This is a genomic window from Nocardiopsis sp. NPDC049922 (assembly GCF_040660275.1).
In the GTDB taxonomy this organism is placed as follows: domain Bacteria; phylum Actinomycetota; class Actinomycetes; order Streptosporangiales; family Streptosporangiaceae; genus Nocardiopsis.
Genome location: NZ_JBFAME010000013.1, coordinates 57,467 through 158,613, shown reverse-complemented (window position 1 = coordinate 158,613; position 101,147 = coordinate 57,467). Strand labels below are relative to the sequence as shown.

The 101,147-nt window shown below is 70.1% G+C and carries 71 protein-coding genes (1 of these 71 cut by a window edge); 17 read left to right on the top strand and 54 right to left on the bottom strand.

The genetic code is table 11. From position 1 onward, the window contains the following. Positions 1-7,955, bottom strand: a 7,955-nt coding sequence (locus tag AB0I72_RS22275; protein WP_358571759.1) for a DNRLRE domain-containing protein, incomplete at its 3' end; no start/stop codon positions are given. 255 nt (positions 7,956-8,210) lie between these two features. On the opposite strand from AB0I72_RS22275, the gene AB0I72_RS22270 reads away from it, so the two are divergent. Together AB0I72_RS22270 and AB0I72_RS22265 are read left to right on the top strand one after the other, a co-directional pair. After that, positions 8,211-9,767 (top strand): hypothetical protein, encoded by a 1,557-nt coding sequence (locus AB0I72_RS22270; protein ID WP_358571757.1) that lies wholly within the window; start codon positions 8,211-8,213, stop codon positions 9,765-9,767. 768 nt (positions 9,768-10,535) lie between these two features. Continuing rightward, positions 10,536-11,105 carry a hypothetical protein gene (locus AB0I72_RS22265; protein ID WP_358571755.1) on the top strand — a complete coding sequence of 190 codons (570 nt, stop codon included), beginning with the start codon at positions 10,536-10,538 and terminating at the stop codon, positions 11,103-11,105. A 91-nt stretch (positions 11,106-11,196) separates the two neighbouring features. Here AB0I72_RS22265 and AB0I72_RS22260 read toward each other — a convergent pair whose 3' ends face one another. Beyond that, a complete protein-coding gene (locus tag AB0I72_RS22260) occupies positions 11,197-11,697 on the bottom strand; it encodes a hypothetical protein (RefSeq protein ID WP_358571753.1) in 501 nt (166 codons plus the stop codon). A gap of 572 nt (positions 11,698-12,269) precedes the next feature. On the opposite strand from AB0I72_RS22260, the gene AB0I72_RS22255 reads away from it, so the two are divergent. After that, complete coding sequence (locus tag AB0I72_RS22255; protein ID WP_358571751.1) at positions 12,270-17,381, top strand: glycosyltransferase family 4 protein; 5,112 nt, start codon at positions 12,270-12,272, stop codon at positions 17,379-17,381. A gap of 186 nt (positions 17,382-17,567) precedes the next feature. Here the strand turns inward: AB0I72_RS22255 and AB0I72_RS22250 are convergent, their stop codons facing one another. The 20 genes from AB0I72_RS22250 to AB0I72_RS22155 form a co-directional block, all read right to left on the bottom strand. Continuing rightward, a complete protein-coding gene (locus tag AB0I72_RS22250) occupies positions 17,568-17,882 on the bottom strand; it encodes an HU family DNA-binding protein (RefSeq protein ID WP_358571749.1) in 315 nt (104 codons plus the stop codon). Between the two features lie 110 nt (positions 17,883-17,992). Next, positions 17,993-18,289: a hypothetical protein gene (locus AB0I72_RS22245; protein ID WP_358571747.1), complete on the bottom strand. Its 297-nt coding sequence runs from the start codon at positions 18,287-18,289 to the stop codon at positions 17,993-17,995. Positions 18,290-18,336: 47 nt separating this feature from the next. Continuing rightward, complete coding sequence (locus AB0I72_RS22240; RefSeq protein ID WP_358571745.1) at positions 18,337-20,016, bottom strand: hypothetical protein; 1,680 nt, start codon at positions 20,014-20,016, stop codon at positions 18,337-18,339. 155 nt (positions 20,017-20,171) lie between these two features. After that, complete coding sequence (locus AB0I72_RS22235; RefSeq protein ID WP_358571743.1) at positions 20,172-24,173, bottom strand: type IV secretory system conjugative DNA transfer family protein; 4,002 nt, start codon at positions 24,171-24,173, stop codon at positions 20,172-20,174. A gap of 140 nt (positions 24,174-24,313) precedes the next feature. Continuing rightward, positions 24,314-26,581, bottom strand: coding sequence for a hypothetical protein (locus AB0I72_RS22230; RefSeq protein ID WP_358571741.1), 2,268 nt, complete (start codon positions 26,579-26,581; stop codon positions 24,314-24,316). A 104-nt stretch (positions 26,582-26,685) separates the two neighbouring features. Further along, positions 26,686-28,467, bottom strand: a complete 1,782-nt coding sequence (locus tag AB0I72_RS22225; protein ID WP_358571739.1) for an AAA family ATPase — start codon at positions 28,465-28,467, stop codon at positions 26,686-26,688. Between the two features lie 222 nt (positions 28,468-28,689). After that, a complete protein-coding gene (locus AB0I72_RS22220; RefSeq protein ID WP_358571737.1) occupies positions 28,690-29,733 on the bottom strand; it encodes an AAA family ATPase in 1,044 nt (347 codons plus the stop codon). Positions 29,734-29,771: 38 nt separating this feature from the next. Continuing rightward, positions 29,772-30,266, bottom strand: a complete 495-nt coding sequence (locus AB0I72_RS22215; protein WP_358571735.1) for a hypothetical protein — start codon at positions 30,264-30,266, stop codon at positions 29,772-29,774. Between the two features lie 39 nt (positions 30,267-30,305). Continuing rightward, positions 30,306-30,959: a hypothetical protein gene (locus AB0I72_RS22210; protein WP_358571734.1), complete on the bottom strand. Its 654-nt coding sequence runs from the start codon at positions 30,957-30,959 to the stop codon at positions 30,306-30,308. Beyond that, positions 30,952-31,962: a hypothetical protein gene (locus tag AB0I72_RS22205; RefSeq protein WP_358571732.1), complete on the bottom strand. Its 1,011-nt coding sequence runs from the start codon at positions 31,960-31,962 to the stop codon at positions 30,952-30,954. Before AB0I72_RS22205 ends, AB0I72_RS22210 begins: the two co-directional genes overlap by 8 nt. Positions 31,963-32,092: 130 nt before the next feature. Next, entirely contained in the window at positions 32,093-32,743 is a 651-nt protein-coding gene (locus tag AB0I72_RS22200) for a hypothetical protein (protein WP_358571730.1), read from the bottom strand. Beyond that, entirely contained in the window at positions 32,743-33,753 is a 1,011-nt protein-coding gene (locus AB0I72_RS22195) for a hypothetical protein (protein ID WP_358571728.1), read from the bottom strand. Before AB0I72_RS22195 ends, AB0I72_RS22200 begins: the two co-directional genes overlap by 1 nt. Positions 33,754-33,854: 101 nt before the next feature. Beyond that, on the bottom strand, positions 33,855-35,723 hold the full coding sequence (locus AB0I72_RS22190; protein ID WP_358571726.1) for a phage tail tip lysozyme: 1,869 nt from the start codon (positions 35,721-35,723) through the stop codon (positions 33,855-33,857). A gap of 105 nt (positions 35,724-35,828) precedes the next feature. Beyond that, positions 35,829-37,121, bottom strand: coding sequence for a hypothetical protein (locus tag AB0I72_RS22185; RefSeq protein WP_358571724.1), 1,293 nt, complete (start codon positions 37,119-37,121; stop codon positions 35,829-35,831). A gap of 165 nt (positions 37,122-37,286) precedes the next feature. Continuing rightward, positions 37,287-37,622 carry a hypothetical protein gene (locus tag AB0I72_RS22180; RefSeq protein WP_358571722.1) on the bottom strand — a complete coding sequence of 112 codons (336 nt, stop codon included), beginning with the start codon at positions 37,620-37,622 and terminating at the stop codon, positions 37,287-37,289. Positions 37,623-37,846: 224 nt separating this feature from the next. After that, complete coding sequence (locus tag AB0I72_RS22175; protein WP_358571720.1) at positions 37,847-40,834, bottom strand: hypothetical protein; 2,988 nt, start codon at positions 40,832-40,834, stop codon at positions 37,847-37,849. Between the two features lie 116 nt (positions 40,835-40,950). After that, on the bottom strand, positions 40,951-43,326 hold the full coding sequence (locus AB0I72_RS22170) for a hypothetical protein (RefSeq protein WP_358571718.1): 2,376 nt from the start codon (positions 43,324-43,326) through the stop codon (positions 40,951-40,953). Between the two features lie 113 nt (positions 43,327-43,439). Then, the gene (locus AB0I72_RS22165; protein ID WP_358571716.1) at positions 43,440-44,306 is read right to left on the bottom strand and encodes a hypothetical protein; all 867 of its coding nucleotides are present in this window, start codon (positions 44,304-44,306) and stop codon (positions 43,440-43,442) included. Positions 44,307-44,426: 120 nt separating this feature from the next. Beyond that, the gene (locus AB0I72_RS22160; protein ID WP_358571714.1) at positions 44,427-44,705 is read right to left on the bottom strand and encodes a hypothetical protein; all 279 of its coding nucleotides are present in this window, start codon (positions 44,703-44,705) and stop codon (positions 44,427-44,429) included. A gap of 303 nt (positions 44,706-45,008) precedes the next feature. Continuing rightward, complete coding sequence (locus AB0I72_RS22155; protein WP_358571712.1) at positions 45,009-45,614, bottom strand: hypothetical protein; 606 nt, start codon at positions 45,612-45,614, stop codon at positions 45,009-45,011. Positions 45,615-45,891: 277 nt separating this feature from the next. On the opposite strand from AB0I72_RS22155, the gene AB0I72_RS22150 reads away from it, so the two are divergent. Further along, positions 45,892-46,986, top strand: a complete 1,095-nt coding sequence (locus tag AB0I72_RS22150; RefSeq protein ID WP_358571710.1) for a DUF418 domain-containing protein — start codon at positions 45,892-45,894, stop codon at positions 46,984-46,986. A 30-nt stretch (positions 46,987-47,016) separates the two neighbouring features. On the opposite strand, the gene AB0I72_RS22145 is transcribed toward AB0I72_RS22150, so the two are convergent. Next, a complete protein-coding gene (locus AB0I72_RS22145) occupies positions 47,017-47,802 on the bottom strand; it encodes a type II CAAX endopeptidase family protein (RefSeq protein WP_358571708.1) in 786 nt (261 codons plus the stop codon). 265 nt (positions 47,803-48,067) lie between these two features. Between AB0I72_RS22145 and AB0I72_RS22140 the strand changes: the two genes are divergently transcribed. Further along, the gene (locus AB0I72_RS22140) at positions 48,068-48,781 is read left to right on the top strand and encodes a hypothetical protein (RefSeq protein WP_358571706.1); all 714 of its coding nucleotides are present in this window, start codon (positions 48,068-48,070) and stop codon (positions 48,779-48,781) included. 159 nt (positions 48,782-48,940) lie between these two features. On the opposite strand, the gene AB0I72_RS22135 is transcribed toward AB0I72_RS22140, so the two are convergent. Beyond that, positions 48,941-49,228, bottom strand: a complete 288-nt coding sequence (locus AB0I72_RS22135; RefSeq protein ID WP_358571704.1) for a hypothetical protein — start codon at positions 49,226-49,228, stop codon at positions 48,941-48,943. 535 nt (positions 49,229-49,763) lie between these two features. Between AB0I72_RS22135 and AB0I72_RS22130 the strand changes: the two genes are divergently transcribed. Continuing rightward, positions 49,764-49,967: a hypothetical protein gene (locus AB0I72_RS22130; RefSeq protein ID WP_358571702.1), complete on the top strand. Its 204-nt coding sequence runs from the start codon at positions 49,764-49,766 to the stop codon at positions 49,965-49,967. Between the two features lie 22 nt (positions 49,968-49,989). Here AB0I72_RS22130 and AB0I72_RS22125 read toward each other — a convergent pair whose 3' ends face one another. From AB0I72_RS22125 to AB0I72_RS22110, 4 genes are all read right to left on the bottom strand, one after another. Next, a complete protein-coding gene (locus tag AB0I72_RS22125; protein ID WP_358571700.1) occupies positions 49,990-50,475 on the bottom strand; it encodes a zeta toxin family protein in 486 nt (161 codons plus the stop codon). Next, positions 50,399-50,842, bottom strand: a complete 444-nt coding sequence (locus AB0I72_RS22120) for a zeta toxin family protein (RefSeq protein WP_358571698.1) — start codon at positions 50,840-50,842, stop codon at positions 50,399-50,401. The genes AB0I72_RS22125 and AB0I72_RS22120 overlap by 77 nt, the downstream gene beginning before the upstream one ends. Continuing rightward, complete coding sequence (locus tag AB0I72_RS22115) at positions 50,839-51,168, bottom strand: hypothetical protein (protein ID WP_358571696.1); 330 nt, start codon at positions 51,166-51,168, stop codon at positions 50,839-50,841. The genes AB0I72_RS22120 and AB0I72_RS22115 overlap by 4 nt, the downstream gene beginning before the upstream one ends. 302 nt (positions 51,169-51,470) lie before the next feature. Then, positions 51,471-52,106, bottom strand: coding sequence for an NAD(P)H oxidoreductase (locus AB0I72_RS22110; protein WP_358571694.1), 636 nt, complete (start codon positions 52,104-52,106; stop codon positions 51,471-51,473). Positions 52,107-52,186: 80 nt separating this feature from the next. Between AB0I72_RS22110 and AB0I72_RS22105 the strand changes: the two genes are divergently transcribed. The 4 genes from AB0I72_RS22105 (at position 52,187) to AB0I72_RS22090 (ending at position 56,361) form a co-directional block, all read left to right on the top strand. Next, positions 52,187-53,038 carry an AraC family transcriptional regulator gene (locus AB0I72_RS22105; RefSeq protein WP_358571692.1) on the top strand — a complete coding sequence of 284 codons (852 nt, stop codon included), beginning with the start codon at positions 52,187-52,189 and terminating at the stop codon, positions 53,036-53,038. Between the two features lie 28 nt (positions 53,039-53,066). Continuing rightward, positions 53,067-53,639 carry a TetR/AcrR family transcriptional regulator gene (locus AB0I72_RS22100; protein WP_358571690.1) on the top strand — a complete coding sequence of 191 codons (573 nt, stop codon included), beginning with the start codon at positions 53,067-53,069 and terminating at the stop codon, positions 53,637-53,639. Positions 53,640-53,709: 70 nt separating this feature from the next. Next, entirely contained in the window at positions 53,710-55,512 is a 1,803-nt protein-coding gene (locus AB0I72_RS22095) for an alpha/beta fold hydrolase (protein WP_358571688.1), read from the top strand. A gap of 90 nt (positions 55,513-55,602) precedes the next feature. Beyond that, entirely contained in the window at positions 55,603-56,361 is a 759-nt protein-coding gene (locus AB0I72_RS22090) for a hypothetical protein (protein WP_358571686.1), read from the top strand. Here the strand turns inward: AB0I72_RS22090 and AB0I72_RS22085 are convergent. From AB0I72_RS22085 to AB0I72_RS22055, 7 genes are all read right to left on the bottom strand, one after another. Beyond that, the gene (locus tag AB0I72_RS22085; RefSeq protein WP_358571685.1) at positions 56,327-57,097 is read right to left on the bottom strand and encodes a spermidine synthase; all 771 of its coding nucleotides are present in this window, start codon (positions 57,095-57,097) and stop codon (positions 56,327-56,329) included. The genes AB0I72_RS22090 and AB0I72_RS22085 overlap by 35 nt on opposite strands. A 225-nt stretch (positions 57,098-57,322) precedes the next feature. Continuing rightward, complete coding sequence (locus AB0I72_RS22080) at positions 57,323-58,711, bottom strand: MFS transporter (protein ID WP_358571773.1); 1,389 nt, start codon at positions 58,709-58,711, stop codon at positions 57,323-57,325. 558 nt (positions 58,712-59,269) lie between these two features. Then, positions 59,270-60,427, bottom strand: a complete 1,158-nt coding sequence (locus tag AB0I72_RS22075; protein WP_358571683.1) for a VWA domain-containing protein — start codon at positions 60,425-60,427, stop codon at positions 59,270-59,272. Further along, positions 60,424-62,751: a DUF5682 family protein gene (locus tag AB0I72_RS22070; protein ID WP_358571681.1), complete on the bottom strand. Its 2,328-nt coding sequence runs from the start codon at positions 62,749-62,751 to the stop codon at positions 60,424-60,426. Before AB0I72_RS22070 ends, AB0I72_RS22075 begins: the two co-directional genes overlap by 4 nt. After that, positions 62,751-63,866 carry an AAA family ATPase gene (locus tag AB0I72_RS22065; RefSeq protein WP_358571679.1) on the bottom strand — a complete coding sequence of 372 codons (1,116 nt, stop codon included), beginning with the start codon at positions 63,864-63,866 and terminating at the stop codon, positions 62,751-62,753. The genes AB0I72_RS22070 and AB0I72_RS22065 overlap by 1 nt, the downstream gene beginning before the upstream one ends. Then, positions 63,867-65,435 carry a DUF5691 domain-containing protein gene (locus AB0I72_RS22060; RefSeq protein ID WP_358571677.1) on the bottom strand — a complete coding sequence of 523 codons (1,569 nt, stop codon included), beginning with the start codon at positions 65,433-65,435 and terminating at the stop codon, positions 63,867-63,869. It abuts the gene before it with no gap. Then, positions 65,432-66,661 (bottom strand): SWIM zinc finger family protein, encoded by a 1,230-nt coding sequence (locus AB0I72_RS22055; RefSeq protein ID WP_358571771.1) that lies wholly within the window; start codon positions 66,659-66,661, stop codon positions 65,432-65,434. Before AB0I72_RS22055 ends, AB0I72_RS22060 begins: the two co-directional genes overlap by 4 nt. A gap of 552 nt (positions 66,662-67,213) precedes the next feature. On the opposite strand from AB0I72_RS22055, the gene AB0I72_RS22050 reads away from it, so the two are divergent. Then, positions 67,214-68,608 (top strand): cytochrome P450, encoded by a 1,395-nt coding sequence (locus tag AB0I72_RS22050; RefSeq protein WP_358571675.1) that lies wholly within the window; start codon positions 67,214-67,216, stop codon positions 68,606-68,608. Between the two features lie 182 nt (positions 68,609-68,790). Here the strand turns inward: AB0I72_RS22050 and AB0I72_RS22045 are convergent, their stop codons facing one another. Then, complete coding sequence (locus AB0I72_RS22045) at positions 68,791-68,973, bottom strand: DUF397 domain-containing protein (protein WP_358571673.1); 183 nt, start codon at positions 68,971-68,973, stop codon at positions 68,791-68,793. After that, the gene (locus AB0I72_RS22040; protein ID WP_358571671.1) at positions 68,970-69,779 is read right to left on the bottom strand and encodes a helix-turn-helix transcriptional regulator; all 810 of its coding nucleotides are present in this window, start codon (positions 69,777-69,779) and stop codon (positions 68,970-68,972) included. Before AB0I72_RS22040 ends, AB0I72_RS22045 begins: the two co-directional genes overlap by 4 nt. A 143-nt stretch (positions 69,780-69,922) precedes the next feature. Here AB0I72_RS22040 and AB0I72_RS22035 point away from each other — a divergent pair, with 143 nt between their 5' ends. Next, positions 69,923-70,198, top strand: coding sequence for a hypothetical protein (locus AB0I72_RS22035; protein WP_358571669.1), 276 nt, complete (start codon positions 69,923-69,925; stop codon positions 70,196-70,198). Positions 70,199-70,250: 52 nt separating this feature from the next. Here the strand turns inward: AB0I72_RS22035 and AB0I72_RS22030 are convergent, their stop codons facing one another. The 6 genes from AB0I72_RS22030 to AB0I72_RS22005 form a co-directional block, all read right to left on the bottom strand. Further along, positions 70,251-71,576, bottom strand: coding sequence for an ABC transporter substrate-binding protein (locus tag AB0I72_RS22030; protein WP_358571667.1), 1,326 nt, complete (start codon positions 71,574-71,576; stop codon positions 70,251-70,253). A gap of 13 nt (positions 71,577-71,589) precedes the next feature. Further along, positions 71,590-72,591, bottom strand: a complete 1,002-nt coding sequence (locus AB0I72_RS22025; protein ID WP_358571769.1) for a branched-chain amino acid ABC transporter permease — start codon at positions 72,589-72,591, stop codon at positions 71,590-71,592. Positions 72,592-72,599: 8 nt separating this feature from the next. Continuing rightward, on the bottom strand, positions 72,600-73,451 hold the full coding sequence (locus AB0I72_RS22020) for a branched-chain amino acid ABC transporter permease (RefSeq protein WP_358571665.1): 852 nt from the start codon (positions 73,449-73,451) through the stop codon (positions 72,600-72,602). 10 nt (positions 73,452-73,461) lie between these two features. Then, positions 73,462-74,181: an ABC transporter ATP-binding protein gene (locus AB0I72_RS22015; RefSeq protein WP_358571663.1), complete on the bottom strand. Its 720-nt coding sequence runs from the start codon at positions 74,179-74,181 to the stop codon at positions 73,462-73,464. Continuing rightward, a complete protein-coding gene (locus AB0I72_RS22010; RefSeq protein ID WP_358571661.1) occupies positions 74,178-75,041 on the bottom strand; it encodes an ABC transporter ATP-binding protein in 864 nt (287 codons plus the stop codon). The genes AB0I72_RS22015 and AB0I72_RS22010 overlap by 4 nt, the downstream gene beginning before the upstream one ends. Positions 75,042-75,168: 127 nt before the next feature. Beyond that, positions 75,169-77,964, bottom strand: coding sequence for an AAA family ATPase (locus AB0I72_RS22005; protein ID WP_358571659.1), 2,796 nt, complete (start codon positions 77,962-77,964; stop codon positions 75,169-75,171). Positions 77,965-78,398: 434 nt separating this feature from the next. On the opposite strand from AB0I72_RS22005, the gene AB0I72_RS22000 reads away from it, so the two are divergent. Continuing rightward, positions 78,399-79,571, top strand: a complete 1,173-nt coding sequence (locus tag AB0I72_RS22000) for a glutamate--cysteine ligase (protein WP_358571657.1) — start codon at positions 78,399-78,401, stop codon at positions 79,569-79,571. Between the two features lie 398 nt (positions 79,572-79,969). Here AB0I72_RS22000 and AB0I72_RS21995 read toward each other — a convergent pair whose 3' ends face one another. Beyond that, on the bottom strand, positions 79,970-80,965 hold the full coding sequence (locus tag AB0I72_RS21995) for a carbohydrate kinase (protein ID WP_358571655.1): 996 nt from the start codon (positions 80,963-80,965) through the stop codon (positions 79,970-79,972). After that, a complete protein-coding gene (locus AB0I72_RS21990) occupies positions 80,962-82,359 on the bottom strand; it encodes an AGE family epimerase/isomerase (RefSeq protein WP_358571653.1) in 1,398 nt (465 codons plus the stop codon). Before AB0I72_RS21990 ends, AB0I72_RS21995 begins: the two co-directional genes overlap by 4 nt. A gap of 275 nt (positions 82,360-82,634) precedes the next feature. On the opposite strand from AB0I72_RS21990, the gene AB0I72_RS21985 reads away from it, so the two are divergent. Further along, positions 82,635-84,626, top strand: coding sequence for a cation:proton antiporter (locus AB0I72_RS21985; RefSeq protein WP_358571651.1), 1,992 nt, complete (start codon positions 82,635-82,637; stop codon positions 84,624-84,626). Between the two features lie 30 nt (positions 84,627-84,656). On the opposite strand, the gene AB0I72_RS21980 is transcribed toward AB0I72_RS21985, so the two are convergent. From AB0I72_RS21980 to putP, 5 genes are all read right to left on the bottom strand, one after another. Further along, positions 84,657-85,472: an alpha/beta hydrolase gene (locus AB0I72_RS21980; RefSeq protein WP_358571649.1), complete on the bottom strand. Its 816-nt coding sequence runs from the start codon at positions 85,470-85,472 to the stop codon at positions 84,657-84,659. Positions 85,473-85,559: 87 nt separating this feature from the next. Further along, complete coding sequence (locus AB0I72_RS21975) at positions 85,560-86,906, bottom strand: acyltransferase family protein (RefSeq protein ID WP_358571647.1); 1,347 nt, start codon at positions 86,904-86,906, stop codon at positions 85,560-85,562. A gap of 336 nt (positions 86,907-87,242) precedes the next feature. Beyond that, a complete protein-coding gene (gene nadE, locus AB0I72_RS21970; RefSeq protein WP_358571645.1) occupies positions 87,243-88,082 on the bottom strand; it encodes an ammonia-dependent NAD(+) synthetase in 840 nt (279 codons plus the stop codon). 106 nt (positions 88,083-88,188) lie between these two features. After that, positions 88,189-88,773, bottom strand: coding sequence for a putative glycolipid-binding domain-containing protein (locus AB0I72_RS21965; protein WP_358571643.1), 585 nt, complete (start codon positions 88,771-88,773; stop codon positions 88,189-88,191). A gap of 124 nt (positions 88,774-88,897) precedes the next feature. Further along, positions 88,898-90,478 (bottom strand): sodium/proline symporter PutP, encoded by a 1,581-nt coding sequence (putP, locus tag AB0I72_RS21960; protein ID WP_358571641.1) that lies wholly within the window; start codon positions 90,476-90,478, stop codon positions 88,898-88,900. Between the two features lie 400 nt (positions 90,479-90,878). Between putP and AB0I72_RS21955 the strand changes: the two genes are divergently transcribed. Next, entirely contained in the window at positions 90,879-92,732 is a 1,854-nt protein-coding gene (locus AB0I72_RS21955; protein ID WP_358571639.1) for a serine protease, read from the top strand. Positions 92,733-92,936: 204 nt separating this feature from the next. After that, positions 92,937-96,725: an FxSxx-COOH system tetratricopeptide repeat protein gene (fxsT, locus tag AB0I72_RS21950; protein WP_358571637.1), complete on the top strand. Its 3,789-nt coding sequence runs from the start codon at positions 92,937-92,939 to the stop codon at positions 96,723-96,725. A 37-nt stretch (positions 96,726-96,762) separates the two neighbouring features. On the opposite strand, the gene AB0I72_RS21945 is transcribed toward fxsT, so the two are convergent. Beyond that, positions 96,763-97,041, bottom strand: coding sequence for a DUF397 domain-containing protein (locus AB0I72_RS21945; protein ID WP_358571635.1), 279 nt, complete (start codon positions 97,039-97,041; stop codon positions 96,763-96,765). Positions 97,042-97,122: 81 nt separating this feature from the next. On the opposite strand from AB0I72_RS21945, the gene AB0I72_RS21940 reads away from it, so the two are divergent. Continuing rightward, positions 97,123-97,443, top strand: a complete 321-nt coding sequence (locus AB0I72_RS21940; RefSeq protein ID WP_358571767.1) for a CU044_2847 family protein — start codon at positions 97,123-97,125, stop codon at positions 97,441-97,443. Positions 97,444-97,602: 159 nt separating this feature from the next. Here AB0I72_RS21940 and AB0I72_RS21935 read toward each other — a convergent pair whose 3' ends face one another. The 3 genes from AB0I72_RS21935 to AB0I72_RS21925 form a co-directional block, all read right to left on the bottom strand. Continuing rightward, on the bottom strand, positions 97,603-97,812 hold the full coding sequence (locus tag AB0I72_RS21935) for a hypothetical protein (RefSeq protein WP_358571633.1): 210 nt from the start codon (positions 97,810-97,812) through the stop codon (positions 97,603-97,605). Positions 97,813-98,004: 192 nt separating this feature from the next. Next, positions 98,005-99,087, bottom strand: coding sequence for a ribonucleotide-diphosphate reductase subunit beta (locus AB0I72_RS21930; protein WP_358571631.1), 1,083 nt, complete (start codon positions 99,085-99,087; stop codon positions 98,005-98,007). A gap of 133 nt (positions 99,088-99,220) precedes the next feature. Continuing rightward, positions 99,221-101,147, bottom strand: partial view of a ribonucleoside-diphosphate reductase subunit alpha gene (locus AB0I72_RS21925; RefSeq protein WP_358571629.1) — the 3' portion only. It continues 635 nt past the right edge of the window; the window shows 1,927 of its 2,562 coding nt (coding positions 636-2,562); its start codon lies off the right edge, out of view — the gene reads right to left on this strand; it ends in the stop codon at positions 99,221-99,223.

The following is a 101,147-nucleotide window of genomic DNA, read 5'->3' as shown; positions in this document are numbered from 1 at the left end:
GTTTTCGCGTGTCCGGGTTCGGTCATCCCTGCCCGACCTGCTCGAATCCGGCGTTCGTGTCTTCTCCGGCGTAGCGCGAGAACTCCGGGGCCCTGCTGGATGGACGGGGTCGGGTTCAGGGTCCAGCTGTCCCTGGAGGAGAACCCACCGGTCGTCGGGTCGTACCAGCGGGCGTGCATGTTCACCCGACCGGTGTCCGGATCGGTGTACTCCCCCTGGTAACCCAGCGAACCCGTGGACCCCACCTGATCGGTGACCTCGCCATACGGCGTGTAGGTCCGCGATCCCGTGACCGTCCCGGTGGTCGGGTCCACGGCCGCGATCACGTCACCGTGCGCGTCACTGATGGTGATCGTGGCCCCGGTCCCGTCAGAGGTGGTGGTGGCCAGTGGTCCGCCGCCGAGATCGCGGGCGATGAGCTCACCAGCGATGTAGACCGCGTTGTTGCTCTGGTCGGCGTAGCGCACGCTCTGGCCACCGCGTTGGATGAGCCGGTTCAGGGCGTCGTAGGTGTAGCCGACCTCCCCGTCGCTGATCATGCGGCCACGGGCGTCGTAGGTGAACGCCGTGGTGGTGCCGCCGGACTCCGTGGTCTGGGCCAGGGTCCCTCGGGCGGTCCAGGTGTAGTCGATCCCCGCAGCCGTGATCAGGCGGTTGCGCTCGTCGTAGGTCGCGCTGTCCCCACCTTCCGAGATGCGGTTACCTGACGCGTCCCAGGTGTAGTCGGTGACCGTGTCGTCCGGAGCGGTCCAGCTGGTCAGACGACCCGCCTGGTCGTAGGTGTAGGTGTTCTCTCCCGCTCCGGCCACACCCACGGTGGTCTTGCCGGTGAGCCTGCTGGCGTCGTCGTAGGCGTAGGCGACCGAGACGACCGGCACAGGCCCGGGAGCGACGGTGGAGTCACTGGTCAGGCGACCCTCGGCGTCGTAGCCGAACGAACGCTCCACGGCGCTCTCGCCGTAGACGATGCTGTCCAAACGGCTGGCACTGTCATAGGAGTACTGGTGATTGGTGCCGGTGAGTGGATCGACGGCACTGGCCAGACGCCCCGCAGTGTCATAGCCGAAGGTGGTGGTGCCCGCCGCGTCGTCGCGGCGGGTGAGTCGCCCGTCCGTGTCGTAGGCGAACGAGGCGGTACCGGACACGCCGTCGGCGGTGAGGATCTGGCCCCGGTCGTTGTAGGTGTAGGTGTTACCGCCCACCGTCGTGGGCCGTCCGGCCAGGTCGTAGCCGAAGCCGTCGGTCTGGGTGGTCGCCTCGGCGCCGCTGCCGCTGACCTCGGTGATCCGCCCCAGCGCGTCGTACGTGGTGCTCTGGACGACACCGCCGGGCTTGCGCTCCTCGACCGGCTGTCCGGCCGCATCGTAGACGGTGGTCCAGGTGCGGTCGGCCATGTCCGGGTGGGCGCCGATGGACGGTTCGACCACCGATTCCGGCAGACCGTGCGTGGTGAAGGTGTACCAGGTGGTGTTGCCCCGTCCGTCGGTGAGCCGGGTGCGGTTGCCCGCGGCGTCGTAGCCGAAGGTCGTGGTGATGGAGGTGGTGTCGTCGACCGGTTCGGTGAGGGTGGTGACCCGGCCGATCGGGTCGTACGCGCTGGTGGTGGTGTGGCCCAGGGCATCGGTGACCGTGACGGGTCGCGAGTCGGCGTCGTAGCCGGTGCTCGTGGTCGCCAGGGCAGCCCCGGAGGCGTCCTCGACGGTGGTGTCGGTGGGCCGGCCAGCCAGGTCGTAGGTGGTGCGGACGGTGGTGCCCGCCGGGTCGGTGACGGCGGTGGTCAGGCCGGTGGGTCCGTAGTCGTAGGTGGTGCTCTGTCCGGCCGCGTTGGTTTGCGCGACGGGTTGGCCGACGGTGTTGTGGGCGGTGGAGGTCGTGACTCCGGAGGGGGTGGTGGTCGAGGTGCGGTTTCCGGCGTCGTCGTAGGTGTAGGTGGTGGTGTGGGCGGCGGGTGTGGGCTGGCGTTCGATCTCGGTCAGGGTGATCTGACGGCCGAGGTCGTCGTAGGTGGCCTCGGTGCGCGCCCCGGTCGGACCGGTCACGGACAGCTGCTCGCCCAGGAGGTCGTGGGTGAGGGTGGTGACCGGTGCGGTCGCACCTGCCTCGGCCGAGGGTTCGGTGATGCGGGCAGGGTTGCCGAGCTGGTCGTAGGTGTAGGTGGTGGTGCCGCCCAGCGGATCGGTCTCGGAGGCGATCCGTCCCGCGCTGTCATAGGTGGTGGAGACGGTGGGCGTCAGTGCTGTGCTGGAACCGGCGGGGGTGTAGTCGGGCAGGGTCGTGCTGACCGGGCGGCCCACCCGGTCGTAGGCGGTGCTGGTGGTGTTTCCGCGCTCGTCCTGCTCATGGGTGAGCTCGCCGAAGGCGTTGTGGCCGAAGGTCGTGGCGGGTCGTGCGGTGACCGCGTCGGTGTTCCACTCCTCGACGGTGACGGCCGGGCTGCGGCTGGTGGTGAGGTTGCCGAGGACGTCGTAGGTGTGGTCGGTGGTGGCTCCGCCCGGTGTGGTTTCGGAGAGCACCAGCCCGCGCTGGTCCACCACGCGGGTGGTGGTGAGGTCCTCGGCGCCGTTCTCGACGGTGCGGCTGGTCCAGGCTCCGGTGGCGTCGCGCTGGTAGGTGACCTTCTCGGTGCGGGTGCCCCCGGCCCCGGTGAGGGTCTCGGTGAGGACAGCGCCCGTGGCGTCGTAGGTGTAGGCGGTGCGGCGGGCCAATCCGCCCGGGTCGAGGACGGTGGCGGTGGTCAGACCGGCGGCGTTGATCTCGTAGGCCGTGGTGACCGTGCCGTTGCCGGTGGTTTCGCGGATGAGGTTGCCCGCCGCGTCGTAGGCGTAGGAGGCCAGGACGACGTCGCGGGTGGAGCCGTCCTGTTCTCGGAAGCCGACGCGTGTCTCCTGGGCGAGCAGGCCGTCGTCGTAGTAGGTGTACCGGGTGGTCCGGCCCATCGCGTCGGTGTGTTCGGCCAGGCGGCCCACGGGGTCGTAGGCGTAGGAGTCCAGGACGACGTCGGTGGCGGTCTGCGGGTCGTCGGGGTGGCCGGTGTAGTCGGTCAGAACGACCCCGGCCAGGTCACCGCTGGGGTTGTAGGAGTAGCGGAAGGTCTCCACGTCCGCCGTCGTGCGGCTGGCCTGGTTGCCGTAGGCGTCGTAGGTGTAGGTCTCCTTCTGGTTCTCGGCGTCGGTGGTCGAGGCGAGTCGGCCGTGGTCGTCGTAGGTGTGGGTGGTGGTGCGGGGGTCGTCGACGCCTTCGAGGTCGGTGACGGTTTCGGTCAGGACCCGGCCGTCGGCGTCGTAGGTGTAAGTGGTCGAGACCTGGTGGGCGGCTCCGGTGACGGCGTTGGCGGTGGCCGGTCCGGTGGCGGAGACCAGGCGGGAGGCACCGTCGTAGGTGTAGGTGGTGGTGATGCCGCTCGGGTGGTCGTCCGTGACGACGGTGCTGGAGGTCTCCCGGCCGAGAGCGTCGTAGGTGTGGGTGGTGACCAGGCCGTTCGGTGCCGTCACCTGCGCCAGGTCGCCGGTGGCGTAGTAGGTGTAGGAGGTGGTGCCGCCCTTGGCGTCGGTGGCGGTGAGCAGGAGTCCGGCTGGGACGGTGCCGCCGTCGACCGCGGCCTCGGTGCCGTCGGTGAAGGTCTGGGTGGTCGACCGGCCCTCGGGGAAACCACTGGTGGCCGGGGTGGTGGTGGCGACCCGGTCGCCGAAGGAGTTGTAGCCGTAGGCGGTCAGGTACGTGTCGTCGGTCGACCCGCTGGAGCGGGCGTCGCGTTCGGCGATCAGCTGGTCGTTGCGCGGGTCCAGCGGATCGTCGGCGTTGAGGAAGTAGTCGTAGTAGCTGGTGGAGCAGGACTGCGCGTCGGCCGCGTCACGGCAGGTGGTCTGGGAGACCTTGTTGCCGCGCTCGTCGTGACCGGTCCGGGTCACGGTGCCGTCCGGGGCGGTGGTGGCGGCGAGGAAGCCGCCGGTGTCGTAGGCGAAGGCGGCGGTGTTGCCGGACACGTCCGTCTGTGAGAGCAGGCGGTGGCCGTTGAGAGGATCGTAGGTGTAGCCGGAGTCGCGGCCGTCGGGGTCGGTGACGGTCACCGTGACCGTCGGGTCCTCGGCAGCCGCCTCCTGCTCCTCGCTCTCCTCCGCGACACCGGTCAGGGCGTGGTCGGAGACCTGGTAGGTCGCGCCGCCCGAGTCGGTGTACTCGCTGACGCGGTCGTGCACGGCGTCGTGGGCCAGCTGCACCTGTGTGCGTCCGCTCGGGAGGGTGATCGCCGTCAGCTTCTGGGAGAGCGTGCCCGCCGCGTGGTGCTCGGCTACGGTCTGGGCGCCCAGGGGGCGGCCGTAGACGGCGATCTCGTCGATGTCGCCGGAGAAGTAGGAGATGTCACCGCTGGCGGTGGGCCAGTCGGTCCAGTAACCGGCGCCGGCGTAGACGTAGCGCTGGTCGTCCTGGGAGATCTGCCCTTCGGCGGTGCCGACCCGGGCACCGTCCAGGTACAGCGACTGGGTGCTCCCCGCCGCGGTGAGGGCGGCGTGGTGCCACTGTCCGTCGTTGACGGCACCGGCCGAGGTGATGGGTGCGGTGGTGCCGTTGGCGAACTGCCCTCGCAGCTTGCCGTCGGCACCGACGTAGAGGGCGGGTGTGTGCGAACCGGGCGTCGCCTCGTCCAGGGTGTGGTCCTGGTAGCTGAACAGCACCCCGTCTCCGGTGGTACGGAACCACAGTTCGACCGTCAGGTAGGGGGTCTGGGTGACCAGCCAGTCCGACAGCCGCACGTGGGAGGAGGTGCCGTTGAACGTCGCCGCGGTCTCGGGGCTGCCCTGCAACGCTCCCGCGGCGCCGAGTTGGACGTCCTGGTAGGTACCGGTGTGCTGGTCGTCGGCCAGGAGCAGGTCGCTGGTGGCGTCACCGGAGCCCTCGTCCTCGCCGAGTCGCCAGTAGGCGACCGGCCCGGCGTCGTGGACGACGGTCCGGTAGTGGGAGCCGTCGGTGTAGGTGTAGCTGGTGCAGGCGCCGTCGACGTCCTCGGGCCCGCAGACCTGGGTGAGCCGGTCGCCGTCGTAGGTGTAGGTCCACGTCAGCGGTTCGGTCCCGCTCTCGGGGGCGTCCGTGGCAACGCTGCTGACCCGACCGCCGTCCCAGGTGAAGTGCAGGCTGCGGCCGCCGGGGTTGCTGACGCTGGCCAACGTGCCGTCAGCGGCGTAGTCGAAGGACTGGGCTCTCCCGCGAAAGTCGGTGACCTCGGTGATCCGACCGTTGGAGTCGAAGACGTAGGAGGTCTGGTTCCTGTCGCTCAGGCGCCATCCGCCCTCGGCCGTGGCGGTGAGGGTCGCGAAGCTGCCGAACGGGGGCGCGTAGGTGCCGTCGGGGTTCTGTCCGAACCGGACCTGCTGGCCGTGCGGGTAGGTGACGACGACGTTTCCGGTGCCGTCGCCGTCGGGCTCCACCCGCATGTCGAACCGGGTGCTCCAGCCGGAGCCGAAGATGTTGTCGGTGCGCGGGTCACGGCTGTTGTAGGTGCGGTTGATGGACAGCGCGGGTCCGACGGCGGAGATCTCGGCGTCGGTGGCGGCGGTGGTGTAGTTGCCGATCAGCGGGTCGACGTCGCGTCCCGCGCCGCTGAGGCCGACGCCGCCCAGGTGGCGGGTGATCGCGGGCTGTTCGACGGCGGTGACGACGGGGTAGTACGGGCTGGCCGGGCTCGTCTGGGTTCCCTCTCGGGTCTGCACCCGCCAGTGGAACTGCTCGCCCCAGGTCAGGGTGTCCGCGGGAACACCCCACGTGCGGGCGTCCTGCCACCCCGAGTCAACGCAGTCGGTGGGCTCGCCGTCGGTGTCGGCGCAGACCTCGAACCAGTACTCCAATGTGGCGTTGGCGGGCCAGTCGTCGATGCTCTCGGCGTCCGCGAAGAGGGTCGGGGTGAGACTGCCGACCTGGCCGCCCGGGCGGGGGTAGACGTCGTTGATCCGGGGGCCGACGTCCTGTGAGGTGACGCTGGCGGCGGACACGGGCACGCTCTGGTCGGAGAGCCAGGTCTGGTCGCGCAGCCTCTGCATGTCGAAGTTGATGATGTACTCGCCCGGAGGCAGCGAGGGGACGCGGGCGTCGAGGGTGGCCGAATCGCCGGGGGTGAGCCGTTCGTTCAGTCGGGTGAAGGCGACCGCCTCCAGGAGCTCCCCGGTGTCCTTGTCCCGCACACGGGTACCCAGACGAAGCTCGTTCCAGCCCTGGGGTTCCCAGTCGAAGGCACCGAGATTCGTGACGGTCACGTCGACCTCGCCGCCCTGACCGCCGGTCACCGGTTCGGTCAGGGACCCGACGTCGTAGGAGGCGCCCCACGCGCTGTGGGTGATGGCCAGGTAGGGCGGGTTGGCGGACTGTCGGCTCCCGAAGCGCTTCCAGGTGTAGCTGGAGTCGAAGTCGGCCTGGATCGACAGACCGTGGTTGGCCTCGGACCCGTCGACCCAGCCCTGGACCAGGTCGACGCCGTTCTTGCCGAGGTCGATGGTCTCCCATTCCGACCCGCCGCAGGTCTCGCCGTGGGCGAAGGACTCGGCCGCGACGGCCGAGCTGTCGGCGGAGGGCCGGTTGTTCCAGGTGACCGTGGTCGCCGACCACGACTCGGTGACCTGGTGGACGCGGACCTCGCGCGGGTCGCACTTGGACGACCAGTGGTTGAACAGCACGAGGTCGGCGTTGAGGATGTAGCGGTTGTCCAGCTGACTGGTGACATCGCTGAACTTCATGTAGCTGATGGCCCTGCTGGCGCCACCGTTGTAGCTGCCGACCTTGAGTTCGTCGTCGCCGCTGTAGTTGGTGGTGGGCCAGTCGTCCTGGACGTAGGAGTCCCCGTTGGTGTCGATGTCGGCGACACTCGGGTCCACCTGGACGGGGTAGACGCGGTCGGGGTCGTCGAGCCAGGCGTCATCGAGGACGACGATGAGGGACCACTGGCCGCTGTTCTCCTCCAACCGGTAACCGACGTCACCGGAGACGGCGGGTCCACCCGTTTCGGGGTCCCGGGAGGAGTCCTCCATCCAACCGGTGGGGATGACCGCCTGCGCCTGGTCCTCCCCGTCACGGAAGACGACGGCTCCCTGATCGTCCAGCTCCGGGGCCAGGCCGTTGAGTTCGAGGGGGAAGACCCACTCCCGGGGAGCGTCGGGAGAGTTCAGGATGATCGTCTCCTTGACCATCCCGGGCCCGGCCTGGAGTGTCAGGTCGGCGTCGGGCCGAACGTCCTCGTAGTGAACGGTGTCGCCCTGGACGCTCCCGGCCACGTCGGAGGCGCCGTCCACACCGAACGTGACACTGTGCTCGCCGTTCTCGCTCACGCCGAGCGCGACCAGGTCCGGGGAGTCCCCCTCGGAGGAGAGGGTGAGGTCGGTCTCCTCCGCGGCCATGGCGAGACGCGTCCCGTCGCCGCTGCTCAGGCTCTGCGCGCCATTGGCCTCAGCGTCCGAGACCAGTGTCGTGTCGATCTCCTGCCAGGTACCGTCCTCGCCTCGAAAGTGCACCGGTTCGGGGTAGACCTGCGTGGTGGTGGTGCCGTCGGGGTTCTCGAACTCCTTGCTCCAGCGCGTCCTCTGCTCCGGCAGTTCCACGCTGCGTTCGGGGTCGAAACCCAAACCCTCGGTCGCGGCGGAGGTGTCGGACTGCTGTGTGAACTCCTGAGGAGCGATCTCCGGCTCGATCGGAGCGAACGGCGCCGCGTCCCCCTGCAGTGGCAGGGCGTCCCCGTCGACAGCGAGGTCTCCCGCGTCGACGCTGTTGGTACCGGTGGCATCGGTCTGGTCGGCGGACACCTCGTGCTCACGCCCTTCGGCGCTACCGCTGAGCTGCTCGGGGCCCTCCGGAGTCTCGGCGGGAACGGGCGCCACGGCCGCGTTCTGAGCCAGAGCTGGCTGTGGCAGCAGGCTGAGCACCAAGGAAAGAGCCACGGCACTGGCCAGCCACGGCGTCCAGGTCCGCTTGTCCAAGATTCCGCCACGGCGCGACGCGTGCACGAGGCTCCCTCGCTCGAAAACCAACAGCAACGAGTCGGCCTCATGAAGCGAAGAGGCCGACTCGACAGAACCCGGACACTGTAGAACAAAATTAATGAATATGGAGTAACCATTAAATAACGAGAGGAAAGTAACAAATAGGTATAAATATCAACAAACCTCGTGATCAACGCGAGACGCAAGGTGGTTATGGTTCCGCCGTTCACCCGATTCGGCTGAAGGGGACCGATGAAGCGCAAGGGCTCTCAGCTGCCCACCTCGACGAAGTGGCTCGCAGCCGCGGCAGGGCTACTGCTGCTCGGTGGCGTGGGCACCTACGCCCTCGTCGCGGGCACGAGCGATCCCCGCGCGGAATCCTTCGACTTCAACGGCGACGGATTTCCCGACCTGGCTGTCGGGCTTCCCGGAGACACCCTGAACGGCGACCCGAACGCCGGATCGGTCGCCGTCGCGACGGGCAGTATCTCCCGGCTCATCGGAACCAGCTACCTCCTCAACCAGGACTCAGCGGACGTCGCGGGTGCGCCAGAGGAGGGCGACAGCTTCGGACAGGCCTTGACCAGTGGCGACTTCGACGCCGACGGGTACGCGGACCTCGTGATCGGCGCCCCTTTCGAGGCCGTCGGGGAGACCGAGGGCGCCGGTTACGTCACCATCCAGTACGGCAGCGGCTCGGGGCTCATCAACGACCGCAGCCAGTCCATCCACGAGGACAGCGCGGGCATACCCGGAACTGTGGTCAAGGACGAGGTCTTCGGTTACTCCCTCGCCACGGGCGACCTCAACAGCGACGGATACGACGACCTCGCCATCGGACAACCGCTCGACTCCGCGAACGGGAAACCGAACGCGGGCACTGCCCGTGTCATCTTCGGGTCGGCCTCCGGACTCGACATGAGCACGACGATCTCGATCGACCAGCTGACCGCGAACGTTCCCGGCGTCCCGGAGTCCGGCGACCGGTTCGGTGAGCAGATCGCCATCGGCGACATCGACGGAGACGGCAAGGACGACCTGGTGTCCGGCACCATCGGCGAGCAGATCTCCCGGAGTTCGGACCGTGGATCCATCCACGTGCTGCTGGGACCCTTCACGGATGCTCCGGCCGGCTGGGACACCATCAACTCCGCCGATGTCGACGGCATCGGGGAGTTCTCCGGAAGTGCCCTGGCCCTCGGCCACTTCAACGACGACCCCTACCTCGACGTCGCGGTCGGTGTCTCCGACCAGAAGGTCGGCGAGGACGGCGCGGCCGGAAGGTTGGCGGTCTTCCACGCGAGCGCGGACGGCCTCTCCCCTGACAACGTCGAGCTCATCGACCAGGACACGCCCGGGGTTCCCGGTGGTCCGGAGCCGGAGGACTACTTCGCCGCGGACCTGGCGGCGGGTGATGTCGACGGTGACGGCGTCGACGACCTGGTGGTGGGCATGCGCAGTGAGGCCATCGGCAGCGCGACCGGCTCAGGAGCGGCCTTGGTTCTGTTCGGCAATGCCACCGGTGGTCTCGCGGCCGCTGACTCGGTGTGGATCGATCAGGATGTCGCCGGAGTCCCCGGTGTCATCGCTGAGGACGACCACTTCGGTTGGACCGTCGGTGTGCTGGACATGAACGGGGACGGGCTCGCGGAGCCTCTCATCGGGGCGCCTGGCAACAGCCATGGCACGGTCACCCTGCTGGAGATGGAACGGGGCTCCATGGTCTCCGCGACGGCTTACTCCCAAGCCGATCTCGAACTCGAAGCGGGCTCCGGGGCAGACGCCTTCGGCATCGCCCTGCCCAAATAGGAGCAAGGACGGCTGCGCTCGCTCCTCTACGGCACACGCTTCCCCGCCGGGGAGTGTCGGGTGTCAGCCGTCGTGGTCGCGACTCCGTAGTCAGGACACCACGTTCTGGCTCCGGTGTTCCGGAACCCCGTGCTTCCTTGTGGTTTTCCACGGTCCTCCGATGGCACAACACCCCTCGCCAGGCCAAAGCGATCCGGGGCGCGCCACGGCGAACCGCGCCTGTTCCCACCGAGGCAGTGACGGGCCGGTGGTGCACCCGGAGGGTGGACGGGGTCCGGCGGAACACAGGGCAACCGGGGACAACTAGGGGACATACAACGCCTCTACCTGCGAATTCTCGTGTTTTCGCAGGTCAGGGAACTCCCCCCACTACAGCTCGATTCCCGTCATCCGCTCCGAACAGTGTTAGGCCAGGTCATTCGGGGTTCTCCGAACACCTGGCCTCACGCGTTTCCAGGGCTCCGGACAGCCCGTGTGAACACATCCGTCCCAGACGTGAAGCTTGTCCCACGCGGCGGTGTTCAGTACGGCTCGCACGAGCCGTTACACCTCGGGTCCGCCCTCTGGCCCTAGCCGTCCTGCGCTTGGCGCTTCCTCCCAGCGCCCCCGCCCTGGTCGACCGTACGCTGAGGACCCGTGCCCAGCCCTTCAGTGACAGGTCTCGAGCGGCTAACGTGACAGGTGATCGGCCGCGCTTCCAGGACACGTGTCCGGACCGTCTGACCCTCGCGGCCCGCGCGGCCCGAACCGAAGAAGGGACCCATCACCATGCTCCTGCCCGCGCTCTTGGCGTTCTCCTACGGGGGTCTGACCTCCGACCAGGTGCGGTGGCTACACGACACGCTTCAGCTCGAAGAAGGGACGCCCCGCACCGAGGGCTACGGGGCAGCAGCGAGCATCGCACACCGCACCTTCACCGATGGCACGTCGGATCACCTCGTCCTGGAGCTTGGACGAGTTGGCGAGGACACGTGGGCGTTCTCCCTGTACTTCGAGGGGGAACGGCCCTCGGACGAGACCGTCGAAAGCCACCGGCGACTGTTCCGCGAACTCATCGAACAACTCGGGCTCACGCTCCTCGAGATCACCCCGGCCGCGACCGCAGACGAAGTCTTCGCCGCTCGCCCGCAGCCCGGCAACGTGGAGGGGGGAGTCGGTGTCTCCTGGGACCTCCCCTACAAGGAACTGGACCAGGCCTGGTTCCATCTCGGCCTGCGCAAGGACGCTCCTCGGGAAGTGAAGGCGGTCAAGCTGCGCGAGTTGATGAGCTTCCCGATCTGGTCCGTCGCTCCCGAGCCGCTCCGCAGCCAGGCCGAGGAGTTCCTCCGCGACACCTGATCCGACCGGGGTGGGGGTAGGCCGACCGCACCCCCACACCGATCGGGACTGGTATGGAGGTACGGCCGGTCACGAGGACCGGAATCCGCCTCTACTCCCCGACGAACGTCTGGGCCAACAGTTCCTTCGCCAGATCCGTGGCGAGCCGCGCCAGTGCCTCGCCGTCGTGGCCGGGACCGAAGGCGGCTCCCGGGGAGATTCGTGCAGCGAGCTCTTCCAGCAGTCCGGCGACGATCATCGCGCGTAGCTCCGTGATGATCACGTCGCGGACCGGCTCGTCGGAAGGCCGCGCCTGCGGACTACGGTCTCCGTCGAGCCGCCGTCGGAGATCAGCCGCCCGCTGAGGCAGGGAGATCGGCTCCGCCCGCTGACCCACGTACCGCTTCGCGGCGAGCGAGTGCTCGAACGGATCAGGCGTTTCACGCTGTGTGTCGAACGGCGCCGGCGTGCCGCCCGCCAGGACCGAACGCAGATTCCGCAGCGCGGCATCGACTTGTGCCGACGGGCCGTCCACCTCCGGCATCGCGTCGAGGACCCCGATCGCGGCGTTCCGTAGGCGCATGTACTCAGCTTGAATCCTGTCGTCGGTCATCTTTTGTTCCCCATCCTCCCCGGCTTGCGTTCGGCACATCAATCAAGGCCCGGACACCCTCTGTCGTCCTGTCTCCCCGAGCGACGACGGCAGGCCTGAACACCGGCCACTGCACAGTTTCAGGTCATTCTTCTATGTATGATGCCGTATCACACATTTCGGCGTGATGCCCGTTATCTATCGTGACGCCCCTTCACCACTCCTTGGCCAGTCGGGAGGATGCCTGTGCCTTCGCGGTCGCGCGAAGCCAAGGAGGAGTTCCACGTCACCCCGTACTCTCACGACGAATGTGACCCCATCGTCGTGCTCTGTCACTACGATCCCGTGGTCGAGGACGGGGTTTCGGGCAACTGTGGCACGGACCGCCGCGTCACCGTTCGCGCTCGGCGGCGGTCCTGGCCGGTGGACGGCGCGGTGTAGCCGGTGAAGACGCATGTGTTCGGACCGCGGCATGCCGGTCCCACAGGGGAGCCGTCCGCAGCCGACCTCGCCACAATGCAGGAACCCACGACTGTCCGCGAGCATCCAATCTCGGATCGGTCTCCGAAGAACGTCCCGAGGAGCAGCCAGTGATGGACGAGTACGCGCGGTCGTCGCACGAGCGGGAGGCGGCGCGCAGCGAGGGCGCGCGCTCCCGGCTGGAAGCGGACCCGATGAACGCCGCGGTCCAGGAGTCGCAGGCCGCGCCCGTCCTGGAGCGTGAGCGGTTGCTCCAGGACTACCAGCGGCGTCTGTCTGAGACACACCCTGCCGACGGGGAGGCGGTCTGGCAGGAGTTCTCCGAGGAGTGGGCGCGGCTGGCCCGACAAGGCGGCGCAGACCGGACCGGCCTGCGCATCCTCGCCTACTGCACAGAGTGGGACCCTCACAAGGGCGGCATCGTGGCCGTCAACCGCAACCTCGTCGAGGGCCTCGCGGCCGCCGGACACGAGGTCTTCGTACGCGTCGGGCACGAGGTGCCGCCCAACGTGCCCGGCAGCCGTATCCATCTCATCGGGCCTCGGCAGTACGACCCCGGCCGCGGCGAGCAGGAACAGCTCGTCTACGACGGCGAGGAGCTGCCGTCGAACGTGGACGCCATCATCGGACACAGCCGCTACTCCGGTCCCGAAGCGTTGCAGGTGCGCGACGAGCGGTACCCGGACACACCGTTCGTGCAGGTGGTCCACATGGTGACCGGTGCGCTGGCCCGAGTGGCGAAGCGGCCGGACCTGGAGGTGGAGTTCGAAGGCATCGAACGCCGCATGGTCGCCGCTGCCGACATGGTCGCGGCGGTCGGCCCGACGCTGGAGAAGGAGGCCCACCGGCTCGCCGCCACCAACCCGGGCGATCATGTTCCCGCCATCCACCAGATCATCCCCGGCGTCCCTTTCGAGGAGCAACGGCTCCCGCCCTGGGATGGGGAACGGACACGCCACGTATTGCTGGTCGGCCGTGGTGACGCCCCACAGAAAGGCGCCCACCACGCCGCGCTCATGGTCCGCCGGTTGTTGGACGAGGGTACTGACGTCCAGCTGACCGTACGCGGTGCCGCCCCGGAGACGGTAGAGGACGTGCAGGAACGGCTGTCCGCCATCGCCGGCCGGGAGGTCGTGGTCAAGCCGTTCTCGATCGATCGAGACGAGCTCCTGGCCGACATGCGGCAGGCCGACGTGATGGTCATGCCCTCGCGGGCGGAGGGCTTCGGGCTGGTCGGGTTGGAGGCCGCTGGCGCAGGGCTGCCCGTCATGTTGCCCACCACGAGCGGAGTCGGGACCCTCTTCGGAGACCCGAGTCGCTTCCCGCCCGAGCTCACTCGCCTCATGCTGGTCGAGCAGGGCTTCGAGGACGACGTGGACGTCGAGCGCTGGACCGAGAATCTGCGGGAGATCCTGCTCGACATTCCCGCGGCCAGGAAGAACGCGCTTGCCCTGCAACGCCTCCTGAGCGAGGCCGACACGACGTGGGTGGGCGCGGCCGAATCCCTGGTCGTCGGGATCCAAGCGATACCGGATCGTGGCGCGCCGCGCCCCCAAGCGCCAGAGATGCCCGCGATGACGGGCGACGGTTGGGTGAACTGTGCCGAAGGCCACCCGCACTGGGGCCGCTTCGGTGCCGCCGGGCTGCTGCCCACCCACCGTGCCGCGAACGGCGAGACGTTCGTGCTCATGCATCACCGAGGCGCGGACACCGACCAGGGAGGAACCTGGGCACTGCTTGGCGGCGCACGCGACAACGGCGAGTCCCCGGCCGAGGCCGCCATCCGCGAGGCCGCCGAGGAGAGCACTCTCGGCCGCGCCGACGTCCACGTCGAGCGGGTCGTTCGGAACGACCACGGCGGCTGGTCGTACGACACCGTGATCGCCACGGTCGACCGACGGATGCCGGTCGAGCCGGTCGACGGCGAGACCGTGGCCCTGGAGTGGGTCCCGGTCTCCGAAGTCCAGAACCTGAACCTTCACCCCGACTTCGCCGAGAGCTGGCCGAGGCTCCAGGCCGACCTCGAAGCGGTGCTGAACGGCGAACAGCCCGCCGTCGGCGTCGTGGCCGACGCCATGCCCCGCACCAGTGCGCTCCCGCTGCCCGCGCACCCGGTCACCGGCTCGCGTGTGGTCGCCAGGCAGGCGCTCGAACACGGCGACGGTATCTCGATCAGGGAACTGGCCACGTTCGAGGACGGCGCCCGGGCCGTCTACGAGAAGTACGTCCAGACCGAGGACGCCAGAACCAAGGTGCTCGACTCGCACGTCGGCCGGGCGGTGGGCTCCCGCATCCCGCTGTCACACCCGGTGGGACTCCGCGAGGTTTATACCGACCACATGCATGGTGAACCGGCGTCCGCTCGCCATCGGAATCTGTCCGACCTGGCGGACCAAGGGCTGACCGCGACCCGCGACGGCGTGTTCCTCGGCCTGTACCACTCGCTGACCGCCGTCCACGGCGTGACCACCGACCAGCTCGTCCTCGGGGGACGGGAGAGTCTGATCGCGGCCGACGCCGGCACCACCTCGCAGGCTCCCTTCCCGGACGCGGCGAATCCGTTCGTCCGAACCTTCTTCCGGGATGTCGAGCCGAACAGGTTCTCTTGGGTGGACAATCCGATCTCCCCTGGCGACATCGAGATCATGCGGCGACAGCTCGAGGGCCTTCGTCCCCTGTTCGACCAGCTCGGTCGGCCCGATCTGTTCCATGCGCGCATGGAGCGGTTCGATCAGGTGGCGGAGCACGCGACCGGAACCGATCTGCTGCTGGCCAGAGCTCCTGGCCACCAGGTCACGCTGCCGAACCAGGCTTCCGAGAAGCACCACCGTCTGCCCCCGTCCCTGGGCTCGCAGGAACGAATCGACCATCAGCGGATCGGTGAGGCGCTGATGAGCGACGATGACCGCATCACCGACACCAGCCAGGCGAAGACCATCGCGATCGAGACCCTCGCCCAGCGGATGCGGACCCCAACCAGAGAGCTCGTCCTCGCGGCGTTCGGCCTGAAGGTCGGAACCGACATGCCACAGAGGCTGGGCGATCACCGATACGTTCTCGTACCGTTCAACGAGCAGTACCCCTCCATGGGCGCCGACGTCCTCCACGTCGACGAACTCGACCCGGCTGAGCCCAGACACGCTCCGGACAAGATCGTGCGCATGGACCGACCAGAGGCTGACACTCTGGTCCGCCAGATCGCAGTCAGCGAAGTGATGGGCGCCTGGGCCTACGGCTCCAACAACAATGCGCGCGCACTGGCGCTCCAAGAGGCCGCCAAAGAGGAGTTCGACCTCCCCCGAGTCCTGGATTGGAACCCGGACGCGGAGACGCGCAAGAAGGTGGACATCGAACTGCTGTACAGCCGCACTGCGTTGCGGGACTTCGTACGTACCCAGTACGAGATGACCCAGGAGATCCTCGCCGAACGCGGCGTCTCAGAGTTGATCGGCTATCGGACCTTGACCTGGCAGGAGGGAGCGCCCCAGCCCGAGTGGGCCGATCTGAACGTCGGTGCCAGTTTCCAACCGCTTCGCCGACCGTTGGAGAGCTGGTCGGCGGACCGGCAAGTCGCCGCTACTTGGCTGGAGACCCGCGGAGGCTCCGGTGTGATTCTGGTCGACCGCATGCCCGCACAGGACGTCCTGTCCGTCCCATTGACAGGAATGGGCTACCTCGAGCAGAAGGAATGGGTCGCGCTGCCCGGTGACCGACCGAGCACGCTGGACGGCGTCTCCGTCGGACGGAGTCAGGAACGTGCCGCGGAGCGTACCGCGGCGAGCAGTGTCAACGTCGGTGGCCCTGCTCTGGGAGGCGGCGAGGACGCCCTGCCGGAGGATCCAACGAACAGCCCGGACGCCCAGGTCCAGGGCTCCGACCCCCAATGGCAGCCACTGGAGATCACGGGTCACCAGCTCAACCCCACCGACTTGTTCGACCACCAGACGATCCGGACCCTCGACGGTGAGCAGCACCCGGACTGGTGGCCCCGGGACGACTCCGGCTACTCCATCTCCAGACGCGACCTGGACTTCCTCGGTATCGATCCGGTCCAGATCAAGTGGTTGGCCAGCAAGGAAGCCCCCATGGGGATGACCCCGGAGCTCTATGAGCAGTTCGGCACGGAGTTGTTGGAGGCCCTGCAGCGGGACGGCGTCCCACCGGATCAGGTCGACATTCGCCTCAAGGGAACCGGTTCCGGCTTCTTCTCGGGGATGCACAAGGAGCTACCCCGACAGGAGGACATATCGGACAATCCCGAGGCGGCCAAGCGCATGCAGGAATGGTTCGGCGACAGCGGGGAACGCCCTAAGCGCCGTCCGCATGACTCGATGTGGCGGCTCGGTCTGGAGTCCGTACCGAGCGACTTCGATCTCGATATCAACAGCACCCGCATGATCCGTGCCGCCCGCGAGCACTGGGAGGAACATCACTCCGACCGCTACTCGGGCGACTTCATGGGCGGGCACGGGTACTTGGACAAAGACGCCGTCAAGGGGGCCTTCCCGAATCTGGCCGACTGGACGGACAAGTGGGAGAACAAGCTGGGTCGAGAGATCTCCGTGGGGGCCTTCGAATCCAGCGGGCCCATCAACGCGACCAAGTTCGGACGTGCCCTCTCCGGGCACTTCCGCAGTACCGACTGGATCATCCACAACCCTGACCAACCCTGGGCTGAACGGTCCAAGAGGCAGGCCCAGACCTGGCTGTCGGAGTACTGGAAGCATTCGCAGGCTCTTATCCGACGCGGGGAGCTCACCGCTGAGACCGCCCCGACGATGCTGAAGCTGCACCCCCAAGCCGACCGCATGGCCACGGTGGCCTATGCGGGCCAGGACGAACAGCTCATGGAACACGTCCGAAACCAGACGGTACAGAAGGCCGTGTTCCAGGCGGGCCAGCTCGGCGTGGACAACGCCGCCCTGCCGTCGCACCCAGAGCAGTTCCTCTCCGCGACCGACGAGGAGAAGAAGCGCTACGCGGCCTCGATGAGACCTGGCAAGACCCCGGCCGCCGGGAAACCCGCGGACACCGCGAAGACGGCGCCACGCCCCCAGCGGAGGCTGTCTCCCCCGGGGAGCGGAAAACCCGCGCACGGCACCCAGACGCCATCACGCCTCCAGCAAAGGCTGTCTCCCCCGGCCTCAGGGGGCACCAAGCCGTCCCCCACTGGCAATGGCCGACAGAACCAGGGCCAAGAGGAAGGCCCTGACATGGAACGGTAGCGGTGTGGTCAGAGGGAGGCACGGGGTCCGCCCGTACCGATGACGGCCGCTTCCACACGATCGATCATGACGACGTCACGGGCAACATCAACCACAAACCGTGACGCACTCAACAAAAAGAGCCCTGAAGGGTGCACCCTTCAGGGGTCTTTTCCCTGAAAGCCGCAGCTGGTGGAAATTCCATCCTCACCGAGGCCGGCCGATGCGTTGGTTGGTCTGGCGAGTCGCGCTGAACTTCAGCACGGAGTAGTCGTCGACCTTGTCCTCACCGCCCTTGGTGAACCTCACCGGGTGACCTTTGTGCCATTGCCGCTCAAAGCTGCCGAAACCGGTCAGAATAAGGCGATCACCTCGGCTCACCACGTCCATGAGTTCAGCGATGGCGGCGTCGTAGATTTCAGAGACGACCCTCTGCGGAAGCCCAACGCGGCGCGCCACCGCCGCGATGAACGCGCGCTTGGTCACGCGCTCCGAACCCTCAGAGGTCTGGGTCGCCGCCATGTCCGGTCCTCCGTCTTGAGCAGGGCACAATGTCATATTTTCGCTCGTAGACGAGCCTATCCGGCCCTCGTCGGAGGGTCAAAGCACCGCTCGGCGCGCCGACGGGGTGCTCAGTCGAACTCGCGTTCATCCGTGAACTCCGTCTGCTCCTCCACCTCCACCACCTTGCGCGTGCGCTTCGGTCGCGTTGCGCGCACATCGTCGCGCAGATTGTGCTGGGCTGCATCCATCCGTGATTGGGCCGCTTTCTGCGCGAACCCCAGCCCCGACTCGACCGCTTTCTCCGCGACCTGACCGATACCGCCTCCCCGCTCGCGCCGCCTGGCCGCGTCCTCCTCCATTTCCTCCCAACGCTTGTGGTCCTCTGGCTCGATACCGAAAACTTTGAACCAGTCGACGTCACCCATGATTGCGCCTTTCTCTGCGCTTGTTCACTTTCTACCCCGGTGGCCGGTCAACCACCGAGTTCAGGCCCGTTGTCCTGTTCTGGATCCGCCCCCCGGGGAGTAATTCTGATCGCAGGACGAACGGCTGACGGCATATCGTTGGCTTTCTGGTTGGCGAACATCCTGAGCCGCCTCGCCGTGGCACTCGACGATGGGCGCCCCCCGGAGGGATCCGTCGGGCGCCTGTCGCCTTCCCCTCGCTGCCCGCGATCGGTCCGCGCACGGTCGGTCTGCTCGCCGAACCCGCTGTTCGCGCTGATCAGATCGCGCATCCGCTGTTCCCACTCGGGCCCCAGACTCTGTCGCCACTGCGCCACCTTCTGCGGGTGCGTCCGCTCCATGGCCTGCAGCGACTCGACGAACCCGCCCACGTAGACCAGCTTCTGGTCCCGCTCGCTGATACCGTCGCCGCGCATGGACGCGAACATCGTCCGCGCCCTGTTCAGCCGCGCACGTGCCGAGGGATCCGCGATCTGCTCGACCACCTCGGGGTGGTGCAGGGTCTTGGAACCGACGACGTACTGCTCCAGGACCGCCTTGAACTCGGCTGGGCTCCTCGTGCTGGTGAGTTCGGCGTACATGGTCCGGGCCAGCTCGGCACGGTGCTCGTCGGTACCCATCGGCTCACGCAGCGAGAACGTCCCGCCGGTGATCAGGTCGCCGTTGTGGGCGTCGACGTAGTCCCCCTCCCAGACCTTCCTCGTCTGTTTGGTGTCCTCGTCGACGACGGTCGTCGGTTCGGACCTGACGAACCGGCCGTGCCCCAGTTCGGCGAAGACCGCCGCCTGCTCGGGGTCGCGTTCGATGAGCTGACCGACGATGCCGCGCATGTCGCGCGCGACCTCCTCGCGGTCCAGGCCGTCCTCGTCCACACAGTCGTAGAGCGCTCCGAGGGCACTCTCGTAGTTCCGCCTGACGAGGTTCCGGTCGGCGCCGGGCCTGCGCATCTCGTCGTAGGCGTTCTGGGCGATCCCCACATGCGCCAGTGCGGCGCTGTGCTCGGTGAACAGGTCGCGACCGCCGCGTTCCAGCCGTTCGAGGCGCTCCAGGCGCCTGCGGTGCATCCACCCGGACGGGCCCCGCATGCCTTCCCGTCCCTCGCCGGTCCGGTCGTGGTGCTGAGCCTCCTTCGCACGTGACTTCTCGCCCTTGGCGGTGATCCTCGCCTCGCGCCGGGCCTGCCCGCCGATGGCGGTGGCCATCTGCCCGGCGTACTCGCCCGTCACCGCGCGGACGTTGGGCGAGAGCAGCCACATCGCCGTGCCCATGCCCACGGTGGTGAGCACGTTCTGCGCGGTGAGCCCGCCCTTGAGCGGTTCCAGGCACTGGATCACCATCTGCTGGACGTACGCCCGGTGCAGGTCGTTCAGCTGTCGGCCCTGGTCGGACCGGGACGCACCCGGCGAGGCGATGCGCGAGGTGCGCAGGTGGCGGACGAACTCGTCCTGCGCGTGCTGTGTCTCAAGCCTGAGCCTGGCCAGTGGATCACCGTCGTGCCCGGCCGCGTCGCGCCTGGCCTGTCGCTGCTTGTCGGCCAGTTCTCGGTCGTACCGCTCGCGCTGGGCCCGCGGGGAGTTGGCCCTGTGCCTCGCGCGACGCTGACGTCCGGTCTCCTTGCCGACGTCGCGCGCCTCGGTGTCCGCGGTGTCCTCGACGGGGTCGGGGGCCCGGTACGTCTTGGCGTTCAACGTCCTCTTCTTACGCGTCGCCACGACCGTCTCCGTCCTCGCCCGTCCCGGTCACCTCACCTGGACGCGCGCCGGTCCGCCCACCACGGTCTCTTCGTCCATCAGCCATGCCGCCACCCCTCACCTGCCTCTGCCCCACACCGCTGACCTCCCGGCTAGCCCTCGTCACGCATCACGTCGGCCATCGCCCGATCGAACTCGCCGCGGGCCAGGTCCAGCCAGCCCTCCCGCTCGGCGAGGAACTCGTAGAACGCGCCGTGCACACGGAACCCGTGCAGGTCGGCCAGGTTCTCCGGGTCCTCGGTGAACACCCGCTCGGTCTCGCTCTCACTGGCCTGCTGGAGCCGCCGCATCGCTTCGGACTCGTCCTGGCGGGAGATGTAGACCTGCGATCCGTCGGCGCTGCGCAGGGCTCCGTCAGAGCTCACCGAGAAGTGGGCTCCGTCCCGCTCCAACGCGGGCCGTACCGACTTGTACGCCTCGATGATCTGGGCGTCCAGCGGACCGTCCAACGCGCCCGCGTGCGGTCGCGCGGGATCGGAGGAGAAGTGAACCAGCATGTCGCGGCTGATCAGGTTGTTGGCGTAGCGCAGCCGACGGAACTCGGTCATCCTCGCCTGCTGGGAGTCGACCGCCTGCTGGGTCGCCGTGTCGAACTCCCAGGGCATGTCCAGGTTGATGGCGTTCTCGAGGTCCTCCAGGTCGACGTCGTCGGAGTCGCCGAGGTCGTGCTCCTCGGCGTAGGCCTCGCCGCGCGCGGCGTCGACCAGCTCCATGACCTCGTTGGCGTAGGTGTCGGGGTCCAGCCGTGCGACGTCGACCTCGGAGAGACCGTGGGCCGTCCTGTGCTTCTCCCGGCACTCGGCGGTCAGCTCGGCCTGCTGCATACGCTTGGCCAGCATCGCCTCGAAATCGGGCTGGTTCATCCGCACGTCGAAGTCGACCGCGCTGGACAGCGTCGGGATGGTCTGGAGCGTGTAGTCGTGCCCGGGCTGCTTGACCGTGTCCCTGAACATGCGCCAGGACATCGGCAGGATCGTCTCGTTGCGGTTCCACACCGGCGAGTCACCCGCGCGGAAGACGATCGAGTTGCGCTCGGAGATGAAGGCCATGTCGTTGTAGGAGATGACCGGCTCCTCCTTGGTCGACATGGTGTAGGAGACCTTGCCCTCCACACTCATGCCCTTGACCACGTGGCCCTTGTCCTGGGTCACGGTCTTGGAGTCCATGTAGGTGGTGTGGCGTTTGCCGGACATCTTCTCCAGCGTGTCGAGCATCGAGTCGTCGGTGCTCTTGAGGAAGACGATGTTGGAGGTGTTGCCCTGCACGATCTTGTCCACCGACTCGCCGTAGACGTCGCGCAACTGCTGAAGCGTCTGGAGGATGAGCGTGAACTGCTGCTCCTGGCCCAGGCCGATCGACAGCATCGTCTCGAAGCCGGAGATGCCGTGCCCCTCCGACTGGAGGTTGCCCAGCTCATCGAGCATGAACCGGGTCTTGTACAGCGGTTTCTGGTTCTCCTTGGTCATGTACGACTTGTCGAAGTTCAGGTCGACCAGTTGTTTGATCAGGATGAGGATGAGCTTGGCGTACTTCATCAGGTGCGGCGGCGTCACCAGGAACACGACCTTGGGCTGCTCCGAATAGCGCACCATCGTCTGCGTGATCGCGTTGGCCTGACCCATCTCCTTCTGGGGCAGGGCCCCCGTGATGTTGGTCAGCCGCGTCTGCGGGTAGGTGGTATGCCCCGGCGCGAACGAGCCGCCGTCCTGCTTCTTCAGCTCCAGCAGGATCCCGTTGCGGATGATCTTCTCGCCGGTCACCGGGTCGGTGATGTAGAACCGGCCGTTGAGCGAGGTCTGGTAGTCCTTCTTGAACTTGAAGTAGTAGGTGCGGATCAGCATGCCGGTCTGCGGGTTCAACAACCGCAGTCGGATATAGGCGATGTCGCCCGCGAACTTGCCCTTGAAGTAGTAGCGGGCCCAGCCTTCGCGGGAGACGATGTCCTCGTGCTCGAAGTCCTCGCCGAGCACCTGCTCGAACCTCTCGTCGGCGTAGGCGTCCCACTTGGCCTGGGCGCCGATCAGGTGGTCGCGCTTGAGGTAGTTCATGGCGAAGCGCACGCCCATGCGGCGCGGGAAACTCAGGCCGCCCAGGTCGGTGTTCTGACTGGGAGTGCCAGAGGTGAGCGTGGAGATCGTCGGGTCGGCGAAGAAGCTCATCGCCGTGATCGCGATGCCGTAGACACTGGCCAGCATCTTCTCGGCCGCGCCCATCGCCCGCAGTGCGTTGTCGGCGTTGCCGACCAGGGTGCGCATCGAGTTGCTCGGCAGCCCGTTGGTGGCGTTGAAGAACAAGGTGAGCATGTCCAGCTCCTTCTTGCCCTCCCACAGGAACGCCTTGTTCTCGGCCTCCACCAGTGCGGCCTCGGCCTCCGCCTCGCGGAACGTGCCGTCCTCCAGGCTCCCGTAGTCACCCCTTTGGACGCTCTCCTCGACCAGGTCCGCCGGATTCTTCACCTTCTTGGCCGAGAGCTGCACGAACAGCTGGTAGCAGTTGTACAGCGTGACCTTGCCCCACTTCTCGTCGAGCTTGGTCTCCAGCACCTTGGGATCCATGTCCACCCGGGCGGCGTAGGCCCGCAGTTCGCGCTCCTCCTCCAGGTAGAAGTCGATGAGGCCGTAGGCGGCACGCTTGAAGGCGTTGTTGGCGGCGTTGGGCCACACCGGGTCCTCACCGCCGTCGAGCGGAAAGAAGACGTCGGCGATGTTCTCGATGTACATCGCGCACTTGGTCGTGTCACCCTCGCGGGCGGCTTCGGCGGCCATCCCGAGCGGGTTGTAGATGTCGGTCTTCATCGCGTTGATCAGGTTGAACTGCACCACCTGGAAGCCGCGCATCGTCGCTCGCACGTAGTGCTTGACCAGGAGTTCGCCCTTGGGGTCGTTGATGACCATGTTGTTGGGGCTCTTCTCGCGCAGCCACATGTCGATCATCGGTTCGATGTACGTCTGGCCCTTACCGGCGCGAGTGATGGCCAGGACCATGGTGTTGACCGGGGCGGTGTCGACGATGTAGGCGCCGGCCGGGCGCTGCACCTCGTACTCGGGGAACTCCCAGTCGGCGTTGATCATGTCCGCGACGGTCTTGTGCTCCCCGAGCTTGCCGCGGTCCCTGCCGTCCGGGTTGTAGGGGATCCTGGTGGTGTCGAACCGCTTGCGGATGTTCTTGTCCTTCGGCAGACCGGAGGCCTCGAACAGGTCGTCGCCGAACTTCTCGTCGATGAGCGGCATCTTCGTGGTGATCGCCCGATCGTCGTCGTCTCGCAGGATCTCGCCCTTGAGGAACTCGACGTCGCCGTCGGAGTCAAGCACGTCCTCGTCCGCCCGCTTGGCGACCTCGATCGACTTGAGGCCCTTTCGGACCGCCATGACGTGGCTGATCATGGAGGACGGCTGAACGGAGCTGTGCGCGCCCACGTCGGGGAACCAGTCGAACTTGCGGACGACCTCGTCCGGCAGGGCGATGTGCTGGTCGCCCTGGTACTGGTTGATGTCGCTGGTGTCGTGCAGCAGGTTCTGTGCGTCCCGGTTGCGCATGAGCAGCAGGTAGGCCACGCCGAACGTGCTCAGGCCGAAGCCGAGCGACACGGCGAGCTTGAGCCAGGTCACGTGGAGGAACCACCCGGGGAACGTGTCCGGCTCGCCCTCGCGCTCGGCATCGATCTGTGCCTGTTGCGCGGCGACGTCGTCGATGACCCACTGGGGCGGGTCCGCCAGGGCCTCGTCCTCGGTCTCGTGGCACGGCTGGTCGGGGACCACCCGCCCGTCCTCGTCGAGGACGCGGTAGCAGTACTGCGTCGACGACATCCGCTCACGTTCGACGAAGTCAGGGGCGGCGGGCCCGCCGAGCGAGGAGGTCACGGCGCTCACGGTGAACTGGCCAACCGACCACAGCACCCACACCAGCACGGCGACGAGGACTCCCGCCGCGATGGCGATCATGGTGCGTGAGGTGCGGGTCCGTTTGCGTTCGATGCGTGAACGGTCGAGCTGCTGGGACTCGTAGATGTCGCGGTTGGCGAGTGTCTCCTCGGCTTTGCGCGAGGAGAGTTTGTCCCACGCGCTCGCTCTAGGGCTGGAGCCCCTCCTGGCCATGAGGCGAGCCTTTCTTTTGACGTGCGCGCTAGAATGCGCTGGTTTTACTGGTTTATCAGTAGATATGACAGCGCGTTCGGGATCCGCGGGCGGGGCTCGCCCTGCCGTGCGGCGCCCCGGGGCCATCCACCGGACACGCCCTAGACGATCCACGCGGGGATGATCATCGCGCTGGCGCTACCGGTCGACCCGTATCCGAGCGTCCAGCCGACGATGACGCCCACGGCGATGGAGATCAGCACCAGCACCGCCGCCAGGAGCATGAGGAGCTTGGTGAAGCGGCCGTGGACGTGGTTGGTCCGCTTCAGCTCCTCGGCGTAGGAGCGCTTGTCGCCCTCGAGTTCGTCGATCCTGCCGCGGTACTGCCGGTGCATGCTGTCGGCCATGTCCTGCATCTGCGCGTGCAGGTCCTTGTACAGTTGGTTGGCCGAGCGCAGCTTCTCGTCCTTGATGTGGACCTCGTGCCGCCACTCCCCCTCGCGCTCGCGCAGCCGAGCCTCGGCCCGCTCGCGCTCGCGCTCCAGTTCGGCCTCCAGCCGACGCACCCGGTTCTCCCGATCGGTGTTGAGCTCCTCCACCCGGAGGGAGTGCTCGGCCTTCAGGTCCTCGACCTGGTTGTCCAGCCGCAACTGCTCGGCCAACACCTCAGCGCGGGCGATGTCGTGCTTGAGGTTGTCGCTGATGAAGCGTGTCAGCTTGACGTTCCACTGCTCCAGCAGCTCCATCTCCGCCTCGCGCTGCTTGGCTTCGCGCTCGGCGAGCAGTTGGAAGGTGCGTGTGGTGCCCAGTTGCATCCGCGTGCGCGCGTCCTTGCGCCGCATCTCCAGCACGCGCTGGCGCTGGTGGGCGTAGCGCTCTTCGTTGCGACGCTCGATCTCGGGGGCCACGTCGGCGAGCTTGCGTTCCAGCTCCGTGCGGAACCGGTCCCAGAACACCTGCCTGGCCTGGGCCGCGGCGACCTCGGCGCGCTCATCGGCGTCCTTTTCGTAGCGCCGGGTGATCTCCGCCCGCCGGACACCGACGTCCTCGGACACCCTGGCCTTGAGGTCGGCGAACTCCTGCTCCGCTGCGGCCGAGAGCGTCTGGTAGGCCGATCCTTCGCGATGTTCGTCGACTTCACGCATGACCGACTCGGCGTGCAGGCTCATGGTCTCGACGAAGAACTGACGCAGCTCCTTTCTGTGGTCGCTGTGCAGCTTCGTCAGCTCGGCATTGGCCTGCTCGGCCATGACGGCGATCTGCTCGCCGAGCCAGTCGGAGACCTCGTCACCGAACTCCAGCCGCACCGATGGCGCCTGGGTGTCGAACGTGGCCTCGAACTCGGAGTACGGGATCTCCAGACCCAGGTCGTCGGAGAGGAAGCGCCGCGCGATGGTCTCCCGCACCTGCTCCTCGGTGAACTCCCGCTCCCGGTTCTGTTCGGCATAGTGCGTCCAGGCAAGGGCCTGCGCCCCTTCCCCCTCCGTCACGAAGCCCGGGCCTTCATCCCCTTCGTCCTCTTCGTATTCGTCGTCGTACGTGCCGTCCTCGTACGCGCCGTCGTCGTCCACATCGTCGTCGTAGGCACCGGACTCGTCGTCGCCGAGGTCATCGTCGAACAGGTCCGCGGAGAACTCGCCGTCGGCCAGGGAATCGCCCCCCGGCTCCTCGTCGGCGACGCCCACCTCAGGGGTGGGGGCCGTGGCCACCGCGCCTGGTAGGCGGTCGCTGTCGTCAGGGACGGGCGGGGCCGACTGCGGCATGGCGACAGTGTTGGCCAACGGGGCGGCGTCCGTGCTGTTCGGGGCAGCCGTGCGGGTCGTGGTCGCGCTGATGGCCTGGGTCCAGGCCCACATCTGCGGCAGCCGGTCGGCCAGGCTGCGGCTGCCGTCGGCGATCGCCACCGCCTCGGCGTAGGTGGTCCCCTCGTCGATGACGGCCTCGACCACCAGTTCCTGGCGATCCTGGCTCGGGCTCAGCACCATCCAGTAGTACGTGGCGTCAGTGAGCAGCGAGTACTCACCCATACGCTCCAGTGTCTGGACGGTGGGGATGATGCCGAGGACTTCCTCGTTGAGGAGCTGGCGGGTGGTGATGGTCTGGATGTGGTCGTGGTTGATGAGCTCGATGAGCGAGCCCTTGGCCTCGTCCTTCTGTTGCTTCTTGCTCAGGCCGCCGATGTTCTCCACCGGCAGGGCCAGCGCCGCCCAGGAGTTGCCGCCGGGCAGGACGAAGCGCTCGTTGCGGCTCAACAGGTCGATCGCGGCGTTGACGGTGCTCTCCCGCACCACGCTCGCCAGCATCTCCTCGGGCTTGCGCCGCTTGGTGCGCTTCCTGCCGTCGCCGGTCGGCGAGGCGGCCGCTTCCGAACCGTCAGAGGACGTGCCGTCGGCCTTCCCCTTCTTCCACATGTTGTCGATGAGCCCCATCGGCACATCCTCTCGCTCTCACCATGACGTCTGGAACCAGCTCGTTTGTCAGCCTGACTAAGGCAATCGTCAATCAGTGGGCCGCTGCCGCCCCCCGGGCCGCCTCAGCGCGCGGCGGCCACCTCGATATAGGAGTCGCTCTTGAGAAGACCCTTGTCCTCGCTGCGCATCGTGCCCCGTACGTCCACCCGCAGGACCCTCTCGTGCGTGTGGGCGTTGACGAACGCGGCGATGGCGGTGGTGACCTCGTCGGTCATCTTCGCGATCGCCGCACGTGCTCCGCCCGCGTTGGAGTCGGTGTCAGCGTGGTCGTCGATGAGGTACTGCAGGACCCGTTCGGCGATCTCGACCCTGACCCCGTGCTTGACCATGACCTCGCGACGCATCTGGCGCAGCTTGTTCTTCACGATCTTGCGCTGGGTCTCGCGCGAGAGCGGTTGGAAGGGGACGATCGCGTCGATGCGGCCCAACAGCTCGGGCGGGAACTTGTTGTCTCCCTGCGTGGTGGAGATGGACCTGCGGATCTCCTTCATCTTCTCCACCAGCTCCTTGCCCGAACCGGTGTCGTCCACGTTGTACTGGGCGATCGTCTCGTAGATCTCCGACCCCGCGTTGGTCGTCAGCACGATGTAGGTGTTGAGGAACGACACCTGACGGCCGTTGTCGTTGGTGAGCCTGCCGTCGTCAAGCACCTGGAGCAGGACGCGCGTGATCGCCGGGGCGGCCTTCTCGATCTCGTCGAACAGCAGCACGGCGTGCCCCATGTCCCACACGCGCTTGGTCAGCTCCGAGCGGAACAGGTCCAGGGATTCCTCCCGCGCGTACTCCGACATGTCGAAGCGGATGAGGTGGCGCTGGTCGTCACCGAAAAGCAACAGGGCGAGCTGCTTGGTCAGCTCGGTCTTTCCGACTCCGGTACTGCCCGTGAAAAGAAATGACGACATGGGCTTGGTCTTGTCGTTCAGATCGGCAACGCAGACCTGCAGCCTTTTGGCGACCACGGTGGTGGCGAACTCCTGGGAGAACACCGCCCCGTCGAGCTGTTTCTTGATCTGCACCGCGTCGACGCGGAACGCCACATTGACGTTGGTCGACTCCATGAGGACGTCCGCGAGCAGGTCGCGGTCCATCGGACGGCCGGTGTACCGGTGCCAGCCCACCATCGAGTCGAGCACCAGGATGGACTTACGCGGCTGCGTCGAGGCCGGGATGTAGCGGTTGGTGTACTCGTAGATCATCTCGAAGAGGTGGTCGTCGTAGAACTGGCCGGCCACCCCGTAGCGCCTGGCCATCCCCCTGAGGATCTCCACCGTGGTCTTCTGGTCGGGCGGGCTGACGTTGATGCGCTGGAGGCGTTCCATGAGCGGCTGGTTCGGTGCCACGTACTTGTGGAACTCGTCGAAGGTCGTGGCCGCGATGACGCGGATACCGCGCGCGCCGGACGCCGCCAGAACCGGCTTGAGCGCTTCGACGGAGGCGGCGCTGAGCTGCACCACCTGGTGGAACTCGTCGATGAACAGCACCAGCTCGACGTGCTCTTCGGAGCTGAACCTCTCGGCCTCGTCGAACAGCCCCTTGAGCAGTGCCGCCATTTCGTCGGGGGTGCTCAGCCCGGCGATCATCCGAGCCAGGTCGACTTCCATGTAGACCCGCTTGACGTCTTTCAGCATCGCCGCCTGAACCAGAGCGGTCTTACCCGCACCGGCCGGAGCCAGCAAAAGGGCATTGCACAGTTCGGGTCGGGCCATGGCCGCCATGAGCTGGGAGATCTCATAGTCACGACCGACGATCTCACGCTCAGGGGCTTTGAGGGGGTCGCTGTACTGGGCCAACTTCGGGTAGCGCTCGTTGCGGCCGTCGAGGGAACCGTCCGAATTGGTGAACAACTGCTGCCGCCTTCGTGGACGAGAAGGTCACGACCCCATCTCGTTCTTACTCATAAATCAGGACAATCGTAACACGTCACACACGACTGACACCAGGCGTAGGGCGCTTTGTCGCCATGGCCGAAAACACAACCAAGAACGGCGGGTCGCCGCGCGTACGTGAAGAGCGAAAGGCAAGAAAAAACGAGGGATCTTCGTCATTCATGTGTATCGACACGGCCATCAGCCGCCGGGTTGGTAGTCGTCCGCCTCGTCCTGCCGCTCCCCGGGGGACCGCCGGTCGAAGCTCGTGCGGACCGGGGCGACGCCGACCTCGGACGTGTCCTCGGCCTCGCCCCAGTCGAGGAAGCCGGACTCGTCGGCCTGGTCCCGCGCGTGTTCGGCACCGCGCTCCGGGGCGTCGGCCGGTGCCGCTTCGGTCCGACTCGACAGCGCCTGCCGCACGCCGGGGCCGATCCGCTCGCGCAGCGCCCCGGCGGGGCCGTCGGGGTCGTAGCCCACGTCGGTCTCCGTGGTGCTCTCGGCGCCCCGGCGCTGGGCTTCCAGTTCGTTCATAAGGCGGTCGAACACGCTTTCGGAGGCCTGCCCAGCCTGGTTCACGGCCGCGTAGCGGTCGGCGGGCCCGGTCGGTCGGCGGTGTTCGGCGTCATCGAGGTACTCGTCGGCGAACAGGTCCTGGATCACCCCCGAATGCGTGGGCACCGTGGGTTCGGGCCCGGCCGAAGCCCGCACCGGGTTTTCGGCGGAGTAGTCCGGGAAGTACTCGGCGAGGGTGTAGCCGCTGTTCTCCTCGGTGAGCACGGCACTGTTCTGGTCGCGCACACCGGCGAAGACCAGCGGGGGCTGCTCGGCGTTCTCCGGTGCGACCACGAGGAAGTCCGCTTCGGCGGGCAGTTCCCACTCGATACCGGTCATCGACTCCGGCACTCGAAAGGAGGTGCCGAAGTAGCCCTTGCGGACCAGTTCGGTGAGCTGGGCGAGGTCGAATTCGTAGTAGGCGTCGATACCGGGTTCGGTTCCCGCGCGGTACTGGATCTCGGTGACGCCGAAGGGCAGTTCGACGTCGGGCCGGATCTGGATGATCTGGCCCCGCAGGTGCAGGTAGGGCCGGTAGTTCTGGTCGATGCCGTGGTGCAGGATCGTCACCGCCTCCATGTGCACGGCGATGTCGCAGGGCACAGCGCTCAGGGTCCGCACGTCGGCCTTGCCGTCCCGCGCCAGGCGGTGGAACCAGGGGTCGGTGATCCGCAGGGGGGCGATCCTCATGGGAGCGTCTCGCTTCCGTGTCGGGGTCGGCCAGCCGGTCAGCGACCGGCGCTGTCGGTGTCGGTGGCCTGGACGGCATCCGCCTGCTCGCCCAGCAGCGCACGACGGACCCGCTCAGCCAGACGGAGCTGGGCGCGCCACAGCGCGCGCATCGCGACCAGCACCAGGACGAAGACGAGGCCGATGAGGAAGACCGACGGCGCCAGCCAGTGCGCCAACTGCATCTCCAACGGCGAGGTGGGGCCGACGCCGGTCCCCGCCGCCACCATGACGAACAGGTTGGGCACCACGGTCACCGCCGCGAACATCGCCAGGACGTAGCCGACCAGACCGGAACCGATCACCAGGCCCGTGCGCACGAGCGCCAACACCGAGCGCGCTCCCGACTCCCCCAGACGCGCGCGCAGGCGGGCGCCCAGCGGCGTCGCGGCCCTGTCCGCGTCGGCCTGCTTGGCCTCGGCGGCCCGTTGCGCGGCGCTCTTCTTCTCCCGTGGTTTGCGCTTGTTCTTGGACCCGGTGGCGGCGGGGCTCATCGGTTCTCCTGTTGTGGACTGACGTTGCGGACGTGCGGACTAGGAGCGTTCGGGGACCTCTTCGGTCCAGTCGGCGTCGATCTCGGTGATCACGCCCTCGGCGTCGGTGGACCACTCCACCGACAGCGCCGCGATCGTACGCTCCTCCTCGTCGTCGGCGTCGTGGATCTCGACGAAGGCGAAGTAGGTGTAGTCCAGGCCTTCGATGCCGGTCAGCACCGGCTCGAACGGCCCCAGCCGCGCCTGCGCGTCCGCGTCCAGACCGGGAACACCGTCGCGACCCAGCTCCTGGAACACGGCCGGGGGTTCCTCGTCACCGGTCCCGACCAGTTCCGCCGACACGTCCTCTCCCTCCTCCACGGCCTCGCTCAGTAGGATGCGCATCGCCACGCCATCGTTCTCCAGACGTTCGACACGGACCGCCGACGAGCCCGCCAGTACGTCGGACCAGGCGGCGTGGAACTCGTCCTCGGCTTCCTGGGCCTCGGTCTGGCGTTCCTCCACCAAGGCCGCGACCTCGGCGCGGTCGGCGTCGTGGCCGGAGGAGGCCGACCACAGGGACAGCCCGCCCACGGCCAGCATCAGGGCGGCCACCCCCAGCGGGGCCCAGAACAGGACGCGCCGGATCGTCTGGCGGCGGCGCTCGCGCTCGCGCTCGTAGGCTTCGATCTCGGCCAGGCTCACGTCACTCACCGTCCTCGGGCTCGCCGCCCTGCTCGTCCGCGCCATCGCCCGCCGAGGTGTCGCCGGTGTCGTCGCCGTCAGCGTCGGTGCCGTCCTCGGCACCCTCTTCGCTCTCGGCGGCGACGGTGCCGAGCACCATGTCGTCGAACTTGTTGACTAACGGGTCGAACCGACCGCTGAGCCAGGCGACGGTCCGCCCCGTCTCGTCCTCGGTCAGGACCCAGACCATGCGGATCGCCAGGTCCCGCTCGAAGGCCTGCGCCTCATGGGCGGTCCAGGTGTAACCGGACAGCGGGGCGTCGTCGTCGAGGGTGGGTACCGCCGAGTGCCACTGGCTCACGGCGTTGAAGCCGTCGGAGTCGCGGGCGCTCACGGCGAAGTGCGGCGTCAGCGCCCGTTCCAGACCACCGACGGCGCTCTGGCGCAGCCCTTCGGCGCAGGTGGTGAGCTCCTCCTCGGTGTAGTCGCGCGTGGTGGTGGCCGGGTCGTCGAGGTAGGGGTGGCACTCGTCGCGCCCGCCCGGTCCCGGTGTCTGTTCGGGCAGGTCGTCGGTGGTGATCGGCCCGGTATGGTCCAGGTAGGTGTTCTGCGCTTCAGCGAGGTCCTCGCCGACGGTCGTGGCCCGGGCCAGCCAGCGCCGGGCCTCGGTCTGGCTGGGCAGATCCGCAAGGCCCTGTTGGGCGGCGGTGGTGCGCTCCTGCGCGTCGAAGCCGTCCTGGGCCTGTTCCTCCAACCCGGCCTGGTGGTGGGCGCTGATCGAGCCCGCCATGGCGAAGAGCACCAGCGCACCCAGCATGACCAGGACGGTCACCGACCAGTACCCGATGCGGACCAGGAGTACTCGGCCGCGCCCAGCGGTCGAACGCCGCGGCGCTGGGTCCTCTCTCTGCTGCTCCTGTTGCTCCTCCAACTGCTGCACAGAAGAGACCAGGCCCAGGCGCTGGGCCAGTCGGCCGCCCTGGCCTGGGTCCGGGGCCGGGGGTCCGCCGGGACTGTCCGATTCATCGGCCACGTCGGCCTCCTCCCTTCCGCGGCAGAAGCTGTTTTTCCTCGTATATCAACATAATTCTAGCACTGTAAGTCGGCGACCCGTTCGCGCCGAACCGCTGGCAGAATCACTGCGCCACCAGGTCAGCACCGGATCAGTAGGGGCCCGAGGTGCGCACCCGGGACGTGGAGGCGTAGCCCTCGACGCCCGAGACACCGCCGTCGCCATCGGTGGTCAGCAGCACCGTCGCCGTGCTGTGGGCGCTGGCCTGCCCGTCGTCGGAGGTGGTCCGCAATTCGACCAGGACCAGGTAGGAGTACTCGGTGCCCTGGACCGACAACATCTCGCTGCGGAAGTCGTTCACCCGGGAGTCGAGTCCGAGCAGGTCGATGAGCGCGTACTCGTTGCCCTCCCGGTCGATGTTCACAGGTGCCTCGGGCAGGAACGCGGTCATGAACGCCGAGTCCTCGTCGAGTCCGTAGACGGTCATCATGGCGCTGCGCGCGTCCTCGTACTCGGCGTGGGTCTCCCACGTCAACGCGGTGTCCAGCACGTCGCCGATGAGCTCCTCGTCGGCGTCCAGCCGTGCGGTGTTCGTGCCCTGAACCAGGCTGGCGACCTCGTTCTCCCTCTCGTCCTGTGCTTCCTCGATCTCGACCGTGCGCTCCCGAAGCTCCGCGATCCGTTGCTCCTGGTCGGTGAGGGCCGCCTCCTGCGCACCGCGTGTGACGGCGAAGGAACCTCCCGACACCAGGAGCAGCGCCGCCGCGGACAGCGGGAAGGCGTTACGGCTGACGAACCCCATCAGTCCTGGTCCTCCTCGTCCGGGCCCGCCTCGCCCGCGAACCGGTCACCGATCGTGGTCTGGCCGAAGTACAGACTGTGGAACGCCGCCATGTCGGCGTCGTAGGTGCCCCGGGCCCAGGCCAACAGGTCACCGCTGGACTCGTCTCTGTTGAGCCAGGCCACGCTGACGGTCCCCGGGGATTCGACTCGGGGCGTGACGGAGACCAGCTCCCAGGAGTTCAGTGACGCCGGGGCGTACTCACTGCGGTTCTCGTCGGCATAGCGGATGTACCAGGGGGCGAGCACGTCGATCTCGCCCGCGCCCAAGGGCACGTCCGCGCCGGGGACGTAGGCGTCCTCGTCCTCGATGATCCGGGCCGACTCGTCGAAGTAGTCGACAAGCCCGGCTCGGTGTTCGGCCACGGGCGCGAACACCTCACCCCCGTCCCCGTCCCCTGACAGCTCCGCGTCGTTGAGGTCGGCCAGGATCTCCTGGTAGGTGTTCTGGAGTTCGGCGACCTCCTCGCCCTTCGCCCTGGCCTGATCCACGGCCTCGTCCAGCTGCCCTTCGAGCGCGGCGGCGTCCTCCTCGTCCCACGAGGCTGCCTCCAACTCCCGGATCTCGCCTTCGAGCGCAGCGATCTCCAGCTCATTGGCCCGGCTCTGGACCTGCGTGGTGTCGGTGCTGGTGGCGGCCAGGGCCCCGGTGCCGATCGCGCCGACCATCAGGGCCCCGCCCAGGCTCATCCGCACGACCTGGCCCGTGTCACGCCTCGGCGCCCCGCCGCCGCGCCGTTCCCGGCGCTCACGCCTGCGCTGTCGTCGGTCGGCGCGGCGCTCGCGCAGCATCTCCCGCACGTCGTCGCCGGTCATCCTCCTGCGGTTGGCGCGCTGCTTGGCGTGGTAGGCGTCGAAGCGCTCCATCACCTCCTCGCGACTCATCTCACGCCAGGACCGCTTCGGAGCCGTCTCCCGCGAAGCGCCGCCATCACCGTCGTCGCCGCTGTCCGGCGTGCCCTCGTCGACCATCGCCGCGCTCCTTTCCTGCTGGTCTCCAGGTCCCCGACGTGGGGACGGGCCCTGGCCCGGTGACACCGGCTCTCTCCGTTGAGCGGTGCGCCCGGGCCCGGCTACATGAACGGGTCGGGTCCTACGCTGACGTGGACGTGGTCGATGTGGTCCTGCGTGTTGTTCCCGCGCCCACTGGCGTCCCGAGTGACCCCCTCTTCGTGCCACTCCCCGACCGGATCGTTACCGGCCGCCCACTTGCGGCCGTCCCACAGGATGCCGCTCACGTTGAACTCCTCGGCCCGCGGGATGAGGTAGTTCACGAGCGCCGTCCCGTTGTCGTACATCTCGTCGCTGGGAACCTCGCCGAGTTCCGCCATCATGTAGTCGATGGCCTGGCCGTTGTTGTGGTTGCTGCCCGCCTCGTTGCGCTGACCACCGGCCGACAGGAAGAAACCGCCGAACTCCTCCTGGAGGTGCTCGTGCATGGCGCAGGCGTCCGGGTGCATCGCCCCCAGAGAATCGCAGGGGATCTGCTCACCGGCCTGGGTCACCCCGCCGCTGCCTCCATTGACGTTGGCGGTGCGGCACTCCTGCACCGCCGCGCTGCGACGGTTCTGGTTGGCGACGTCGACCGTGGCTTCGGCCTGCTCCAGGATGGAGTCGGCCCGGTCCTCGTCGGCTTCCCAGCCGTCCAACTTCGCGAACCACACGCCGGCGTACTCCAGGCGCTCGGTCAGCCGCGGCGCGTTCACGTCGGAGTCCAGTGTCAGGCCTTCCCACTCGACCATCCAGGCCTCGGTCGACTCCTCGACCGAGCCGGAGGGGTTCTCGATGAGGTTCTGGACGAACCTCACGCGAACGGGGTCGTCCTCGGAGAGCATGAAACTCAACTGGGTCTCCAGTTCCCACCACTCCCCACCGGTGCTCTCGGCGTAGTCGGTGAGCAACGTGTTGCGGCCGTTGGTCCACTGCCCCAAACCGATGCCCACCAGGTCGATGGCGGGCCACTGCGCGGCGTAGTCGGCGTCGATCAACTCGACCTGGAAACCGTTCTCCTCCGCCTCCCGCGTGCGCGGGCCGATCTCGTAGGGCTCGTTGTAGATCGTCTCTACGGTCGTCGGGTCGATCCGCGACTCGTGCTGGAAGTTGCCCAACACGCCCGCGATGTTCTCGTCCTGCATGCCCATGCCCGCCAGGATCGAGTACACCTCCTCGGCCATCGCCTCCATGTCCGCGGAGGTTGCCCCCGACTCGGTGTTGTCGTCGATCTCGCGCACGATCCTCTCGGTCGCGGCACGACAGTCGATCGGTACGCCGTCGTGCTGGGCGATGGAGTTGCCCTGCTGGAGGACCGCCGTGCCGGCGACCGCGGCGACCACGCCCAGGAAGGCCGCGCCGAAGGAGACAACGGCGCCGGCGAAAGCGCTGATGGCACCGCCCACGGCCCCGGCGATCGCTCCGCCGATGGAGAGGAAGAAGCCCACGACGGTCTTGACGACCTGGAGCACCAGCATCCAGATCAGGCTCCACAGGTTCATGAGCAGGGCCAGCAGCGCGGCCAGCATGCCCTTGAGCCAGTTGAGGAACATCAGGAGGACCATGAGCTGGGCACCGACACCGATGGCCGGGACGGCGGCGACCGCTCCGGCGCCCTTGGCGACGCCCTTCGTGTCGGACTCGGATCCGCCCTTGGCCGCCTCCGAGGTACCGCCCGCGCCGAGCTTCGGGCCGGCGCCCTCGTCGGAGTCCTCCCCCGGGTCGGAGTCTTCGGCAGAGTCCCTCGCCGGGTCGACCCCTCCCGCGGGGCCCTTCGCCGAGCCGCTCCCTCCCGCGGGGTCCTTCGCCGGGTCGGCCGCCTGATCCGGCCCCGACGCGCCGTCGCCCTTGGACCCGGTGCCACCGGCCGCGTCACCCGGGTCGGGTAACCCCTTCCCGGCTGCCTGACCGACCTGGTCCGACGCGCCCGATCCGGGACCCGGGGGCTGCATGCCCCCAGCCCCGCCACCAGCGACACCCACCATCGCGTCCCTACCTCCCGCCTCTCGGCTTCCTCGTCCGTGTGTGATCGACCCCGTGCTGGGCACCGCTCCGCGTCAGTACGTGAGCAGGGCCTCCTCGCCCGCGTTGACCGATCCGGCGGATTCGACGCTGCGCAGCGCCACCTCCAGCTCCAGCAGGTCGCTCAGGGAGTCGACCTGGTAGTCGGTCTTGAGGCGGTAGTAGTCCTGGTAGGCCTGCGTGGTGTTGTTCATGATGTCGCGCAGCGGATCCATCGCCTGGCCCGAGTCCCGGTACTCCCTCAGGTCGTTGCCGTCGGTCAGCCGCCACTCCATGTCGTTGGCCGCGAACCGGGAGTTCTCCTCCTCGGCGCGAGCCTTCTCGCCCAGGAACGTGACGTAGGAGGTCTCGTCCTCGGGCATGATCGCGTCCAGGTAGCCCTCCTCGACCGAGCCCGAGCGCCAGTCGAAGTCGTAGCCGCTCGGGTGCACCCAGTCGGTCTCCAGCGCCAGCGTGGACTCGGCGTCGGCGTCGGCCGCCTCGCCGGTGACGGCGTCGCCGTCGACCTGCGCCGGCACCTCGGGCGGTTCGATGAACACGCCGTCGACGTTGACCCGGTTCATCTCGCCGTCGTACTCGTCGATCCGGTTGAGGACGGCGCCCATCTCCATGAGCTGCTCGTCCATCGCCTGGCGGAGCTCTTCCTCCTGTTCGGCGATGACCAGCTCGTAGTACAGGGCGGAAGGGTCGATGCGCGCGCCCGCCAGCGAGGCCGCCTCCTCGGTGCCGGAGGCTCCGGGGTTGAGGAACAGCCGCCACTGGTCGAACTCGGCGAAGGAGCCGTCGTCCTGCAGGTCCTCACGGAGCGCGCGTCCCGCGTCCTCCTGGTAGACCAGTTCGCTGTTGGCCCGCAGGGTCAGGCTGATGATCTGCTGCTCGAACGGCGCGTCGGAGTCCAGGACCACCCCGAGGTATCCGGTGGAGCCGAACACGACGATCGAGCCGGTGACGGTGGTCCGCAGCGGCTGGGTGTCGAGCTGTTCGTTGGAGCCGGTGAGGAACGCCTGGTAGTTGATGGCGTCGGTGGAGAACGACCCCGCGTCGGAGTCGCGGAACCGCATGAGGACCAGGGCGCGGGTGCCCTCCTCGTTGGTGTAGACCCCGTCGACGCTGCCGGACAGTTCGGTCCTGGAGGTGGTGAACGACGCGGTGTACAGCGCGGTCTCGTCCAGCTGGGCCCGGTTGTTGCCGACGGCCGAGACGATGGTGCTCACCAGCAGGAGCACGAAGGTGGCGGCGATGATGCCGGTGATGACCCCGAACCGCTCGATGGCGTGGTGGGGTCCCAGCTTCATCTTCGCCGCGAAGGCCTTCGTGGTCTCTTTCATCCCCATGTGCTGCAAGCCCTTTTCTGCTGCTCTGCCTTCGGGTACGCGAGGCCAGCCGCGACCGCGGCGGCGCTGTCTCAGCGGTGGAGGGCGTTCTCCGGACGCACGAAAGGGTCGGCGGCCCGGTGGCCGCCGACCCTCCCGCGTTCCCTGATCGAGGGTCGGCTAGACCGTGGACCCCAGGAACCCCTGGAGGAGGACCATGCCGCCGCCCAGGTCCTCGATGGTGGTCTGGCCGCCCTCGGCGATGGTGGCGATGAGATTGAACCCGCCGGCCATGAGCGCGCCGCCGACGAAGATCAGGCCGAGGATCTTGATCCAGCTCGTCTGGTCCTGTTGCGACGCCATCAGCTTCTTGATGAGCAGGACCCCGCCCCAGATGATTCCGACGGTGCCCATGAGCGCGAGGAGGCCACCGCCCGCCGTACCTGCGTATTCGCGGGCGCTGTCGAAGAAGGAGATGAGGTCCCACTCCGCAGCGGGGAGGTTGGTGATGTTCATGCTTTTCCTTGTCCTGTTCGGATCCGACGCATGGCGCGCGGCGATGGAGGGCTCGGCGGGTCCGCTGGGGGATAGGGGGCTGAGTCGATTCTAGTTGTCGGACATGTCCGAAAGCAACACTTCTCGGTGCGTTTTACACTGAAAGATGAGGATAAATGATGCACGGATCACACCGTTGGCCGTAGGGCGGAAACGGGGTCCCGCCCTTGCTCCTCCGTCAGTTCTCACTTCTTCCTGTTGTTGCCTCGGCGCGGTTTGCGCGACTTCCCAGTCCGTTCTCCGGTCGGCTTCGGAGCCCCACCGGTTTTGCCCCCGGTGCCGCCGCTCGCCATCCCCGCGGTGTTGGACACCGTGCGTCCGGTCTGCTGCATCTGCCGGCCCTGGTTCATACGACGCACGTTTTTGGGGTTGGGGTTCTGGTTGTCGAGGGACGACTTCCCGGCCCGTTCCTTGTGCTCCTTCGACTGGGCGTTCTTCGCCGTGGCCGAACCGCCCTTCTCCAGGGCCTTGCCCCCCGACTCGACCGCGCCAGCGGTGTCCCCGGCGAAGGCGCGGCCGACGGCGACCCCGGCGTGAACACCCGCCTCGGCGGTGTCCTTCACCGCGCCGATCTTGGCCGCGTCGGCCTTCCGGTACTCCTCGCCGGACTCCTGCACGGACGTGATCCCGGCCTCCAGCGGGTCGCCGTCGTCGCCGACCCTCGGGTTGTCCGGGTCGGCGCTCCCAGGAGGCAACGACAGCCCGTCGGCCTCGACCCGTCGGCCGAGCGCGGTCTCCCGCTCGGCGTCCCTGCTCTCGCCGCCGGGGTCCAGACCCGCGCCCGACCGGTCGTCGTCACCGTCGCCCGAGGTGAGCTCGCCGGGCCCCTCCAGCGTGCCGTCGGTGTCCACGTCGCCGCCGACCCTGGTTTCGCCGCTGTTCCCCGCCGACGTGCTGATCCCCTCGGGACCGCCGCCGTTGGTACCGCCCGCGTTCGGTCCCTTGCCGCCCTTGGGACCGCCACCGCCCATCATCCGGTTGCCCATCGCCGCCCCGGCGCCGGAGGAGGCCCCCGAGGCCATGGACGGCAACTTGCCGCCCATGCCGCCACCACCGCCGGGGGGCGTGACCTTGCTGTCGGTGAGCTTCTCGACCACCTTGGTGGCGGCCTCCTCCACGGCCTTGACCAGCGTCTTGCGCAGGCGCATCGCCATGACCGTGAAGAGGATGACCAGGATGATCGACACCAGGGTGATGATCATCGTGATGAACCCGGCGGAGTCCAGGAAGGCGATCATCGGCACCGCATTGGCGCCGCTGGCGCTGTCGTCGAGTAGCAGTGCGAACGGGGTCTCGATGATGGTCGGGAGGCTCAGCAGGAACTCCTGCACGAACTTGTACAGGAAGATCGTGACCAGGACCTCCATGATCAGCGCGATCGAGTAGACGATCACCTTCGCGATGCCGGAGATCGCACCCAGCGTCGCGAACGGGATCGCCGCGATCAGCTGGAAACTCCTCCGGATGTTCCCCACGAGCATCGCGAGGGCGTACCCGACGCCGATGGTGATGAACGCGCCCAGCAGCACCACCGTGTTGAACCAGTACACGGCGCTCATCGTTCCGGTGCCGACCAGCGACACCGAGTTGTGGATGGACCTGGTCGCCTCGCTGGAGGCCCTGCCGGAGGAGTAGGCGGTGTAGGACGTCGGCCCGAAGTCGGTGTTGAGGTAGTTGTACATCGCCAACGGCGCGAGGTTGCACCGCATGGGATCGCCTGCGTCCGTGGCCAGTTCCAGCCCGCACTCCCCAGCATCAGGATGTGTGGTGAACAGCCTGTCGCCTTCGCCTTCGGCGGTCAGACCCGAACCGTTCACCGAGATCAGGGGGTTCTGGCCGACCGGCACCTGGTCATCAGTATTCACGACCTCATCCGGGTCGCCCATGTAGTGCTCGAACCAGTCACGCGCGCACTTGTTCTCGTCTTCGCACGTTCGGACCGGCCCGGACAGACTGGACTTGGACTCGGTCTCGAACGATGAGGCGGACACGTGTGCACTGCTCATGTACCGGCCCAGAATGCTCGCGATCTGGGCGTAGTGCGACTGTTTGAAATCCCTTTCGCTGCTGTCCAGCGCGCCGCTCCACGTTTCTGCTGCACCCAGCGAGCTGTTCGTCAGACCCAGGACCTGGTAATTGATATGCAGGGCCAGAGTGCGCACGCTCGCCTGGGAACGTCCGGTAGGGGCGTTCCGGTCGCTGTCCCATTCGACGTACAGCCCGTCCCCGTCCGGCACGGCCAGGCGGTGGTCCATCGCCCAGCCCTCAAAATCGACATACGTGGAGAGCACCGCGCGCGAGGAGCCCGAGTTTCCCTCGTTGGTGGCCTCGGCCATGGCGTTGAGCATCCCGGTGTACATCGATCCCAGCAACGGCAGGCCCAGGCCGATGAAGAGTATGCGGATGAACAGCTTCTTCAGGCCCGAAGCCTTGTCGAACTGTTTGAACAGCAGGATGCTCATCAGGAAGACACCGATGAACAGCGGGACCATGACTTCCCACGCAAGGGCTTCCAGGAACCCGTACCAGGTGTTGATAAAGGCGAGCAGGCCCTGGAGGCCTTGCCGGCCGTCCTCGTCGTTGGTCAGGCCGCCGGTCATGCCGTCGGCGAACACCCGGTTGCTGATCGCGTCGTAGAACAACCTGAACGGGTTCAGCCAGATCAGCGCATCGATGAGGATCGACCACAGGGCGTCGACCCCGGCCGAGACTATGTACAGGAGGAAGATGATTCCACCGAAGAGCGCATTGAAGAACCCCAGCGAAAGCCCTGTACTGGTCGAATCCAGCCCCAGCCCGTTGAGCGTGGCACCGAACAGCGCGAAGTCCTGCGCACCCGTCTCACCGGAGATTCCGGAGTTCTCGTTACCGACCAGAGTTTCGTAGCCGATGCTGTCGGAGGATTGGGCCATGCGCGAGTTGATCCATCCCGCGATGACGTTGTAGTCCTCGTCGGCGTAGCCGAGCATCGATCCGGCGCTGGCCGGCTGTGCCATGAGTTCGGCCCAGCCATCCTCCTCGAGGCTGACATCACTCTTCGGCTCCTGCGCCGTGGAGAACAGCGCCGTCATCGACGAGGAGAGCCGGTAGAACGACAGCTTGTTGAGATCGTCCTCCTCGTCGGCGTGCGCTGTGCCGGGCACCCCCAGCATCAGGGCCAGCGGGACCACCACGAACAGTACCCGCATGACCAGGCGTACGAGGGTGCCGGGCCGGTCCGAGGACGGACCCCGCCGTCCGCGCGAGGGCGCTCCCTGCTCCACCATTCGTTCGTTCTCTCTCGCGTCGGTCACCGGCCACGCCCCCTGCGGTCGCTCTGCATGGCCCGGCCCTGGTCCCGACCCTGCTGGCCTGAGCGACGGGTCGGCTTCGCCCGCGGCTTCACGCGTTCGGCGCGCAGCCGCGCCTCGGCTCCGTTCTCGGCCACGCGCTGGGCCCGCTCCTCGGCGATGTCGCCCTTGGCCGCCACGACGGCCGAGGACTGCTCCCGTTCGCTCCACTTGCGGCGGCCCGCCCCGATCAGCTGGGCGCGCCGATCGGCGCGGGCCGGGTTGACGCCCAGTGCCAGGTCCAGGTGGAAGACGACGTTGGTGTGTCCCCGTCGCAGGTAGGCGAGGTTCTCGCCGCGCGTGGTCACCAGGCGTTCCAGGTCGGGTGGGATGTCCTGGTGCAGCTGGCGCTGGTACTCGGTGACGGTCGCGTCGCGCATCGGGCCCAGGACGGTCCAGTCGGCGGAGTCGAAGCGGTTGAACGCCGAGTCGGCGAGCATCCGGTCGACGTCGTTGTACAGGTAGGCGACCCGTCCGCCGCGCAGGAACAGGTGCCCGAACTGTTCGCCGAGGTACTCCTTGACGCGGTCGTCGATGTTCTCGGCGCCGTGGATGATCACCGTGTCCCCCAGGCCGAGGTTGTCGACCGCGAAGCCGATGACGTTGACCAGCTGGGCCATCGCCACCCCCTTGCCGCGTTTGAGCAGCCGCGAGAAGTCGTAGAGCACGCGGCGCGCGTCGGCCACTCCGTCGATCTCGTCGTTGGTGTGGGTGTTGAACAGGTCGCCGTTGTTGTCCAGCAGGTCCTTGAAGACCAGGCGCAGGATGTTGTAGGCGTGCAGCGCCTCGTCGTCGCGGGCGGTGGAGTTGGCCAGCGCCCGGTACTGGGTGTCGAAGTAGGTGACGATGTCCTGGAGGCGCGGCACCTGGGTGTGCGGGACTCCCACCACCCGCAGCCGGTCCCGGTTGTGCTTGGCGTTGCGCGCCCACATGCCCTTGTCGATGTAGAACTGCGTCAACGTCTCCTTGAGCGACCCGCGGATGATGGAGCGGTCCTGGTCGGTCGTCTCGTAGGCCTGTTCGGCCATGAGCACGACCTTCTCCAGGTGTGCCGGGAAGATGCCGAGCTCGTCCTCCCGGGATCCGAACATCTCGAACATGTTGATGTCGCCCGAGTTCATGTCCAGCCGGGCGGTGAGCGCGTCCAGGCGCGGGCCCAGGTCGTCCAGGCGGGCCCCATCCAGGATGATGTGCACGGTTCGGGCGTTGGACAGCAGGGCCGCCTGGGAGATCTTCGATCCCCACATGTCGGGCACGTGTGCCCGGTCCAGCACCGGGTTGACGCCGTTGTCGGCGACGACCACGTGGTGGTCGTAGGCGTTGACGTCGAAGAGCACCGCGGAGTTGTTGACGTCGCCGACCATGTAGCCGACGTACTCGCCCGCCGGGTCGTTGAGCCCGTTGGTGACCAGTGAATGGGATCCGGCGAACTCCACGCTGGTGAAGTGGAAGCCCTTGCCGCGTTTGCGTTCGTTCTTGCCGAAGAGGTTGGTCAGCTCCTGACGCTGCTCGCCAGGGTAGGCGGCGACCGTCAGGGTGCCGAACCGGTCGATGTACAGGCGCCTGATCCGTTCGACCGCGTCGTCCAGGACCTCCAGGCTGGGGGCCTTGACCAGGAGGCGGTCGTGCACGTGCAGGTAGCTGGCGCCGTCCTGGATCTCACCAGAGACGATCTCCATGTCGTCACTGACCTTGGCCGCCTTGCGCCGTGAGGTCATGGTGCCGGACTGGGACTGTTCGCCCTCCTCTAGGCGGTCGAGTTTCTCCGCGGTCTTGATCCGGTCCTCGATCCACTTCTCGCCCATGCGACGGACCTGTTCGAGCACCACCACGGTGACGTCCTCGGGCAGGCCGGTGGGGATGCGGTTGATGCCCCAGAACGCGGCGAAGTCGTCGCGGGCGCCGTCGTCGTGGAAGAAGCCGAGGATGCAGGCGTGGTGACCGTCGATCCGGAAGTAGTCGCTGTGGAAGACGTAGCGCTCGCGCGGTTTGACCGCGAGCAGGTGCGGGTGGTCCTCAAAGGTGCCGCCGAGCTGGCGTTCCTTCTTCCGCGCGGCACGGCGCTCGGCGGCGCTCATCCCCTCGGCGGCGTCGTCATCCTGCTCGGCCTCGGCGGCGGCCTGTTCGGCCGCCCGCCGCTCCCGCTCCTTCAGGTTGGCGAACGAGACGCCGAAGCCCGTGGGGCTCGCGACGATCTGCTCGTCCCGCTCGTCCTTCCTCGTGTCGGCGACGGTCCGCTCCGTCCGACCCGTGGCGTGGGTGGTCCCCAGGAGCGCGCCGGGCAGGTCCCTCTGCGAGGTCCCGGTCGCACTGCCTCGAAAACGTCTACCGGCCATGCGCGCTCTGCACTTTCTCCTCGTATGTCAGCAGTTGATCGGCCTCTTGGCGTGACCGGCCCCACGCCCCGGCCACAGGGGTGCCCATCCGTCCGCGCGACTGTGGAACCGCCCTACCGGCCGGCGGTGTAGACAGTCCGTAGCATGTCGTTGAGATCCTCGGCGTTGAGCATCGTGGCCTGCTTGATCATGAGGCTGGAGCCCTCGGCCTCGGCCCGTACCAGGGCGTGCGCCCGGCGCAGCGACTCCAGGTTGTCGCCCTTGATCACCAGGTACTGGTGGATGGAGGTGAACTGCCCGCCCACGTAGTCCTTGAGGATCGAGTACCGCTCGTCGAGCAGCTCGAACAGCTCGGGGTCGCGGACCTCGAGGTTGCGGTTGAGTATTTCCAGGTTGCCGAGCTGCCGGTAGACCCGTTGGGGTTCCTTGGTCGTGATCCAGATGAACTCGGTGTTGGTGTCGACCTTGCGCCAGAAAGCGTCGACCCGGTTGAGGATCGCCTGCTTGTCCTCGTCGAAGACCAGCACCGAGGCGGATCCGACGACGAGGTAGGCCTGGCCGACGGTGCCGTCCATCCACTCGATGTAGCCGGTCTCGTCGATGCGCTTGACGCCCAGCACGGAGGAGAAGCCACTGGGGTTGGATCCGCGCCGGGTGATGACGCGGCGCGCGGGCCGGGGCAGGTACTCCAGGAGCGCCGGCAGCGACGCGAAGCGCATCTCCTTGGTCTTGGAGTACTGGCCGAAGAAGGCGGTGGTCGCCAGCCACCAGACGACGACCAGGAAGATGAGCCACCCGTTGGCGCTGGAGACGAACGTCGAGGTGGTGACCCAGAACAGCAACAGGATGGAGACGGCCCAGAACAGGAGCACCTTCATCGGCAGCGGACGCATCTGCCATCCGCCGCCCGCCAGCGCGATCTCGTGGTCCAGGAAGGACCGGTCCAGGCTGGTAGGGATCTTGAAGACGCTCTTGGCCATCGCTCACCTACTCTGTTTCTGCTCGTTTACGAGCATTACCCTACAGTTACGGTCGGACACGGTCCTCGTTCCTCGTGCGCCCGTGCACCACCCCGTCCCGGGAGGTGAGGGGCACCTCATCTAGGACGGGGGAACGGATACGGCCGGGGCCGACTGGATCCAGTTGCCGTCGGAGTCGGGCTCCCGGTCACTGACCTCGGGCTCGTGGACGAATAGCTCGCCGACCTTCGTGACGGAGACCTTGGCGATACCGAGGCCCCCGATCCCGTTTTCCGAACCGGAGGCCGACTCCGTCACCAGCTCGGTGAAGTCGAAGACGAGCGAGCTGCCACCCGAGCGCTCGGTCAGGGCGGGCAGAGCGACCAGACTCGCAGCAGTGGGGGTCCTGGCGGTGGTCACGGCGGGGGTCTCCTTGGTTTGACTGAGAATCCAGGGGGTTTTCGACGGCTCCCAGTGAGAAGCGTCAGAGCGACTCCAGGTTGCGCTCATCGGGTGGTTTCGTACGTCGGGCGGTCCCACCCGCTCTTCGCCCTGCTGACCGGGCGGGGCCTGCGGCTACCGACCTTCAGTGTGATGAACGGTGTGCGCTATGTACATAGCGGTCAGATGCACCCGTCTGCGGGTAAGTTCTCGCGGCGGAGAAGACCCCGGCAGACAGCGGGTCGCCACCTCCCGGGGCCGGAGAACCGGTACGGCCGGGTCTTACTGCTGGATCCAGTTGCCGTTGGTGTCGAGCACCCAGCCCTCGACCTCGGGCTCGTGGATGTACAGCTCACCGCCCCTCATAACCGCGACCGCGGCCTCGGCGAAGATTTCGCTGTCGTCACCGACAAGCTGCCGGAACATCACGCTCGAGGTACTCTCGTCGTCGGACGGCGACTCGGCACAGCTCATGGGCACCACAGCGGAGCTGTAGTCCTCGCTGAGCTCGATGTCTTCCCGGTACCTGTTGCCGGTCAACGCTCCGGCCATGCGCTCATCCAGGGGCTCGCCGTCCTCAAGGCGGTTCTCCAGGTGTTCGGTGTAGCGCTCGAGGCCGCTGTCCGCGAAGCCGAACTCGAACTCGACGGCACACCCCGCGGCGTCCTCCGACTCGACCGCGGAGACGGTGATGGACTCGAAGACACGCTCCTCGGCGTAGCCCTCCTCCAGTTCGACGAGCTCGTCAGGGATAAGGAACTCGATACTGGAGACCGGCTCCGTCACCGGCTCGGAGAAGTCGTAGACGAGTGAGCTACCGCCGGAGCACGCGGTCAGGGCGAGTAGGGCGGCAAGACTCACAGCCGCGGGGGTCTTAGCGGTGGTCACGGTGGGGGTCTCCTCGATGTGACTGGAAAACCAGGGGTTTCGACGGGTCCTAGTGTGCAGCATCGAGATCGTCCCGGCATGGCCGATATGGCACGTCGCGTGACCCATATCGGCCATGAGAACCTCACCACCGTGAGGAGCACCACATCGCGACCCCGGACCGCACATCAGGTAATTTCATCTCATGTGTGCTGGTAAACGAGCAGAAACGCCGGCACCAGGCACAGTGACCGGCTCCGCCGGACGGCTGCTCGTGCCGGACCTGGCGCGAGGAGCGATGCTACTCCTCATCGCCACGGCCAACGCTCACTACTGGTTCCGTCAGGACCCGAACGCGTCCGAGGTCGCCGAGACGCTCGTCTCGGGCCTGCTGCACCTCCTGGTCGACGGACGGGCCTATCCGCTCTTCGCCCTGCTGCTCGGCTTCGGCCTGGCGACGATCGCGCGCGAGTCCGTTCGGGAGAGCCTGGCCGCCGGTCTGGACCGCGAGCAGGCGGAACGGCGCGCCACGGCGCTGCTGCGCGGACGGGGCCTGGGTCTGCTGGCCTTCGGCGCCGTGCACGCCCTCGTCTTCGCCCAGGGCATCCTCGGCGCCTACGGGCTCATCACCGTACTGGTCGCGGGCATCGTCGCCGCCCGCCGCCGACGGGCCGGACTGCTGCTGGCCGCCCTCGGCTGCGCGCTGTCGACGTCCTTCCTGGTGGTGGCCGGTCCTGAGGCGGTGCTGGCCCGCAGTCACGGTCTGGCGGCCCAGGCCCTGTTCGACGAGCGCCTCGCCGGGGTCGCGGCCAACCTGGCGATCTGGACCGTCACGTCACCGGCGACGGTCCTGACCTCGATGGCGCTGCCCAGCGCACTGCTCGGAGCATGGCTGGCGGGCCGGGGGCTGATCGAGCAGCCGCACCGGTACCGGCGAGAACTCGCCGGTGTGGTCCTGGTCGGACTCGTCGTGCCCACCGCGGTCTTCCCGATGTTGTGGTTGAGCGTGGGCGGCACCGGTGTCCCGGCACGCGTCCTGATCGCCTGGCACCAGGGCCTGGCCGGGCTGCTGGCCGGGACCGCCCTCCTGGCGCTCGTCGCCCTGTTCGCCGCACACCGCTCGGCGGGCACGGGAGCCCTCGGCCGGGCACTGGCGGCCACCGGGAGGCGCTCCCTGTCCGTCTACCTGGCGCAGACCGTGCTCCTGGCGCTGGCGGCCGGAGCGCTGCGCGTCCGCGGTGTCGAGGCACTGTCCTCGGTCTGGCAGCTCACCGTCGCGGCCGTCATCTGGTCGATCGCGGTGCTCGTGTGCTCCCTGATGGAGCGGCGCGGTGTTCGGGGGCCCGCCGAGCGGGCGCTGCGCCGCCTGGTGGCCGCAGGTGTGGGGCGATGACGGTCTCCCGTGCCGATGGTCGGTACACGGTCACCGTGGAGAGGAGGTCCTCCCGTCGCGGTCGTCGTCGCGGGTCGGGTGCAGCACCGTCAGGACCGCGACCGCGCCCAGCAGCACGGCGGCGAACACCGCGGGGGTCGCCATCGCCTCCACCAGGGGCACGGGCACCACGACCGAGGCGAGGTTGAACAGCGCGTGCAGCGCGACCACCGGCAAGAGCCTGCCCACGTGCTCGTGGACGAAGGCCAGCAGCACCCCCAACGGCAGTGCCACGGCGACCTGCACGAGGTTTCCGTGCAACGCGGCGAACACCGCCGAGCTGACCAGCGCCGAAGCCAGCACCGGCCAGCGGCGCCGCAGCAGCGGGTGGATCAGGCCGCGCATGAGGGCTTCCTCGCCCGCCGGGGCGGCCACGAGCAGGGCGAAGAGCAGCAGCGCCACCGGCGCCGCGTTCTGGGCGCTCTGCGCGGTGTCGAAGGCGGACGAGCCGAGCGCGGAGTAGAGCCACACGGCCAGCGACTGGCCCCCGAGGAAGCACAGCACCAGGCCGACGAGGACGAACGCCCAGAACCGGGGCTCCTTCGCCTGCTCCGAGACGGGTCGCGACGACCACGCGCCGAAGGCCCAACGCCGCCAGACCACGACCGCGCCGAACACCACGGGACCCGAGACCGCCGCGCCGAGCACCGCCGAACCCGAGAGCAGCCCCACCGTCAACGACACGGTGACGTAGAGGAGCAGCCCGACAGCGCACTGGGCGATGATCGCCCACCAGGAGTGGGATCGGCCACCGACGGGGGGTCTTCGGTTCGCCACGACAGTCGGTCCTCCACTTACCGGTACTTCCGTCGGCTGGTCGGGCCACGCTCGCACGGCTGGTCACCACCGGCACGGCCGCGCACGGGGGCGCAACACAGCCTGCCACCCCTCAGCCGTGGTCAGGTTCCCGACGCCTCACTCGTCTGCCCGGATGCCATGATGGCTCTGTTCGTTCGCTCACGGGGTGAATGTTCTGGTTTCTTCCTCTCGATGAGGAGCACGCCACGACGGCACGGCGCACATCCGTCCTGTCGCAGCACACGTGGAAGAACACAAGGGGAAGGCGATGGCGGGCATGGGCGGCGAGACGGACCAGGACCCGCAGGAGAAGGACGTAGCGGGTCCCGACGACCGTGCACCCGAGGACGACATCGGCGAAGCCGCGGAGTTGGCCGAGGACCTGGCGCCCACGCGGCTGCCCGCGCTCGCCGCGGTGCTGGCCTTCCTCGTCCCGCCGATAGGGGCGGTGCTGGGCCACGTCGCGATGCGGCGCACCTACTGGCGACGCGGCCTGTCGCGGCTGGCGATCGCGGCCGGATGGACGATGACGGCGTTGAGCGCCAGCGGGGTGCTCCTCTACCTGAACTACCAGGACGAGGTAGCCCGGGCTGAGGCGCTGGCGGTCGCCGAGGAACAGGCCCAGGAGCAGATGCGCCAGGCGATCGCCAACAGCCCCAGCTACGGGCTCGTCGACGAGGAGTTCTGCCAGGCGCTGACCGAGGTCGCCGAGGTCTCGCCCCGCACCGAGTTCGTCACCAGTCAGGAGCAGATCAGCGGCGCGATGGTCGAGGGCTACGAGACGCTGGCGGGGACCGACACCCCGAACGCACAGGTCTACGACGACTACGCGCAGTACCTGGTCTCGTTCGCCGACCACGACGTGGACGAACACGTCGCCCGAGCGGAGGCGCTCCAGCAGGCGGTCAACGAGGACGTGCTGGCGTGCCTTCCCCTCGTGGACGAGACCCTGGAGTAGGTCCCGCGAACAAGGAGGCACACGAGCAACGCGGTTCACCCGCGCACGCCCAGCCCGGGGGAACCGTCGCGTCCCGGCACGAACGGCCGGACCGGGCGTCCTGCTCGGCATGGGGCCGTCCCCCAAGCTTCATTCGAGTTCTACGAACCAGACGCCCTCTCAGGCGTTCTCGTCGAAGATGAAGAGGAGGAGTCCCAGGTGCGGTATGACGACTGCGGCGGCGGCCACGAGGTAACCGCCCCAGTCGATGCCCAGCGGCTCGTTGATCATGGCGACCAGACGGTCGTAGCCCGGTCTGACCGCCTCCGTCAGCGGATCGGTCAGGCCGGAGAGGAACAGTAGCCAGAACAGGCCCCAGATCATCGCCACGGCGATACAGGCGCCGAGGAGGCGGCGCAGGTTGAGCGAACGCCGACTGGGTGTCCTGGTCACTCGATTGCGGGGCATGGTTTCCTCCGTAGGATTTGAGTTGGTCCGGGAGCGCCGAGTATGACTGGTGGATCCTCGTCTTCAGTTTTGCGGGTACTGAGCCGTTTTCATCCTGGAGGCGTAGGTCACAACCTGGTGGCGGCTGTCCGGAACCGCCCCCGATAGCAAGAATCCCCTGGTAATTGGGTTAACAATCACGAGAACCCGCCACACCAGAGGCTCTGATGCGGTTCTACCGTGCCGCGCTGCCCCTGTCACGCCGGACCCTGAACCACACGGCCGGGATCAGCCGTGCTTGTACTTCAGCTACGCGAGGCAGGACGAAAAAGGCTCACCACGGGTTCCACACAGCGGCTTCCCACCCGATCCGATGGGTAGCCGCCCAAGGGCTGATCAGAACTCGATGCCGCGGTCACTGCCGCTGTCTGGTGAGCTACTGCTCGGGTCCGGTGTCCTTCCAATTTTCTGCGAGCGCGTGCCGGACGGGACAATTCCGCGTTGAGCAATGCGCGCGGCTCTGGACGTGCCGGACGAGAGCTGTCCACTTTGGGCGATGCGTGCGACCCTGGAGGTGCCGGACGGGAGTCCTCCGCTGCGGGCGATGCGCGCGACCCTGGACGCCGCACCGACCTTGGCGGGTTCCGTTGCCGCAGTCGTGTCCTGGAGTTGCTCCTGGAGCGCCGCACCGATCGTCCTGTGCGGCCCGGACGCCGTGGGCGCCGCCACCGTGGTTCCTCTACGCCGCAGGTCCTGGTGATCCCGCTCCGCGTAGTCGACGGTCATCTTGACCGTGTCATGAACCGGTTCGGTGCGCACCGCGGGGTCCATGCTGCGCATGTAGGCGACGGTGGAGTCGAAGCGCGCGATCTCCTGGGGGTGGGGGTTCTGTTGCGCTCCTCGATGATCGCCTCGCGGGCCCCGAGGTCGTTCTGCATGGACCCGTCCGGGTTGCGGTGGTTCTCGTAGAGGACCTCGCCGTTGCGGTTGGCCACGTAGATGTGGTCGACCTTGCCCGTGGATTCCAGGTAGTGGGCGACGTGGGGGTTGTTCGTGTAGGCCGAATCGTGAAGACGAGGGTCGACCCACCGCCCGTACCCTCTCGAAGGCTTATCACGGTCCCTCTGGTAGCGGTGGGCGATGCCGAGCATGCTGTTCGACTCGTGGGTCGCGACGAACACCGCGGTCGTCTCATACCCTCGGTCGCGGAATGCCTCGAGCCAGTAGTCGGCATGCTTCTGCTGTCCGAAGGGGTGGCTGGCGACCACGTCGTAACTTGGGGCCGCCCATGTCACCACGGAGGTGGCCGATCAGCTCCTCGTGGAGGCCGGTGGGCAGCCTCCGCTCAACGGCGGACTGGCCCTGGAGGCCGTTGTCCCGCATGATCTCGTCGTACCGTGGATGGATCTTGGCGTTGTCATCGCCGTCGTAGGTCGCGACCGACACCCCGAGAGCGTCGGTCACCCTTTCCTGGGTCGTCGTCTTTCCTGCGCCCTGTTGACCCGCGATGATGATGAACTGTGGTTTCTCACCGTCCGAACGAACAGGAACATCACCGGGAACGAGAGCCCGAATGCGCCTGTTTTTGTTCTGCTCGACCCGAGCGGCGTCCCGAGGGTCACTGGAGTAACTCACGCATCACTCCCCTTGACCTTTTCGCGAAGCCGACGAATGAGATCCGGATATTCAGCGACGATCGGCTTCGCCACCTCCACGTCCATCCACTTCATGGACTTCAGCAGATCCGCGTGCCTATTGCTCTCATTATCGAATTTTTCTTTTTGCTCGGGATCCTCCTCGTCGAAGGCCAGGTTCGAGTATAGATACATCACCATCTCGATATATGATTTTGCATCCTCATTCAATTCCAGGTACTCCATCAGGTCCATGCCCTCGGGCGGGAAGGGGCGGACCTTTTGGGGCGTCTGGCGACTCTGCTCACCCTTGTTCTCGCTGTTCACAGAACTCATCTCCTCAGACGTCGAATGGAGTGATGATATCATCTGTGAGCATCCTTCATTCCGAAGGCCCATTTCACAGCCCTACACCAGTCCCACAAAGCCACCCCTGACAGCAAGAAAACCCTGGTAGAGGAATTTTCGACCAAGAATCCTCGCCCGACCAGGAGTTCCTCCGCGATCTCCGCGATCCATCTCAGCAGCACCATCGGAGTATCTCCACGCGATCCCTCACCAACCCTCCGCCGGGACGGAGATCCGACAACGCCACCAGGGGGCGACCCAGCGGCGTGAGGAACTCCCCGTCACCCGGCGACGAGTTTGTCGACCGCCGTGTCCACGTCCGCCAGGAGCGCCCGATAGTGGCGTTCCCGCACCTCGCCGGTGAGGTCCTGCCCCTCGCTGTCGAACAGGACGGCCGTGTGGACGTCGAGGATCCCGCAGAACTCCGAGATCCCCCGGCGCAGCGGCCCGTCGAGCAGCCCGGTGATCAGGTCCGCGTTCGGGTCCCGCTCGGTGAGCCCGGCCAGACCGAGCCACAGCATCCGCTTCTCCGCCATCCGCGACTCCCTGCGCCCGTACGCCAGTCCGTAGTTCCACACCCGGTCGAACCAGCCCTTCAGCAGGGCCGGGAGGCCGAACCACCACACCGGGAACACGGGGACGACGACGTCGGCGGCCCGCACCCGCCGGAAGTGGGCGTGTACCTCGTCGGAGTAGGTCCTGTCGCGGTCGTCGTAGTCGGGCTCGTCCTCCACGCGGTTGCGCGGGTCGAACCCCTCGGCGTGCAGGTCCAGGAGGTCGACGCGGTACCCGGCCGCCGCGAGCCGCGCCGCCGCGCGCTCGCCCACGGCCCTGGTCAGCGAGTCCGACCGGTGGTGGGAGACCACGACCAACGCGGTCGGTTCGTCGTGTGCCGGAACAGGTGTCTGTGAGGTCATGGACCCAGTACAGGGCAACGGCCGTGGACGATCCATAGCTCAGAAGCTCCATTTCTTTGGCGATCGTCTACGCTTTCGCCATGGATCCCTTGAGTGACATGCTCCGCGGCATCCGGTCGGAGGGCGCCTCCTTCTCCCAGACGTCGCTGCGGCCGCCGTGGACGATCCGCTGCGCCGAGGGAGCGCCGCTGACGATGATCACGGTGGTCGGCGGTGGCGCGTCGGTGCTCCTGGAGGACGGCGCCCGTCTCGGCGTCGGTGCGGGCGACACGGCTCTGGTGCGCGGGCCCGAGCCCTTCCGCCTGGTGGACGACCACGCGGGGACCACCTCCCTGGTCGTCGGCGTCTACCAGGTCACACGCGGACGCCACGAGCGGCTGTTGCGAACCCTTCCGCCGACGCTGGTCCACCGCGAGGACATCGACGACGTCACCTGGCTCCAACCGGCGCGACAGGCTCTGGCCGTCCAGCACGAACCCGGCGCCCAGGCGTTGATCGACCGCGTCCTGGACCTGGGGCTCGTCTGCACGCTGGGCTGCTGGTTCCAGGAGCGGGGCATGGACGCCCCGGCCTGGTACCGGGGGGCGCTGGACCCCGTGGCCGGACCCGCGCTCGAAGGCATCCACGAGCGCCCCGAAGCGGCATGGACGGTGGAGTCCCTGGCGGCCAGGGCGAAGGTGTCCCGCGCGCACTTCGCCAAGCGGTTCACCGAGGTCATGGGGCAGTCTCCGCTGGTCTACCTCACCGACTGGCGGATGGAGACCGCCGAGGAGCTGCTGTCGGAGTCGGACGCGAGCGTGGCGCAGGTGGCCAGAGCGGTCGGGTACGGCGACGCGGCCGCGTTCAGCACCGCCTTCAGGCGACGTCGGGGGGCGAGCCCGACGGCGTTCCGATCCCGGGCCGCCGCGAACGGCACCGCCGCCTTGCACTGAATATGTAGATCGGTCTAGTCTCCCTGTCATGGGCACCAAGGGAACCGCCACACGGACACGACTCGTCGACGGCGCACGGGAACTGCTCGAGGCGCACGGCTACTCCGGCACGGGGCTCAACCAGGTGCTGTCCGTCAGCGGAACCCCGCGCGGCTCCCTCTACTTCCACTTCCCCGGCGGCAAGGACGAACTCGTCACGGCCGCTCTCCGGTCGGCGGGCGGCGAGGTCGGCGCGGTGCTGCGGGACCTGTCCGAGGAGGCCGCCGACACGGTCGGCCTCGTCCACGCGCTGATCGACCACTTCACCGCCAGGATGGAGGGATCGTCGTTCACGAAGGGCTGCCCCCTCGCCGCCACGGCCCTGGACGTGGCGGCCACCAACGACGCCGTGCACGCGGTCTGCCGTGACGTCTACTCGTCCTGGCAACGGACCCTGGCGGGCCGCCTGACCGCGGACGGGCTCGACAGCGCGAGGGCGGACGCGGACGCCTGGTCCGTCCTGGCCGTCATCGAGGGGGCGCTCCTCCTGGCCCGCGCGACCCGCAGCCGCGCCCCGCTGGACGCCGCACGGAGCACGGTCATCCGCATTCTCGGCGCGTAGACGGAACCGCGCACGTCGGGGCTTCTGTGTGTTCCAAAAATATGTAGATAGGTCTACTTAAGGAGTCGTCATGTCAGCAGTCCGAACACCCGGCACCCTCGTCCTCGGCGCGACCGGCCTCATCGGCCGCCACCTGGTCGCGGAACTCCTCCGGAGCGGGCGGTCCGTCGCCGCCGCGACCCGGGGCGGCCCCCGTGAGGAGGCGCTCCTGTCATGGCTCCGCGACCGCGGCCTCCCCGCCGACCGGGTGACCACCGTCCGGGTCGACGCCACCCGTCCCGGACTCGGACTGGCCCCGGACGACGAGCGGATCCTGGAGTCCGTCCGTGACGTCCACAACTGCGCCGCCGTGTACCGCTTCGGCATGGGCCGTGAGGAGGCCAGGACCGCCAACGTCGACAGCGCCCTGCACGTCCTCGCCTGGGCCGCGCTCCTACCCGGACTGCGTCGGCTCGTCCACGTCACCGGGTACCGCGCGGGCGCACCGAACCCGACCGACGCGGACCTGCTCTACCGCGAACTCGGCGCATACGAGGCGTCCAAGATCGAGGCCGACGCCGCCGTCCGGAACCTGGCGGAGCACGAGGGCCTGCCGCTGACCATCGTCAACCCCGCGACGGTGATCGGCGACTCGGTGACGGGCGAGTCCGGCCAGTACATCGGCCTCGCCGAGACGATCCGCGACCTGTGGTCCGGTCGGCTCCCGCTCGCTCCGGGCGGCCCCGCGACCTTTGTCCCCGTGGTGACCGTCGACCACCTCGCCCGCTTCCTCGCCGCGGTCCCCGAGCACGACACCGGCGGTGTCCGCGCCCACTGGGTCCTCGACGAGTCCACACCCAACCTGCGCGAACTCCTGTACGGCCTCGCCCGCCACCTGGGGGTGCGCCCGCCGCGCGGATCCGTGCCCGTCGGACTGCTGCGCCGCCTGCCCCGCGCGGTGACCCGAACCGAACCCGAGACGCTCACGTTCCTCAGCGACGACCGCTACGACACCGCGTCCGCCAACGCGCTCGCCGCGGCCGCCGGTCTGGCCCACCCGCCGGTGTGGACGTCCCTCACCCGCTGGGCGGACCGCCTGGTCTCCGAGGGCTTCGGAACGCTGCCCGACGGGGTTCCCGGAGGCCTGCGTCCGGTCGCCGGAACCCGCACCTACCTCACCGGGGACCGGGTGTCCCCGTCCTACGTCCTGCTGCACGGCCTGCCCCTGGACGGCGAGTCCTGGCGTCCGGTGGCGAACCTCCTCGCCGCCCCCGTCCTCGTCCCCGACCTGCCGGGGCTGGGCCGCTCCGGCCCCTCCCCCGTTCCGGACGCCGTGTGGCTCGGGGAACTGCTCGGCTCGGTGGTGACCAGGCCGGTCCTCGTCGGCCACTCGGCCGGATGCGCGCCCCTGGTGCGGTACGCCCAAGCGCACCCCGAGCGGGTCGGCGGCCTCGTCCTGGTCGCCCCCGCCTTCCTCCAGGACAGGCCCCTCCGCCCCGAGCACACGCGCCCCCTGGTCCGCGCGGCCCTGCCACGCCTGTCGGCTGAGCGTCTGCGCCGGATGATCGGGGTCGACGAGGGCCGGGACGACCTGGACCGGGCCGTGGCCAGCGCGGTCCTCGGTCTGCGGCGTCCCGGGGTAGCCGCCCGCGTCGCGCGCACGCTGTCCGAGGGGCGGCGCGCGGCCTCCCGGACGGAACTGCGCGCGCTGCTCGCCTCCTGCCCCGTCCCGGTGACGGTGGTCGCGGGCGAGCACGACCCCGTCGAGGCGGTGGACCCCGGACACCGGACGGTCCGGGTTCCGGGCGCCGGGCACTACCCGCAGCTGGTCGACCCGCGAGCGGTCGCCGAGGCCGTCGCCGGGGCCGGAGCCGGCCGCACGGCGGCGAACTGAAGGGCCCGCCCGAGCTGTACGATCGGGACGGCACGACCCCGCCCCGGCAGCCCGGGGCGGGATCCACGGCGACCGCGGAAACGGACGGGCATGGACGCTGAGGCAACCCAGGTGATGACCAGGACCGGTCAGTTCACGACCACGAGCGTCAGCTGGGAGACCCCCGTACGCAGTAGGCTCGCCGCCGCGCTCGACCGTCTCTCCGGCCCGCTGGCCGAGCTGGTCGAGCGCGACGCCAACGAGGGCGACACGCGGATGCTCGTCGCCGACATCCTCAGCGTCGGCATGAACTACAGCAAGTACCAGGACCTGACCACGGAGTACCGCACGGGCGGCGAGTCGGTCGACTACGCGATCGTCCGCGACGGCGCGCTCTTCGCGCCAGTAGAGGTGAAGGGGTGCGCGCAGGACCTGGACGTGCGCAACATCCAGACCGCCCGCCGGGTGGCCGCCGAGCACGGCGCCGAGTGGATCGTCCTGACCAACGGGCGGCTGTGGAAGGCCTACCACCTGCGACCGGCCGAGGACGGCGAGGGAACCCAGCCGGTCCTGATCGTCGACGTCGACCTGATGGACGCCGAGGCCCACGACCGCAGCATCGACGCCCTGTTCCACCTCACCCACGAGGCGGTGGAGCACGGACGGCTGGAGACGCTGCGCAAGTGGAACGAGGCCCTGGAGGCCGAGCCGCTCGCGGCGGTCCTGCGTTCGGAGAGCGTGGTCGCGGCCGTGCGCGAGGCGGTCCGCCGCGCGACCGAGCACCCGGGGCACAACGGCGACGCCGACCAGGTCCTGCGCGCGCTGACCGAGTCCGTCATCGCCCGGGGGCTGCTGCCCTCGCAGGAGTAGGGCCGACCGGGCGCGTGCCCAGGTAGACCGTGTTCGCCGACGGCTCGTCCCGGTAGGGGTTCGGGAACGCGACCACCTCGGCGCGCACCCGGTCCAGCACCGTGCCGAGCACCTCCAGGTAGGCGTCGTCGGGCGGATCGTCGGACCACAGCGCGAACACTCCGGCGGGACCCAGGTGGTCGGCGAGGCGTCCGACGCCCTCCGTCGTGTAGAAGTCCGCGTGCGACGGATCCAGGACGTGCCGGGGCGAGTGGTCGATGTCCACGATCACCGCGTCGAACACCCGGTCGGGCTCTCCGGAGAGCAGACCGCCGGGCGTGGCGACCGCCGCGAAGAAGTCGCCGTGGAACAGACGGCAGCGGGGATCCGTGGACAGCGCCCCCGCGTCCGGGACCAGTCCGCGTTCGTGCCAGTCGACGACCGCGTCCAGTGCCTCGATCACGGTCAGGGAGCGCACGCCCGGGTCGTCGAGGACGGCCGCCGCCGTGTAGCCCAGGCCGAGGCCGCCGACCACCACGTCGAACCCCTCGGTCCGGCCGCCCGCGCGCAGTTCGGCCAGCGCGAGCCGCGCCATCTCCTCCTCGGCCGCGGTGAACAGGCTCGACATGAGGAACTCGTCGTCGAGCCGGATCTCGTGGACGTCGGTGCGGGCCACCGGGTCCCACCGGCGGCGCAGGCTGATCTCACCGATGGGGGTGGGACACCAACCGAGCTCCTCGATCCGAGGTTTCGCCACGAGCACTCCTGACGTGGAAGAAGGAAGCGGTCCACGGCGACCCTACGGCACTGCCTCCCTCCGTCGGGGGATCCGCGAAGTCGCGGAATTTCCCGGAGACCCTTGCGGGGCGGGCTCGACCACCCCGCACCGTCGCCGTGTTCATCGAGAATTGAGGAGAGGCCCCGATCCGGTGCGGCCGCCCGCCGCCCCGTCGAGGGCGGCGGGCGGCTTCGCGCTCACGGGTCAGTCGACCCCGGCGGGGCTCCCCTCGTCCTCCGCCACCCGGCGGCCGAGGACGACGACCACCGCGATGACCAGGACGACCAGACCTGCCAGGCCCAGGGCGACGACGTGGAACGCTCCGGTGAAGCCCTCACCCGCCAACCGCCCCCCGGTGAGGACCGCGAGCACGGCGCCCACCACGGCGATGGAGATCGTCTCCAGGGTCAGGCGGGAGGCGTTGAACACGCCCGCGGCGGTCCCCGCGCGTTCGGCGGGCACCGTGCCCAGCGCCAGACCGTCTATCAGCCCGTTGGTGAGCCCGGCACCGGCTCCGACCAGCAGGAACGGCACGATGAGCCGAAGGGGCGTGGCGTCCGCCCCCAACGTCGTGAGGCCGAAGGCGCCCGCGCCGCACAGGGACAGGGCGCCGACCACGACCGCCGTGTGCGGCAGGCGCGCGGCCAGTTCGGCGCCGACAGTGGGCAGCACCAGCGTGGGCACCGTGAGCATCAGTAGCCACAGACCCGCCTGCCCGGGCCCCAGGCCGACCACGGCGACCAGATAGGACGGCAGGTACACGAGCAGAGGGACGAGCACGGCCATGAACGTGGCCGCCGCCAACGCGTAGGCCACGAACCGCCGGTTGGCCAGGATCGCGACGTCGACGAGCGGGTCCGGTCGGCCGCGTTCCACCAGGGCGAACCCGCAGAACAGCGCACCGGAGGCCGCCAGGGCGCCGACCATCAGGACCGGACCGCGGCCGGGGCCCTCCACCAGCGCGGTGATCAGGGTGAGCAGCGCGCCCGTGAACAGGACGGCGCCGAGCACGTCGACCCGGCGGCCGGTGCCGCGGACCGCTGGCAACAGCGGTACGAGCACCAGGACGGCACCCGCCACCACGGCGGGAGCGGCGAAGGCGGACCGCCAGCCGAGGGTGTCGACGAACACCCCGGCCACGGCCGGACCGAAGGCGGTACCCGCCCCGACGACCGTGCCGAGGAGACCGAACGCGCGGGCGCGCGCGGGGCCCTCGAAGACGGCCGTGAGCATCGAGGCGCCTCCGGCGACGACGGCCGCCGCACCGGCGCCGCCCAGGGCCCGGACGGCGACCAGAGCGATGATGTCCTGGACGAGGAGGCTCGCCAGGCCGCTGACGCAGAACAGGATGATGCCGACGGCGTAGATCCTTCGGCGGCCGACCGCGTCGGCGATGGAACCCGCGGACACCAGGAAGGCCGCGAAACAGGCGTTGTAGGCGTTGACGACCCACTGCGCTCCGGCCAGCCCGCCGCCGAACTCCGCCTGGATGGCGGGGAGGGCGGCGGAGGCGCCGGTGATGGACAGCGGGAGGACGAAGACGGACGTGAGGACCGCGACGAGGACGAACTCGCCGCGCTGTCGTTGGCGCAAGGACGTGCTCCGGGAGTCAGGATCGGAGCCGGGCAGCACTGAGCACCGCACCGGCGCGGGACGCGGAGGCGGCAGGGCTGACGTGGGGAGGTCGGCCGCCGCGGGGGCGGGTTCGAGGAACGACTCGCCCCGGGCGGCCTGGTGATCCGACTCGGGCACGGCGAAAGGCTAACGGGACCGCCCTGTCCGGGGCCACCGGTTTTCGCGCCGTCGGCGACGTGCTGCGTCTCCGGACGTCCCCGATCCCTCGCTAACGGCGCACCATGACGGGCACCCCGCAGGACCAGTCGAGGAGGGGAAGGCGTGTCCAACCCGGCCGCGCCCCAGGTCGCGAACCGGAGACTCGACGGCGAGACGGTGGCCCAGTGCCCCGGTGTCGGCCTCGATCGCGTCCAGGTCCGAACGGCGGTCGATGTCGGTGACGGTGACGATCGGACTCCTCCACTCTCGGAGATGATCCTCTCCAGGCTGGGGAGGAGGCGTCGGCGAGGCGATGCCTGTCCGCGGCCCGTGGACGACCGCCGGGCGGGGCCGCCCCCGCGGCCCCGCCCGTGCGCGTCACGCGTCCTGGTGCTTGTCCACCCAGGCCGTGAGCGGCTGCCCCTGGATGGCCGCCGCCATCAGCTCCGGGAACGCGTCCGGGGTGCACGCGAACGCGGGCACGTCCATCGCGGCGAGCGCAGCCGCGTTCTCCCGGTCGTAGAACGGAGCCCCCTCGTCGGACAGCGCGAGCAGCACCACGACCTGCGTCCCGGCGGCCTTCATCGCGGCCACCCGCTTGAGCATCTCTTCCCGGACACCGCCCTCGTACAGGTCGCTGATCAGCACGAACACCGAGTCGTTCGGCTTCGTGACCAGCCCCTGGCAGTAGCGAATAGCCTTGTTGATGTGCGTGCCGCCGCCCAGCTGGGTCCCGAACAGCACCTCCACCGGATCGGTCAGCTGCTCGGTCAGGTCCACCACGGCGGTGTCGAAGACCACGAGCGACGTCTTCAGCGAGCTCATCGACGCCAGCACCGCGCCGAACACGCTCGCGTACACCACGGAGGCCGCCATCGACCCGCTCTGGTCGATCGCCAGCACCACCTCCTTCTGCACGCCCCGGCTCCGCCGCCCGTACCCCACGAGGGTCTCCGGCACGATCGTGTTGTGCTCGGGCAGGTAGTTGGCCAGGTTCCGCCGGATCGTGGCGTTCCAGTCGATGTCCGACACCCGGCGCGGCCGGTGCGTGCGCGCCGACCGGTCGATCGCCCCCCGCACCACCGAACGCGTCTTCTGGGCGACCCGCTTCTCCAGGTCCTCGACGACCTTGCGCACCACCGCTCGCGCCGACTCACGGGCCTCGTCCGGCATCACCCGGTTCAGCGACAGCAGCGTCCCCACCAGGTGCACGTCCGGTTCGACGGCCGCCATCATCTCCGGTTCCAGCAGGAGTTGGTGCAGCCCCAGCCGCTCCATGGCGTCCTGCTGCATCACCTGCACGACCGAGGTCGGGAAGTACTCCCGGATGTCCCCCAGCCACCGGGCGACCCGGGGCGCCGAACCCCCGAGCCCCGCACTCCGCCGACCGGAGGCGTCCCCGGGCACGTCGGACCGGTTGTACAGGGCCTCCAGGGCCCCGTCCATCCCCTGGTCGGCCGCGCTCAGCCCCGCGCACTGGGCCTCCCGGCCGAGCACCAGCCGCCAGCGGCGCTCACGTTCGTCCACGGCGTTCACCCGCGACTCCTTCCGTTGGTGAGGATGGCCGCGACGGCGGCCAGGGCCGGCGCGGCCCGCTCGTCGTCGACGGGCCCGCGCTCGGTGGTCCGGCTCCGCGCGCCGCCACCGCCGATCCGCGCGGCGGCCTCCCCGATCTCCCGCCGCTCGGGTGCGTCGAAGGCCCCGAACGTCCGCCGCAGCAGGGGCAGGACCGACGTGAACCGCTCCTCCGACAGCCCCAGCAGCCAGGTGTCGATCAGCCGGAGCAGCCGGTCGTCGTGCACGAGGATCAGCCCGCTGCCCTGGAGGAAGCCCTCCACCCACGCGGCGGCCTCGGCGGGTTCGGTGCCCGGCGACATCGCCAGCCCGAGGCGTCGGCGCAGCTCCTCGGGCTCCAGCAGGGAGGCGTCCGACAGCATCCGGTTGACCCGACCCGCGATCCGCCCCGGCAGGGTGTCCCGCGTGGCCAGGGTGACCAACGTGTCCCGCCACGCCAGCTCACCCTGGCCGCCGAGCAGTGCGGCGGCGGAGTGGGTCGCGTCGATCCGCGTGACGAACTCGCGCGCCGCGTCGTCGTCCAACCCGTGCACCGCGGGAGCCAGCCCGACGCACACCCGCCGCAGGATCTGCTCGGCGACCGCGCGCAGGCGCCCACTGTCGGTGCCGCGCACGTCCCCGTACCGGGCCGACCGCGCCAGCGGCGGCAGCGCCTCCATCAGGTGGGTGACGTCGCTGTCGGTCGCCGCCCGGTCCATGAGCAGGGACAGCACCTCGGGCAGGGCGTCGCCCAGCTCCGCGAACAGGCACTGTTCGGTGAACGCGGTCAGCATGGGCAGCGGCGCCTCACGCGCCTGGTGGACCACCCTGGCCGTCGCCGCCGACGCCACGGTGGTCCCCCACTGGCTGGCCTCGATCAGCGCGACGTCCATGTCCGGCTCCCACCGGATCCGCCACGACTCCCGGAACGTGCCCTTCTGGCCGCCCTCGGGGGTGCGCGGCACACCCCACTCGACGCCGAGCAGGCGCAGGCGGTGCAGCAGGACCCCGCGTTCGCGCTGGCTGTCCTTGCGCAGGTCGAGGTCGAGGTCGCGGTCGAAGGGCTCGGGCTTGAGCCGCAGCCGCTTCTGTACCGCCATGACGTCGCGCTGCAACGGGACCATGGGGGTGGACGGCGGCACCGACCCCATGCGCTCGCCGACCGACATGCGCCCGTGGACGAGGGCCGCGCGGGTCGGTTCGCCCTCGCACAGCACGGCGGTGAGCGCCTCGGACACCTCGTCGAGCCCGGCGAGCGGGCGCCCCCGCAGGACGGCGAGGCTCTCGGCCAGCCGCACCCCCTCGATGACGTGCGACGACGACACGTGCTGCCCCTCCTCGCGGAGCATGCGCGCGGCGTCGGTCAGCCACCGCTGCACCGGCCGGTCGGGGGCGCCGAACAGGTGGTGGTACCAGCCGGGAGCGGTCACACCGGCCCCGTATCCGCTGGCCGTGGCGAGACGGCCGTGCGTCCAGGGCACCCAGGTGGCGGTCACCTTGACCTTCGGCAGGCCCCTGAGCAGGGCGGTGTCGTCCTTGATCGGGTAGTCCGCGACGTCGCGCAGGGCCGGGGCGTGCCAGGCGCCGCACACGACGGCCACCCGGTCGTGGCCCTGTTTCAGGACGGCGCGCAGGGTCTGGCGCATGTACGCCTCGCGGCGCGCGTCCCGACCGGTCTCCGGCCCGGCCTCGGCCCGGACGGCGGCCATGGCGTCCGCGATGGCGGGGAACGGCGAGGGCTCCCCGTCGCCCCGCTGCTCGACGACGTCGTCCCACCAGCGTTCGGCGTCGTCGTACCCGGCGGCCTCGGCGAGGACCCCGAGCGGGTCGGCCCGGACCCGTTCGTCCCGCTCCACCGGCGCCGGTTCGCCGTCCGTCTCCGGTGGGTCGGCGGCGGCCGCCTCGGCGCGGGCGACGCGCCCGGCGAGCGTGTGCGCCGCGGGCAGGTCGCAGAAGCGCACCGGGACGTCGTGGGAGACCGCGTAACGCAGCGCCGCCCACTCCGGGGAGAAGCTCGCGAACGGCCAGAACGCCCACCCGTCGCGAGACCGGCGGCCGTCGTCGGCGGCGTCCCCCGTCGAACCGCCGCTCTTGGGCGCGTCGTTCACGTAGGCCAGCAGCGCCACCGGGGGCTCCAGCTCCCCCACCAGGTGTGTGAGCGCGTCCGCCTCCGGCGGCCCCTCGATCAGCACCACGTCGGGCTTGATCTCCTCCAGGGCCGCCCGGACGGCCCGGGCCGAACCCGGGCCGTGGTGCCGCACGCCCAGGACGTGCAGCCCGCTCGTGTCCAGTCGGGCTCGGGCCATCAGGCGCCCACCTCGCGGCACGCCCGGTAGAACTCGCCCCACCCGTCACGGGCGCGCGCGACCGTCTCCAGGTACTCCCGCCAGACCACGCCGTCGGACACCCGGTCCTGGACGACCGCGCCCTGGATCCCGGCGGCCACGTCGGCGGGCCGCAGCTGACCGTCGCCGAAGTGCGCGGCCAGCGCGATGCCGTTGGTGATCACCGAGATCGCCTCGGCGGTGCTCAGCGTCCCGCTGGGCGACTTCAGCTTGGTGCCGTTGTCCTCGGTCACCCCCGCGCGCAGTTCGCGGAAGACCGTGACCACGCGCTGGATCTCGGTGAGGCTGGTCGGCACCTCCGGCAGGTCCAGCGCCCGGCCGAGCTGCTCCACCCGCTGGGTGACGATGCGGATCTCGTCCTCCACGCTGTCCGGGACCGGCAGCACGACCGTGTTGAACCGGCGGCGCAGCGCGCTGGACAGGTCGTTGACGCCGCGGTCGCGGTCGTTGGCGGTCGCGATGATGTTGAACCCGCGCCGCGCCTGCACCTCGACGCCCAGTTCGGCCACGGGCAGCGACTTCTCCGACAGCACGGTGATCAGGCCGTCCTGCACGTCGGAGGGCATGCGGGTGAGCTCCTCGATCCGCCCGATCGACCCGCGCGCCATCGCGGTCATCACCGGACTGGGCACCAGCGCCGCCTCGGACGGCCCCTCGGCGAGCAGTCGGGCGTAGTTCCAGCCGTACCGGACGGCCTCCTCCGAGGTTCCTGCGGTGCCCTGCACGAGGAGGGTGGAGTCACCGGCGATCGCCGCCGCGAGGTGCTCGGACAGCCAGGTCTTGGCCGTGCCCGGGACTCCGATCAGCAGCAGCGCGCGGTCGGTGGCCAGGGTCGCCACGGCGACCTCCACGACCCGGCGCGAGCCGATGTACTTGGGCGTGATCTCCGTTCCGTCCTCCAACGTGGTGCCCAGCAGGTACTGCGTGACGGCCCAGGGGGAGAGCTTCCAGCCGGGCGGGCGCTGGCGGTCGTCGGTCTTGGCCAGCGCCTCCAGCTCGGCGGCGTAGGTCTGTTCGGCGTGGGGGCGCAGAGCCTGAGCGGCGTCGGTGCTGATGGAGGGGGTGCTGCTGGTCAACTAGAGCTCCTTGTGCATGTCGAGACGGAAGCGGAGGGTTTCCCTCAGGCGGAGGAAGGCGTCGGCCTCGGACCCGCCGCGCGGCGGTTCGTCCGGCAGGTCGGCGAGGCGTTCGGGGGGCAGGTGCTCGGCCGCCAGCTCGCAGAGGGAACGGTAGGCGGACGGGGTGCGGCCGTGCTTGGGGGACGGACCGCCCACGCGGTCGAGGATCAGCTCGCACAGTTCCCGGTCCCAGGCGCCGCCGACCGCGTGGGCGAGGTGGGCCAGGTCGGCGTCACGGGTCTTGACGCGGTTCCGGTCGCGTGCGGCGGCCAGGACCACGGCGCAGCGTTCCTCCGCGGGGAGCACGCCCAGCAGGGCCTCCACGTGGATGGACTCACGGCCGCGGGCGGTGTCGTGGAGCTGTCCCACCAGTCCCTTGCCCAGGAAGCGGAGGACGGCACGCGCCCAGGTCCGATCGCGCTGGAGCCCGACGGCGTTGGCGAACGCGTCCCGCAGGCGGGTCTCCCGCGCGGCGTCGGCCGCCGCGAAGACCTCGTCGGGGGTGGCGTCGAACAGGTCGGTCCACACGTCCAGGGGCGCGTGCGTGATCAGGGTCCACGTGCGCTCGAAGACGTCCCCGGAACGGGCGGACTCGGGGGCGACCAGAGCCAGGTCGCGCAGGACGTCGGCACGGGTCGCGGCGATGTCGTCGACCACCAGCTCCCCGCGGTCGCCGAGTCGGGCGTGCTCGCGGACGTAGCCGCGCAGGCGGTCGGCGTGGGCGCTGTCGGGGAGGCGGGTGAGCAGGGACAGTGCCAGCCCGCGCACGTTGGCGCCCCTGTCGTCCAGGACGGCGTCCAGGAACGCGGCGTCACCGGGGACCGGCCCGGTGGAGAACGTGTCGAGCAGGCGGCGGCGGAGATCGGACCTGCCCAACGCGCTCCACTCCGCCTCCAGGAGGGCGCGGGCGGCGTCCGGGTCGGTGGCGCGCAGGGCGGCGAGGGAGCGGCGGCGTTCGCTGGCGGTGCCGTCCGCCCAGTCCTCCTCGACGAAGGTGTCGCCGGGCAGCGGTTCCGCGGTCACGTAGGCCCACCGGTCGTTGAGTCCGGCGAGCCAGCGGCCCCGGGTGCCGACGGCGGCGGCGATGGCGGGCCGGAGCCGGGTGTCGCGCACACCGTGGTCGAGCAGGGCCGGGATGTTGGCGCGGTCCACCTCGCGACCGTCGGCCGCGACCAGGTCCAGCCACTCGGCGAGGACTTCGGACCGCTGCGCCACGATCAGCGCCAGCCGGTCCGCGGCCGCGCCCGCGATCCGGGGCGGTTCGGCCCCGGGGTCCGGGGTGACGGGGTCGGCGGTACCGGGCGTGTACCCGGCGGTCCGCCGCACGGTGGCGAGGGCGGCGCGGTCGAGCAGGGCCTCGGCCCCCTCGGTGGCGGAGGTGGCGGGCAGGTCGGGGGTGTCGGGGACGGCGCGGCGGGCGGTGCCCACCAGGGCGGTGGAGACCAGGACGTCCCAGGAGTCGGTCGGGGCGTCCGGAGCGGGCGCCTGCGGGGCGACGGCGTCCGGGGTCCGGGGGGCGGGTGTCACAGTGCGATGGCCTTTCCGTCCGCGTCCCACACGGTGAGGGGGACCAGTCCGTTCCGGGGTGACCACTCCGCGGCCACGGTGGAGGGGTGGCCGCCGGTGACGGCGAGCAGCCGCCAGGGGTCCCCCGTACCGAGCGGAAGAGCGGTGCCGGTGCGGTCGACCAGGTGCCACGTCCCGTCGTGGGCGGGGGCGGCCCGGTCGAGGACGACCGGCCAGGTCTCCCGCCAGGGGTCGAGCGCGAGCGCGGCGGCGAAGGCGTCGAGCGCGTCGGTCACGGTTCCCCCCTCGGGCGGGGGCGCCGTGCGGGTGTCGCCGTCACCGACGGGCACCACGCGGTGTCCGTCGGGGTAGAAGGCGAGCTCCGTGGTCACCTCGGTCCCGACGCGGAAGGTGGCGGTGGGAGCCTGTCCCGATCGTCCGAAGCTGAGGGAGAGCGCGAGGCGTCCGGTGTCCGCGCCGCGCAGCCACACGCGGTGGGCGGTCATGTCCCCCTCGGAGGTGGGTGCGTCCCGCCGTCCCAGTACCCGCCAGGCGTCGCGGACGCGTTCCCCGTTCGCCAGGACCTCGTCCGCCTTGGTGGTGATGCCGACCCGGGCCCGGACCACGCCGCGCAGGCGTTCGTCCAGGGCGTCCCCGGCGCGGTGCGCGCCGACCAGCAGGTGGATCATGCTGAGCCGCTCCAGGAGGACCTCGGGCCAGCTCCGGGCACGGACGGCCTGGGGGAGTTCGGCGACGGTGGAGGCCGCGCCGCCCGCCTTCGCGTCCACGAGACGCTTGGCCATGCGGTCCCAGTGGTCGTAGCCGTGCTTGGGCGCCTCGGCCAGACCGGTGTCGACCTGGTCCTTGAGCCAGAGCCGGAGCTCGTCCATGCCGTTCGCGACGGCCTTCTCCCTCTCCCTGAGGGTGGCCTCGGCCCGCGCGGGGTCGGCGGGCTGGGCGCCCCGCCCCTGTGCCTTCTCCTGCGCCTTGGCCTGGCGCGCCGCGCGTCCGGTCAGCCACGCGCCGACCCACTCGGGGTGTTCGTCGCGCGCGTCCACGCCGTCCTGCGCCCACAGGACGAGCAGGGCGAGCACGTGCTTGCAGGGGATCTTGCGGCTGGGGCAGCTGCACTTGTACGCGGGTCCCCCGGCGCCGTCCAGGTGGGCGGCGGCGAGGTAGGGCTTGGCGCCGCTCCCCTTGCACTCGCCCCAGACGGCGGACGTGGTGCCGGAGGGCCCGGTGATCACTCCGCACTGGGGCCAGGAACCCGGCTTGGCGACCTTGAGCGCCGCCTTGCGGGACGAGGGGTCCGGTGCCAGGGCCCAGACGTCGTCGGTACTCCATCGATCGCTCACGGGGACAACGCTAGGGAACGGCGCCGACAGTCCGGGGCGCGGGGTGACGCCCGTGAACGGGGCCCTCCGCGGCGACGGGGCGAGCGCCGAGATCGCGCGGATCATCCGACCAACCCCTGAATCGAATGGCCTTCGAGATCACGACAGAAAGGAAACGGACGACGGTAGCACCCGAATTCACGCGCCGTTCCTCCGCTCCTCCCAACCGCTGCGACAACGCATTTCCCCACGCTGTTGAGGAATGGCCCGCATCCGTTCTAGAATTTCACGACCAGGGCGGCCATCCCCGCTTTCCACCGTGCCGGGGACACTCCCCCGGACGGCCGCGTCCCCCGCGCGGACCGCGCCCTCGGACCGCGGGACCGCCCGCTCCTCCCCTCCCGTCACCGCAGCGACGTGTCTTCTCCTCGAAGGGAGGGAGGCGGCCCCGAGGCCGCGCACCCGATGACGACCACCCGACCCGACGGCGGCGACCCGCCGACCGGCCAGTGCCCGCACCAGCTCGCCCGCCTGTACGGACCCCAGCCCGACACCGGGCTGGACGCGCTCTGGGAGGAGCTGCGGGAGCGGCACGGCGCGGTCGCGCCCGTGGAGCTGGAGGACGGCGTCCGCGCGTGGGTCCTGCTGGGGTACCACGAGAACCTCACCGTCCTGCGGAACCAGCGCCTCTTCTCCCGGGACACCCGCCGCTGGCGCGAGGTGGTCGAGGGCCGTGTCGACCTGGCCACGTCCCGCCCGATGCTGTCCTGGCGGCCCAACGCGCTGTACTCGGACGGCCCCCAGCACACGCGTCTGCGCACACCCATCGTGGACGCCCTGACCAGGGTGGACCTGACCGCCACCGAACGGGTGGTCCGCCGGATCGCCGACGACCTGGTGGACGCCTTCGTCTCCAGGGGGAGGGCCGACCTCATCGGCGAGTTCGCCGGTCCGCTGCCGGTCCTGGTGGTCAACCGCCTGTACGGGCTGTCCGACAGCTACGGCCACATGCTCGGCGACCTGACGTCGATCGTCTTCGAGGAGGACACCAAGCGCGGTTCGGACGCGGTGTCGCGGCTCCAGCAGTACTTCGCGGGTCTGGTGGTGCGGAAGAGAGAGCGGCCCGGCGCGGACCTCGTCTCGTGGATGCTGGAGCACCCGGTGGGTCTCAGCGACCACGAGGTCGCCCACCAGGCCGCGCTGATCAACAACGCCAGTCACCAGCCCACCACGCACCTCATCGGCAACACCGTCCGCACACTGTTGACCGATCCCGGGATCCGGCAGGCCCACGCCGACGCGCGCGTGTCGATCCAGGACCTCCTCGACCACGTGATGTGGACGGACATGCCGTTCCAGGTGATCGCCGCCCGGTTCGCCCTCCAGGACGTCCGCGTCGGCGGCGCCGACGTGCGCGCGGGCGACGCTCTGCTGATCGGTTTCGCTCCCGCCCACCGCGACCCCGCGGTCCGGCCCTCGCCCGAACCCGGGGACACCGGGGTGGCCATCGGCAACCGCGCGCACCTCATGTTCGGGGCGGGGCCGCACGCGTGCCCGGCACGGGAGCTGGCGCGGATGATCGCCGCCGTCGCGGTCCGCACGCTCACCGAACGCCTCACCGGACTCCGGTTGGCCGTGGCGTCCGAGGACCTGCGCATGGTGCCGTCGGTGTTCGTGCGCGGCCTTCGGGAGCTCCCGGTCGCGTTCGTGCCGGACGAGCCGCTGCGGCAGGCGAAACCCGACCCCGCTCCGCGCGGGTCCCGCTGCCCCGCACCGCGCCCGGCGGTGGAGGACCACCGCGAGCCGGATCTGCTGGACCGCCTCCTGTCCTGGTGGCGGGGGCCGCGCCAGAGGGCCTGACCGGTTCCGGAACCGGACACCGTCGACACACGACGGCACGGACGGACGTCGCGGAGGCTCGCGCCCGGGAATTCCGACCATCCGCCCAGAGCGGCGTGGGCATTGATCCACCCCACGAGAAAACCCACCACGGGAGAGGGTTCCGTGGTGGGCCTTCTCGATGGGGACGAACGGGCGTATGACTACCTGGCGGCGTCGCCCTTCACTTCCCCGAGGAAGGAACTCCACGCCGAGGGGGTGAAGCTCAGGTGACCGAGGTCCCGATTCTCCGTGTCCCGCACGAGGACGGCGTCCGACACCTCCTTGACCTCCACGCAGCTATGCGCCCCCTGGCTACTGTACGTGGATTTGTGCCACTCGTTCACAGCGCGTCCTTCCGGTCTTTTATCTTCTCTAGCGAAGCGTCAGGGGACAGAGCCCATGCCTGGAGTTTATTGTACACCGACTCGAGATATCGGACATGGGCGACCTCATCGGTGATATGTTCACCAACGGAATGATCGGAACAGATTATGGGACTTCGGTCCTCAAAGTAAATAAGACGGAAGGCCCCGACGGTCCAGGCGAAGTCGCTGATCCCCATCGGGAGGACCTGGACGGTGACGAAGTCCCCCCGCGCCTCCTCGACCAACCGTTCCAGCTGGTCACGCATCACCTCCGGACCGCCCACCGGCTGGGTGAGGACGAACTCGGGGATGACGACGGAGAGCACGAGATCGCCGTCCGTGCGCAGCCGTTCCCGCCAGGCCCTGCGCGTCTCGACGGCACGCCGCACGGAGTCCCGGCCGCCCACGGGGACCGAGTGGGTGGCGATCACCCGGGTGTAGCTCTCGACCTGGAAGAACCCCGGAACGACGAACGGATGGAAGAAACGGATCTCCGTCGCCTTCTTCTCGTACTCGTCCGACTGCTCGTACCAGCCGGGATCGGTCTCGGCGCGCTCCGCGTCCCGCCACATCCGCAGCAGGGCCCCGTGTGTACCGAGTTCCCGGTCCAGGGCCTCCACAATTCCGGCATTGGGCGCCCGCACCGCACGCTCGATCTTGCTGAGGTACGTGGCCGAATACGTCGTCAGCCGCGCCAACCGGTCCAGTGAGAGGTTGGACTGCGTGCGCAAACGCCGAACGTGTCTGCCGAACTCCACCCACCCTGGCCGCTGCCGGTCCACCATGTACCGATCGTGTCAACCTCTCGGTACCGACGTGTACGGAACTGCCCAGAGCGTGATCTCTTCGTATCCTCCCTTCCCTCGCGTCCGCACGGGTGGGAACCTCTCACCATGACCACTCCCAGTGCCGATGCGGTGACCGCGCCATGAACGCCGCCCTGACCGCCCGACGGGACGACGCGCTCAAGGAGTTGTACGCCGCGCTCAGGCGAGCCGACGTCCCCGGAGCCGCCCTCGACCTGTACGGCGATCCGGCGGTGTACACGAGCAACACGCGCACCCGGATCCTCGGCCGGTACTTCCTCACCCAGCGCGTCGCGGGCGGCGGGACCGTCCTGGAGACGGGCTCGGTGCCCACCCACCACACGGACGCGGCGGTCGACCTCATCCGCGCCATGGCCTCCACCAGGCGCGTCGCCTGAGCGCACGCGTGCGGCGGCCCAGGGACCCCCCGAGCCGCCGCACGCGCCCTCGTCAGTCGTGGAAGTCGAGCTCCTCGGGCGGGAGCCGCTCGAAGTCGGACTCCTCGATCGGGCCGCCCGCCCGGTCCGTGACCCGTGCGTCCTGGACCATCTCGATCTCGCCGCCGTCCCCGTACCGGACCACGTAGACGCCCTGGTGCCCGCCGTGGTCGTCACCGGACGAGCTGAACGGCACCAGTCCCGGTCCACGCCACTCCTGGGCCTCCAGCGCGTCGACGAGCGACCGCCGGGTGAGGTCCTCGCCCGCCGACCGCAGGACCTGCGCGACCATCACCGCCTGGCTCATCCCGAACAGGTGCGTGTTGGTGAGCGGGCCGCCGTCCCCGTACTCCTCGTGCACCTCGACGAAGAACCGCGACCAGGCGTCCTCCCCGTCCTCCACGCGCGGCAGGTAGCTCGTGATGAGCAGACCTTCGAGGAAGGCGTCCGCGGGCACGTCCTCGGCGTCGCCGCCCTCGGTGAACTCGGCGAGCAGCCCCTGGAGGGTCGCGGTGTCGCCGCCGATGCTCGACACCACCCACTGAGGCTCGTACCCGATGCTCGCCGCCTCCAGCAGCCCCAGCGCGACGAACGCGGGGATGCACGAGCACACGACCACCTCCGCGCCGGACCGCTCCAGCTCGGCGACCTGTGCCCCGAGGTCGGGCACCTCCGTCTCGTAGTGCTCGCGCGCCACGACCTCCCCGCCGAGGTACTGGTCGAGCCCGGCCTGGGCGTCGACGCCGATGTCGTCGTTCTGGAACAGGTAGCCCACGTCCTGTCCGGGGAAGTTCTCCGCGATGTAGGCGCCCTGGATCTTCGCCTCCTTCGTGTAGTCCGTCTGCCACCCGTACGTGAGCGGGTGCTCCTCGGTGTCGTTCCAGGCCAGCGCCCCCGACGAGGGGAACACGTCCGGGACGCCCTCCTCGTTGAGGTAGTCGAGGACACCGCTGTGCGTCGGCGTGCCCAGTCCGCCGACCATCGCGAAGATCTCGTCCTCGATGACCAGCTGACGGGTCACGTCGATCGTTCGGGCGGGGTCGTAGGCGTCGTCCTCGACGCGGTAGTCGATCCGCCGCCCGTGCACGCCGCCCTGGTCGTTGACGTAGGCGAACACGGCGGCCGCCCCCTGCGAGACCGACGCGTACCCGGGAGCGGCGGGGCCGGTCAACGGCTGGTGGCTGCCGATGACGACGGCCTCGTCCGTGACCCCGGTCGCGACGTCCAGGTCGACGGCGTCGCCCTCGGTCACCTCACCGGCGCCGGTACACGCGGTGGCCAGCAGGGCCAGGGTCAGGGCGGCCGACGTGACGGCCGCCGTTCCTCTGCGGATGCGCATGGTGTTCTCCTTCTCAGGGGGTGGGTGTCGGCACGGGGGAGCCGCGCCGGGCGGAGAGACGCTGGACCAGGCCCTGGATCCCGAGGGGCCAGAAGCGCAGGACGAGAATGAGGACGACGCCGAAGAACACCACGGGGAGGTTGTTCTCCACGTCGCGGCCGAGGTCGAGGGAGCGGGCCAGGTCCGACGCCCACACCTCCAGGTAGACCAGGGCGAGGGCGGCCCACAGCGCCCCCCACACACTGCCGATCCCGCCCAGGACCAGGGCGGCGAGCAGGCTCAGGGACAGCGCGAGCGTGAAACTGCCGGGGGTGACCGTGCCCAGCACGTAGGCCTGGAGACCGCCGGCCAGGCCGCCGGCGGTGGAGGCGATGACGAACGCGGCCACCTTGGTCGATCCGACGGGCACGCCCGCCATGGCGGCGGCGGTCTCGTCGTCGCGGACGGCGCGCATCCGGCGGCCGAGCCGCCCCGTGGAGATCGTGGCCAGGACGGCGAGGGACACCAGGACGGTCGTCCACACGGCCAGGGCCCGCCAGTCGCTGGTGCTGACGACGCCCTGGAGGAACGGCGGCGCTCCGGCGGTGCGGATGTTGAGGCCGTTGCTACCGCCGAGCAGCTCGTGGTAGCGGTGGGCCAGTCCGGGCAGGCCCACCGCGAGGATGAGCGTGGCGCCCGCCAGGTAGGGGCCGTGCAGCCGCGCCGTCGCGATGCCGACCGCCACCCCCGCCACGGCGGAGACCGCGACGATGATCGCCAGGTTGGCGGTGAGGGGCAGCGTCGGCTGGTGCAGGACCAGCAGCGCCATCCCGTAGGCGCCGATCATCATGAAGGCGCCGTGGCCGAGCGAGACCTGGCCGCTGCCTCCGACGAGGAGCTGGAGCCCGGCGACGGCCAGCAGGGTGTACCCGACCGCGGCCAGGCGCAACGCGGTCAGGTCTCCGGTGGCGAGCAGCAGACCGCCCACGCCGACGAGCGCGAGCGCGGCGTACAGCAGGTGTCGTAGGACGGGGATCACGGCGGCTACACCTTTCGCGCGGTCGGGCGGGACAGGATGCCGCCGGGTCGCACGCTCAGGACGGCGACGACGACGGCGAGGGCGGCGAGGGTCGCCACCTCGGGCCCGGCGTAACCGGACACGTAGGACATGGCCAGGCCGATGAGCATCCCGCCGAGGAGGGCGCCGAACGGGTTGTCGAGCCCGCCGACCACGGCGGCGGTGATGCCGAACACGAACACGGCGTCGAAGGCGTTCGGGGAGATGAACGGAGGACCGGCGAGCATCCCCGCGAGGGCGCCGATGAAGGAGGCCACGGCCCAGCCGACGGTCAGCATCAGCCCGACCCGGACGCCGCTGAGCCGGGCGGCCTCGGGGTGGAAGGCGGCGGCGCGCATGCGCAGCCCGAGCGGGGTGAGGCGGTACAGGGCGAACAGGAGCGCCGCCACGGCCGCGACCGAGGCCAGCGCGAAGGCGTCGGCGGCGGAGAGGCGTCCGACGTAGCTGAACGCGTAGCCCAGGGCGTGCTGCTCGTTGCCCCACACCATCCCGACGCCGCCCTGGACGACCAGGAGGAGTCCGAGGGTGACGATGACGGCGTTGAGCTCCGAGGTCCGGGCGATCGGCCGGACGACCACCCGTTCCACCAGCGCCCCCGCGACCAGCCCGGCGGCGAGCGCCGCGGCGAAGCCCAGCCAGTAGGAGCCGGTGAGCCGGGTGACGGTGTAGGCGGTGTACACCGAGACCAGGGCGAGCGCGGGTTGGGCGAAGTTCACCAGCCGGGTGGCCTGGTAGATGATGACGAGGGAGAGCGCGAGTGCCGCGTAGACGGCCCCGGACGCCAGCCCGTTGAGGGTCAGGTTGACGAAGTGGGTCATGGAGGTCTCCTCAGAAACCGAGGTAGGCGTGGCGCGTGCGGTCGTCGGCGAGCAGGTCGGCGGAGGCGCCCTCGACGGCCACGCGTCCCTGGCCCAGGACGAAGGCGTGGTCGGTGACCGCCAGCGCGGCGGCGGCGTTCTGCTCGACGATGACGACGGTGAGCCCGGTGCCGTCGCGCAGGTCGCGCAGGAGGGTGAGGATGCGCTGGGTGACCAGGGGCGCCAGGCCGAGGGAGGGTTCGTCGAGGAGCAGGACCCGGGGTCTGGCCATGAGGGCGCGGCCGATGGCGAGCATCTGGCGTTCACCGCCGGACAGGGTGCTCGCGGACCGGTCGCGGCGCTCGGCCAGGGGCGGGAACAGGTCCATGACCTCGTCCATCGCGGTCCGGTCGCGGCGGGAGGAGCGCCAGAGCGCCCCCAGTCGCAGGTTCTCCTCGACGGTCAGCTCGACGATCACACCGCCGCCCTCGGGCACGTGCGCGAGGCCGCGGGTGATGACGCGCTCGGCGGGCAGTCGGGTCAGGTCCTCCCCGTCGAGCAGGACCTGACCGGAGCTGGCGGCGTGCAGACCGCTGAGGGTGCGCAGCAGGGTGGTCTTGCCCGCGCCGTTGGCGCCGAGGACCGCGCACACGCCTCGGGCGGGGACGTCCAGGGAGACGCCGTCGAGGGCCCGGACGGCGCCGTGGTGGGCGTGGAGGTCCGCCACGCGCAGGAGGGGGTCGGCGGTCATCGGGCGGCTCCGTCGTCGGTGTGGTCGGCGGGGGCGGTACGGGAGGCGTCGGCGGGAGCGGCGCGGGGAGCGTGCGTGGAATCCGCGGCGGGTTCGCCCAGGTAGGCACGGGTGACGGCGGGGTCGGACCGCACCCGCTCGGGGGTCCCCGTGGAGATGACCCGGCCGAAGTCGAGCACCACGATGTGGTCGCACACCGCCATGACCAGATCCATGTGGTGTTCGACGAGGACGACCGCCATGCTCCGGCGAAGGTCGCGGATCCGGTCGGCGAGCGCGTCCGTCTCCCGGGCGGACAGCCCGCTGGCGGGTTCGTCGAGCAGGAGGAGGTCGGGGTCGGCGACGCAGGCGCGGGCGAGGGCGACGTGCTTCTGGACGCCGTAGGGCAGGGTGCCGGGCAGCCGGTGGGCGTGGTCGGCGACGCCGAACCGGTCGAGCGAGGCCAGGGCACGGGTCCGGAGTTCGCGCTCGTCCCGGGCGTGCCGCCCCAGTCCGGTGACCAGGGACAGCGGACCTCCCCGGGCGAGACGGTCGGCGCCCGTGACCACGTTCTCCAGGACCGTCATGGTCGGGAAGAGGTTCAGGCCCTGGAAGGTGCGCGCGATCCCGGCGCGGGCCAGGCGGTGGGGGCCGCGTCCGGGCAAGGGCTTCCCCTTCCAGGTGAGGGTCCCGGAGTCGGGGCGCAGCACGCCGGAGAGGACGTTGAACAGCGTCGTCTTCCCGGCTCCGTTGGGCCCGATCAGCCCGGCGACGGTCCCGGGCGCGACACGGAGCCCGACGTCGTCCAGCGCGGTCAGGCCGCCGAAGCGCACGGTCACCCCGTCCGCGCTCAGGAGGTGGTCGTCTGCGGTCCTGGTCATGGCTTCCTCTCTCACGGTTGCCGACCGATATGCCGTACCGACTGGTTGGTACGGCTAGCTGACCCGACCACGCCGTCGTGTCCGGGTCCCCGGGGATCGGGAGCGGCCGTGCCCGGCCCGCCCCGCGTCAGTTGAGCAAACGGGCCAGGTCCACGCGGGACCTGATGTTGAGCTTGCGGAAGATGCCGCGCAGGTGGTGTTCGACCGTGCGCGGACTGATGAACATGTGCGCGGCGACCTCCCGGTTGGTCGCGCCGTCGGCGACCAGTCGGGCGATCTGCTGCTGTTGGGCGGTCAGGTCACCGGTGGCGGGCGGGTCGGGGTCGCGTTCGGCGGCCCCGATCGCCCGCAGCTCGGCCCGCGTCTGGCGGACCCAGAGCCGTGCGCCGAAACGCTCGAAGGACTCCAGCGCGTCGTACAGGTGCTCGCGCGCCCGGCCGGGCAGGCGGGCGCGCCTCAGGAAGGCCCCGAAGAGCAGGTGGGTGCGGGCCTGCTCGACGTCGTCGTCACCGCAGTCCCGGTGCAGGGCCAGCGCGTTCTCGAAGTGGTCGGCGGCCTCGTCGCCCGCGGCGAGCAGGCCGCGGCCGCGGGCCGCGAGGGCCCGGGCGGCCGGGCTCCCGACCGCCTCCGCCCAGCGCTCGTACCCGGCCAGCGACGTGCGCGCCCACTCGGTCTCGCCCATCCTGGTGGCCGCCTCCACGAAGTGCGGCGCGGTGAGCAGGCGCATCGTGGGATGTCCGTGTCCGGGCCCGGCGTGCACCAGGGCGCGCAGCCGGAAGAACGCCTCCGCCGCGTTGCCCCGGGACAGCTCCAGGACGGCCAGCGCCCAGGCCGCCAGGGCGGCGGGCAGCCCCAGGCTCCGTTCTCCCGCCTGCGAGGTGACCGCGCGCGCCCGGATGCGGCAGGTCTCCACGTCGCCCTGGATGGCGGCGATCATCGCCAGCGAGGCCAGGTGCTGGGTCGCCCAGACCGGCTGGCCGTACTCGCGCGCCGCCTTGAGCCCGCTGAGCGCGTGCCCCGCCGCGGAGGGGAAGCGGCCGCTCCAGAACTCGGAGAAGACCTGGAAGCCCAGCGCCGCCGGGAGGGTCGCGTACTCGCCCTGTGCGGTGCCCGCCTCCACGGCGCGCGAGGTGACCGCGCGCACGAACGGCGCGTCGCCCAGACGGAGCCCGCTGACGCTCGCCCAGATCAGTTCGGAGGGCTTGTCCAGACCCTCGGACAGCCGCACGGCGTCGCGCAGCAGCGGGGTCGAGGTCGTGTAGTCGCCGCGGAAGGACAGGGAGCACCCTTCGAGGAAGGCGGCGACCAGCCGCATCGACACGGAGTCGTCCGCGCGCACCAGCGGAACGGCCAGGTCGGCGGCCCTCCCGTGGCGGACGGGGTCGCCCGCCAGGGAGGCGGAGTCGGCGGAGCGCACCAGGGCGCGCAGGGCCAGGGCGCGGTCGTGCGCGACGAGCTCCCGGCCGACGGCGAACAGGCGCTCGGCGACCTCGATGGCGTTGCCGCCGCGCATGGACAGCTGGGCCTCGACGAGGTCGATGATCGCGCGGCGCCGGTCGGAGACGGCGAGCGGACGGGCCCGGTCGAGCAGGCGCGCCGCCCGTTCGGTGCCGCCGTACGTGTAGGCCTGGTAGGCGGCGGTGGCCAGGCGGCAGGCGCGGACGTCGGGGTCCGGGGAGAGGTCGGCGGCGTGCTCGTGGGCGAGGGAGGCGGCGCGCGGTCCCTCCAGCCGCCGGGCCCGGCGCGCCGCGGCCTCGACGGCGTCGGCGAGCGTGGCGTCGGGGGCGCTCGCACCGGCGGCGGCGTGGCGGGCGTACTCGGCCGGGGCGTACTCGCGGTCCACGGCCCCGGCGAGGGCCGCGTGGACCGCGCGCAGGCGCCCGGCGGGGGCGTCCTGGGCGATCGCCTCGCGGAGGAGGGGGTCGGGGAAGACGACGGTGCCGCCGTCCACGCGGACCAGCCCGAGCTCCTCGGCGGGTTCGAGGTCGCCCACGGTCAGGGCGGGGTTGCCGCTGGCCTCGGTCAGGACGGTCACACCGGGGTCGGTGGCGAGGGAGGCGACGAGGAGGAGGTGGCGGACGGGCTCGGGAAGCGCGTGGTAGGCGGTGAGCAGGGCCGAGCGCAGTCGCGCGGGCAGCCGCGGGGGGACGGGCAGTGGCGCCTCGCCGCGGACCTGGTCCTCGGAGAGGGCGTGGAGATGGCTGAGGACCACCGCGGGGTTGCCGTGCGCGGATCGGACGAGGGCGGCGCGCACGGCGGAGGCCGGGGTGACGGGGGCGTGGTCGGTGAGGATGTCGTGGATCGCGCGCTCGGTCAGGGGAGGGAGGACGAGTTCGGTGACGCCCGGGACGAGGGGGTCGGACATGGACGCGGCGGCGCCCCGCGGCGTGCCGTGGTCGTCGCGGGCGGTGAACACGGCCGCGACCGGGAGGTCGGACAGACGGCGGGCGACGAAGGCCAGGGCCTCCAGGGAGGGGGCGTCGAGGTGGTCGGCGTCGTCGACGCAGACCACGACCGGCCGCCGTTCGGAGGCGAGGCGGAGGAGGTCGAGGACGGCCGTGTAGAGGGCGAAGCGGTCGGCGTCGGCGAGGGCGCCACGGGTGAGCGCGGCGCGCAGGAGGTCGCGTCGGTGGTCGGGGAGGCGGTCGGTCTCGGACTCGACGGGGCGCAGGAGCCGGTGGAGTCCGGCGAGGGGGATGCCGGTCTCGGAGGGGACCCCGACGGTGTGGAGGACGGTGAGGTCGACGGCGGTGGCGCGTACGTGGTCGAGGAGGGCGGTCCTGCCACGGCCCGGCCCTCCGGTGAGGAGGACGGCCGCGCCGCCGCCGGACCGCGCGTCGTCGAGTACGTCCGCGAGGATCCGCCGTTCCGTGTCCCGGCCCCGGAGGCGCTGGTCCTGGGGGCCCGTGTTCCTGCCAGCCACACGCCGACCATCGCACACGGAGACCCCGTTACGGCAGGTGCGAGCGGGCACACTGGTCGATCCACCGATACCTGGACGGAGTCGCACGAAACGGGAACGAGACACGTCCGGACGATCCGAAGAGGGGCGTGCGCGAGTGCTCGTCAGGCGTGCGAAGAGGGCGCCCACCTGGGGATCCAGCACACGTCGGGAGTGACGCGCGTCACCCGCCCACGTGCCGACGACCGCGTTCCGACCACCCCGGCGGCCATCGCACGGTGATCAAGCCGCAATTCCCCCGCGGTCCTGATACGCGATACCGACAATTGTGACAAAACGTCCCTCGGATACCTTTTTGTCCTCCCAAGGACACTGTCGCGGGCGACCTTCACGGGATATCCAGTGCGAGACGCCCCCGGGGTCGGGGGACGGGACACCAGAAGGGACCGACGTCCATGGAGAACCGCTTCCTGGCCGCGCACGGCACGCGGGACCGCACACCGCTCGGCACCCGGGCCGCGAACCGGGCGGACCCGCCCACGTTCGGTGTCGAGGAGGAGTTCTTCATCGTCGATCCCCGCAGCCGCCGCATCCTCTCGCGCGCGCCCGAGGTGCTGTCCAACGCCCGTCACCTGGGCGGACACCTGTGCGCCGAGTTCACCCGCGCCCAGGTGGAGACCAACAGCCCGGTGTGCGGCACGTCCGAGGACGCCGCGCGTTTCCTCCGCTCCGCACGGCTCGAACTGGTACGGGCCGCAGCCGGGGCCGGACTGGCGGTCATCGCCTCGGGCACCCCGGTCCTGGGCGACCCGGCGTCGGCCAGGGTCAGCGACGGGACGCGCTACGCCGACATCGCCACCCACTTCGGCGCGCTGCGCGAGGCCCACGTGGTGTGCGGCTGCCATGTCCACGTCGGCGTCCCCGACCGGGAGACCGCCGTCGAGGCCGCCGGTCACCTGCGCCGATGGCTGCCGTTCCTGGTCGCGCTGTCGGCCAACTCGCCCTTCCAGGAGGGGCGGGACACCGGCTACGCCAGTTGGCGCACCATCACGTGGAACCGGCTGCCGTCGGCCGGGCCGCCGCCGCTGTTCCGCTCCTTAGCCGAGCACGAGCGCGCCGTCGGGGCGCTCGCCGGGAGCGGGGCGATCCTGGACCGGCACATGGTCTACTGGGACATCCGCCTCTCCGACCACCTGCCCACCCTGGAGATCCGGGTGGGCGACGTCGCGGCCACGGCCGACGAGGCGCTGCTGTTCGCGGTGCTCACCCGGGGACTGGTCACCCGGGCCCTCTCCGACGTGCGGCACGGGGTGCCCGCTCCGGAGATCGACGCCCCCGCGCTGCGCGCGGCCATCTGGCGGGCCGCCCGCGACGGGCTGGAGGGCCGCGTCCCCGACCCGCTGACCGGGGAGCCGCTGCCGGCCACGCTGGCCTTGGACCGGGTCCTCGGGGCGGCCCTGCCGGGGCTGGAGGCGAACGGGGACGCCGCCCTGGTGGTCGGGCTGCTCGACCGGGTACGCGCCGCCGGGTCCGGCGCGGCCCGCCAGCGCGCGTTCCTGGACCGACGGGGGCGGATCACGGACGTCGTGGACCACCTGGCCGTCCAGACCAGGGAAGGCCTGCCGTAGCCCGGGGCCACCGCACGCGACGGGTACCCCCGGCAGGGGCGGGCGCACCGGCTTCACGGCCCGCCCCGGTCCGCTGGCGCGACCCCGAACGGGCCCCGCCACCCGTGCGGCCACGGAGTGGGCATTCGGCTCGCCCGGCGGTCTTGTCCCCCCGAAACCGCCACCCGTGCGGCCCAGTCGACCCGGGCCTCCGGTACGGCCGCCCCGAGCGGGTGTCGGTCGATGACGCGACCGATCCGAACCCCGCCACCCGCGCGGCCACGGAGCGGGCGGCCTCCTCCCGTTTCAGAGGCACCGGAGGCGCCGACCAGGACCCGTGGCCCGCGTGGACGGCATCGAGGTGGACGGAGCGGCCGGGGCTTGCGTGTCCTGGATCCGTGGCCCGCGTGGAGGCATCCTCACCCCCGTGTGTCGACGGCGCTCACCCCCTCCAGTGCGGCCGCGAGCTCGTCGGCCGTCGGCGGGTCGGCCCCCTCTCGGGTCACCGTGTACGCGGCCGCCGTGGTCGCGAAGGCCAACAGCTCCCGCAGGGCGTCCTCGTCGAGCTTGGCCAGGCGGGCGCGCGGCCCGTCGCCCAACCGCCCGGCGCGGTCCAGCCAGTGCAGGAGCGCGCCCATGAAGGCGTCCCCGGCCCCGACCGTGTCCGCCACCCGAACCCTCGGCGCACGGACCGCTACCTCCCCCGTGTGGGACAGCGCGACGGCGCCCTCCGCCCCCAGGGTGACCACGACCAGCGCCGGGCCGAGCGCGGCGATCGCGTGGGCGGCCCGCAGCGGGGGCAGGTCGGGGTAGAGGAAGGCGAGGTCCTCGTCGCTGGCCTTGACCACGTGCGCCTGCGCCGCGTGCCGCAGCGCCAGGGCGCGGGCCTCGTCCGGGTCGCCGATGGCGTCGGGCCGGATGTTCGGGTCGAGCGTGACGGTGACCTCGTCGCGCCCGTGCTCGCGCCGCAGCATCGCCTCGATCCGCGCGGCCCCCGGCTCCCGGAACAGCGCCAACGACGCCGCGTGCACCGCCCTGACCTGAGGATCCAACGACTCGGGCAGCTCGCCGGGACGCCACCGCCAGTCGGCCGCGTCGTCCATCCGAAAGTCGTAGCGCGCCGAGCCGTCCGGGCCGACCGTGGCGACGGCCAGCGCGGACGGTTCGTCGGCGGCCACCAGCCCCGAGGATTCCAGCCCCTCCCGCAGGAGGCGGTCCCGGATCCGTTCGCCGAAACCGTCGGCCCCGATCCGCGCGAACAGCCGGGTGGGCGTGCCCAGGCGGGCGGCGGCCACCGCGGTGTTCGCGGGTCCGCCTCCGGGCACGGCGCGCAGGACGTCGGTCCCGTGCGGCGTGGGCAGCAGGTCCATGACGTTCTCCCCGACCACGACCAGCCGGGGGCTCGGGGCGCTCACGGCGTCCACGCGGCGCGGTCCCCCGCGGCGGCCGCCGCGAGTGAGCCCGCCAGGCCGATCTGGGGCAGGACGGTCGCCTGGTAGGCGTGGTAGACGTCGGGCTTGCCCGGCCACACCGTGCCCGACGGTCGGCTGGCGGGATCGAGTTCGTGGTGCCAGCTCCCGTGCTCGCGGTCGAGGTGGTGGCGGTCGGCGTAGTCCCACCAGCTGTCGTAGTGGCGGGTGTAGCCGCCGTCGCCGGTCAGCGCGCCGAGCGCCCACGCGGTCATCGTGGCCTCGGCGACCACCCAGTGCATGCGTTCCCGCACGACGGGCGCGTCCGCCCAGTCCAGCGTGTAGGCGAACCCGTCCGCGCCGTCCGCCGCCCACCCCCGCCGGACGGCGTGGTCGAAGAGCCGGACGGCGTCCGAGCGCAGCCAGTCGGGCACGTCCTCCCCCGCGTCCCTCAGAGACAGTTCCAGATGGACCAGCAGCCGCGCCCATTCCAGGAGGTGGCCGGTGGTGCTGCCGAAGGGGCGGAAGGGGTCGTCCGGCCGGTCCCGGTTGTGGTCGGGCAGGGCGCGCCAGTCGGAGGTGAAGTGCTCGGGCAGCCGCCAGTCGTGGTCGGCGGCCACGCCGTGCACCAGCCGCTCGGCGACGGCGAGCGCCCGGAGCGTCCAGCGACGGTCGCCGGTGGCGTCGGCCGCGGCCAGGAACGCCTCCACGCAGTGCATGTTGCTGTTCGCGCCCCGGTAGTCCTCCGGTCTGGTCCACGCACCGTCCCAGCTCTCCCGAACCGCGCGCGCCGACTCCTCCCAGAAGTGGGCGTCGACCACGCGCAGCGCCTCGTCCAGCAGGTCGCGGGCGCCGGGCCGGCCGGCGAGGGCGGCGCTCGCCGCGGCGAGGACCACGAAGGCGTGCGTGTAGGCGGACCTGCGCTGGCCGTCGGCCGCGACAGCGCCCGGGGCACCCGATGCCGCGGGGTCCCCCGGGCCCAACAGGTCCCCCACCCACGCGGGGTCGCCCCGGCCCTCGGCCGCCCGGCCCGGCCCGGCGGCGTCCGCCGCGTCGGCATACCCTTCCCGGGAGCGCTCCCGTTGGCCTCCGCGATCCGGAACCTCCTCGTACCACCCGCCCCGCGCGGCGTCCCGCAGGGGCCCCGCGAGCGCGGCGAGTCCGTGGTCGACCAAGCGGTCGGCCTCCTCCTCACCACGCAGGTGCGCCAGCGCGAACACGTGCGTCATGCGCGCCGTGATCCAGGTCGCGGTCGGCCGGTCCTCCTCCACCCGGCCACGGGCGTCCAGCCAACCGAAGCCGTCGGCCACCACCGAGCGTCTGGCGAACGCGAGCAGCCGCCGCTCCTCCGCGCGCAGCCAGTCGGGGTGTCCCGGACCGGGTCGTTGCGAAGCCGTCAATCCACTGCCTCCTCGGCGTGTCGGTTCGCGGTTCACGATAGCCCCGCCGCTCCGCGCGCGAAAAGGACGATCCACCGCCTGTGGACAACCCGATCCACCCATCGGACACGGGCGGACGTCCGCCCGTGTCCGATGGGACCGACGAGGCCGCTGGTGACCGTGGCGGGCCACGTCGATAACCTCCGAGGTGACACCGCCGGACCGTGACCCCGTCGCACCGCGTCCGGCGGCGGCCGCCCGGCACCGGATACCGGGAACCGCGAAGGAGGCGCCTGATGATGCTCGCTGCGGGGGAGACCCCCGTCTACCTCGGCCCGATCGTCGCCCTGCTCGTCGCGGCGGGCCTGATCGGGGCGCTCTTCGTCCGCCTCAGGGTCGTCCCGATCGTGGGCTTCCTCCTCGCGGGCGTGCTCATCGGCCCCCACCAACTCGGGGTCGTCGCGGACGAGACCCAGGTGGAGGCGGCGGCCGACATCGGCGTCATGCTGCTGCTCTTCACCATCGGCGTGGAGTTCTCCATCGAACGGCTCGCGCGGATCAAGCGGTTCGTCCTGGGCGGCGGCACCCTCCAGGTGGTGCTGACCACGGCGGTCGTGACCGGGCTCTGCGTCCTGTTCGGGGTGGACTGGCGGATCGGCGTCTTCACCGGCTTCCTGGTCGCGCTGTCCTCCACGGCGATCGTCCTGAAGGTCATCGCCGCCAAGGGCGCCACCCAGCGCCCCGTCGGCCAGGCCTCCGTCGGCACCCTCATCCTCCAGGACCTCGCCATCGTCGTCATGGTCATGCTCATCCCGATCCTCGGCGGAGAGGCGGAGGGCGCCTGGGGCATCGTCCAGGCCCTGGGCACCGCGGCGCTCGTGCTGACCGCCGTGATCGTGGTCGCGCGCAAGGTCATGCCGCCGCTGCTGGAGCGCATCGCCCGGCTGTGCTCGCCGGAGATCTTCCTGCTGTCGGTCGTGGCCATCGCGCTCGGCGTGGCCTACCTGACCTCCCTGGCGGGGGTGAGCGACGCCCTGGGCGCCTTCCTCGCGGGCATGGTGCTGAGCGAGTCGCGGCACAGCGCCCACGCGCTGAGCGAGATCATGCCGCTCCAGATGGTGTTCAGCGCCGTCTTCTTCGTCTCGATCGGGATGCTGCTCGACGTCTCCGTCCTGGCCGAGCTGTGGTGGATGGTCCTGCTCGCGGCCGTGGCGGTCGTGGTGGTCAAGGTGGCGACGGCCTTCGCGGCGGTCTCGGCGCTGCGCGTGGGCGCCCGCACGGCGGTCGCGTCGGCGTTCCTGCTCGCGCAGATCGGCGAGTTCTCCTTCGTCCTCCAGCAGTCCGGGGCCGAGTACGGCCTGACCCCGGTCGGCATGGGCGCCGAGGGCGGCCAGCTCCTGGTCGCCGTCACCGTCGTCCTCATGACCGCCACGCCCGCGCTGGGAGCGCTCGGCGAGCTGATCGCCCGCCGCCTGCCGGAGGGCGCGGCCGCTCCGACCGCCGCCGCGGCGGTGGAGGCCGACGACACCCGCGACCGCGTCCTGATGGCCGGGTGGGGACCGGTCTCCCGGAACCTCGGTCACTACCTGAGCGTCAACGGCGTCCCGTCGACCGTGACCACCCTCAGCCCCGACCTGGCGGCCGACGCGGAGAACCTCGGCCACACCGTCGTCCGCGGGGAGGCGACCAAGGCGAGCGTGCTGCACGAGGTCGGCATGGACCGCGTGAAGCTCATCGTCATCGCCGAGAACGAGTCCGAGGAGGCCACGCACATCGCGCACGTCCTCAACGGGCTCGCGCCGGGGGTGCCGATCGTGGTGCGCCCGACCGACACCACGGACGTCGTGGGGCTGTACGACGCCTCCGTCGACAGGATCGTGGACACCCACCGGGCGGTGACCGAACCGCTGGGCGGAACCGTCCTCGACCTCCTCGGCATCGACCACACCCACCGGGGACATCCCGACCCGACCGTGGTCACCCGGTTCGTCGCCGACCCCGACACCTCCTGCGCCCACATGGAGGAGCTCCCGCCCGTCCTGCCCAAGAGCCCCGGCTGCACCGAGTGTCTGCGCAAGGGGCAGCGCGACTGGGTCCACCTGCGGATCTGCGCCCAGTGCGGCTTCGTGGGGTGCTGCGACGACTCACCCGGCCGCCACGCCAGCGGGCACGCGGACAGGTTCGGCCACCCGGTCCTGTTCTCCGCCGAGCCGGGCGACGACTGGGCGTGGTGCGTCCTGGACGAACAGCTGGTCCAGAGCGCCGAGACCCCGGCCGGGGCGTCCTGACCCGGGCCGGGACGCCCGGCCCCGGTCCGGTCAGGCCGGGGCCGCCCCCACCCGGTCGGCCGCGCGGCACGTCCACCGGATGTGCTCGGCGACCGTGCGCGGATCGTCGGCCATGGGGATGTGCCCGCTGCCGATCAGCGACACCATGCGCGCGTGCGGCACGAGCCGACGGGCGGACACGGCGCTGGACGGGAGCAGGGTCCGGTCCCGGTCGCCCCAGGCGATGGTGACCGGGCAGTCGAGGGGGCGCGGCACGAAGGCGTACTCCGCGACGCCCGGCATCATCCGCACGAAGGCGGACCCCGGCTCCAGGACGTCGACGCTGAACCGGACCGACCTCGACTCCGGCGAGGCGGGGTTCCCCCGCAGCACCGCGCGGGCGAGCGCTCGTGCGGGGGCGCTGTCCGCGATCCGCTCCTTGAGGGGCCCCGGCGCCCTGGCGGCCAGGCGCGCGGCGGCCCCGACCGCGCGGATCCCGAGGCGGGCGAGGGCGTCGGAGAACCCGACGGGGGAGAACACGGTCACCGAACCGGCCGCGCCGCGCACCCCCAGTTCCAGGGCGACCGAACCGCCCAGGGAGTTGCCCGCGAGGTGGGGTCGCTCCAGACCGTGCAGCTCGCAGAACTCCTGGAGCGCGTCGGTCAGCGCCCGCACGTCGTAGGGCTCGTCGGGCGCGGGCGCCGGTGACGCCCCGAAGCCGGGCAGATCGACGCAGACCACCTGGTACTCCCGGGTGAGCCCGGCCGTCACGGCGCGCCAGCACTGCCGCCGGTCCCCCAGTCCGTGCAACAGGACCAGCGGGCGCCCGGAGCCGCGCCGCTCGAACGCGATGCGTGTGGGATCCATGGACACCGGTCTACTCCTCCGGCCCGCTCCGGGCCACACGACGTGCCCGGGACACGAGGGACCGACCGTTCGGACACCGTACGTGCCTCAGGAGCGCCGCGGCCCCCGGGTGAGCAGCAGACCGGCCACCACGGCCGACAGGCCGAGCACGGGCCCCCAACCGGTGCCGAGCCCGACCGCGACCAGCGTGCCCAGCCCGCCGCCGACCAGCGCGGCCGCCGCCAGGGCCCGGACCGGCCCCGGAACCCCGCACAGCCGTGCCGGGGGCGTCTCGAACCGCACCGCCCAGGTCGCGAGCACGGCGGTCAGCGGAAGCAGGGCCGCCGTACCGGCCAGACCCCACACCAGCCACGGGACGGTCATCGGGTCGGGGGTGTCGACGCCGAGGCCGTAGACCTGGGCGGCGGCGACCAGGCTCACCGGGAGCATGTGCCACAGGTACACGGTCATCAGGGTCGGGCAGACCGCGTCCAGCACCCGCGCGGGGCCGGGGCGGTCGGCCCAGGCCGCGATCCACCGGCGGAGCAGGACCGCCGCGCCGACCTGCACCGCGCCCAGCGCAGCCAGGACCAACGTCGGCGGACCGGCGTTGGAGGCCTCCATGGCGAAGACACCGGTCATGTTCGGCGAGTACGGGCCGGTCAGCATGAGCACGGCGGCCGCGACCGCGCCGCCCGCCGCCAGCACCGCTCCCTGAAGCGGGCGCAGCGCCCCGGCCCCGTAGAGCAGACCGAGCTGGTGCACGCCCAGCCACACGAAGACCACGTTCGCGTAGCCGACCGCGTCCACCCCCGTCGCGAAGCGGACGACGTCGACGAGGGCCGCCCCGGCGAACAGCGCCGCCGCCACCCGCCAGCCGAACCGGTCCTGGACCGGGAGGAGGACCGGCGTCGCCACGACCACCAGGACGTACACCGCCAGGAACCACAGCACGATCCCCGCCGCGTCCGCCGCCACCGACACCGGCTGTTCCGGAACCCCGCCCAGGGCCAGCAGGTGGGTCGCGGCGATCCAGACGGCGGCGAGCGGGACGACCGGCCAGGCGAGCCTGCGCAACCGGCGCGCCACCCACGTCGTGGCCGCGACGCCGCGCGCCGCGGCCGACCGCCGGCTGATGAGGTTGGCGGCGCCGCCGACGAAGAAGATCAGCGGCATGACCTGGGAGACCCACGTCATGGCCGAGGCGCCCGGAACGGCGAGGACGCTGTCCATGGCCAGGGTCCCCGGACCGCCGGTGAGCACCGGGTACCACCAGTGCTGGAGGACGACCAGCACCATGACGAGGAGGCGGAGGGCGTCCAGGAACCGGTCGCGGCCGGGCAGGGGTCGCGGGGCGCTCCCGGTGCCGGGCCGGGTGTCCGCGGTCGACGCGGGACGCGGCGCCGGCAGGACCGACGGCCCGCCTCCGGCGCCGGATCGGAGGGTCATGGTCATCGGTCGCTCCTGGGTCGTCTGCACCACGGGAGCGGTCGGGCGCCGCGCGGCGGAGGAGGTGTCGTGCCGACCGGGATCAGGGGGCGACGACGCGTGGTCCGACGGGCCCCGGCCGGTGCGGAGGTGTCCGCGTCCCCGCCGGTGCGTCGTCGGTACGACCCTAGGAAGACGGTGGGGTCCGTCGCGATGGCTCTGGTGCCACTCTTCGACCGGCGGCCCACCCACCCGCCGACGGTGGTGCGGGCACCACCTTCGGCGCGGCGGCCGGGCCGGGGATCGGGGCGAGCGGGCCCGGGCCGACCGGGCTCAGACCAGCCGGGCCCGGGCCGACCGGGCTCAGGCCGGCGGGGGAGCCGTGGGCAGGGCGCGCTTGTGCGCGGTGGCGCGGTAGCGGTCGACCAGGGCCGCCTCGACCTCCCCGGGGACCGGCAGGCCCTCCAGGAAGTCGTCGATCCGCTCGTAGGTGAGGCCGAGCGCCTCCTCGTCGGGCTTGCCCGGCGACAGGGTCTCCAGGTCGGCCGTGGGCACCTTGTTCACCAGGTCGTCGGGGGCGCCGAGCGCGGCGGCCACGGCGCGCACCCGGCGCTTGGTCAGCCCGGTCAGCGGGACGAGGTCGACCCCGCCGTCGCCGTACTTGGTGAAGAAGCCGGTGACCGCCTCGGCCGCGTGGTCGGTGCCGACGACGAGACCGCCGAGGCCGCCCGCCACCGCGTACTGGGCGATCATCCGCTGGCGGGCCTTGACGTTGCCGACCACGAAGTCCTCGGAGGCCACGCTCGCGTAGGTCATCCCGGCGGCGGTGAGGGAATCGGCCATGGCGTCGCTGGCCGGGCCGACGTCGACGGTGAGGCAGCGGTCGGGGTCGGTGAACTCGACCGCGCGGGCGGCGTCGTCCTCGTCCTTCTGCACCCTGTAGGGAAGACGCATGGCGACGTACTCGGCGGTGTGCCCGGCGGCGCGGGCGCGGTCCACGGCGAGACGGCAGAGGCGGCCGGTGGTGAGCGAGTCGACGCCGCCGCTGATGCCCAGCACCAGCGCGGCCGCGCCCGTGGTGGTCAGGCGCTCGGCGAGGAAGGCGACGCGTCGTTCGATCTCGCCCTGGACGTCGAAGTGCTCGGGGACGTCGAGGTCGCGGATGATCTCGCGTCTGGCCCGGCTCAGCTCGGTTTCGGTCACTGCGGTCCCCCGTGGGTGAGGTGGGTGTGCCCGCCGATTATCGCCGGTCGGGCGTGGCGGACGCACTCCGGGGGTGCGGGCCCGGACCGGGCTGGGGAGGGGCCGCTCAGCTGTCGGGGCCGAGCCTTCGGGCGAACCGCTCGTAGTCCACGACCAGCCCCTCGGCGTCCACGGACAGCCGGTACTCGCCGCGCAGGGGGTCGCGGTAGGTGTAGCGCTCCAGACCGCCCTCGGAGGGGTGGCGTGTGTACCGCTGGCGGACGCGGCGGACCCGCAGGGAGGGGATGTCGATCCAGGCCACCGCGATGTCGCGGTACTCCCCCGGGTTCAGCCCCAGGCGTCGGATCGGGAGGGTGTTGGTGAGGGGGGTCGCGGCGACGTCCGCGTCCAGGCAGCCCATGAGCTCGGGTCTGGGCCTGTTCTCGCCGTCGGTCCAGTTGCCGCCGTGCGCGGTCAGTGCGACCGCGTCCGTCCCCCGTGCGGAGACGACCTCGACACGCACCTCCCGCGTCGTCCAGGCCAGGTCGGTGCGGACCGTGAAGCGGGTGAGGAACCGCTCGTCGTCCTCCACGACGACCTCTCCGGCCTCCAACCGGTACCCGTCGGGCTCGGGCAGGAGGGCGCCGAGGCCGAGGCCCTCGGGGACGTCGGTCCGGGACCACGCGGCGGGGTGTTGTGTCAGTGACGACATGTCACCGTTCTACCGTTCCGCGCGGTCACCGCGCCAGACGGGTCCGGGCCCGCACCGACGCGCGGTACGGGCCCGTGTCACGGGTGGCTCGGGGCGTGCGCCCCGGAGGCCGTGGCGGGTGGGCTCAGGCCCCCTTCACCTTGGCCGCGCCGCCGGCGCCCTCGGCGCCCTTGACCTCGGCCTCCATCCGCTCGAAGTCCTGCGCCATGGCGCCGGTGACCCGGCCGAGGCCGTTGCAGAGGAAGATCGCGGCGAAGCTGAGGGCGACCGCCGGAACCATCGCGTACAGCCCGGTGTTCAGGTAGGCGCTGTCCACGATGTCCCAGACGATCGCGGTGGCGCCGCCGACGACCATGCCGCCGAGCGCGCCCGCCCAGGTCATGCGTCGCCAGAACACCGCGAGCAGCAGGACCGGACCGAACCCGGCGCCGAAGCCCGCCCAGGCGTAGCCGACCAGGTCCATGACCGAGCTGTCGCCCCAGAGGGCGATGCCCGCCGCGGCGAGGGCGACGGCGGCGACGGTTCCGCGGCTGATCCACAGCAGGACGCGCGGGTCGGCGTCGCGGGAGACGAAGCCCCGGTAGACGTCCTCGGTGAGCGCGGACGCCGCGACCAGGAGCTGGGAGTCGGCGGTGCTCATGACGGCGGCGAGGATCGCGGCGAGGAGGATGCCCGCGACCAGCGGGTGGGTCATGGCCTCGATGAGCTGCGGGAAGACCTGCTCGGGGTTCTCCAGCGGGGTCTCGAAGTAGGCGATGCCGACGAAGCCGACCACGAGGGCGAGCGCCATGGCGGTGACGGCCCAGCTGACGCTGACGATCCCGGCGTGGCGGATGTCCTTGACGGAGCGGATGCCCATGAAGCGGGCGAGGATGTGCGGCTGGCCGAAGTAGCCGAGGCCCCAGGCCAGGCCGGAGACGATGACGACCCAGCCGAGGGTGTCGGTGCTCTCCCAGGCGAGCGTCTCCGCGTTGAACGAGGTGCCGCCGACGACCGACAGGAGACCGTCGCTCTGCTCGGCCACACCGGCGGTGAGGCCGCCGAAGCCGCCGAGGGCCACGATCGCCATGACCGGCACGACGAGCAGGGCGAGCCACATCATGACGGCCTGCACGACGTCGGTGTAGGAGACCGCGAGGAAGCCGCCCAGCACGGTGTACAGGACGACGATGCCGACGCCGATGGCGATGGCGGGCGCGGGGTCGAGACCGAAGACCTGGTCGAACAGGGCCGACATGGCGACCAGGCCGGAGGCGACGTAGAAGAAGTAGAAGACCACGATCAGCACCGCCGACACGCCGCGCAGCAGCCGGGTCGGGTCGTTGAAGCGGTTCTCCAGGAAGGAGGACAGGGTCAGCGAGTCGGACTCGCCGCCGGTCCGGGCGTCGGTGACGCGTTCGGTGTACACGCGCAGGCGGGGTGCGAGCAGGATCCAGCTGCCCGCGAAACCGCAGGCCAGGCCGACCGCGATCCAGGCCTCGCCCAGGCCCGAGATGTAGATGGCGCCGGGCAGGCCGAGCAGCAGCCAGCCGCTGAAGTCGCTCGCGTTGGCGCTGAGGCCCGCGACCCAGCTGTTGAGCTGCCGACCACCGAGCACGAAGTCGGACTGAGAGACAGTACGCCGGTAGACCCAGAGACCGATGCCCACCATCGCGGCGAGGTACACCGCGAAGGTCAAGACCGAACCGAGCATGGAGCCGTCCATGACCGTCCCCTCCCTTCTCTGACGCGCGCGGCCGTGACCCTTACGCGCTGCTTACGAACTATGTGGGTGATCATGACCCCGTGTTCGCCGAGTCACAACGCCCGTTGGTGGAACATCACCTCTTTGATACCTGGCCGAGTCTTCGACCAGGCATGATTGTCCCGCCGACCACCTGGAGAGCCGTTCGGTTGTCCGATCGGACATACGTGACAGCCCGTGATGGGATCTTTGGCGTTCACCCAAGCGCGCACGTCCCGTCACCCGTCCCGCACGGTGGCGCGATCCCCCTCCCCCCGAACGCTCCCCCTCCCCTGCCGCGGACACCCCGGCCACGGCGGTTCGCGCCGGTCCGAAAGGGAACTGTCTTGGGCACGACGGATGCGAGAGAGGTTCCCGGATCGTGCCCACCCCCCACCCTCCGAGCGGTCTGCAGCCCAACGAACCGCCCTGGCAGATGCGGATGCTCGACCACGCGGACGGCGTCGTGGGCGGCGCCGTCCTCGTGTCACCCAGCCTGCTCGTGACGTGCGCGCACGTCGTCAACGCCGCCCTCGGCCGCCCCGGGGATCCGGAGGAGCACCCGGGGCCGGGGACCGCGGTCCGGCTGAGGTCCTTCGACGACCGGGTGTGGAGCGCCGACGTCCTCCCGGAGCTGTGGTCGGCCGGCCACGGCAGCCGCGACCTGGCCGTCCTCCGGCTGTCCGGCCCGGGACTGCCCGACACCGACTTCCCCACGATGAGCGGGTGCGCGGACGTCTCCTCGGAGCAGGTCCTGTACGCGGTCGGGTACCCCGCCGGCATGCGGTCGCTCCAGGCCTCGGTGGTCTACCGGGGCAGGGGCGGCCCCACCGACGCCACCCACCAGGTCGAGACGCCCGAGTCGCGGCCGGCCCAGATCACCGGCGGGTTCAGCGGCTGCGCGGTGCGCACCGCCACCGGCGAACTCGTGGGGATCATGCAGAAGAACCACCACTACCTGTGGAACGACCCCGACCAGCCCTCGGGCATCGCCTTCCTGCTGCCGGTCGAGGAGTTCGTCGGCGACCGGGACCGCCGGGAGGGCGTGTCCGTGCGGCGTCTGGCGGACGAGTCGCTCTGCGGGAGGGAGGCCTACGCCCGCCTCCACGACCTGCTGGACTCCGTGTCCGTGGAGGAGGTCCCGCCCGAAGCCCTGCTGAACGCCCACGAACTGCGCACGGTCAGACGGCGGGCGTCGGGCACGACCGCCTGGCAGGTGCTCACCGCGCTGTGGGACCTGGTCCCGCCGGTCGGCGAACCGCCGCCCCGGGTCGCCTGGGTGCACCACGTGTACCAGGAGGTCAGGGTCCGGCGACCGCTCCCCCCGATGGTCTGGCCGTGGATCAGGAAGGAGGCCTACCCCCTGGGCCGCGACTGGGAGGAGATCCTCTCGCGGCACCGGGACCGACGGCTGCTCAGCCACAGGAAACCGGACGCGTTCGTCGGCGCGGCGGAGCCGGACACGGTGGTGTTCTTCGACCTGGAGCCCGTGACCGGGGGCTACCGGCTGTCCCACAAGATCGCCCACGTGGACGAGGAGGTCCTCCTCCAGAGCACGAAGGTGGTCCGGGAGAGCGACATCCTCGACGAGATCGGCGACCTCATGGGCGACACGACCATGCGGAGGTTCGTCGTACCGGCCGAGGAGTCGCTGCGGTTGCGCGTCATGCTCCCGAAGGACCTCCTGCACCTGAACCTGGGCCAGGCCGCCACGCACCGCGAGTTGATGGAGTACCCGCCACGGCTCGGCGCGATGTACGAGATCGTCTACCACGTCCGGGAGCGCGTCCTGTTCCCGGGCTACATGGGGGCTCTCCCCACCAAGTGGAAGCGGAAGACGGAGCAGCAGAGGTCGGACACCCTGGTCAGGGACCGCAACTCCCTCCTCACGTGGGACTTTCCGGTGAGCGAGGCGGTGCACCTGTTGGACGACGGCGAGGTCACCGTCTGCGTCGCCGAGTCGGACGACGAGGACGTCCGACACATCTACGACTCCGCGCTCCACCAGGGGATCCCGACCATCGTCCGCGGCCCCAGACGGGCGATCCGCAATCTCGCCGAGGAGCTCCTCGGCCTCGACCCCGGCTCACGCGTACCGATCTCCGGTCTCGCCCGATACCTGCGCGACCGCGCCAAGGGGGACGCGGACAGCCGCGACATCGCCCTCATCCAGGACGACTTCGGGGACGACCTCCCGCCCCAGGCCCTCCGGGAGCACGATCGCCCGACCCCATAGGACAAACAAGACACAGATCTACAAGGAATGACAAAAGCCATTTAATTTAACATAGCTCACAGTCTTCACTTTTTAGGGCAAACAAAACAACGCCGCGGTTGTGGCACAGAGCCGCGATTATCCACAGATCGAGGCTCGGCGTATCGCGGAAGGCGAACCATCATGGCAGGATTGGGGGAGGAGACTTCCAGGAGGAGTTCGACGTTGTCGAACACATATCAGAGCGCACTCGAACATCTGGCGGGCGGGCCGTCCCGCCTGGTCATTCTCGTCGACTCCTCTCCCCTCATGGCCCTGCACCAGCACAATGTCGCCGAACTGGTCGAGCACGCCGGCCGGGCCGGCGCTCCGGTCGTGCGGTTCCACGCGGGGCACGCCGCGCACCCGACCGACGGGCACGGCCCCCCGTGGCCGCTCACCGACCCGCTCCCCGACGGGGTCGACACCGCCGTCATCGTCACCGACACCCAGGACCGGGGCTGGCGGCAGCGGCGGTTCCGCGCCTGGGTCGCCTCGATCGCCGCCCAGCTGCCGACCGCCCTCCTCCACCTCCTCGACCGCTCCGTCTGGTCCCGCGGGCCGCTCGCGCCCCAACCGCTGCGGCTGACCGAGGCGGTTCCGTCCACGCCCGCCTCCCGGACCCCGATGACCACCGCGGACGACGCCGAGGACACCGCCCTCCCGGAGGGCGCCGCGCTCCTGCCGGTGCTGGCGTTCGGACCCGACTCCCTGGCCGAGTGGACCACCGTGATGAACGGAGCCGAGGGGATCTGGGAGGCGGACGTCGGTGTCCTCCCGCCGGACGGCGCCCGTCCCCCGGAGACCGTTCCCTGGGACCCCGACCCGGTGTCGCGCTTCCTCGCGCAGGCCTCGCGCGGCGCGCGCGAACTCGCCGTGCGCCTGACCCAGGCCCCCGTCAACCTCCCCGTGGCCGAGCTGCTCCAACGGAACCTCCCGCACGCACCGCGCGACGCCCGTACGGCCGTCACCGAGATCGCCGAGGTGTTCGGCGGCGACCTGATGGACCCCACCCATGCCCTCGGAGACCTCAACGACCCCGCGGTCCCCGCCCTGGACTTCCTCCCCGGGGTGCGCCGGGACCTCCTCGGCCGGTTCGGCGATCTCAGCGTCATGCGCTCGGTGTTCCACTCGATGGCCATCGAGTTCAAGGACTCCGCCCGTGTCTTCCAGTGGCTGTCCAGGATCGAGACCGGTGCGCCCCGCGTTTCCGCTCTTGACGGTGAGGACGGCCTGGCCAGGGCCCTCCTGCCCGCCCTGTCCGAGATGCCGGGTGAGTACCGGCGGTTCGCCGAGCACCTGCGCGCCGCGCTCGGGGAACCCTCCGTCGACGGGGCCGACCACAGTCCACCGACCGCGACCGTCCGAGAGGAACCGACTCCGACCGTGACCGACACGCACACCTCCGAAACGGACCCCACCCCTTCGGAGCCCCTGGCCATCCAGCGTTCCCGGGAGAGGCGTCCCAGAGCGCGACGGCTCGCCAAACTCGGAGGCGTTCCCCCGCACAACCTCAACTTCACCGGCCGCGCGGAGATCCTCAGGCGGATCCACGACCTGATGTCGGAATCCTCCGGCAGCGTGTACCTGTTGGCGGGAGGCGGTGGGATCGGCAAGACCCAGATCGCGATCGAGTACGCGCACCGCAACCGGGACGGCTACGACCTGATCTGGTGGATCCCGGCCAACAGCGTTCCCGACATCCACCAGACGTACGTCGACCTCGCCAGGCACCTCGGACTGCCCGAGGACGGCGGCAATCTCGAGAAGACGGCCCAGAGGGTCCGCGACGTCCTGGAGACCGATCCCGAGGTCGGCCACTGGCTGCTCGTCCTCGACGACGTGGCGGACCTGAACTCCCTGGACACGGCCGAACTCCCCGTCAACGGACCAGGCGACATCATCATCACCTCCCGGGACCAGAGCTGGATCCCGGGCGGACGCAGCGAGGGCTCGGTCGTCCCCAGTCTCCAACCGGAGGAGAGCGTCGCCCTGCTCCGGAAGATCTGCCCCCATGGGCTGGAGAAGGAGGAGGACGCCCTCCGGATCGCCAACCGCCTCGAACACATTCCGCTCGCCCTGGCGCAGGTCGGCGCCTACCTCCGCGACTCCCTGATGACGGTGGACGACTTCCTCCACCTCATCCAGGACAAGTTCGACGAACTCGTCACGCACGTGGAACCGGACGGCTCGTACCCGCTCCCACTCGCCGCCGCGTGGAACATGCAGCTCGACGACCTGCGGCGCGCCACCGGTCCGGATCGGGCCATCAAGCAGATGGTGCGCGAGTTCGTCCAGCTCTGCTCGTTCTTCGGTCCCCGCCCGTTGGCGCGCACCCTGTTCCACCGGGCCCGGGGGCTGAGCTCCAACCCGCAGCTGGCCCGGATCCTCGGCAACGAGATGGAACTGTCCAAAGTGCTGCGCTATGTCGGCAGGCACAGTCTCGCCGAATTCGACCGGACCAAGCACACGTTCCAGATGCACGTCACCTTCCAGACGGTCGTCCAGCGGACGGTGAGCGACGAGGAGAGGGTGCGCTACCGGGACCTGGCCCACCGCCTCCTGGCGCAGAGCGATCCCCTCGGCCCCGAACTCCCCCAGAACTGGCCCGAGTACCAGCTGCTCTTCAGCCATGTGCAGGCGTCGGAGGCCTGGCGCAGCCACGATCCCCAGGTCCGCGGCCTGGTGCGCAACGTGATCACGTACCTGGTGGAGACCGGGAACGAAGGGTCGGCACTGGAACTGGCGGACCGTGCCATCGAAACCTGGTACGACGACACGGGACAGCGCTTCCGGGTCCAGCTGCTGCGGACCCGGCTCCTCCAACTGAGCGGCGACAACGAGACCGCCCTGGCGGAGGCGGAGCGGATGTACGCGGAACAGGCGGAGCTGGAGGGGCCGGAGAGCGAGGAGGCCCTGGAGGCCAGCCGGGCACAGGCCATCTCGCTGCACAATTCCGGTGACTACGGCCGGGCTCTCGCCATGTTCGAGGAGATCCACCGAATCCGGACCGCCCGATTCACCGAGGACGACGAGAACACCCTGGTCATCGCGCACGACATCGCCTCGTGTCTACGCCGTCTCGGAAGGTTCCAGGAGGCACTGGACCTGGATCGCCGGACCCTCGAACAGCGCACGTACCTGTTCAGCGCCAACGGCATCCCCACTCTGCGCACACAGATGTCGATCGGTCTGAGCCTGATGGCTCTCGGCCACCTGGAGAAGGCGAGGGAAACCCTGGAGGACTGCCAACGGCGGTTCGAGGCGATCGAGGCGGACGCCAGCACCCACACCCAGGAGATCCCCCTCCACCTCTCCGTGATCCATCGCAGGCTGGGCAACCATGAGAGCGCCCTGGAACTGTCCACCCGGGCGCGCGACGTCGCCGTCACGCGCTACCAGCCGCGCTCCAGGCAAAGACTGCACGTCAACAGCATCCACATGGTGAACCTGGCCTTCACCGGACAGGCGGAGGAGGCACGGGAGCTGGCCGAGGACCTCCTGGCCCACATGGGCCGGCGCTTCCCCAGACAGCATCTCTTCCCGTGGGCCTCCCAGGCCAACGCGGCGATCGTGTTCCGGGTCGTGGGCGAGTACGAGCGAGCGCACGAACTCGACCGCTCCGCCCTGAACGAGATCCGCCAGCTCTACCCGAGTGCGTCCGTCACCATCGCCGCCGTCGAGGTCAACCTGGGCAACGACCTCTTCGCGCTGGGAAGGCTCAAGGACGCCCGGGCCCAGGACGCGGCCAGCGTGGAGCTGTGCCTGGAGGTCCTCGGGGAACACCACCTCTTCCTCGCCACCGCCCAACGCAACCTGCTGATCAGCCGGAGAGCGCTGGGGGAGGAGGTCGACGAGGAGTGGAAGGCGCTGCGGGACCAGTACGCCGCCCAGTTCGGCCCCGACCACCGCTTCGTGACCACCATGGCGGACTTCTCACGGCTGGACACCGACATCATCCCGATGAGCGACTGACGCGGGACCGGGACCCGTGCACCGCACGGCAGGTCGTTCAGGCCAAAGAGGCGAGCAGCGACAGCCACTCTCGGGTGTGAAATCGCAGGACATGTCCGTCCGGGTGAACGGAGTCCCTGAACAGGACCCCCGGGGGCCTACGCAGGGAGGCCTCACAGCACGCGCCGGTGTTCGGCGACCTCGACGACTTGCGCCACTCAGTCCCGTCTCTTCCGTCCCGCCAGGTGGCCCGTACCCTGTCTCGCCCGGTCCTCACTGGTTCGTCCCACCGTTTCCTCCGCTCGGACGGCCGCGGAATCTCGCCTATTCCGGACATGTCCCATGATTTTACTTTCCGCCTCGGCTCACCGGAATACCAATACCCCCTCGAAGAATGCGTGAGGTCAGCGTGAACAAAGTGATCGACTTCGTCACCGATGACGGCACCGTGATCAGCGTCGAATCCGCGCCCGTCAGGCGTGAGGGCGCGGCCAACGTCGCGCGGGACGCCATGAGCATGCTCGGCGACAAACAGCTCGACTCGGTTCTGCTCCGGATCAGGAAGGTCGGCGAGGCCGTGTCCGCGCAGTTGACGGAACTCGCCTCATCCCGGTTCGCACCCACGGAGACGGAGGTGGAATTCGGGGTGAACGTGAGCGCCGAAGCCGACGCCGTGGTCGTCAAGGGCGGCGGCGAGGCCACCTTCAACGTCAGGATGACCTGGTCGAACGGCGGCTGACCCCCGTCGGGGGCTCCGGCGGTCCCCCAGGATCTCCCGACCCGGCTCCCACGATCCTCCGCCGACGGATCGGGGAGCCGGGGCCTCGCGGGTCAGTCCCAGTCCAGGCCGCCGGTCCGGTACGTGTGTGCCCGACGCGGATGGACAGCTGGGGCCTCGTCACAGATCACGCGCAGCGCCCCGAGGCCAGATCACGTCCACCGGCACCAAGCGGCCACGTGCGACCTCGACGGCGGTGCTGCCGCGTCGATCACTGCCCGCAGAGCAGGGCGCGGACCCGAGCACGTCGCCGAAGCTCGCCCACCAGCCGCGCCGGTCGCCTTCCTCGGCGAGGGTGGCCAGGGCCTCGCGTTCCTCAGGATTGGGCACGGTGGGCGACCGCACGTCTGACCCGCGACCGCGTCCCCGCACACGCACAAAGGGTGCCCCGCCTCCGAAGAGACGGGGCACCCTCGCGTCCGCCCGTGGGGCGGGGGAGGCCCGGTCGCGCCTACCGGGCCTCCTCTCGCATCGGCCCTCCGCCCCCTCCGCCGACGGGGAGGGAGGGCCGGGCTTCTCGGGTCAGTCCCAGTCCAGGCCGCCGCCGGTCTGGTACTCGATGACCCGGGTCTCGAAGAAGTTCTTCTCCTTCTGGAGGTCCATCATCTCCGACATCCACGGGAACGGGTTCTCCGTCTCGCCGAAGATGGGCGCCAGGCCGATCTGCTCGGCGCGGCGGTCGGTGATGAAGTGCATGTACTTCTCGCACAGCTCCGCGTTGAGGCCCAGCACGCCGCGCGGCATGGTCTCGCGACCGTAGGCGACCTCCAGCTCACAGGCCTCGGTGAGCATCGTGCGCACCTCGGCCTGGAACTCCTCGGTCCACAGGTGCGGGTTCTCGATCTTGATCTGGTTGATCACGTCGATGCCGAAGTTCAGGTGGATCGACTCGTCGCGCAGGATGTACTGGTACTGCTCGGCGATGCCGACCATCTTGTTGCGGCGGCCCAGCGAGAGGATCTGCGCGAAGCCGGTGTAGAACCACATGCCCTCGAAGATCACGTAGAACGCGACCAGGTCCCGCAGGAACGCCTGGTCCGCCTCGGGCGTGCCGGTGCGGAAGTCCGGGTCCTCCAGGTTCTGCGTGTACCTGAGCGCCCACGCGTCCTTGGCCGTGATCGACGGGATCTCCCGGTACATGTTGAAGAGCTCGCCCTCGTCCAGGCCCAGGCTCTCGCAGATGTACTGGAAGGTGTGCGTGTGCACGGCCTCCTCGAAGGCCTGGCGCAGCAGGTACTGGCGGCACTCCGGGTTGGTCAGCTGGCGGTACACGGCCAGGACGATGTTGTTGGCGACCAGCGACTCGGCGGTGGCGAAGAAGCCGAGGTTGCGCTTGAGCATCAGGCGCTCATCCTCGGTCAGGCCGTCCTTGGACTTCCACAGCGCGATGTCGGCCTGCATCGCGACCTCGGTGGGCATCCAGTGGTTGTTGCAGCCCGCCAGATACTTGTCCCACGCCCACGTGTACTTGAGCGGGAGCAGCTGGTTGACGTCGGCGCGGGCGTTGATCATCGCCTTGTCGTCGACGTTGACGCGCGCGGCGTCACGCTCGATCTCCCCGAGGCCGCTGGCGGCGCTGGCGCTGTGGTCGGGTGCTGTGGTCATGCTGCGGTCGCTTTCCGTTCTCCGGCCGGGCCGGACGTTGGTGATGCGTGATGTCTGGGGCGGGGGCCCGGCGCGGGGCCGCCCGCGGCGTGCGCGGACGGCCCCGCGGCGCGGAGCTCCCGGACGGGCGGGCCTACTGGCAGGCCTCGCACTCGGGGTCCTCGATGGAGCACGCCTGGCCCTCCACGATCTCGAACTCGTCCTCACCGGCGCCGGTGGGCACGGGGTTCGGAGCGGGGCTCGGGCTCGGGCTGGCCACCGGGGCCGGGCTGGCCACCGGGCTCGGGGCCGGAGCCGGGGCCGAGCCGGAGGACACGGCGTTGAGGCGGCCGTCCGTACCCTTCAGGGTGCTCTTCTCCACGTGGGTGGCGCTCTGCGAACGCAGGTAGTACGTGGTCTTCAGACCGGAACGCCACGCGCGGCGGTACAGCGTGTCGAGCTTGCGACCGCTCGGAGCGGCCATGTACAGGTTCAGAGACTGCGCCTGGTCGATCCACTTCTGACGGCGCGAGCCGGCGTCGACGAGCCAGTTCGGGTCGAGCTCGAAGGCCGTCGCGTACAGCGCCTTCAGGTCGTCCGGAACCCGGTCGATGGCGCCCAGGCTACCGTCGTGCAGCTTCAGGGCGGAGACCATGTCGTCGTCCCACAGACCGCGCTCCTTGAGGTCGCGCACCAGGTACGGGTTGACGACGGTGAAGTCGCCGGACATGTTCGACTTGACGAACAGGTTCCGGTAGACCGGCTCGATCGACTGGCTCACGCCGGTGATGTTGGCGATGGTCGCGGTCGGGGCGATGGCCATCACGTTGGAGTTGCGCATGCCGGTGGTGCGCACGCGCTCACGCAGCGAGTCCCAGTCCAGGGTCTCGCCCCGGTCCACGTCGAGGTCGCCTCCGCGCGCCTCGGCGAGCAGCCGCAGCGAGTCGATCGGCAGGACGCCCTTGCTCCACAGCGAGCCGTCGAAGGTCTCGTAGGAACCGCGCTCGGCCGCCAGCTCCATGGACGCCTCGATGGCGTAGTAGCTGATCAGCTCCATGCTCTCGTCGGCGAAGTCGACCGCGCCCTCGGAGGCGAACGGCGTGCGCAGCTTGAACAGCGCGTCCTGGAAGCCCATGAGGCCCAGACCCACGGGGCGGTGGCGCATGTTCGCACGGCGCGCCTCGGGGATCGTGTAGAAGTTCACGTCGATGACGTTGTCGAGCATCCGCACGGCGGTGCGCACGGTGCGGCGCAGGCGCTCGGCGTCCAGACCGTTGGGGCCGGTGTGCTGGGCCAGGTTGACCGAGCCCAGGTTGCAGACGGCGACCTCGTCGGCGCTGGTGTTCAGCGTGATCTCGGTGCACAGGTTGGAGGAGTGCACGACGCCCGAGTGCTGCTGCGGCGAGCGCAGGTTGCACGGGTCCTTGAACGTGATCCACGGGTGGCCGGTCTCGAACAGCATGGTGAGCATGCGGCGCCACAGGTCCACGGCCTGGACCTGCTTGAAGACCTTGACCCGGCCCGCCGCGGCCTCGGCCTCGTAGTGGGCGTAGGCCTCGGCGAACTCGGCCCCGTACGTGTCGTGCAGGTCGGGGACCTCGTCCGGCGAGAAGAGCGTCCAGGTGCCGCCCTGCTCCACACGCTGCATGAACAGGTCCGGAACCCAGTTCGCGGTGTTCATGTCGTGGGTGCGGCGGCGCTCGTCACCGGTGTTCTTGCGAAGGTCGAGGAACTCCTCGATGTCGATGTGCCAGGTCTCCAGGTACGCGCAGACCGCGCCCTTGCGCTTGCCGCCCTGGTTGACCGCGACCGCGGTGTCGTTGGCGATCTTCAGGAACGGGACGACGCCCTGGCTCTTGCCGTTGGTGCCGCGGATGTGCGAGCCCAGGCCGCGCACCGGCGTCCAGTCGTTGCCCAGGCCGCCCGAGTACTTCGACAGCATCGCGTTGTTGCTGATGCCGTGGAAGATCGACTGGAGGTCGTCGCCGACGGTGGTCAGGAAGCAGGAGGACAGCTGCGCGCGCACCGTGCCCGAGTTGAACAGGGTGGGGGTGGAGGCCATGAAGTCGAACGAGGACAGC

Coding starts and splice junctions, on each gene's coding strand:
- AB0I72_RS22035 (WP_358571669.1), top strand. CDS start 69,923: ATGAACGCCGCCCTGACCGCCCGACGGGACGACGCGCTCAAGGAGTTG.
- AB0I72_RS21975 (WP_358571647.1), bottom strand. CDS start 86,906: ATGACCATGACCCTCCGATCCGGCGCCGGAGGCGGGCCGTCGGTCCTG.
- AB0I72_RS22090 (WP_358571686.1), top strand. CDS start 55,603: ATGGACGCTGAGGCAACCCAGGTGATGACCAGGACCGGTCAGTTCACG.
- AB0I72_RS22270 (WP_358571757.1), top strand. CDS start 8,211: ATGAAGCGCAAGGGCTCTCAGCTGCCCACCTCGACGAAGTGGCTCGCA.
- AB0I72_RS22170 (WP_358571718.1), bottom strand. CDS start 43,326: ATGGCCGGTAGACGTTTTCGAGGCAGTGCGACCGGGACCTCGCAGAGG.
- AB0I72_RS22040 (WP_358571671.1), bottom strand. CDS start 69,779: ATGGTGGACCGGCAGCGGCCAGGGTGGGTGGAGTTCGGCAGACACGTT.
- AB0I72_RS22100 (WP_358571690.1), top strand. CDS start 53,067: ATGGGCACCAAGGGAACCGCCACACGGACACGACTCGTCGACGGCGCA.
- AB0I72_RS22000 (WP_358571657.1), top strand. CDS start 78,399: ATGGAGAACCGCTTCCTGGCCGCGCACGGCACGCGGGACCGCACACCG.
- AB0I72_RS22260 (WP_358571753.1), bottom strand. CDS start 11,697: ATGACCGACGACAGGATTCAAGCTGAGTACATGCGCCTACGGAACGCC.
- AB0I72_RS22220 (WP_358571737.1), bottom strand. CDS start 29,733: ATGAGGATCGCCCCCCTGCGGATCACCGACCCCTGGTTCCACCGCCTG.
- AB0I72_RS22105 (WP_358571692.1), top strand. CDS start 52,187: ATGGATCCCTTGAGTGACATGCTCCGCGGCATCCGGTCGGAGGGCGCC.
- putP (WP_358571641.1), bottom strand. CDS start 90,478: ATGGACGGCTCCATGCTCGGTTCGGTCTTGACCTTCGCGGTGTACCTC.
- AB0I72_RS22265 (WP_358571755.1), top strand. CDS start 10,536: ATGCTCCTGCCCGCGCTCTTGGCGTTCTCCTACGGGGGTCTGACCTCC.
- AB0I72_RS21980 (WP_358571649.1), bottom strand. CDS start 85,472: ATGGATCCCACACGCATCGCGTTCGAGCGGCGCGGCTCCGGGCGCCCG.
- AB0I72_RS22015 (WP_358571663.1), bottom strand. CDS start 74,181: ATGACCGCCGACCCCCTCCTGCGCGTGGCGGACCTCCACGCCCACCAC.
- AB0I72_RS22010 (WP_358571661.1), bottom strand. CDS start 75,041: ATGACCAGGACCGCAGACGACCACCTCCTGAGCGCGGACGGGGTGACC.
- AB0I72_RS22185 (WP_358571724.1), bottom strand. CDS start 37,121: ATGAAAGAGACCACGAAGGCCTTCGCGGCGAAGATGAAGCTGGGACCC.
- AB0I72_RS22130 (WP_358571702.1), top strand. CDS start 49,764: ATGCGTGCGACCCTGGAGGTGCCGGACGGGAGTCCTCCGCTGCGGGCG.
- AB0I72_RS21965 (WP_358571643.1), bottom strand. CDS start 88,773: ATGTCGTCACTGACACAACACCCCGCCGCGTGGTCCCGGACCGACGTC.
- AB0I72_RS22230 (WP_358571741.1), bottom strand. CDS start 26,581: ATGGGGCTCATCGACAACATGTGGAAGAAGGGGAAGGCCGACGGCACG.
- AB0I72_RS22165 (WP_358571716.1), bottom strand. CDS start 44,306: ATGGCCAAGAGCGTCTTCAAGATCCCTACCAGCCTGGACCGGTCCTTC.
- AB0I72_RS22215 (WP_358571735.1), bottom strand. CDS start 30,266: ATGAGCCCCGCCGCCACCGGGTCCAAGAACAAGCGCAAACCACGGGAG.
- AB0I72_RS22095 (WP_358571688.1), top strand. CDS start 53,710: ATGTCAGCAGTCCGAACACCCGGCACCCTCGTCCTCGGCGCGACCGGC.
- AB0I72_RS22070 (WP_358571681.1), bottom strand. CDS start 62,751: ATGGCCCGAGCCCGACTGGACACGAGCGGGCTGCACGTCCTGGGCGTG.
- AB0I72_RS22255 (WP_358571751.1), top strand. CDS start 12,270: ATGGACGAGTACGCGCGGTCGTCGCACGAGCGGGAGGCGGCGCGCAGC.
- AB0I72_RS22200 (WP_358571730.1), bottom strand. CDS start 32,743: ATGGGGTTCGTCAGCCGTAACGCCTTCCCGCTGTCCGCGGCGGCGCTG.
- AB0I72_RS22235 (WP_358571743.1), bottom strand. CDS start 24,173: ATGGCCAGGAGGGGCTCCAGCCCTAGAGCGAGCGCGTGGGACAAACTC.
- AB0I72_RS22110 (WP_358571694.1), bottom strand. CDS start 52,106: ATGACCTCACAGACACCTGTTCCGGCACACGACGAACCGACCGCGTTG.
- AB0I72_RS22135 (WP_358571704.1), bottom strand. CDS start 49,228: ATGCCCCGCAATCGAGTGACCAGGACACCCAGTCGGCGTTCGCTCAAC.
- AB0I72_RS22030 (WP_358571667.1), bottom strand. CDS start 71,576: ATGCGCATCCGCAGAGGAACGGCGGCCGTCACGTCGGCCGCCCTGACC.
- AB0I72_RS22150 (WP_358571710.1), top strand. CDS start 45,892: ATGCTACTCCTCATCGCCACGGCCAACGCTCACTACTGGTTCCGTCAG.
- AB0I72_RS21985 (WP_358571651.1), top strand. CDS start 82,635: ATGATGCTCGCTGCGGGGGAGACCCCCGTCTACCTCGGCCCGATCGTC.
- AB0I72_RS22180 (WP_358571722.1), bottom strand. CDS start 37,622: ATGAACATCACCAACCTCCCCGCTGCGGAGTGGGACCTCATCTCCTTC.
- AB0I72_RS22020 (WP_358571665.1), bottom strand. CDS start 73,451: ATGACCCACTTCGTCAACCTGACCCTCAACGGGCTGGCGTCCGGGGCC.
- AB0I72_RS22195 (WP_358571728.1), bottom strand. CDS start 33,753: ATGGTCGACGAGGGCACGCCGGACAGCGGCGACGACGGTGATGGCGGC.
- AB0I72_RS22245 (WP_358571747.1), bottom strand. CDS start 18,289: ATGGGTGACGTCGACTGGTTCAAAGTTTTCGGTATCGAGCCAGAGGAC.
- AB0I72_RS21945 (WP_358571635.1), bottom strand. CDS start 97,041: ATGTCCGGAATAGGCGAGATTCCGCGGCCGTCCGAGCGGAGGAAACGG.
- AB0I72_RS22250 (WP_358571749.1), bottom strand. CDS start 17,882: ATGGCGGCGACCCAGACCTCTGAGGGTTCGGAGCGCGTGACCAAGCGC.
- AB0I72_RS22050 (WP_358571675.1), top strand. CDS start 67,214: ATGACGACCACCCGACCCGACGGCGGCGACCCGCCGACCGGCCAGTGC.
- AB0I72_RS22190 (WP_358571726.1), bottom strand. CDS start 35,723: ATGCAGCCCCCGGGTCCCGGATCGGGCGCGTCGGACCAGGTCGGTCAG.
- AB0I72_RS21930 (WP_358571631.1), bottom strand. CDS start 99,087: ATGACCACAGCACCCGACCACAGCGCCAGCGCCGCCAGCGGCCTCGGG.